The 115,343-nt window shown below is 61.2% G+C and carries 96 protein-coding genes and 2 pseudogenes (1 of these 98 cut by a window edge); 42 read left to right on the forward strand and 56 right to left on the reverse strand.

Features of this window, described 5'->3' with window-relative positions:
* The 5 genes from AADH44_RS00300 to AADH44_RS00320 all read left to right on the forward strand — a co-directional run.
* A protein-coding gene (locus AADH44_RS00300) for a sugar ABC transporter permease (RefSeq protein WP_341953370.1) crosses the window boundary here: on the forward strand, positions 1 to 776 show its 3' portion. It extends 199 nt beyond the left edge of the window; only the last 776 of its 975 coding nucleotides appear in the window; the start codon falls outside the window, past its left edge; its stop codon occupies positions 774 to 776.
* Positions 773 to 1,618 (forward strand): carbohydrate ABC transporter permease, encoded by an 846-nt coding sequence (locus AADH44_RS00305; RefSeq protein WP_341953371.1) that lies wholly within the window; start codon positions 773 to 775, stop codon positions 1,616 to 1,618. Before AADH44_RS00300 ends, AADH44_RS00305 begins: the two co-directional genes overlap by 4 nt.
* A 38-nt stretch (positions 1,619 to 1,656) precedes the next feature.
* The gene (locus AADH44_RS00310; protein ID WP_341953372.1) at positions 1,657 to 3,072 is read left to right on the forward strand and encodes a GH1 family beta-glucosidase; all 1,416 of its coding nucleotides are present in this window, start codon (positions 1,657 to 1,659) and stop codon (positions 3,070 to 3,072) included.
* A gap of 61 nt (positions 3,073 to 3,133) precedes the next feature.
* Positions 3,134 to 4,162 carry a LacI family DNA-binding transcriptional regulator gene (locus tag AADH44_RS00315; RefSeq protein WP_341953373.1) on the forward strand — a complete coding sequence of 343 codons (1,029 nt, stop codon included), beginning with the start codon at positions 3,134 to 3,136 and terminating at the stop codon, positions 4,160 to 4,162.
* 63 nt (positions 4,163 to 4,225) lie between these two features.
* A complete protein-coding gene (locus AADH44_RS00320; RefSeq protein WP_341953374.1) occupies positions 4,226 to 5,161 on the forward strand; it encodes a DNA-3-methyladenine glycosylase 2 family protein in 936 nt (311 codons plus the stop codon).
* A 34-nt stretch (positions 5,162 to 5,195) separates the two neighbouring features.
* Here the strand turns inward: AADH44_RS00320 and AADH44_RS00325 are convergent, their stop codons facing one another.
* The 5 genes from AADH44_RS00325 to AADH44_RS00345 all read right to left on the reverse strand — a co-directional run bounded on the left by AADH44_RS00325 (position 5,196) and on the right by AADH44_RS00345 (position 9,771).
* Positions 5,196 to 5,768: a hypothetical protein gene (locus AADH44_RS00325; protein WP_341953375.1), complete on the reverse strand. Its 573-nt coding sequence runs from the start codon at positions 5,766 to 5,768 to the stop codon at positions 5,196 to 5,198.
* On the reverse strand, positions 5,765 to 6,364 hold the full coding sequence (locus tag AADH44_RS00330; RefSeq protein ID WP_341953376.1) for a helix-turn-helix transcriptional regulator: 600 nt from the start codon (positions 6,362 to 6,364) through the stop codon (positions 5,765 to 5,767). Before AADH44_RS00330 ends, AADH44_RS00325 begins: the two co-directional genes overlap by 4 nt.
* A 91-nt stretch (positions 6,365 to 6,455) precedes the next feature.
* Positions 6,456 to 7,859: an ADP-ribosylglycohydrolase family protein gene (locus tag AADH44_RS00335; protein ID WP_341953377.1), complete on the reverse strand. Its 1,404-nt coding sequence runs from the start codon at positions 7,857 to 7,859 to the stop codon at positions 6,456 to 6,458.
* A gap of 71 nt (positions 7,860 to 7,930) precedes the next feature.
* On the reverse strand, positions 7,931 to 8,830 hold the full coding sequence (locus AADH44_RS00340) for a hypothetical protein (RefSeq protein ID WP_341953378.1): 900 nt from the start codon (positions 8,828 to 8,830) through the stop codon (positions 7,931 to 7,933).
* Positions 8,827 to 9,771, reverse strand: coding sequence for a DUF6569 family protein (locus tag AADH44_RS00345; protein WP_341953379.1), 945 nt, complete (start codon positions 9,769 to 9,771; stop codon positions 8,827 to 8,829). Before AADH44_RS00345 ends, AADH44_RS00340 begins: the two co-directional genes overlap by 4 nt.
* A gap of 88 nt (positions 9,772 to 9,859) precedes the next feature.
* On the opposite strand from AADH44_RS00345, the gene AADH44_RS00350 reads away from it, so the two are divergent.
* The 3 genes from AADH44_RS00350 (at position 9,860) to AADH44_RS00360 (ending at position 12,667) form a co-directional block, all read left to right on the forward strand.
* Entirely contained in the window at positions 9,860 to 10,495 is a 636-nt protein-coding gene (locus tag AADH44_RS00350) for an NUDIX domain-containing protein (RefSeq protein WP_341953380.1), read from the forward strand.
* 273 nt (positions 10,496 to 10,768) lie between these two features.
* Complete coding sequence (locus tag AADH44_RS00355; protein WP_341953381.1) at positions 10,769 to 12,037, forward strand: DUF262 domain-containing protein; 1,269 nt, start codon at positions 10,769 to 10,771, stop codon at positions 12,035 to 12,037.
* Between the two features lie 168 nt (positions 12,038 to 12,205).
* Positions 12,206 to 12,667 carry a hypothetical protein gene (locus AADH44_RS00360; protein ID WP_341953382.1) on the forward strand — a complete coding sequence of 154 codons (462 nt, stop codon included), beginning with the start codon at positions 12,206 to 12,208 and terminating at the stop codon, positions 12,665 to 12,667.
* 92 nt (positions 12,668 to 12,759) lie between these two features.
* On the opposite strand, the gene AADH44_RS00365 is transcribed toward AADH44_RS00360, so the two are convergent.
* The 7 genes from AADH44_RS00365 to AADH44_RS00395 form a co-directional block, all read right to left on the reverse strand.
* Positions 12,760 to 14,364, reverse strand: a complete 1,605-nt coding sequence (locus tag AADH44_RS00365; protein WP_341953383.1) for a hypothetical protein — start codon at positions 14,362 to 14,364, stop codon at positions 12,760 to 12,762.
* 4 nt (positions 14,365 to 14,368) lie between these two features.
* The gene (locus AADH44_RS00370; protein WP_341953384.1) at positions 14,369 to 18,187 is read right to left on the reverse strand and encodes a GTPase; all 3,819 of its coding nucleotides are present in this window, start codon (positions 18,185 to 18,187) and stop codon (positions 14,369 to 14,371) included.
* A gap of 273 nt (positions 18,188 to 18,460) precedes the next feature.
* Positions 18,461 to 18,883, reverse strand: a complete 423-nt coding sequence (locus AADH44_RS00375; protein WP_341953385.1) for a hypothetical protein — start codon at positions 18,881 to 18,883, stop codon at positions 18,461 to 18,463.
* 89 nt (positions 18,884 to 18,972) lie between these two features.
* Complete coding sequence (locus AADH44_RS00380) at positions 18,973 to 21,201, reverse strand: UvrD-helicase domain-containing protein (protein WP_341953386.1); 2,229 nt, start codon at positions 21,199 to 21,201, stop codon at positions 18,973 to 18,975.
* 9 nt (positions 21,202 to 21,210) lie between these two features.
* The gene (locus AADH44_RS00385; protein WP_341953387.1) at positions 21,211 to 27,675 is read right to left on the reverse strand and encodes a DEAD/DEAH box helicase; all 6,465 of its coding nucleotides are present in this window, start codon (positions 27,673 to 27,675) and stop codon (positions 21,211 to 21,213) included.
* Entirely contained in the window at positions 27,672 to 32,381 is a 4,710-nt protein-coding gene (locus tag AADH44_RS00390) for a class I SAM-dependent DNA methyltransferase (RefSeq protein ID WP_341953388.1), read from the reverse strand. The genes AADH44_RS00385 and AADH44_RS00390 overlap by 4 nt, the downstream gene beginning before the upstream one ends.
* Positions 32,374 to 35,301, reverse strand: a complete 2,928-nt coding sequence (locus tag AADH44_RS00395) for a helicase-related protein (protein ID WP_341953389.1) — start codon at positions 35,299 to 35,301, stop codon at positions 32,374 to 32,376. Before AADH44_RS00395 ends, AADH44_RS00390 begins: the two co-directional genes overlap by 8 nt.
* A gap of 243 nt (positions 35,302 to 35,544) precedes the next feature.
* Between AADH44_RS00395 and AADH44_RS00400 the strand changes: the two genes are divergently transcribed.
* The 4 genes from AADH44_RS00400 to AADH44_RS00415 all read left to right on the forward strand — a co-directional run bounded on the left by AADH44_RS00400 (position 35,545) and on the right by AADH44_RS00415 (position 45,048).
* Positions 35,545 to 38,856 (forward strand): hypothetical protein, encoded by a 3,312-nt coding sequence (locus tag AADH44_RS00400; RefSeq protein WP_341953390.1) that lies wholly within the window; start codon positions 35,545 to 35,547, stop codon positions 38,854 to 38,856.
* Entirely contained in the window at positions 38,844 to 43,850 is a 5,007-nt protein-coding gene (locus AADH44_RS00405; protein WP_341953391.1) for a DEAD/DEAH box helicase, read from the forward strand. The genes AADH44_RS00400 and AADH44_RS00405 overlap by 13 nt, the downstream gene beginning before the upstream one ends.
* Before the next feature lie 12 nt (positions 43,851 to 43,862).
* Positions 43,863 to 44,396, forward strand: coding sequence for a hypothetical protein (locus AADH44_RS00410; protein ID WP_341953392.1), 534 nt, complete (start codon positions 43,863 to 43,865; stop codon positions 44,394 to 44,396).
* Positions 44,397 to 44,607: 211 nt separating this feature from the next.
* Positions 44,608 to 45,048 carry a hypothetical protein gene (locus tag AADH44_RS00415; protein ID WP_341953393.1) on the forward strand — a complete coding sequence of 147 codons (441 nt, stop codon included), beginning with the start codon at positions 44,608 to 44,610 and terminating at the stop codon, positions 45,046 to 45,048.
* Between the two features lie 22 nt (positions 45,049 to 45,070).
* Here AADH44_RS00415 and AADH44_RS00420 read toward each other — a convergent pair whose 3' ends face one another.
* Entirely contained in the window at positions 45,071 to 48,613 is a 3,543-nt protein-coding gene (locus AADH44_RS00420) for a TM0106 family RecB-like putative nuclease (protein ID WP_341953394.1), read from the reverse strand.
* 349 nt (positions 48,614 to 48,962) lie between these two features.
* On the opposite strand from AADH44_RS00420, the gene AADH44_RS00425 reads away from it, so the two are divergent.
* Together AADH44_RS00425 and AADH44_RS00430 are read left to right on the forward strand one after the other, a co-directional pair.
* Entirely contained in the window at positions 48,963 to 49,871 is a 909-nt protein-coding gene (locus AADH44_RS00425; protein ID WP_341953395.1) for an endonuclease/exonuclease/phosphatase family protein, read from the forward strand.
* A gap of 67 nt (positions 49,872 to 49,938) precedes the next feature.
* Positions 49,939 to 50,487 (forward strand): thioesterase family protein, encoded by a 549-nt coding sequence (locus tag AADH44_RS00430; protein ID WP_341953396.1) that lies wholly within the window; start codon positions 49,939 to 49,941, stop codon positions 50,485 to 50,487.
* A 39-nt stretch (positions 50,488 to 50,526) separates the two neighbouring features.
* On the opposite strand, the gene AADH44_RS00435 is transcribed toward AADH44_RS00430, so the two are convergent.
* Complete coding sequence (locus tag AADH44_RS00435; protein ID WP_341953397.1) at positions 50,527 to 51,420, reverse strand: LysR family transcriptional regulator; 894 nt, start codon at positions 51,418 to 51,420, stop codon at positions 50,527 to 50,529.
* A 127-nt stretch (positions 51,421 to 51,547) separates the two neighbouring features.
* Between AADH44_RS00435 and AADH44_RS00440 the strand changes: the two genes are divergently transcribed.
* Entirely contained in the window at positions 51,548 to 55,015 is a 3,468-nt protein-coding gene (locus AADH44_RS00440; protein WP_341953398.1) for a bifunctional proline dehydrogenase/L-glutamate gamma-semialdehyde dehydrogenase, read from the forward strand.
* Positions 55,016 to 55,086: 71 nt separating this feature from the next.
* Entirely contained in the window at positions 55,087 to 55,899 is an 813-nt protein-coding gene (locus tag AADH44_RS00445) for an aldo/keto reductase (protein ID WP_341953399.1), read from the forward strand.
* A 104-nt stretch (positions 55,900 to 56,003) separates the two neighbouring features.
* On the opposite strand, the gene AADH44_RS00450 is transcribed toward AADH44_RS00445, so the two are convergent.
* From AADH44_RS00450 to AADH44_RS00480, 7 genes and pseudogenes are all read right to left on the reverse strand, one after another.
* Positions 56,004 to 56,399: a GntR family transcriptional regulator gene (locus AADH44_RS00450; RefSeq protein ID WP_341953401.1), complete on the reverse strand. Its 396-nt coding sequence runs from the start codon at positions 56,397 to 56,399 to the stop codon at positions 56,004 to 56,006.
* Positions 56,400 to 56,428: 29 nt separating this feature from the next.
* Positions 56,429 to 56,572: pseudogene (locus AADH44_RS00455) on the reverse strand (toxin); the annotation flags it as partial.
* An 8-nt stretch (positions 56,573 to 56,580) separates the two neighbouring features.
* Positions 56,581 to 56,844, reverse strand: a complete 264-nt coding sequence (locus tag AADH44_RS00460; RefSeq protein WP_341953403.1) for a ribbon-helix-helix domain-containing protein — start codon at positions 56,842 to 56,844, stop codon at positions 56,581 to 56,583.
* 503 nt (positions 56,845 to 57,347) lie between these two features.
* On the reverse strand, positions 57,348 to 57,722 hold the full coding sequence (locus AADH44_RS00465) for a GNAT family N-acetyltransferase (RefSeq protein WP_341953405.1): 375 nt from the start codon (positions 57,720 to 57,722) through the stop codon (positions 57,348 to 57,350).
* A 167-nt stretch (positions 57,723 to 57,889) separates the two neighbouring features.
* Positions 57,890 to 58,501, reverse strand: coding sequence for a hypothetical protein (locus AADH44_RS00470; RefSeq protein WP_341953407.1), 612 nt, complete (start codon positions 58,499 to 58,501; stop codon positions 57,890 to 57,892).
* Positions 58,498 to 58,830 (reverse strand): PadR family transcriptional regulator, encoded by a 333-nt coding sequence (locus tag AADH44_RS00475; RefSeq protein ID WP_341953409.1) that lies wholly within the window; start codon positions 58,828 to 58,830, stop codon positions 58,498 to 58,500. Before AADH44_RS00475 ends, AADH44_RS00470 begins: the two co-directional genes overlap by 4 nt.
* A gap of 279 nt (positions 58,831 to 59,109) precedes the next feature.
* Complete coding sequence (locus AADH44_RS00480) at positions 59,110 to 60,081, reverse strand: magnesium transporter CorA family protein (RefSeq protein WP_341953410.1); 972 nt, start codon at positions 60,079 to 60,081, stop codon at positions 59,110 to 59,112.
* Positions 60,082 to 60,228: 147 nt separating this feature from the next.
* On the opposite strand from AADH44_RS00480, the gene AADH44_RS00485 reads away from it, so the two are divergent.
* From AADH44_RS00485 to AADH44_RS00495, 3 genes and pseudogenes are all read left to right on the forward strand, one after another.
* On the forward strand, positions 60,229 to 60,552 hold the full coding sequence (locus AADH44_RS00485; RefSeq protein WP_341953411.1) for a 4a-hydroxytetrahydrobiopterin dehydratase: 324 nt from the start codon (positions 60,229 to 60,231) through the stop codon (positions 60,550 to 60,552).
* Positions 60,553 to 60,631: 79 nt separating this feature from the next.
* Complete coding sequence (locus tag AADH44_RS00490) at positions 60,632 to 61,066, forward strand: helix-turn-helix domain-containing protein (protein ID WP_341953412.1); 435 nt, start codon at positions 60,632 to 60,634, stop codon at positions 61,064 to 61,066.
* 132 nt (positions 61,067 to 61,198) lie between these two features.
* Positions 61,199 to 61,891: pseudogene (locus AADH44_RS00495) on the forward strand (ATP-binding cassette domain-containing protein); the annotation flags it as partial.
* A 44-nt stretch (positions 61,892 to 61,935) separates the two neighbouring features.
* Here the strand turns inward: AADH44_RS00495 and AADH44_RS00500 are convergent.
* Both AADH44_RS00500 and AADH44_RS00505 read right to left on the reverse strand, forming a co-directional pair.
* Positions 61,936 to 62,580: a GNAT family N-acetyltransferase gene (locus AADH44_RS00500; RefSeq protein ID WP_341953413.1), complete on the reverse strand. Its 645-nt coding sequence runs from the start codon at positions 62,578 to 62,580 to the stop codon at positions 61,936 to 61,938.
* Positions 62,581 to 62,650: 70 nt separating this feature from the next.
* Positions 62,651 to 63,133 (reverse strand): universal stress protein, encoded by a 483-nt coding sequence (locus AADH44_RS00505; RefSeq protein ID WP_341953414.1) that lies wholly within the window; start codon positions 63,131 to 63,133, stop codon positions 62,651 to 62,653.
* 250 nt (positions 63,134 to 63,383) lie between these two features.
* Between AADH44_RS00505 and AADH44_RS00510 the strand changes: the two genes are divergently transcribed.
* A complete protein-coding gene (locus AADH44_RS00510; protein ID WP_341953415.1) occupies positions 63,384 to 64,097 on the forward strand; it encodes a phosphoribosyltransferase in 714 nt (237 codons plus the stop codon).
* A 6-nt stretch (positions 64,098 to 64,103) separates the two neighbouring features.
* Positions 64,104 to 64,238 carry a hypothetical protein gene (locus AADH44_RS00515; RefSeq protein WP_341953416.1) on the forward strand — a complete coding sequence of 45 codons (135 nt, stop codon included), beginning with the start codon at positions 64,104 to 64,106 and terminating at the stop codon, positions 64,236 to 64,238.
* Positions 64,239 to 64,247: 9 nt separating this feature from the next.
* Here AADH44_RS00515 and AADH44_RS00520 read toward each other — a convergent pair whose 3' ends face one another.
* From AADH44_RS00520 to AADH44_RS00570, 11 genes are all read right to left on the reverse strand, one after another.
* Positions 64,248 to 64,721: a universal stress protein gene (locus AADH44_RS00520; protein WP_341953417.1), complete on the reverse strand. Its 474-nt coding sequence runs from the start codon at positions 64,719 to 64,721 to the stop codon at positions 64,248 to 64,250.
* Complete coding sequence (locus AADH44_RS00525; protein WP_341953419.1) at positions 64,714 to 65,367, reverse strand: V-type ATP synthase subunit D; 654 nt, start codon at positions 65,365 to 65,367, stop codon at positions 64,714 to 64,716. Before AADH44_RS00525 ends, AADH44_RS00520 begins: the two co-directional genes overlap by 8 nt.
* A complete protein-coding gene (locus tag AADH44_RS00530) occupies positions 65,360 to 66,805 on the reverse strand; it encodes a V-type ATP synthase subunit B (protein WP_341953420.1) in 1,446 nt (481 codons plus the stop codon). Before AADH44_RS00530 ends, AADH44_RS00525 begins: the two co-directional genes overlap by 8 nt.
* Complete coding sequence (locus AADH44_RS00535; protein WP_341953421.1) at positions 66,805 to 68,574, reverse strand: V-type ATP synthase subunit A; 1,770 nt, start codon at positions 68,572 to 68,574, stop codon at positions 66,805 to 66,807. The genes AADH44_RS00530 and AADH44_RS00535 overlap by 1 nt, the downstream gene beginning before the upstream one ends.
* Entirely contained in the window at positions 68,562 to 69,086 is a 525-nt protein-coding gene (locus tag AADH44_RS00540) for a V-type ATP synthase subunit E family protein (RefSeq protein WP_341953422.1), read from the reverse strand. Before AADH44_RS00540 ends, AADH44_RS00535 begins: the two co-directional genes overlap by 13 nt.
* On the reverse strand, positions 69,083 to 69,307 hold the full coding sequence (locus tag AADH44_RS00545; protein WP_341953423.1) for a hypothetical protein: 225 nt from the start codon (positions 69,305 to 69,307) through the stop codon (positions 69,083 to 69,085). The genes AADH44_RS00540 and AADH44_RS00545 overlap by 4 nt, the downstream gene beginning before the upstream one ends.
* 11 nt (positions 69,308 to 69,318) lie before the next feature.
* The gene (locus AADH44_RS00550; protein ID WP_341953424.1) at positions 69,319 to 69,771 is read right to left on the reverse strand and encodes an ATP synthase subunit C; all 453 of its coding nucleotides are present in this window, start codon (positions 69,769 to 69,771) and stop codon (positions 69,319 to 69,321) included.
* Positions 69,768 to 71,108: a V-type ATPase 116kDa subunit family protein gene (locus tag AADH44_RS00555; RefSeq protein ID WP_341953425.1), complete on the reverse strand. Its 1,341-nt coding sequence runs from the start codon at positions 71,106 to 71,108 to the stop codon at positions 69,768 to 69,770. Before AADH44_RS00555 ends, AADH44_RS00550 begins: the two co-directional genes overlap by 4 nt.
* Positions 71,095 to 72,018, reverse strand: coding sequence for a hypothetical protein (locus AADH44_RS00560; RefSeq protein WP_341953426.1), 924 nt, complete (start codon positions 72,016 to 72,018; stop codon positions 71,095 to 71,097). The genes AADH44_RS00555 and AADH44_RS00560 overlap by 14 nt, the downstream gene beginning before the upstream one ends.
* Positions 72,015 to 72,473, reverse strand: a complete 459-nt coding sequence (locus tag AADH44_RS00565; RefSeq protein WP_341953427.1) for a hypothetical protein — start codon at positions 72,471 to 72,473, stop codon at positions 72,015 to 72,017. The genes AADH44_RS00560 and AADH44_RS00565 overlap by 4 nt, the downstream gene beginning before the upstream one ends.
* Positions 72,474 to 72,540: 67 nt before the next feature.
* Positions 72,541 to 72,918: a hypothetical protein gene (locus AADH44_RS00570; RefSeq protein WP_341953428.1), complete on the reverse strand. Its 378-nt coding sequence runs from the start codon at positions 72,916 to 72,918 to the stop codon at positions 72,541 to 72,543.
* Positions 72,919 to 73,066: 148 nt separating this feature from the next.
* On the opposite strand from AADH44_RS00570, the gene ppsA reads away from it, so the two are divergent.
* The gene (gene ppsA, locus AADH44_RS00575) at positions 73,067 to 75,442 is read left to right on the forward strand and encodes a phosphoenolpyruvate synthase (RefSeq protein WP_341953430.1); all 2,376 of its coding nucleotides are present in this window, start codon (positions 73,067 to 73,069) and stop codon (positions 75,440 to 75,442) included.
* Positions 75,443 to 75,464: 22 nt separating this feature from the next.
* On the opposite strand, the gene AADH44_RS00580 is transcribed toward ppsA, so the two are convergent.
* A complete protein-coding gene (locus tag AADH44_RS00580; RefSeq protein ID WP_341953431.1) occupies positions 75,465 to 76,352 on the reverse strand; it encodes a fructose bisphosphate aldolase in 888 nt (295 codons plus the stop codon).
* A gap of 126 nt (positions 76,353 to 76,478) precedes the next feature.
* Here AADH44_RS00580 and AADH44_RS00585 point away from each other — a divergent pair, with 126 nt between their 5' ends.
* On the forward strand, positions 76,479 to 76,790 hold the full coding sequence (locus tag AADH44_RS00585) for a hypothetical protein (protein WP_341953433.1): 312 nt from the start codon (positions 76,479 to 76,481) through the stop codon (positions 76,788 to 76,790).
* Between the two features lie 21 nt (positions 76,791 to 76,811).
* Here AADH44_RS00585 and AADH44_RS00590 read toward each other — a convergent pair whose 3' ends face one another.
* The 3 genes from AADH44_RS00590 to AADH44_RS00600 are packed head-to-tail and all read right to left on the reverse strand — an operon-like array spanning position 76,812 to position 79,384.
* Complete coding sequence (locus AADH44_RS00590; RefSeq protein WP_341953434.1) at positions 76,812 to 77,588, reverse strand: metal ABC transporter ATP-binding protein; 777 nt, start codon at positions 77,586 to 77,588, stop codon at positions 76,812 to 76,814.
* Positions 77,585 to 78,454: a metal ABC transporter permease gene (locus AADH44_RS00595; protein WP_341953435.1), complete on the reverse strand. Its 870-nt coding sequence runs from the start codon at positions 78,452 to 78,454 to the stop codon at positions 77,585 to 77,587. Before AADH44_RS00595 ends, AADH44_RS00590 begins: the two co-directional genes overlap by 4 nt.
* Positions 78,455 to 78,457: 3 nt before the next feature.
* Positions 78,458 to 79,384, reverse strand: a complete 927-nt coding sequence (locus AADH44_RS00600; RefSeq protein WP_341953436.1) for a metal ABC transporter substrate-binding protein — start codon at positions 79,382 to 79,384, stop codon at positions 78,458 to 78,460.
* Between the two features lie 134 nt (positions 79,385 to 79,518).
* Here AADH44_RS00600 and AADH44_RS00605 point away from each other — a divergent pair, with 134 nt between their 5' ends.
* Complete coding sequence (locus tag AADH44_RS00605) at positions 79,519 to 80,493, forward strand: 1-phosphofructokinase family hexose kinase (protein WP_341953437.1); 975 nt, start codon at positions 79,519 to 79,521, stop codon at positions 80,491 to 80,493.
* Between the two features lie 270 nt (positions 80,494 to 80,763).
* On the forward strand, positions 80,764 to 81,864 hold the full coding sequence (locus tag AADH44_RS00610) for a GAF domain-containing protein (RefSeq protein WP_341953438.1): 1,101 nt from the start codon (positions 80,764 to 80,766) through the stop codon (positions 81,862 to 81,864).
* A gap of 55 nt (positions 81,865 to 81,919) precedes the next feature.
* Here the strand turns inward: AADH44_RS00610 and AADH44_RS00615 are convergent, their stop codons facing one another.
* The 4 genes from AADH44_RS00615 to AADH44_RS00630 form a co-directional block, all read right to left on the reverse strand.
* A complete protein-coding gene (locus tag AADH44_RS00615; protein ID WP_341953439.1) occupies positions 81,920 to 83,881 on the reverse strand; it encodes an EAL domain-containing protein in 1,962 nt (653 codons plus the stop codon).
* Between the two features lie 61 nt (positions 83,882 to 83,942).
* Positions 83,943 to 86,213 carry a glycosyltransferase family 2 protein gene (locus AADH44_RS00620; protein ID WP_341953440.1) on the reverse strand — a complete coding sequence of 757 codons (2,271 nt, stop codon included), beginning with the start codon at positions 86,211 to 86,213 and terminating at the stop codon, positions 83,943 to 83,945.
* 386 nt (positions 86,214 to 86,599) lie between these two features.
* Positions 86,600 to 87,010 (reverse strand): hypothetical protein, encoded by a 411-nt coding sequence (locus AADH44_RS00625; protein ID WP_341953441.1) that lies wholly within the window; start codon positions 87,008 to 87,010, stop codon positions 86,600 to 86,602.
* A complete protein-coding gene (locus AADH44_RS00630; protein WP_341953442.1) occupies positions 87,007 to 88,290 on the reverse strand; it encodes a serine/threonine-protein kinase in 1,284 nt (427 codons plus the stop codon). Before AADH44_RS00630 ends, AADH44_RS00625 begins: the two co-directional genes overlap by 4 nt.
* 189 nt (positions 88,291 to 88,479) lie before the next feature.
* On the opposite strand from AADH44_RS00630, the gene AADH44_RS00635 reads away from it, so the two are divergent.
* The 3 genes from AADH44_RS00635 (at position 88,480) to AADH44_RS00645 (ending at position 91,323) form a co-directional block, all read left to right on the forward strand.
* Positions 88,480 to 89,580 (forward strand): alcohol dehydrogenase family protein, encoded by a 1,101-nt coding sequence (locus tag AADH44_RS00635; RefSeq protein ID WP_341953443.1) that lies wholly within the window; start codon positions 88,480 to 88,482, stop codon positions 89,578 to 89,580.
* Positions 89,581 to 89,631: 51 nt separating this feature from the next.
* The gene (locus AADH44_RS00640; protein ID WP_341953444.1) at positions 89,632 to 89,997 is read left to right on the forward strand and encodes a cupin domain-containing protein; all 366 of its coding nucleotides are present in this window, start codon (positions 89,632 to 89,634) and stop codon (positions 89,995 to 89,997) included.
* Between the two features lie 81 nt (positions 89,998 to 90,078).
* Positions 90,079 to 91,323 carry a Fic family protein gene (locus AADH44_RS00645; protein WP_341953445.1) on the forward strand — a complete coding sequence of 415 codons (1,245 nt, stop codon included), beginning with the start codon at positions 90,079 to 90,081 and terminating at the stop codon, positions 91,321 to 91,323.
* Positions 91,324 to 91,348: 25 nt separating this feature from the next.
* Here AADH44_RS00645 and AADH44_RS00650 read toward each other — a convergent pair whose 3' ends face one another.
* From AADH44_RS00650 to AADH44_RS00695, 10 genes are all read right to left on the reverse strand, one after another.
* On the reverse strand, positions 91,349 to 91,510 hold the full coding sequence (locus AADH44_RS00650) for a hypothetical protein (protein ID WP_341953446.1): 162 nt from the start codon (positions 91,508 to 91,510) through the stop codon (positions 91,349 to 91,351).
* A 14-nt stretch (positions 91,511 to 91,524) separates the two neighbouring features.
* A complete protein-coding gene (locus AADH44_RS00655; RefSeq protein WP_341953447.1) occupies positions 91,525 to 91,887 on the reverse strand; it encodes a hypothetical protein in 363 nt (120 codons plus the stop codon).
* 52 nt (positions 91,888 to 91,939) lie between these two features.
* Positions 91,940 to 92,332, reverse strand: a complete 393-nt coding sequence (locus AADH44_RS00660; protein ID WP_341953448.1) for a cupin domain-containing protein — start codon at positions 92,330 to 92,332, stop codon at positions 91,940 to 91,942.
* A gap of 7 nt (positions 92,333 to 92,339) precedes the next feature.
* A complete protein-coding gene (locus tag AADH44_RS00665; RefSeq protein ID WP_341953449.1) occupies positions 92,340 to 93,767 on the reverse strand; it encodes an FAD-dependent oxidoreductase in 1,428 nt (475 codons plus the stop codon).
* 36 nt (positions 93,768 to 93,803) lie between these two features.
* On the reverse strand, positions 93,804 to 95,474 hold the full coding sequence (locus AADH44_RS00670) for an amidohydrolase (RefSeq protein ID WP_341953451.1): 1,671 nt from the start codon (positions 95,472 to 95,474) through the stop codon (positions 93,804 to 93,806).
* A 97-nt stretch (positions 95,475 to 95,571) separates the two neighbouring features.
* A complete protein-coding gene (locus AADH44_RS00675; protein ID WP_341953452.1) occupies positions 95,572 to 96,414 on the reverse strand; it encodes an ABC transporter permease in 843 nt (280 codons plus the stop codon).
* Complete coding sequence (locus AADH44_RS00680) at positions 96,411 to 97,370, reverse strand: ABC transporter permease (protein WP_341953454.1); 960 nt, start codon at positions 97,368 to 97,370, stop codon at positions 96,411 to 96,413. Before AADH44_RS00680 ends, AADH44_RS00675 begins: the two co-directional genes overlap by 4 nt.
* Before the next feature lie 26 nt (positions 97,371 to 97,396).
* Positions 97,397 to 98,578 carry a spermidine/putrescine ABC transporter substrate-binding protein gene (locus AADH44_RS00685; protein WP_341953455.1) on the reverse strand — a complete coding sequence of 394 codons (1,182 nt, stop codon included), beginning with the start codon at positions 98,576 to 98,578 and terminating at the stop codon, positions 97,397 to 97,399.
* 13 nt (positions 98,579 to 98,591) lie between these two features.
* The gene (locus tag AADH44_RS00690; protein WP_341953457.1) at positions 98,592 to 99,836 is read right to left on the reverse strand and encodes an ABC transporter ATP-binding protein; all 1,245 of its coding nucleotides are present in this window, start codon (positions 99,834 to 99,836) and stop codon (positions 98,592 to 98,594) included.
* Positions 99,837 to 100,046: 210 nt separating this feature from the next.
* A complete protein-coding gene (locus AADH44_RS00695) occupies positions 100,047 to 100,484 on the reverse strand; it encodes an Lrp/AsnC family transcriptional regulator (RefSeq protein WP_341953458.1) in 438 nt (145 codons plus the stop codon).
* A 103-nt stretch (positions 100,485 to 100,587) separates the two neighbouring features.
* Between AADH44_RS00695 and ddaH the strand changes: the two genes are divergently transcribed.
* Complete coding sequence (ddaH, locus tag AADH44_RS00700) at positions 100,588 to 101,424, forward strand: dimethylargininase (RefSeq protein ID WP_341953460.1); 837 nt, start codon at positions 100,588 to 100,590, stop codon at positions 101,422 to 101,424.
* Between the two features lie 73 nt (positions 101,425 to 101,497).
* Here the strand turns inward: ddaH and AADH44_RS00705 are convergent, their stop codons facing one another.
* On the reverse strand, positions 101,498 to 101,938 hold the full coding sequence (locus AADH44_RS00705; RefSeq protein WP_341953462.1) for a nitroreductase/quinone reductase family protein: 441 nt from the start codon (positions 101,936 to 101,938) through the stop codon (positions 101,498 to 101,500).
* 86 nt (positions 101,939 to 102,024) lie between these two features.
* Here AADH44_RS00705 and AADH44_RS00710 point away from each other — a divergent pair, with 86 nt between their 5' ends.
* The 3 genes from AADH44_RS00710 to AADH44_RS00720 are packed head-to-tail and all read left to right on the forward strand — an operon-like array spanning position 102,025 to position 103,966.
* Complete coding sequence (locus AADH44_RS00710; RefSeq protein ID WP_341953464.1) at positions 102,025 to 102,666, forward strand: NAD(P)H-binding protein; 642 nt, start codon at positions 102,025 to 102,027, stop codon at positions 102,664 to 102,666.
* Positions 102,663 to 103,109 (forward strand): MarR family transcriptional regulator, encoded by a 447-nt coding sequence (locus tag AADH44_RS00715; RefSeq protein WP_341953466.1) that lies wholly within the window; start codon positions 102,663 to 102,665, stop codon positions 103,107 to 103,109. Before AADH44_RS00710 ends, AADH44_RS00715 begins: the two co-directional genes overlap by 4 nt.
* A complete protein-coding gene (locus tag AADH44_RS00720; RefSeq protein ID WP_341953467.1) occupies positions 103,106 to 103,966 on the forward strand; it encodes an SDR family oxidoreductase in 861 nt (286 codons plus the stop codon). Before AADH44_RS00715 ends, AADH44_RS00720 begins: the two co-directional genes overlap by 4 nt.
* Before the next feature lie 96 nt (positions 103,967 to 104,062).
* Here the strand turns inward: AADH44_RS00720 and AADH44_RS00725 are convergent, their stop codons facing one another.
* Both AADH44_RS00725 and AADH44_RS00730 read right to left on the reverse strand, forming a co-directional pair.
* On the reverse strand, positions 104,063 to 105,358 hold the full coding sequence (locus AADH44_RS00725; RefSeq protein WP_341953469.1) for an MFS transporter: 1,296 nt from the start codon (positions 105,356 to 105,358) through the stop codon (positions 104,063 to 104,065).
* Complete coding sequence (locus tag AADH44_RS00730) at positions 105,355 to 105,516, reverse strand: hypothetical protein (protein ID WP_341953470.1); 162 nt, start codon at positions 105,514 to 105,516, stop codon at positions 105,355 to 105,357. The genes AADH44_RS00725 and AADH44_RS00730 overlap by 4 nt, the downstream gene beginning before the upstream one ends.
* Before the next feature lie 92 nt (positions 105,517 to 105,608).
* On the opposite strand from AADH44_RS00730, the gene AADH44_RS00735 reads away from it, so the two are divergent.
* From AADH44_RS00735 to mnhG, 10 genes are all read left to right on the forward strand, one after another.
* On the forward strand, positions 105,609 to 106,325 hold the full coding sequence (locus tag AADH44_RS00735) for a metalloregulator ArsR/SmtB family transcription factor (RefSeq protein ID WP_341953471.1): 717 nt from the start codon (positions 105,609 to 105,611) through the stop codon (positions 106,323 to 106,325).
* Between the two features lie 194 nt (positions 106,326 to 106,519).
* Complete coding sequence (locus AADH44_RS00740; RefSeq protein WP_341953472.1) at positions 106,520 to 106,954, forward strand: hypothetical protein; 435 nt, start codon at positions 106,520 to 106,522, stop codon at positions 106,952 to 106,954.
* Positions 106,954 to 107,175 carry a helix-turn-helix transcriptional regulator gene (locus AADH44_RS00745; RefSeq protein ID WP_341953474.1) on the forward strand — a complete coding sequence of 74 codons (222 nt, stop codon included), beginning with the start codon at positions 106,954 to 106,956 and terminating at the stop codon, positions 107,173 to 107,175. Before AADH44_RS00740 ends, AADH44_RS00745 begins: the two co-directional genes overlap by 1 nt.
* Complete coding sequence (locus AADH44_RS00750; protein WP_341953476.1) at positions 107,172 to 108,254, forward strand: NAD(P)-dependent alcohol dehydrogenase; 1,083 nt, start codon at positions 107,172 to 107,174, stop codon at positions 108,252 to 108,254. Before AADH44_RS00745 ends, AADH44_RS00750 begins: the two co-directional genes overlap by 4 nt.
* A 98-nt stretch (positions 108,255 to 108,352) precedes the next feature.
* Positions 108,353 to 111,274 (forward strand): Na+/H+ antiporter subunit A, encoded by a 2,922-nt coding sequence (locus AADH44_RS00755; protein WP_341953478.1) that lies wholly within the window; start codon positions 108,353 to 108,355, stop codon positions 111,272 to 111,274.
* Entirely contained in the window at positions 111,271 to 111,813 is a 543-nt protein-coding gene (locus AADH44_RS00760) for a Na(+)/H(+) antiporter subunit C (RefSeq protein ID WP_341953479.1), read from the forward strand. Before AADH44_RS00755 ends, AADH44_RS00760 begins: the two co-directional genes overlap by 4 nt.
* Positions 111,810 to 113,372, forward strand: coding sequence for a Na+/H+ antiporter subunit D (locus AADH44_RS00765; RefSeq protein ID WP_341953480.1), 1,563 nt, complete (start codon positions 111,810 to 111,812; stop codon positions 113,370 to 113,372). Before AADH44_RS00760 ends, AADH44_RS00765 begins: the two co-directional genes overlap by 4 nt.
* Positions 113,365 to 114,060, forward strand: a complete 696-nt coding sequence (locus AADH44_RS00770; protein ID WP_341953481.1) for a Na+/H+ antiporter subunit E — start codon at positions 113,365 to 113,367, stop codon at positions 114,058 to 114,060. Before AADH44_RS00765 ends, AADH44_RS00770 begins: the two co-directional genes overlap by 8 nt.
* Positions 114,057 to 114,404, forward strand: coding sequence for a monovalent cation/H+ antiporter complex subunit F (locus AADH44_RS00775; protein WP_341953482.1), 348 nt, complete (start codon positions 114,057 to 114,059; stop codon positions 114,402 to 114,404). Before AADH44_RS00770 ends, AADH44_RS00775 begins: the two co-directional genes overlap by 4 nt.
* On the forward strand, positions 114,394 to 114,834 hold the full coding sequence (mnhG, locus tag AADH44_RS00780) for a monovalent cation/H(+) antiporter subunit G (protein WP_341953484.1): 441 nt from the start codon (positions 114,394 to 114,396) through the stop codon (positions 114,832 to 114,834). Before AADH44_RS00775 ends, mnhG begins: the two co-directional genes overlap by 11 nt.
* On the opposite strand, the gene AADH44_RS00785 is transcribed toward mnhG, so the two are convergent.
* On the reverse strand, positions 114,831 to 115,274 hold the full coding sequence (locus tag AADH44_RS00785) for a hypothetical protein (RefSeq protein WP_341953485.1): 444 nt from the start codon (positions 115,272 to 115,274) through the stop codon (positions 114,831 to 114,833). The two genes, mnhG and AADH44_RS00785, sit on opposite strands and share 4 nt — an antisense overlap.
* Positions 115,275 to 115,343 lie beyond the last annotated feature (69 nt).

The following is a 115,343-nucleotide window of genomic DNA, read 5'->3' on the forward strand; positions in this document are numbered from 1 at the left end:
GCGATTTTGTCGGCATCGACAATTACGTCACCGTGCTCAGCCAGCCGTATTTCTGGACCTCGCTGCGCAACACCTTCAGCATCTTCCTGTTCTCCAGCGTTCCGCAGGTTCTCCTCGCCATGGGCATCGCCGCCTTCCTCGACTACAACCTGCGCGCGAAGACCCTCTGGCGGATGGGTGTGCTCCTTCCCTACGTCGTCGCCCCTGTCGCAGTCGCCCTCATCTTTAGCAACCTCTTCGGAGACCGCTTCGGGCTGATCAACGAAATCCTTGGCGGCATCGGAATCGACGCGATCCGGTGGCATGTTGACGTGATCTCGAGCCATCTTGCGATCGCCACCATGGTCAACTTCCGGTGGACCGGTTACACCACGCTCATCTTCCTCGCCGCGATGCAGGCCGTTCCTCGCGACTATTACGAGGCCGCGATTATCGATGGAGCTAATCGCTTCCGCACTTTCTGGTCGATCACCGTTCCGCTGCTGCGCCCCGTGATCATCTTCGTCATCATCACTTCGACGATTGGCGGTCTGCAGATTTTCGACGAACCGCGGATGTTTGACCAAGCGGGTCAGGGCGGAGCTAACCGACAGTGGCAGACGCTCACTCTCTACATCTATGAGCTCGGGTGGGGCCAGCGCAACTTTGGCCGTGCTTCGGCCGTAGCCTGGCTGCTCTTTCTCGTGATTATTGTGATCGCCATTCTGAACTTCGTGATCACCCGCAGAATTGCCGGCTCCACCGAACGACGTATCCGGACGAAGGGCAAGCGATGAAAAAGAAGCAACAGGCTGGCGGCCACGACCGGCGCCCGGGATTCTGGGTCTACGGAATCCTGATTGCTGTGCTCTTCGGCTCCGCGTTCCCCATCTGGTGGTCGTTCTTGATCGGCAGTCAAGATGCTGCCGCCATCAATAAGAACGGCATCAACTGGATTCCGGGCGGCAACTTCCTCGCCAACGCCGCCAAGGTGATCGACACCGTCCCGTTCTGGACAGCGCTCATGAACAGCATCATTGTCTCTTCCAGCGTCGCGCTCAGTGTCGTGGTGTTCTCGACCCTCGCAGGCTATGCCTTCGCGAAGCTGAAGTTTCGCGGAAGAGAGGGGCTACTAATCTTCGTCATCGCGACGATGGCCGTGCCGACGCAACTGGGCATCGTTCCCCTGTTCATCGTCATGTCCCGCCTGGGTTGGACGGGAAGCCTGTGGGCTGTCATCGCTCCCGCGATGGTTACGGCATTCGGCGTGTTCTGGATGACCCAGTACTTGCGCGATGCGCTGCCCGACGAGCTCATTGAGGCGGTGCGAATGGATGGGGCATCCATGATCGGTAGCTTCTGGTACGTCGGCCTCCCCGCCGCACGCCCGGCCGCTGCAATGCTGGCGCTGTTCACCTTCATTGCCACGTGGACGAACTTCTTTTGGCCGTTCATCGTTCTCGACCCCGGCAACCCGACGTTGCCTGTCGCGCTGCAGCAGCTGCAGGCCGCCTACTACGTCGACTACTCGCTTGTACTTTCCGGCGTCGTGCTCTCGATCATCCCGCTGGTCCTCGTCTTCATCTTCCTCGGCAAGCAACTGGTTGCCGGAATCATGCAGGGCGCGGTCAAGGGATGACCGTGCACGAGTACTCGACAGTGACGAAGAATGAGAACATGACTATTTTGGATCCCCGCGCTTTTCCGCCAGGATTCCTCTTTGGTGCTGCTACGGCCGCCTACCAAATTGAGGGCGCGACTCACGAGGATGGTCGAACAGATTCCATCTGGGATGCCTTTAGTCGCGTTCCGGGAGCGGTCATTAATGGTGAAAGTGGAGAGATCGCGTGCGATCACTACCACCGCTATCGCGACGATGTGGCTCTGATGAAGGACTTGGGGCTGCAGACCTATCGCTTCTCAACGTCGTGGTCGCGAGTGCAACCTGACGGAGGCCCGGTCAACCCGAAGGGGCTCGACTTCTATTCGCGTCTCGTCGATGAGCTGCTCGCTGCGGGTATCAAACCGTGGCTGACCCTGCACCACTGGGACCTCCCGCAGGCGCTCGAAGAAAAGGGCGGCTGGGCTAATCGCGACACGGCATTCCTCTTCCGAGACTATGCGCTCAACATGCACGATGCCCTCGGCGACCGCGTCGACGTGTGGACGACACTCAACGAGCCGTGGTGCTCCTCCTTCCTCAGCTACACCGCCGGCGTTCATGCCCCCGGCCGCCAAAGCAAGCAGGCAGGGCTCGCCGCTGGCCATCACCTCCTGCTGGGTCACGGACTTGCGGTCGAAGCGTTGCGTGAACGCGACCCGAAACTTGAGCTCGGCATCACACTCAACCTGACTGTCGCCAAGCCCGTCAACCCCGCTAGCCCCGGTGATGTGGATGCCGCCCGACGCATCGATGGACAGTTCAACAGGTTCTTCCTTGACCCCATTTTCCGGGGAGCGTATCCCGACGACCTTCTGCAGGATGTTGCGGGCCTTGGTCTCAGCGAAGTGATCCACGATGGTGACCTCGCCCAGATCGCGCAACCGATCGACGCTTTAGGCGTGAATTACTACCACGGCGAGTTGGTCAGCGATCGGCCGGCGGAGCATCCGCTTCTGGGGGAAGCCCCCACCGACCGGGCAACGAGCTCTCCGTTCCCCGCGGCCGATGGTGTCTACAACCACCCGCAGGGACTCCCGCTCACCGCGATGAACTGGGAAGTTCAGCCCGACGGACTGCGCGAGCTCTTGGCTCGAGTCGACAGCGAATACGCTCGGCCGGCAGGAACAAAACTTTACGTCACCGAAAATGGCGCCGCCTACGACGACACCGTTGACGCAGATGGAAGCGTGCGGGATGTCAAACGAACCGAGTTCTTGCGGTCACACTTGGGCGCCATCCTCGACGCCATCGCTCAGGGGGTTGACGTGCACGGCTACTTCTACTGGTCGCTGCTCGACAACTTCGAGTGGGCGTGGGGATACGAAAAGCGCTTCGGTATTGTGCGGGTCGACTACGAAACACAAGAGCGCACAATCAAGGACAGCGGGTTGGCCTACGCGAAGATCATTCGCGACCGGGCTCTCTCCTAGCGGGCGAGTCTGCACTATCACTAGGGAGAGGGCGCCTCGTGTGCACAAATAGACTGGAGTCATGACAACCCCAGTGCGCCAGGCGCGCCCCGCGCAGCCCACCTTGGAGATGGTGGCTGCGGAGGCAGGGGTGTCGCGGGCGACCGTGAGTCGGGTGGTGAACGGGTCGACGAAGGTGAACCCAGAGATCGTCGTCGCAGTGAACGCGGCGATAGAGCTTCTGCACTACATGCCCAATCGGGCCGCTCGCTCGCTCGCGAACCGCCGAACTCAGGCACTTGCCCTCGTTGTCCCCGAGGATATGACCCGATTCTTTGGAGACCCGTACTTTGCGGCGATTGTTCAAGGGATCACTCGCCGCCTTGATGAGAGCGACTACACGCTTAATTTGCTCGTCGCATCAAGCGACCCTCAACACAAAACAATGCGTTATCTGCGCTCGGGCAGTGCTGACGGAGCCCTAATTATCTCGCACCACACCGGTGACGACTTCGTGGCCGAACTCGAAACAACAATGCCGGTTGTCTTCGGTGGGCGCCCTGAGGATGATGACAACACGGATGCCTATTTCGTCGACGTCGACAACGCTGAGGGCGCCGAGACGGGCACCCAACATCTTGTCGACATCGGTCGTCGTCGTATCGGCTCGATCACCGGACCGGTCGATATGTCTGCCGGGATTGACCGGTTCAATGGTTTCCTCCGCACTCTCACGCGTGCGGGTATCGCCACGGATGCAATCGAGCACGCCGACTTTTCGGTCGCCGGTGCCGCAGCGGCCACCCGCAAACTGCTCGAACGTTGCCCTGACATCGACGCCCTCTTTGTTGCGAGCGATCTCATGGCAACAGGGGTGCTTGACGTGCTGCGCGAACAGGGGAGGGTCGTACCGAGGGATGTTGCCATCGTGGGGTTTGATGACAGCCCGGCTGCGGCATCCGCTGCTGTGCCTCTCACGACGGTGAGTCAGCCGTCTGAGGAGATGGGCTTCGCGATGGCGGACACTCTGCTGCGACTGCTGAGTGGAGACACGACCGTTCCGCACCGCACCATCATGCCGACGTACCTTGTGGTGCGCGACTCGGCGTAGTTTCGCTGATTCGTGTTGGCCGACGCGTGAAGCGTTATCGGTGGCGGCGCGTAGCCTAGCTTTATGACTTTCGCGCGCTCCGCCGTCGAGCCTGTGCGCACGAGTTACGCGCCAGGTCGTCCGGTTGGCGTGCGCGCAACCCTGCAACCGCTCAAGCGTGGTGCTGGTGATCCGACGATGCAGACGGATACCGCGGGCACGTGGCGAACTATGCTCACGCCTGCTGGCCCGGCCACGCTTCTCCTCGTGCAACACCGATCGCACGTGGAGTGCACTGCGTGGGGTGCCGGAGCGGAGTGGGCGATTGACAGCGTTCCCGAGCTGCTGGGCGAGGGTGACGACTGGAGCGACTTCGATATCTCGGCGCTTCCGTTTGCTGCCGAGGCGCAGCGGCAGAACCCCGGGCTGCGACTCACTCGCACAACGCTCGTGTTTGAAGCGCTCGTGATGGCCATCCTCGAGCAGAAGGTCACGGGTGTCGAAGCGAAGCGGGGGTGGCGCATCCTCGTCACCAAGTTCGGTTCACCAGCGCCCGGGCCCGCCCCGGCCGGAATGCGCGTGGTGCCAACGCCGCAGGAGTGGGCGCGGATTCCATCGTGGGAGTGGCACCGCGCGGGAGTCGGGCCGCAGCGTTCGGCGACCGTCATGCGCGCTACGAAAGTAGCGGCATCCCTTGAGCGCACAGCCGTTTGGGGCCGCGGTGGGCCGCGCGTCGAGGCCGCGCTGCGATCCGTCGTGGGTGTTGGAGTGTGGACGGCCGCCGAAACCGCGCAGCGCTCGCACGCCGATCCCGACAGCCCGAGCGTCGGCGACTACCACCTCGCCGCGGTCGTCGGCTGGGCCCTGATCGGCGAACCCGTCGACGATGAGCGGATGCTCGAACTGCTCGAGCCCTGGCGCGGCCACCGTCAGCGGGTTGTGCGACTGATCACGGCATCCGGGTTTCGCAAGCCAGCGTTTGGCGCGCGCATGACGATTCAGGATCACCGCTCGCACTAGCATTTCACGGGAGACAGGCTGCGCTACTGCGAGTTCAGTGCGGCTGTTCCATCGCTCGCTTCACCCGCGCCAGTGCCTCTGCGGCCAATATCACCAGATCATCCCGACCAGCGGTGAGCGACAACGACTCTTCGCCGAGTACGTCGTATGTCAGGTCGACAATCTGTTCAGTGCGTGTAATGCCCAACGAGAGGATCAGCGCTGTGATGTCTGCATAGTCCTTGCGCGCATACCGTGCCATCTTCATTGCGAGAAGGGCGCGCTGCGAAGCAAGCCGAACTTTATGCCCACGGAGTTCGACCTCAACGAAAAGTCTCGGGTCTGTTGTGTCGAACGTGATGAAAGGGCGGGCATTCTCGTTGACCCAGTCGGGATCCAGGCCGTGCTCTTCAGCCATCTGTCTTCCGATGAGTTTGACGCGTTCGAACGGGAAGAAGAGGCCATCGACGTCGGGCGTGAGCTGAGTTCGGCCCAAGTGGATCGCCATCGCGGCGCCGCCGATGACGTAGGCGTCGACCTCGACACCCTCGGCGGCGGCGCGTTCGAGGAGCTCGCCGAGTAGTTCTTTGATCTCGCTCGCGTTGAGCTGACGGTAGCCGCCGTTCATGCGATCGCCCAGTCTTCAGACCGCGAAAGAATGTTCTTGTTCAGGAACACCGGCGGTGTTCGCGCTCGCAGCCAGTCCCGAAACTCTGGACTGGGGTCGTCGCCGGGTGAGGTTTCGTGGGGCAATGACGGTGCATCGAGCATCCACTGAGGTGGGGTTTGGCCCGCACGCTCGAGTCCGTACGCAAACGCGGTCGCGACGAAGATGTCCCAGAGCGGGATCCCGATCGGCTTCGACGGTTGCGCTATGGCCCACTGGGGAAGGTTCTCACCGGCCTCGCCGGCGCGAATTAGGCGCCCTACGCCTTCAGTAAGGTCTCGAATGGCTGACTCCGCGTCGCCTTTGCGCAGACTTCGCGCCATCGCCCGGGATACCGTTTCCGGCGAGAGCAATTGAGCTGTGGCTGTTGGTTGCGGGTTGATCGCCCAGCCCGTGGCAGCGAGCAGGCTTTGCATCGTCGCCCAGGTCGGGTCGATTTCTTCATGCTCGATGCGACTGATTGTCGACTGCGCGATGCCGGCGCGGCGCGCGAGTGCGGCCTGGCTGATGCCCGCGCGAGTGCGAGCGGTACGGATCGTTTCGGCTGCGAGCGTCATCGGTTTTCCCCTCTCGAGTCACGAGTACTGAGGTTCAGTGTACTTCAGAGGCTATGCATTTACGCATAACCGGCGCGACTTCGATTGGTGCTTAGCTGCGACTAGCTAGCGAAGCGTCGGCAAGCGCCGCGCGAAATGCCCCGTTCGGGCGAGCGTTCGGCAGGGCCGCGCGCACCTCCGCCAGCGCCGTGTCGATCGGCACCCCGAGGTGCCGCGCGGCATAGAGCGCAGCGACCGTCGGGGTGCGGCTGTGCGCCTGCACGCAGTGGAGCAGCACCGTGTGGCCTTCGGCGCGCAGGGCGGCCACGGCATCCGCTGCATCGGCGAGCACGAAGAGCAGGTTCGGGTTCTCGGAGGGCGTCGACTTGTCGATCAGGCGCACCTCGACGCGGTGGCGGATGCGGGCCGGCACCTGCTTAGAGCCGATGCGGCAAAGTGACACCACGGCATCCACTTCGGGCGGAAGGGTGTCGAGCGCGCCAACCGCGCCGAGCCAGACGCCGGCGTCGTGCGGATGCCGCACGAGCGTCGACACGTCACCTAACTCGGTGTAGTCGATGCGTTCGGGCACCGGCTCACCGCGCACGATCTCGGTGGAGAGGCGCACCAAGTCGAGGCTCGTGAGGTTCGGCCAGCCGTGCACGATGCGCTGCCAGGCAGCGGGGATCGCGGAGAGTCCCCAGCGGGCACCCACGAGACCACCCGCGATGGCGGCAACGGTGTCGGCGTCGCGGCCACCCCGCACGGCGCGCTTGAGGGTGTCGACGAGGTTCTCGCCATTGACGATCGCCGACCACGCGGCCTGCAGCGCTTCGACAACCCAGCCGTTCTTGGTGAAATCGCGGGGCTGTCGGGTCTCGGCGTCCGCGATGAATGCGGCCCAGCGGGCGGCGCGGTCGGGGGCGAGGGTCGAAAGCCCGACCCGAACATCCGCCTCGCCGGTGAGGATTGCGTGACGGATGGCGAGGCTCCAGAGCACGCAGGCGTCGCCGGCATCCTCATCAAAGTGGGTGAGGTCACTGATCGCGCGGGCCGCCTCGGCGAGCCCGGTGGCATCGCCGAGGTAGGCGAGTGCGACGGGGACGGTGCGCATGAGCGAGCCGTTTCCGCCACTGCGACCGCGAGCATCATGCACCCGGCGGGCGGATGCTCGGGCGGCGCTCGCGGTAGGTTCGATGCCGCGCAGCACTCCGCTGGTCTGCACCCCGACATCCGGAGCGGTCTTGGCCCAGTTGACCCAGGCCGCGACGATCTCGTCGAGCACAGCCTCGTCGCGCAGGTCACGACCGGAGGCGGCCGCGCGCAGGATGGGCACGGCCATGGAGGTGTCGTCGGTCCATTCGCCGGGCGCCCAGCCGAAGCCACCGCCACCCTTCATCGCAACCTCGCCCTCGAAGGGAGGCCCGAATTCGTAGCCGGCGCCGAGAGCATCACCGCAGGCCATCGCCAGCATCACGCCGGTGGCGCGATCAGTTTGTGCACTAGAAAGTTTCATGGGTTCTCCGTGGGGTCGGATGCTGCATCGTCAAAGGGTGAATTGTTCGCTGGGGGTTCAGCGGGCACGCATCACGCGGGTATCGCCTGCAGCAGCTGTCGGGCGTGAAAATACTTGTTCGACAACCGCACCTGAAGGTCGTAGTCGAGCTTGCGAAAACGCCACTCGGCGAGGTTGTCATCAATGTCTGCGAGCTTCACCGCGAGAGCGACCGGATGCTGGCGGATGCCTTCGTAATAGTCGGCGTCGGCGACATCCTCTCGCCTAGTCAGCAGCACGACCGCCTCCACTATCTCGGGCAGTATCCCGGCCTTCAGCAGGTCGGTGGCGGTGATGTCGGTGTCTTCGATCACATCGTGAAGCCACGCGGCGCAGTGCTCGACCGGCTGGTTCAGCCAATCGAAGCTCTCGGCCACGCGGGCAGGGTGATCGATGTAGTCGTAGCCGAGCTTGTCGGTCTGCCCGCGGTGGGCGATCGACGCGATGCCGACGGCAATGCCGTGCTGCACCATGGCATCCACTTCGGTCATGAGCATGTCGTCGGTGTCGGTGTCGGTCGCGTGGTCATCCTCGAGGCCGGTTGCGTCGGTCGCGTCGGTTGTGTCGCTCATAATCTCGCCTTCCGGGCTGCGCTTCTTTTGATACATCTCGTCATCGGGATCCCGCCCAAAGTAGGCGTCGAGAAAGCTCCCGCCGCCCGGTTCGGTCTCCACCGCGTCGGGGCTGAGCTGCCGAATTTCGTCGCGACTGCTCTCGGCAAAGTGGGTGTCATCATCGTCACGGTAGTACTCGAACCCGGAGAGGTAGATCTCGTTCCAGTCATCCGTTTGCCACATGAAGTAGCGGCGCTCGCCGTCGAGGGTGATGCCGGTGAAGGTGCCGACGTGCAGAAAGCCGGTGTCGGTGAAGCGGGTGTAGAAACGTTGCCGTTCGGGGATGGGGCGTTCTCGGGCGGGGGTTGGCTCGCTCATGCGTTCTCCAATAGGGGGTGCGCGTCGTCAAACGCGATGAGGTGGATGATGCTGGCTGTTGGTGCGCTGGTGTTGGTGTGCATGCTGGTGTGCACGTTCGTGTTCACGATTCCGGATGCCCGCAGTCGGCCCTGCTGTGACCGTACTGCGCGGGCGAGTCCCGCGTCTCCGCCGTCTTCGAGGGTCACGCTCTGCAGGTGACGGGTGAAGACGCGGGCGTCGTGGGCGGTGGTGCGTCGCTGCGGGGCGAGCTGGGCGTCAAGGGCAGCGGCGGCGAGGATGCCCTGCCACCGACTGCGCAGCCCGGCGGTGTTGCCGAAGAGTTCTGCTCCCATCACGCGACCGCCGATGCCGATGATGACGCCGCGCTGGCCGTCGAGTGGGCGGGCTTGAAGCGGCGCGGAACGGTCGAGATGATCGAGCATCGACGAACTGGCAGTAGCGCCGAGGGTGTTCTCGATGCGGCTGATGCGCTGCCACACTTCTGACTGCTGGCTACCGTCGCGTTCACCGCCGCCCGCGTTGCCGCGCCGCACGCTGAGCGCACTGCGGCGGCCGCTGGCCTCGTGAACTGCTGAGGTCTCGACCGAGCGTGCACCCCAACGCCCGGCTTCGACGCAGAGCACTTCGGCGACGCGTGCCTCGAAGGGTTCGAGCAGAAGGCTGCGGGCGAGCATCCGATCCTGCCAACCGCCTTTCAGGAGGTCGCCTTCGAGAGCGACGACGGGGCGGGCGGTGCTGTTGTGCAGTACGAGTTCGCTGACGACGGGGGAGCCTTCGCGTTCGGCGGTGCGGATGCTGCTGGCCTTCCAGTCGAGGCCGGTGACGCGGGGCGAGTCGACCCAGAGGGGGAAGATGCTGAGGGCGCCGTGGTGGCTGCCGTGGCCGACGTGGAGCTGGGGGAGTGGCCTGTTCTGGTGGCGGTGAATCACTCTGTTCATGATGCCTCCGATAGTTAGCGCACTGTTGCGCAAATTCAGAGTATGACACCCCACTGACATTTAGCGCGAATCTGCGATAATCATCTGCATGGAGATCTACCGCGACTCACACGACCGGGCTCTGACCGACTACCCGCGCCCCTCCGTCGCCGTCGACACCGCCGTGCTGACCGTGCCGCCGGGCGCTGCGCTCAGCGTGCTGCTCGTGCGAACCGGCAACGACTGGCGCCTCCCTGGAACCTTCCTCCACGAGGGGGAGAGGCTCGCGGATGCCGTGCTGCGCTCGCTGCAGACCAAGGCGGGGGTATCAGGCCTGTCGCCTCGCCAACTCCACGTCTTCGATGACCCCGCTCGCGACAATCGCGGCTGGGTGCTCTCGGTCGCGCACCTCGATGTGGTGCCCTGGTCTCGCCTCACGATCGACAAGTCTCTCGCTAAGGTCGTGCCCGTCACGGATGCTGGCTCACTCCCGTATGGCCACAATGACATCCTCGACCAAGCGGTGGCAAGCATCCGCTCAAGCTACGCGTCAACGCCGGATCCGGCCGGCCTGCTGGAACGCCCATTCACCCTGCGCCAACTGCAGCAGCTGCACGAGACGGTAGCTGGTGAGCCGCAGATGCGCGACACGTTTCGGCGCGCGATGGAGCCGCGGCTCCGGGCCACTGGCGAGGTTGCGGCGGGAACGGTGGGAAAGCCGGCGCGACTGTTTGTGTGCAATTGACTCGATCCTCGTCGGTGCCGTTGCTTGCCGCTAATACTTGGCGGGACGGAATTACTACGTCAAAGTTTGAGCCCAGCCTCCGACTGATTGGGAGGGCAATCTTGGGCTCAACGACATTCGACTCTGCAGGGGGTTGCCATCCAAGGTTGGCTAGCGCCAAAACAGAAAATTCTTCGTGGCTTGGTTTGGTCAATCGTTCGATCGGAGCAGCAAGAGATGCAAAATCCAGATAGTTTGAGTGAAACCAGCAACCGAATGAGGAGTACAAACACAGTGAGCTCAACAGGGTCGATGTTTACGGCAAGTTCGGTAAAGCTGACGAAGCTGCTTGATGACTGCCACACTGGCCAGCTTCAGCTTCCGGACTTTCAACGGAGCTGGGTCTGGGATGAAGAGCGTATAAAGAGCCTCATCGCTTCAGTTTCTCGCGGATTCCCCATAGGCGCTGTCATGACGCTGGGTACCGGTGGCACCGTGGAGTTCCAGCCACGAATGATCGAAGGGTCTGAGATAGCTGATGGCGCGGTGTCCCCCGACGCATTGCTCCTCGATGGGCAACAGAGGCTGACCTCGCTTTATCAAGTCTTGGTTCGCGGCGATGTAATCCACACGGTTACCCCTCGTAAACAGAAAGTCGCTCGCTGGTTCTATATCGATATCAATCGGGCGCTCGACTCGACGATAGATCGAGAGGAGGCTGTCATTTCGGTTCCCGAAGAGAAGCGAATCACTTCAGACTTTGGCCGGAAAGTTGAACTTGACCTTTCGAGCAGAGAACTCGAAATCGAAAGCATGATGTTCCCGGTGTCGATGATTCTCAACTGGCACGACTGGCAGAAGTCATATATTGATCGCTATAGCTCGGAGCCAGACTTTCCGGAACGTTTTAGGCGCATTAGCGATTTCCACGAATCGATTATTCAGAATGTCGCTGGCTATCTTGTTCCCGTTATTGAGTTGGATAAGTCCACCAGCAAGGAGGCAGTGTGCGTGGTCTTCGAAAAGGTGAATACCGGAGGAAAGTCTCTGGATGCGTTCGAACTCATTACCGCGATGTATGCCGCCGACGGGTACGAGCTTCGCAAGGATTGGTATGACTCGCCAGGAAAAACAGGGAGGCAACGGCGCCTAAAGGATCAGGTGCGCATGCCCTCCGCGGACCAAGGAGTTCTGAGCGGCGTGGGCAATACGGACTTTCTGCAGGTAATTTCGCTATTCCACACACGTGATTTGCGCGAGCAAGCAGCAGCGGTTGGTAAGACGGGAAAAGAGCTTCCGCAAGTCTCAATAAACCGCCAGGCGCTTCTCAATCTGCCGCTGGACGCGTACAAGAAGTACCAAGACAAGGCAGAAGATGGGTTCAATCTGGCCGCAAAATTCCTGGTCCGGCTTGGAGTGTTTAAAGTTAGGGACCTTCCCTATCAGAGCCAAGTGGTTCCGATCGCCGCGATTCTCGCCGAACTGGGAGAGCGTGCAGAAGAAGCTGGTGTGGCACACAAACTGACCGAGTGGTATTGGAATGGCGTGTTTGGCGAGCTCTAGGGCTCGTCGACGGAGACCCGCGTCGCTAAGGACTTCGTGGAAGTTCTGAAGTGGATTGATGGTGGCGATGCTCCTGCCACTGTGCACAACGCGACCGTACGCGCTGATCGACTTAGAACGATGCGAATGCGTCAATCGGCGGCATATAAGGGCGTCAATGCTCTCCTGATGAACGAAGGAGCAAAAGACTTCCGCACGGGTCAGGCCTTCACACACACGGTCTTCTTTGACGAGAATGTCGACATCCACCACATCTTTCCCAAGGCTTGGTGTAAGAGTCAAGGCATCGACAGCAAGGTGTACGACTCCATAATCAACAAGACGCCGTTGACTTCGAGAACTAACCGAATCATTGGCGGTTCAGCCCCTAGTGCGTATCTGAAAGCGCTCGAGGGCGGGGATGCGAAGAGTGCACCTACTCACCGGGAAGAAATCGACACGCGATTGCGCACGCACCTCATCGACCCCAACTTGCTCCACTCTGACGGCTTCGACGAGTTCATGAAATCCAGACAGGCCGCATTGGTGCGGCTTATTGAACTCGCAACGGGAAAGTCGGTTATCCCGGAATCTTCGAGCATCGAGTTCGAAGAGTACGCCGACGAGGACGACGAGGATGTAGCAGCCTGACAGCGGACTACGGGTGAGGTCGCGGCCGGGACGGTGGGGAAGCCGGCGCGCCTAATCGTTCCGACATGGGCCGCTATGTCGGACTCTAGGCCCTAGCTAAACGCGTCGCCTCTCGACACCTGGTCCGCGGCTAGTTCAACGGCGGTGCGAAAGTCTTTGACCTGAGAGTCGCCAATCGTCTGCTCTGAGATCTCCTCCCGCAGCGCCTCTATGTCGGGGATGAGTTTTTTCACAGCGTTGTCGGCGGCGCCCTCCACGACGCGAGTTACCTCAGTCTCTATTTCCTGCCGCCTAGCGCGTTGGCGGACTTTCTCGTGTTCTGTCTGAACTACATCCTCGACAAGTCCAGCAAGCTCGACGAGGAACGGGAGCGCTGCCGCGCCAAGTCCGGCGAACTGTCCCAAGTCGAGAGTCGACTCCAATGCATCTGTGGCTTGGGACGGCTTCTTGGCGGCTCGATGCGCTTTGCGGACGGCGTCGGCAGCTTTGAGTCCGTCGACCGCCTTCAGGCCAAGCTTGTCGAACCGAGGAGTGAAGGCTCGTGCTGCGGCCGGGTCTTGCGCAGACGGGAGTGTCGTCGTCGAATAGAGCGACTCAAGTGTTTCCCACGCTCGCCCTTCCCTATGGGTGTCGAATGTTTGGATGGCGTCTCGCCTGATCCGCGCAAGTTCTGCGTGTTGCTGGTGCCACCATTCCTCGAGCACGGGGTCAACTGTGTGTTGGATGAATTCAGCATCGATCTGAGGGCTAAGGAGGACCCGCCGAATGGCGTCTTCGATAGTGCCTTCTATCGAGACTTGAGCAGAGTCGGTGAGGGAACCCAGTTGCTTGAGAAACAAGTCACGCTTACCAAGTGCCGCATGTGCGGTGCTGTGGGCTGTTGTCAGACCGGCGAGTGTGGATCGAACAGCCTCAATGCGTTCACTTACGGCGTTCAGCCAGAAGCGGTGCTCCGCTCCCTTCCGTGATTCTCGAAGGTCTACGCCCGCGAGGTCCGAGAGGGAAGCTCGGAGCTCGTCCATCCCGTCCCACGGACGCGAAATGTCCCAGATGCTTGGCTCTGGATCAGGCTCAAAGGCACCGACCTGTCCGTAGTCGGGGACAACCACATGAACGGGCATGCCCTCGACTAGCGCTAGCGAGCTGCGCAACTCGACGCGCTTTCGCTCCGACCACGCGCTGAAGCCCACAGGGTCGAGTGCCGGATCGATGCCGCCCTCATCCGCCCGAGAAATCAGAAACCATAGGCAGGAGTTTGGCCATCCGCTAGAAAGGCTCTTGAGGAGCTCATCTCGTTCGCCCGTCGCCAACTGCGGATTCAAGGTCACCATCAGCACATCAGTTAGCCCGAGGCTTGTACGCGCGATCGCTGAATTTTTGACGGATCGGATGTCCTGGCCGTCAGGAGACAGCCCCGGTGTGTCTCTGATCACGCAGCCAGCAACTGTGACCTGATGGTCAGCGAACGTCTCGTGCCGCGCACTGATCGAAAGCCACTCGGGAATTGGTTGGCCCGAATCTACGAGGAGGCGTCTCAGTATCGAGCTTTTACCGGTGTCGAAGGCCCCGAACAACGTGGCGACTGGCTTCTCTTCTTCGGCGAACTCATCCCATATTGAATCGAGTTGCTCGACTGATTCTTCTCCAGAGACCTCGCCGATCCACGCGCGCAGTTCGTTCAGAGGGGTTGGTGTCATGTTGTCACTCTCTCGTTCCGTCTGTTTCTGTCAACTTTTCGACAGCAATCTGAAAATCAACCACTTCGTCAAAACCAAGCGAGATATCGAGCGCTGACTGCTCTTGAACCTGCGTCTCACCCTCTAATTGCGTGAGCTGCTCGACTAATTCGTTCTCGCTATTCGTCAGATATTCCATCGGGCCATCGGTCTGAGTCAGTATCCCTGACACGACGGTTTCTACCGTTGCACGAATATGTTCCGCTGCTGCCTTCCTGGCCTTTTCGCGCTTCGTTTGTTGCATCTGGTCGTGTGCAAACTCCGCGATGTCAAAAGCAACCGCAACGACGCCCAATACGGCAGCCGCCTTTCCGACTTTCGCACCCAGCTTCACCGCGCCCCATGGCTTGAACTTGCCCCCAACTGCCTTGACGATCGCGTAGACGGCGTCACGATTGCCGAGGGCCTTGCCGATGCCGTGGGCTCCCTTGGCGAATCCAGCAGCGACGCCGATTCCCGCGCCTACCGCGCCGCTCACGTTGTTGCCCAGTTTGGGAAGCTCTTCATGGTTGACGGCGAATTCGAAGCGGCGGAGTTCTCGATCTAGTTCCGAGGAGTGGCGTTTCCACCAGTCAGACATTTCTTGGTCGACCGCTCCGTGCAGAGACTGCATGGCACTGTCGAGTCGAGGGTCCTCCCACCAGGTTTTCAGCCGCTTCGACATCGCAGCGACCTCGGCTGTTCCAGAGCCGAGCGCCTCACTCAGGATCTCGTTTGCGTGGTCGTCGACTACTCGTCGAATACGCCGCTCGATGGACTGCATCATCAGCCTAAGCTCGGCGAGCGACGACTCCATCAGCTGCTTGAGTCGGCCCAGAGCTAGTACTGCTTGTTCGGCGTCAGCACGATCTGACGCGAGTCGGTTGTGCGCAGTCAGAAGCGCGGAGCGTCCACGATCTAGGGCCGCCGCGGCCGAGAGGCCAAGGAGCACGCTATCTTCTAGCGCTTGGAGCGGTTCACTGAGCGCGCTTACCCCATCCCAAACTCGGGTTGTCGAGGAGTAGTCCGCACTAGTGACTCGGTCTCGGTTACCGACTAGCCCATAAGGGTCAGCGGCGATCGGCAAGATGCGCCCCGACTCGGCTGCGATGCCCCGTGAGTTGAGGATGCTGAGGAGCTCCTCAACTTTAAGCTGTCGCCGTCGTAAGAAGTCCCGCGTCGCACTCTGGGGATCAGCCCCGATCTCGTCGATTCGGCCGATGACGTAAACCGTACGCTCCGCCTTCCCCGCTCCTAGCTGGTCGCCGAAGAGAAGCCGATCCACGCGCGACGTGTCTCCGATGAGGAGATTGACGTGAAGAACCACGATCACCAGCGCAGCGTCTTGCGCAGCGTCTACCGCAGCGATGTCATTTTGCTCATCCCCGCTCTGGAAGCCGGGGGCATCAACGAGCGTTAACGGGCCGAACGGATACTTACGGGCCTCACTCGTCGCCCTTCCTGCGGCGACCTTCAGCTCTGTCGGAATCTCCAGACCAGCGTCGGTAAGAAGCCTCTTGATCAAGCTGGATTTGCCTGAACTGTAGTCACCAAGAACTACAACATTCGGCGGGGCGTCAAGTAGCGCTAAGGCAGTTGTAAGTTCTGCGCGTTCGTGAGGGTCCAAAGCATTGAGCTTCGTAGCTTGATTCAGAGATCGCCTTACGAGATCTGCATCCGCACTACCGTGCGACTGCCGGAGATAGGCAGCAAACGCTGAGCGGTCCTTTTCTGCAGCGATCGCGTGCCTTTGGCGGTCGGCGTCCGAGAACAGGTCTGGTCTCTCATCGTCTTCTGCGTTCAGAATCCAGTCTTCACCGAGCAGCAAGGCTTCAAGTGTCGGAGGTTCGTTGCCGTTGGCCTGTGCCAAGACATGATTCGCAGCGTGTCGAATAACGTCGGCAGACGACGGCGATGGTGGTTGATTGGTGGCCTGATCATGCAACCACCCAGTCTCAGAGTTCAGGAGCGCGGACCCAACGCGAGTGCGTAGAGCATCCCGCAGCAAATCGTCCAGCAATGGCGAGGCTGTCTTCCAAGACATCGCCATGATTCTCGCCAGGTTAAGGCTCTCGCACTCGTCGTAGTAGAGATTCACTGAGGTGCGTGCTTCGGCAACCGCAAGCGCGCGCGCTCCGACCCGCAGCTCCTCCGCTCCCTTCTTAGTCCGCCGTCCGAAAAAACTGAAGATTGCCCCGACCGCCCCGGTTCCGATAACGATGACGGTGGCTACCCAGCCAACGGGGTTCCAGAAATTCGTAAGAGCCAAGATCGCGAGCGTCGCACTCGCACCACCACCAAGTAGTCCCAGAACTCGCAGTATGTTCGCCCCCCAACGCTTTCCACGGCCGGCGCTCCCGTGGATGCTGGGCCTCGAGCGTTCAATGACATCGAGCTCGTTCCGAGCATCGGCACTGGCGAAGCCAAGATTTGCTGTCAAGAAGTCACCGGCCAGCTTTACGACGGATGCTAGGGACGTGTCGAGCGCTTTGGGGCTGTATACGCGTTCCTTGAACTCACTCTCGTCGACGACCCTCTGGTCGTCGAAGGCATCGAGGATTAGGTTCTCCGCAGCGCGGAGTGACTTGGTTCTATGGGGATATAGGTTGGATTTGAGCAGGTGTCGAACATGCCCTTCAAGTCGGCCCGAGACGGCGGCGGTGAAGGGTTCACCTCGCGAAGCTTCAAGCTGCCTGAGGAGGTCCACGTAGTCCGCTGGTGGTTCGGGGTACCCCAAGATGTCCAGCCAAGTAGCGACAACTTGCTCTATGACCGCCCCGCGCTGCCGCTGCTCGCTCGCAACGAGGTTCACCTCGTCCGCCAACTCACGCAGGCTGGACTGAAAACCAGACCGCAGTGCAGTAAGTCTCAGATCCCCGGCCCCTTCGAGGATGCATGCCGTAATCAACGCTTCTAGTATCGGGAGATTCGACGCGCGCTCTAGGTATTCCAGCCCGTAGGTGGATCGCTCCTTTTCGAGCTCAATCGCTGCCGGGCCCTCGAAGGGCACCGATGCGCGAGCAAATAGGCCCCGCTTGGAGTTAATGGCCACGATCGGAACGTCTGGAAGACCGATCGCTTCTAGTTCAGTCGAGATTGTGTCAGCGTGTTGCCGCACGGTCTGGCTGAGACCCTTGCGATGAGAGGGAGCAGGCACTCGCGCAGGGTGGCGCCACATCGCATTCCGCATGTTGAACACAGCGATCGCGGGCTTACCGTAGGCCCGGACCCACTCGGCAACTTTGCCGAACTCTGAAGCCTGGGGGCCTTGGCTGTCAAAGCAGAGCAGCACGATGTCGGCGACCTGAACGGCCTCCTGAGCTGCCTTCTCGAGATCTGGTCGCGGTCGCGTCCCGCCCCATCCGTTGATCCCAGGAGTGTCGTACAGACGGCAACCCTGCCAGTCGCGTGCAAGCACGTCCGTCGTGAAGTCACTACGCCCGTCTGAAACCAGCTCACCGTTCATGCCGCCCAACGCTGAAAGTAACGTGCTCTTGCCAGCACCAGTACGCCCGAAGAACACGATGTTGAAGGTCGAAGAGACGCGAGCACTTTCGCGCAGTTGGTCGTTCAGATCGTCAACGACGCCGCGAAGGAGCTCAAAAAACGCGTCGTCACCCTTCGACTTGTGGAGTTCACCGGATGAAGCGATCTCCCACGCGTTGCGAAGCCGAGTTTCGGCCTCGGCAACGATGCTGGCTAAGCGGGCTAATTCCTCCGTGCCGGCGCGGGCGGCATCCGCGACGGCATCCGAAAGGCTCGCTGTGGCTACGTCAAGAACGTCATCAGAGGAGGTTCGATGCATCGCGTTCTCACACCTTTGGTTTCGGGCACTCGACGACGTCAGGCCGCGTCGTGTGCGTCCCCTTATCGTCGCAGTAGACGGCTTCGCCGCCATGCGTATGGAACCGCCCATTTTGCGCGGATATGCCACGCTACCGCGAAACATCCTCGTCTTGCGCGGGGCACGAGCCCTCAGCGTCAGAGATCATCGCTCGCATTGTGACCAGGCCCAGCAGATGAGAGCTCTCATTGCGCTGACCGACGGTTCGTGCCGCGAAAGCAAACCCTCTTGGGCCTAGGCAACGAAGTCGTCCATCGCCAGCCATCGGACTCCGTGCGAATGGCTTACGACGAGGCCGGCGAGCTCGACACCGCTCGACTGACAGGCTGCGGTGATTGCTTGTGCCCACAAACGGTCTGTGGGTGTGAACCGCTCACCGCCGAGGCGTTCGAGAACGAAGACGGCAGCGTGAACGTCGTCGATCAATGAAGCTCCGGCGACGACTCCGGACGCTCCACGCTCGACCTGCTCATCGTCATTGGCAGCATTGGTGTTGACCCGCACCACCTGCCGCAATTGCAGCTTTTCTGCGTTCAGTAGGAGCAGCCACAGCCGGGCACTGCTCGCTGTGCCCACGAGACTGGTGACACGATCGACTATTTGACTGCCGGTCTGAAGGGGCAGCGACCGTGAGCGTTCGAAGTTGAGACTTGCCATGCACCCATAATTCTTGGGTGCATGGCGGCAGGTTCGGCGCTCTTGAGATCAGTGGGATGTCCCGAGCGCCGACACCTGTGAGGGATCGGCTAAACGGTTTCTCCCGTTTCCTTGACGCCGCCGAGAAGCTCGGAGGGCTGGCCCTGCCAGCTCACGACTACCTCATCCCGTGCGCGACTCGCAGCGACGTAGAGCAGCGACCGCTCGCGTAGCAGTACGTCCTCAATTTCTTCTTCCGCTACGCCCTTGAGCATCCAGCCCGCAGGAATCGAGCCGTGCGAGATGTCGAAGAGCACCACTCGAGAAAACTCCAGCCCCTTGGACTTGTGCATCGTCAGAACTAGCGGCTTTTCACCAGCTGTCTCGCCCGTGTGGCTTTCTTTGACGACCACTCCGCGATCGGCGAGTTGTCCACGCACTTCTGCTGCTTGCTTGTTTGTGCGCGTGAGAATTGCGATTGTGCTCGCTCGAATATCGGGGTCGTCGCTCCACTTTTTGATCTCTTCCGCGACCGCGTCGTATTGCTCAGCGACGTTCGTTGCGGGTAGCGAACGGGGCGCCGGACCGGTGCGCGAAGAACGATAGCCGTGATCGACCTCAGGTGCTTCTTCACTGTCGAGGTACAGGCCACCCGCGAGTATTCCGAGGGCGTAGTTGAGGTTCTGCTGCGTGGTTCTGTAGTTCAGCGTGAGGCGACGTGAGCGCCCGGTGATCTTGATGCCGTACCGCGAGAGCACCACGTGTTGGCCGTAAATGCGCTGGTGGGTGTCTTCGGCAATGAATAGGTCGTTTTTGTGTTCGCCAACCAATGCGCGGAGTAGCTGCCAATGCAACGGCGAGAGGTCTTGTGCTTCGTCTATGAGCACGTGGTCGGCGACTCGGCTGCCAGCATTCTCGTTCAGGTAGGAAGCCGCGACAGCACTGAGTTCGGCAAAGCTGATGCGCCCTTCTTGGCGGCCGGTCTGGCGGTAAAGCTCGATCACTTTCCAAACGTTTGCGCGTTTGCGCCGATCGAGGGCCACGCCGCGTCCTGGGCGGCGCACCTTGAAGTAGTCCTGTGCGGTTGTGATGCGGTGAGGGAGGATGACCTGCAGATACTCGCCGGCGAAGAACGCGGTATTGCGCAACGCATCGGGGAGATCGGGCACGAGGTCGAAAACTTTCTCCCACGCATCGTCGCCCGCCTCGAAGTTAGGGCGAGGCTCTGTATCCTCTCCAAAGACATGGCGCGCGGCCTTCCAAAAGTCAGCTCCGCCCTTCTCTTTGACTGCGACCGCGAGCTGATCGATTCCCCGCACCAGAACGCCAGTGCCTCCGAGCGACGAAGCACGGGGGATTGTGGGGTCGAGTCGTTCGAGGTCTCGTTCCAGCGCCTCAGAGAGGGCTTTGGTGAACGTCGTGAGGATGGTTCTGCTGGCGGGTTCCGCATCCGCGAGTCGCTTGGCGCGGTGAAGCAAGACGACAGTCTTGCCGGTTCCCGCTCCGCCAGTGAGCCGGAAGGGGCCGTTGTAGTCCTTATCGGCATACGCGCGCTGTTCCGGGTGGAGGAAGACTCGCCAAGCGCCGAAGTCACCGCCCTCGATCACCCGGCGAAGTTCCTCGTCGTCTTCGACGAAGGCGAACTGCATCTTCGCTGCGGGGAGCTGGAACGATTTCACCAGTCGCGCATCTTCGTCATCAGAGTCGCTAGCGACTGCGGCGTCATCGAAGCCAAGATCGGTGCGGATCTTAGAGACCGCGTCGACAACTGCAAGGCCGAGGATTGCTGTCGACTGCCACTGGTTCTCGAAACGGTCGCTCATGGTGAGCAGTTGATCGGCGCTCGTCGCGGCGAAGAGGCGTTCCGCGTCGACGGAATCGAACCCCAGCTCTTCGGTCAGGTCGTTGAGGAGGTAGCCGTTGTCAGCGAGGAACGAGGTCGGTGCGACCGCTTCCTCAACGGCTATGAACTCGGATGCTGGTTTCGGCGCGACCTCAGGGACGGTGGCGTCGATTAGCTCAGGCACCCCATTGATGGGGTTGTTTCGCAATATCTGATTCATGGCGCGTCTATTTGCGGTGTCGTGCTCCCACGTTCCCGCATAAACATAAGTGCGCTCTGGTTCGCCGGGCACATCCATGCGATAGAGCACGGCCCGAAGCGATAGATCCACTCGTGCAGTGCGCGCTCGCTTGTCGGCGGCGTGGTTCATCTTCTCGATGTGGAGCCCTGCCGACGTGTCGTCATCGGCCAGTTTCATCAGAAACGTCATGATCTTGGACTTGACGTCTTTGTCGTAGTCCTGGCCCTTGAGCTTGGTTAACACAATATTTGGCATCAGGGAGGGTTACCTTTCCAATTGGAGCGCAGCGGTAATGTCTTCGAGGGTTGCGGGCACGATGATCCATCCGGATGCTTCGAGCTCAGAGATTTCGTCGTGCTGAAGGTCGCCGGTCACCGTGACCTTGCGGTCGCTCCAGGCGATGTCGAGAGGGATGCCGTCGCCGACCTCGCTGCCGATTTCGGGCACGGGCATGTCGGGGACTTCTGACAACAACTTCACGAGCTGCCTGTCTCCGTCGTTCGCCAGAGCCATGACTTCTTCCCACTCGAAACCGATTACGGTGAATGATTCGTCGATATGTTGTGCCGGTTCGAATGTCTGTGCTTCGGTCACGGTCATGATGGTTGTCGGCGGGAATTCGGGTCGTGGGCCAAGAAGGTTCGAGAGTCTGAGCCAGAGTCGCCACGCGTCTGCATGGTCTTCAGAAGAGACGGCGGCATCACGGTCGTCGAGCATGAGCACGACTTCGGGATGCTTGGCTCCGTCCAGCATTCGCGAGAACATGACCAGAGGCCCGAACCTGAGGCGCCACAGTTTGGGGTTACCTTGAGCTTCCGCTGGAGTTCCAGTGAGTTCCGATTCAGCTAGCGCGACAACGCTGCTCTCAGCCTCGATCGGTGCAATGAAGTCGCTCATCGGTTTCACAGTCAGCATCGGGAGAGCTTCAGCGATGCCTACCCAATGGCCTTTCGCAGCCACTGGGTTCTGCATCCATTCCATGATCTGCGTCATGGGGTTGGCAGTGACATGGTCAATCGCGGCCGGCGACAGATTGAAGTTGCTGACGAATTGCGTGGCGAAGTCACGGCTGAACCAGCCTGCTTGTGGCTCGGCTTCGCCCGCATCCGCGCGCATGATGTCGTCATAGGTGATGCCGAGCACAAAGTAGCCTTTGGCCCGCAGCCCGCGCCTTTTCTCTGCGTCTTGGGCGAGCACATTGTGCTGGGGGGAGGCGTGGTACTTTCGGCCGTCGGTGTAGATCGCGAGCTTGGTTCCGCCTCCGCCGAGCGGCTCAAGCACGAAGTCTGGTCGGGTGAAGCCCAAGGATGGCTGAGGTTCGAGTCGCCAGACGAGTTTCGAGTTGGGCAGCGTGATCTGGAGTCGGTTGCCCCACTCGCTCGGGATCTCTTTGATCGTCGCTCCGAGCGCGGCGGCTCGGTCTTTGAACACTTTTCGGAACCACTGCTCGAGCATTGACTCGGGGTCTTGCGTACCCGGATCTACTTCGGTGATGGCCCAGTCGTCCCCGACACCTTCGTCATCGATGCCAAGGATGAGCCGCAGGCTCCGTTCGGCGCTCGCGCGCGAGACGTTGTTGAGATCCCCGGCAGGGGCGAACGGCAGCAAGCAGCGGTGGCACGCGCTGCGGCCTTCATTGCGGCATTCGCAGGTGGCGACGATCTTCCACGCGAGTTCAAGAATGTTGCGGATTTTGTTGTGGTTAGCGAGGTCGGCCAGATAACCAGTGCCACCAGGCACGGCGTCGTGAATGAGGATCGCGGTGTTGTTGAAGTCGTTGCCCAGAAGCGGTTCGACGATGGTGGCGAGTCTTAGGTGGTCGGGGTCTCCGCCGATGACTTCACGCAAGCCCAGTTGCAGGGCTGCGGTGATGCTGGGCAGTCCGAGACCGTCGCCGATGGTGATGGAGTTGGGGATGCGCAGCAGCACGCCCTGCGTTCTGAGGGTGCGGCTGAGGGCGAGTTGGCGGGTGTGTTCGGTCTTTGAATTGCGGTAACGGCACCAGGCGCGGTGTTCCCGGGCGCTATTTATCTCGCCCTTCTGGTCGAGTTTGCCGCACGCCTCACACACTCTAAAGAGCGGTGGGCTGAGCTCTTCGCCGGCGATCATGCGAGGTGCGCCGGCGCCACCTTGCTTGCCGAGGTTGAGCCACCGAATGGTGAGTTCGCGCATGTACTTGACGCCGAATCCAGATTCTTCGACGTACCACTGTTGCGTGACGTTGGCGGGGTCAATATCGGCGGCAATCTGAACGCTGAAGCTCTCGCGCTGGCGTTCTTCGCGGCTATCGCTGATGCTCGATTCGTCGCGGCGAACCTCTGCCGATACCTGTTCGAGTTCAACGACGTCGAACCGTTGGTTGGCGTCGGCGATGCCCGGGCTTTCGCAGCGTGGGCACGAAGCGGGGCCATTTGTATTGGCACCTTCTGCGGGCACTCCTGCATCGTGGGCGTAGCCACATTCGGGGCAATAAACCCAGGATTGGATACGTGCTCCATCGCTACCGAGGTCGACGGCATCAATGCGAATCTCAACACCTTGGGCGTAGAACGTGGCACCGGGGGCGAGTTCGCGGATGGCAATTCCGGCCCCGCGGTCATAGCTGATCGAGTCGTGTTGAAACTCTTGGCTTTCGGGGTCGATCCAGCTGAGCGACACGTCGAGGCGCACGCTGTCGTCGAGCAGCGTGTAGTTGGGCAGCACTCCGAATCGTTCGAGTGCGGCGACCCAGTGTTCCGTGCGTAGCTCAAACAGTTGACGGTCGACCATCTTGAGCGAAGCCTTGGCCGAGCGCAGGGCAACTTTGTCATCGTCGGTCGCGGCAGGGTGATCCGCTTGCGTTTGCAGCGCCGGCAGTGACTCCATGATCGCCTTGCGGCGGTGGCCGAGCGTTTCGATTTCTAAGTTCCAGCGGGCGCAAGCGCCGATGAGGGTTTGCGCGAAGGAGCTGCTGCGGGGTTCATCGCTGGGGGTCGCCCAGCCGGTGAGCACATCCGCAGAAGTGGCATCGACATGGTCGAAGGTCGAAAGGAATGCGGTGAGGTATTCGGCAGCGTTAGTTTCAGCGTCGGTGATGACGGTGGCGAGAAATGACTTCTCGCTGGTGGTGGCGAGCACGTCGCGAGCGACGGCGACCATACCGGTTTTGCCTTCTGCTGAGAGTCGGTCGATAACGGAGGCGCTGTACTGGCGCCGCAGAATCTCTTCTGCGTTGAGGTAGGTGGCCGGTGGGCGCACTTGTCCGTTGATCACAGAGAGTGGTTCGCCGAGTTTCGGCAACTGGTCTCCGCGCCCGACGACAAATGCCATGGTGAGTGAGTTGCCGGTCAGGCGTCCGGCTCGTCCGACTCGCTGCAGGTACGAGGCAACGGAGCGGGGCAGCCCGGCGAGGAACACCGCGGAGAGGTCTCCGATGTCGATACCCATTTCGAGCGTGGGTGTGGCGACGAGTACGTTGGGGGCATCCGGTCGATCGATGGATGCTTTGAAGCCGTTTTCGTAGGCGAGGCGCACGTCATCTTTCAGCAGGCTGGTGTGCTCGCGCGCGACGACGCGGCGAATATCTCCGTCGTTGTATTGGTCGCGGTAGTAGTTGGTTCCGCTGCTGTGGAGCCGCAGCGTGCCGAGGCAGCGCCCGACGAGGCAGGGCCCTCTGCCGAGTTGCGAAATGATGGTCGATGCTCCGGGAACCGGGGTCTGGCAGGTGTCACATTCGAGCACACGGTACTCGTGGGTCTGATCGTCGAGAGTGACGGGGCTAACAAGAATGCGGCTGGGGCTCAGTTGGTAGGCGATGGCTCCGCTGCCGCCGATGCTGACGCTCTCAATAATCTCGCTCTTGGCGAGTTCGGCGAGCAGCAGTTTGCTGAGTTTAGCACCGTCGGCGGCGCTGACGTCGAGCACTTTGCGTGTCCATTGTGCGTACCAGCCGCGAGCTGAGGTAACAGTGTCGAGGCGTGACGGGCGCTTGTTGGTTCCTACGTGGGTACTACCCACTTTCGGATAGGCGGGTGCTTCGCGGTCGCGGGGGAATGCGGGCATTCCTTGGCCTTTGGGCCGCCCGCCCCACAGAGTCCAGTCGTCTCCGTCGCTTTCGAGGTAGCGCTTGAACCATTCATGTTGGATGGCGCCGCGGTCGCGCATGCGTTCGAGCGTGCCGCGCACCCAGCGCACGATGTTTTCGGTGCTGACTTCGCCGCCGCTCTCGTCGTCGAGGTATCCGGCAGTTTCGAAGTCTTTGACGGTGGCCCGGCCGATGGCTTCCAGCCGGCTGGCGGGCCCACCGTCGACTTCGGCGGCGATCGCACCCGTGAGTTCAAGGGTGCGACCCACGCGGGACTGCAGGCCGAATTCCATGGCGAGGTCGAACTTGATGCGGCGGCGCACGAGTCGCATGGTGGCGGTGGGTACCTTGCTCAGCTTTTCGGTTTCCCAGAACGGGGCGAAGGTGTCCCGTTCCACGAGTTCGGGCGAGAGCAGGCGGTAGCGCCGGAACTTGTCGTCGCCTGCCCGGCGCAGCAACTCTTCGGCGAGATCATCGAGGGTCGCGGAGCCATCGCCGATGGCTTCGCGAATCGCGTTGCGCAGGCTGAAGACGTGCGATCGGCTCTGTACGAATCCGGCACGGTGTGCGGCATCCTGCACGCTGTCGGTGAAGACGAGGGCTTTCTTTTCGCCCTGGTCGAGGTGGCGGTCGCCAAAGATGGTGTTGATGCTTACCGAGAGGAGGGTGGAGATGGCGCTTCCGAGAAAGCGGACTCCTTCGGGTTTGAGACAGTTGGGGCACATGTCTTTTTGGCTGTTGTCATCAACGTCGTCGCCGACAAGGGTGAGCACGGGCAGCACGTTGGTGGAGATGTCGTCGGCGTCGTAGCTAGGCATTTCGATGTCGAGGCGGCGTTGCTGCACGTCAAACCAGAAGAGGCCTTCGACGGTGTCGTCACCGGCGGAGCGACGATCCTGTTGGTCGGCTTCGCGGGGTGCGTAGATGAGGGCGCGGAACCGGGAGGTGCTGGCTGAGTTGCTGGCGTGATTGCGGCGAATGTCGGTGTCGCTGGTGTCGAGGTCGTAGCCGGTGGGGCCGAGTTGCACGCCCCATCCGCTGCGTCCGCAGTGTCGGCAGTAGATCGCGGGGAATCGTGGGCGACCTTCGCTGCTGAAGGCGTCGGTGTTGTCGAGTTCGTCGGTGCCGCCGTCGTCTGTCCAGTCGTAGGCGACGCTGGGGCCAGCGACGCGGTCGACGCGGCTGAGGGCGCGCACCCAGAGGTGCAGGTCCACGGATGCTGCGGAGCGCCCGGTTACAGCGCGAATGTGGCTGAGGGTAGCCAGCAGTGAGCGCAAGAAGTTGGCGCGGCGTGCGTCGCGGTCGTCGGCGGTTTCGGTGACCTCGAGCCCCGCGGGGAAGAGTGTTTCAGCGAGGGTGTCGAGCGACACGGCGTCGGTGGCTGCGGTGACGAGGGCTCGAATGAAGGGGTGGGCTTTGGCGGCATCGAGCAGTAGCTCGGGTGCGGCGTCGGTGAACTGGCCTACGGTGTCTGCCTCGGGATCGTCGCCCGTGCTGCGGTAGAGGCTGCCGAGGACGGCAGCAGTAACGGTGGCGGCTTCTCGTTGGCCATCGTCGCCGAGGCCGTCGATCACATCGGCAATGCGCGCGACAAGGGGTGGGTCGACAGCGCGGGCGGCGAAGCCTGCCGTTGCCATGCGTCTCTCGGCATCGTCGGCCCACTCGTCGAGGCCGAGCCGGGTTTCGGTGATGATGCTGTCGTCGTCGAATTCGTCACCGAAGACGGTGCGGGCGAATTCGACCATGCGGCTGGGGTCGCCTTTATCGCCGAGGGTGGCGGAGGTGGCGACGGGGGTGATGAGCCCGAGCGGGCGCGCACGAGCATCGTCGTCGATGCCGAGGCGTGCGGCTGCTTCGTCGTCTGCGGGCCAGTGCCGCTTGAGGGCGAGGCCGAGCCGTCGCAGCAGCATAGCTACGTCGGTGCCTTGGGCGCCGTCGTAGGTGTGGAATTCGTCGAGCACAAGGTATTGCAGGCTGGTGGCGCTCTGTTTCCACAGCTTTTGGTCGGCGGGGCGCAGCAGTAGCTGGTCGAGCATCTTGTAGTTAGTGAGCAGAATGTCGGGGGCGTCATCCTGAGTGGTCTTGCGGTCGGTGATGAGCCCGTCGGGGGTGACGTTGCTTCGGCTGGGCCCGGTTTGCCCGGTGTAGAGAGCGGCACGCACGCCGGCGAGTGCGGGGCTGGTGGTGATGAGTTCGGTAAGGCGGCGGGCTTGGTCGTTGGCGAGGGCGTTCATCGGGTAGAGGATGAGCGCTTTGATGCCCCCGGTACCTTCACGTTTTGCCCGCAACACGTGGTCGAGGATGGGGTAGAGGAACGCTTCCGTCTTTCCAGAACCGGTTCCCGTGGTAACGAGGGTCGGCTGCGGGCGCGTTTTCTCCGGCCCCAGGTTTGCGCTGCTCAGTCGTGCGAAGGCTGCGGCTTGGTGCCCGTACGGCGGAAACCCTTCGTGCCATTCGAGGCTCTGCCGCCACCCGTCTTCGGCGGGCCGAAACGGCAGCCTAAGCCGCACGTAGGGCCCTTTGAAGATTCCGTTTTCTGGATGCCTCAAAAAGCTGTCGAGTGCCTCTCGCGCATCTTCATCGGCAAGCGCGAAGGTGGTGGAGAGGTAGTCGACGAGCCCCATGCGAACATCTTCGGCTTGCAGGGTGGGGAGCAGTTCACTCATGAGCGCTCTTCCAGAATCTTCTCGAAGTGCGCATACGCCTGACGCATGTCAGCTTCGCGGTCTAGCGTCACGAACGGAAGCTCGTAGGTGTAGGTATTGCCCGAGGCGTTGGTGGTGGTTCGCTCTTCCTCAGTGATGCGGTCCTGTTTCTGACGCCAGACGGTCAATACTCTGTTCGGCACAAGCCTCCCGTTTGCATCGTAGAAATAGACCTTGCGATCGTAGCCATAGAGGACCGCGAACTGCGTCCGATAGATAGTACAGAGTTCGTCCGCGGTGAGACCCAAAATCAGCGACACGAGTGCATCAATCTCGACGAGAGCCTGACGTCGGTCTGAGCCGCGACGGAGAGGTACGCTCGCGCTCCACTGTGCCTCGACATCGCCGAGCGGGCCACGTCCCGGATAGCTGACTCCTCCAGACCAGGAGTCCAGGTTAAAGAGTTCGTTGAAGTTGTCGTTCCAGAGAGGGCCGTATGCGCTTGTCAGAGCATTAAGCCGAAGCGCCCGCAATGTGAGATGGGGTCCCAATTTGTGCCCGAGTACCCCGGGGATCCGCATTGCGGTTCGAAAGAGAATGTCATTTTTCGGGGCTACCCGAACGAAGAAGTCTGCGATCAGGGAAGACATGAACGCGACGGCTGTCACAACAGATTCACCCCGATCCTCTGAGTTACCAGCGGAGGTCACGGTCTGAATTAATGAAGGCCCAGGTGGAATGAGCGCCGGCACAAGTGTTCTCTCGCCCGTGTTCGCTGCCATTCGGCGCCAAGCTACCCTGAATCGGGACCGGGCCGGAATCCTCTCTACTCCCCAATGGGTGTAGAGAGAGTCGTACTCAAGTTCATTGATGGATCGCTTATAGGAGGTTGTGGGCAAGGCATCAGAGTCCAACGACTCCAAATCCACACTGGCCCAGTCTTGTTGATGAAGCATCGTGCTGTTCGGCGTTTTGTAGAACGGGTTCGATACAAAGACATGTGGGCCTTGAAGGATGGCCTCACGCCACGACGATACCTCCCCCCAGCTGGCTTCGAACAGGCCCTTTTTCCGGTCGATACTCTCGTCCCAGCCCCTTGAATATTCGAGTTCGAAACTCGATAACCGGTGGCTAGATGCAAGTTTCTCAAGCACCGTCCCCGTTGATCTGGTTACTGCGTTGACCATTCGAGTTTGCCTAGGAGGAGTAGATTCATCCTCCAAAACGGCATGCCAAGTATTCAGAGTTTCATCAGTCACTTCTAGGATTCGAGATCTGTGTGGTCGGATGTCCCAGTTGCCATTCTCGTCTTTCAGCCCGGGCTCCGTGCCTGTGCCGTCATGTCGCAAGGAGCGAATCACGGTATCTGGGTGGTACAACGAAGAGCCGGACTTGAAAGCAACTTTAACTTGGGGCGTCGAGTAGATATTGACGCCAAAACGTTTTTGATCTTGGATTTCAAAGAGCCCCAACTCGTTTATGAAATCCCAGTGTCGTCTGAGCCTCGAGTAAACGGAGGCCCGGAAGCCACCCGCCTTCTCATCTGTGAAGTGTGATTCAAGATGGATCAGCCCTGATACGCCAAGGCCTGACATATGTGACCACGTGAGTGCAATGAAACACCGATAGAGGTCCGGTTGGAGCCCCGCAAGCAATGGGTAGTTTCCGCCAGACCCAACAAAAGCTGCTGTTGCTGCGATATCGCTGGTGCCATCCACAACCAGATCGGCGATCCCGTCGATCATCAAAGTTTCGCTTCGCTTAGCGCTCTCCTGTGCTTGGCTCGCCTTCCCTTTCAGTTGCCACCAAGCATCACCTTCGGCCAAAAGCGCTGCGACGTCTGAGCGCGGTCGAACCCAAGGCGGATTCCCCACCTGGAGGTCGAAACCGCCGCGTGCGAAGACCGACGCGAAGTCGAGGTTCCAGTGGAAGAACCCCTGCTGCTCGGCAATGCGCTCAGCAACTTTCAACCACGGCTGTTGAACCAGCGCGTCGTCGATCGATGACGCGGAGGCGAAGTCGAGGTTGTCCTGCTCTTCGTCGTTAAGGGCGGCCCAACCCGTCGCGCTTGAGCCAAGGGTGACAGCTCCGTGCGCTGTTGCACTCTTGCTGCGTTCGGTGTGCTCGCCCAGAATGGCGCGTGCGCCTGTCAGCCACTCATCGAGCGTGGGGGGCTGCACTCCCTGCGTGAGGGTATCGGTGAGGGGCCAGAACCAGAGCGCGTTCCACGCATCCATGATCCGACGCAGGCGCTGGTAAGCACCATTCGCGTCGCTTAGTTTGCCTTCAATCTGCTCGCGCGTCACCGTCGGCTGCGCGCCAGGATCTGATTCCTTGCCGCTGGGTTCGCTGCCCCACAGCGGAATCTGTCGACGGATCTCATGTTCGGCAATCTCGAGCCTGCGCAGGGCGAACTGCCATAGCGTCTCGACGCGCATTGACAGCGCGGCGAGCTGGTCGAGTTGCTTCCTGGTGGGCTTTGCCACAATCTGGCGCCGCCACGTCTTCAACGCGGCTAGTGCCTCGGGGGCCAGCTCCTTCGCTTCCTTCGCGTCGACCGCGCTACCCCAGCCTTCGGCGGGCAGTAAGAAGTGGTGAATCGAGCCTGAAACGCCCGAGCCGATCGTGCCCGCATCGATGTCGGCACGAAGGCTCGACATTGGCACATCCTTCGGCGCTGATCTCAGCCACGCCTTCGAATTGATCGAGTCGCGACTGTAGATAGCGCGGCGTGCACCGATGAGTGAGTTGCCTCGCTTGAGGTGCAGCCCGAACCACGGGGCTTTGAGGTCCGACGACATAGTGTCGAGCCACAGCGAGATCTCCGCCAGCTCGACCGCGGTGGCATTGAGATCCACCCCGTAGACCTGATGAAGCGCAATCGACGCTTTGACCTTCTGCAACTCGCGGGGGTACTCATCCGGATCGATGCGCTTGCCCAGCTCCTCTTGCTTGCGCTTGAGATAAGCGTCGGCAAGCTGACGTACCGCCTCAATCGCGAAGGCGCCGGAACCCAGCGCAGGCTCGCACACAGTCAGCCCGAGAGTCTCATCGGCCGAGGTGGTCGTGCCGTCCTGATCGAGCAGCTCTTCGAGCGCCTGCGACACCGTGAACCGGGTCAGAACCTCGGGCGTGTAGTACGACGCCGACTGCTGGCGCTCGCGACCCGCAAGGCGGTACACGAAACTGCCGGGCGCATGGATGACCGCAACCTCTTCGCCAGTCAGTGGGTTCGTGGTCTTGACGAAGTCCTTCGGATTAATGTCGTGCGATCGGTCTATCGGAACAACCCAGGAGCCCTTCTCGGCATTGCCATCCTTCGCCACCTCATAGAGGTCGGTTTCGGCGAAGAAGCCCGTGTACGACATCAGGCCCTCATAGACAGCGCCCAACTGGTTGATACCCAGATCGGCGTAGCTGATGAAACCGCGATCACGACCCTTCTGCTCCTTGCTCAGCAGCAGGTGGGCGAGCACCTTTTGCAACTCGGAATCGCTCAGGCCCACCTCATCGATGTGGGTTGTCGCTTTCGGCAGAAACAGATCCGCGCGCAGGGAGTTGAAGACTAAGCCCTCGCGCAGATCAGAGGCATCGGTATCTTGCGACGTGTCGCCTTGTTTGGCCTCTACGCCGTGTCCTCGGTCGACCAGGCGGAACAATACCGCGAGGGATTCGTAGAGGTGCTTGGAGTGCTCTGACTCTTCAGTCGGCAGGGACACGAGAGTCAGCTCGCGCAGACGGTCGAGGCTGTAGCCCTCCTCGTACTCGGCTGTGCCCACAGGCAAAACCTTGAGCTCGGGGGATGACTCCGCGTAGAGAAGGAACAGGATGCGGTACAAGAACCGCAGCGATTGCTTCGCGAGAACTTGCGCCTCAGACTGCGGCAGCGGGTCAAGCCCCTTGCGCGCGCGACGAGCCACCACATCGTTGGCGATGATCTCGATTGAGAGACGAACTCCCTCACGGAGGTCTTGTGAGACACCGACGGTGTGCTTAATCGACTCCTCAAGAATCGAGCTCCACCAAATATCGCCCTCGGCATCGGGAGCCAATGCATCGGCGCTCACGCACGACAGAGCGCGGTCAATCTCGCCGCCCCTCTTCGCGTCGTTGCGTGCGACAACAAGCTGAAGGTCGACAGCAAGGTAACGCCCCTCGGCCCACCGTTCGCGCTCCGCCACCAACAGCCACTTGCCGGCGAATGCCAGCGCGAAGCTAGGGCCCTCGTCGTCAGTGAAGAGAGTGGAGAGCATCCGCGAGATCGACGTGATGTTGTGTTTCGCGTTGTCATCAACCTCGAACGGCACCAGCAGAGTGTCATCGTCTTTGGCGAGCAGATCTTCGACCGTATCGACCGGGCGCCCCTCCACGATCACCAGTGGTGAACCGTCAGAGAGCCCTGGCTGAGTGAGTCGCAGCAAAGGGCCGTCTTGTGTGAGCTGATTGCCACCGCCGCCGAAGCCCAGTGCGTTCCGCAACGGTACATAAAGTTCGTCGCGGATTGCTAGATCGGAGTCGCCAGCGTCGAGAGTGGCCAGCCGCGACTCGATTGCGGCACGGAGTGCGCTGAACCGAGCGCGTACCGACGGGTGACCATCGGCATCCTGTTCATCCCACTCTTTGCGGCGCGCCAAGACCTGGGCGCGGAACGACTGAGACTTTGCCTCGGTCGTGAAGTAGTGCTCGCTGAGCCAACCCTCACCGATAACGATCGCTTCATCAGCCATGGTTTACTCCTTCAGCCGGGTCTTCGCCGACAAAGTCCTGCGGAACAACAACGAGAAGCGGACGCACCAACTGTTGGTTTGGTTTCATCGACTCAGCCATCGTGCGCTCCTCCTCTACCGTCACGCGACGAGACTTGAGACCCTCAAGCTGCGGCATCGCGTCCGCGCTGCGTTCCCACTCTTCGATGCGCGACGACCACGACTCAATGCGGGCCTCGATCGCCTCTGTCGACGACACCGCAAGCTGGCGGGCGCTCGACGCGGCGTTCTCTACCGCCGGAGCGATGAGGTGCTGAAGAGAGCCGGTCTTCACCGCTCCCGGATTCACGCGGGTGGCTGCGGCGAAACCAACCTCCGCCAACGCCTCCTGCGCAGTCGCATGGATATTGGTCAAGGCCAGCTTCGTATTGCTGGGATCGGGAAACTGTACGGTCACGTGCGAACTAGCCACGACTTGACCTCGGCGGTTAGTCAACGACGCCAGCAGCAGAACCGTCGGATACTCAACGTCGCCACGCACTGCGAACACCTGATTGCGCCCCAGCTTTGAGAGTGCGCGATCGCTCGCCCACTCCAACACTGGATGCAGCGGGCCAAGAAAGTGCGCCTCTGGCCACAGTGACGTGCTTGCCTTGTTGTCGCGCGCATCCTTGAGCAGAGCTTTCGCCGGCGGCTCTGCGACCACCAACTTCAGTTTCTCGGTCACCTTGCGGTCACGAAGATAGCTTTGAGGCAGTACCTCTAGTCTTTGCGCCAGATCACGGGTCGGCACCAACGAGACGAATGAGTGGGCATCGTCCACCAGCCACTCCACGCCGTTCTCCGCCGCAGGAGCTGCTGGTGCAACGAACGTCTCGTATAGCGCTTCGCGCAGGAAGGAAACATCATCCGCAAACAGACCGGTTGTGGCATCTACCGTGTGCTCCGGGGCTGCGGCGGCAGGCTTACTTTCGCTGCCCTGCGCATTTGCAAGCTGCGCCAAGAGGGCGGCGATAGGGTCGTCGGTGCTCGCGCTCACCTGCTCAACCGTCGAGACAATCTCGTCGACATCGCGACCAGTCGAAAGCGCCTTCCTGATCTCGTCTTCTTCGGCACCGGGGTCGTACTTGCCCATGAGCGACGCCACATCGCCGAGCGCGGTGTGCGCCTCTCTCTCACGCTCCAGCAGTCGCTGCAGCACACGAACATCGCCCGAAAACTTGCTGTTCGTCGGGTTGAGCAGCAGTGTGCTGATCTGCGGCGGATGTTTCTGGCCGTACCGGTCAATGCGGCCATTGCGCTGTTCAATACGGATGAGGCTCCAAGGAATATCGAAGTGGATCAGCTCGTGGCACTGCGAATGCAGGTTGACACCCTCGGATGCCACATCGCCCGTGACGAGAACCCGAATCGGTGACGAAGACTGCTTAAAGCTCTCCACCGTTTCTTGCTGCTCAACATCGCTGAGGCCACCATGGAGCACCTTGATCTGATCGGCACCCAGCCCCAAATCTTTCATGAGCTTGTCGCGCAACCAGCCCAAACTCGCTACCCGCTCAGAGAAAACCACCGCCCGCTCGGCACTCTTCGGACCGACCTTGATGCTTCGTAGGTAGTCGAGCAACTTCGCGTACTTGGCCGAGGTGCCAGCCAGAGACGCTTCAGCGAGTGACTGCAGGCGTTCAAGAGCCTCCACCTCGCGGGCCTGCGAAGTGTCTTTCGACGCGTCAAGCTTGCGCAGCCGCTCTCGGATCGATTCGAGCAACGCTGCGGGCGAGGAAAGAAAAGCTTTCGCGAGGGTCCACGGGAACAGTGCCGACGTGGCGCCGGAATACGGCGATGAACCGCTGGGGTGCAACCACACACTCGACAGCTCATCGGCGACGGCATTCTCCTCAGGGGATGCATTCACCAAGAAGTTTTGTGGCTCAAGACGTTCAGCCCAGTCGCCACCAACCTCGCGAGCAACCTCCTCGCTGTGACGATGACGGCGAATAATGAGACGCTTTGCCTCAGATTCGATGATGTCGCCATCCGGAGTCACCGCTGTTGGTTCTAAAAGACGAATCAGCTCGGCGAAAGATTCTTTCTTGCCGTTGTGGGGAGTCGCGCTCGCGAGGATCAGCGCCTCGGTGTTGGGCGCAAGAACGCGTGCCAAGCGATTGTTGAGGGTCGCACCCGTGATGTTGTGCGACTCATCGATGACAACGGCATCCCACTTATGCTTCGCTAGATGCGCGCGATACTTCTCCTGCTTGAGCGTATCGATCGAAATGATCGCCCTCTTGTACAAGCTGAACGGATTGCGGGTGGCGGGCAGCTTCTGCCGCACCCGCTGGATGCCGACCGAGTCAAGCCGCACGAACGGGAGCGCGAACCGCGTCCACATCTCATGCTGCATCTGCTCAAGAACATGGCGCGGAGTCACAATCAGAATGCGCTCGCCGCGACCCCGACGAACCAGCTCCGACAGAATCATGCCGATCTCGAGCGTTTTGCCGAGGCCCACTGCGTCAGCGATGAGGATGCGCGGGCGCAGATTTTGCGGATCAAGCGCCTTGCGCACCGCCGCCTGCTGATAGCCGAGCGGGTCTGCCAGCATCCGCGTGGCGACCGTCAGACCGGGGGAGTTGAGTGGGACCGGAGACTTGCGAAGAGTCGCTTCGAGCCACAATTTGGCCTTGCGGTAGCCAGTGGAATCATCGCCAACAACTGACGCTTTCGCCGGGTCGAGCGGAACAATGTTGTCGATGTCGCTGTAGAAACCAGCTTTCGTGTCACGCACAAGATCAGAAAGACCCTGCACCTCGACGAACATGCCTGACGTCGTCATCGTTGCCTTCGTCACAAGCCACACGGCGTCGCGAACCTCGACGATTGAGCCAGGCGCCACAGCTAGTTCGCCCGCAAGCTCCCCGGCTTGTGAAAGTACATCGGTCACGTAATCCCCTTACGCCCAGACACCACGACAACGTCGGTGCGGGCTTTGCCACTCTATCCAACGAATAGTCAATAAATTAGCGGGTGCGAGCGTGTTCGTCAGCCACATCGCCGCAGAAACGGGGGCCTCGCAACTGCTCACCCTAGATAGGGGGGTAGCAACATGAGACCTCTTCACGCCAATGTCATAGGTGGGTCATAGCCTGCAAAGCTTTGAAACTTTGACCTAAACCCGAGGGACATCATGGAAGAACTACTCGCGCTGCGCGAACGCGAATCTCAATGGCGGCAGCGACTTGTCGGAACATCGCTGGTAATGGAAGCGGATGTAGACCAAGGCGAGGCGACTGAATCATTCCGGTGGCTCGGTAACCGATTCCGCAATTGCGATACGCGCGAGGACCGGAAGCATCTTCTCTCGTTGTTTAGAGCGAACTTTCTCATCGGGCTGACCGCGGTCGGCGGAAGAGACTACGACGAGGGCACATTCTGGCCTTTTGTGAACGAAGCCTTCGGTGTGCGCTTATCCCAGGGCGACACCGACCTTGTCGTCACCCGATACAAAGAAATACTGGACTACTACAGCCTCCGACGGTTTACGACGCCGATGGCCAACGTCGGTGAGATTCTCATGCACGCCGGAGTGCCCGTCGGCAGCGTTGAAGGCTTCCTTCGTTTGTTGGTCAAGCAAGATCGACGCGGAGCCGGAACCAGCGGTGCGCTGTTCGCCGCATGGGCCCGATCTCAGAACCGAGAGTCTGCTTCGTTGTTGGGATTGGATGCGCCCACCTGGCGCTTCCTCCGAGAGGGCGGCGAGATCGCCGAAGACTTCGTTGATCGCTGCCTCGTTGCATTCGACGCCGCCACAACCGGAGGAATATCCCCTGAATCCGGTCTTGCTCGCCACATCGTGGATGAGATCGGCAGGCTTGTTGAGACCGGCGCTTTGGTTTCGCGACCCGGCCGCGGCACCCGCAGTCGAGAAGTGGTCTACGTACCCACTCTCACCTGGGACGACGCCCGCCACGGAGTTGCAATAACGCTGCCTTCACTGGAAGTGCCTCTCGAAGAAACGGTGCACTGGACTCTGGCCTCGGAAGGGCGATCAGCGTCATACACGGCGGAGCCCCCATGGCCGGGATTGCCCGCAAAGACAATCATCCACTCACTTCGCCAGCCGACAAAAGCAGTCTCTGTGCGGGCTCGCCCCGGTGAACAAGAATGGGACATGACGGTAGTCGACCCGGATGATCCACTCCTTATCTTTGACGCAGCAACGGGTGTCCTCATACCGGCACGCAACTCGCTGCCGCGCGATCTCGTCGTGATCGGAACGCCACAATCTGGCGACAAACCCTTCAACGAACTCATTGAATTCGATGGCCCCTGCCCGGTGATCTCAGAACACCAGTCACCCTTCGGGTGGGAGTCGTGGATCTTCGCCACGGTCGACCTCAATGGCGTGAAAAAACTCAGCCGCGGTGAAGACCGTGCACGGTTCGTCTCCACATCTACTCGACCTCAAATCGCTTACCCCGAACCCGTTCTCGGCGCGACGACGAGCGACGATTCCATCGTCTACAGCGACGTGCCCAGCGTGACGCTTCCGGCATCGGGTGGAAGCAGCGCTGGTTCCCTGCCGTGGACCATTTCGCTGACCGAAGAATCCTCTGGCCGAACGCTTTGGAGCTCCGAAGTGAGGTCGGCCAGCGACCCGCTGGAAGTCGAATTGTGGCCGGAGCGCCCCGCTTCCCTGCTGGGTAAATACGTCATCACTGTGCGGGGTGCTCTCGGGCGCGGCCTCACCCGTCGCGTCGTGGTCGCAGAGGGCTGGGCAGCACGCCATCAGCCGCCCTTCCGGTATCTAGCGGCAGAGGGTAACGGGATGGAGCCGGCGACAGTCACGCTGTCGTGCGCGGACAAAGATGACCAGAGCCTGGAACTAGACCGGAGCACCCCGTCGGCGACCGCGACTCTCTCATCCGCAGCCAGCGAGCTGGCAATAGTTGTTCGCGTTCCACATATGAACATTGCAGTCACGCGCGGTTCTGCTTTTCCTGTGGTCACGCTGCTTCCGCAGTCGCTCGACAGCGAAAGTCTCGAAAACACGCAACTCCGAGTAACCGTTCCTGCGGGCCTGTGGGCCACTCTGGGGTTGGTCTCGGCGAAAGGTGTAGAGCAAACCATCGATGCGGGCGTTACCAATCAGCGTTCGTACGTGAACTTCAATCTTGGCCAACTCGCAGACACCGCGAGATCGGCACGATCGGGACGCCTGCAGCTAAGAATTGGTGAGAAGTCAGTACCGGTGGGTAACCTTCGCCCTCGCAAGCTTGCTGACGAGGTCAGGTTTGATGCGGAGACGAGTGCTTTGGTGATTTCACCGAGCGCTCCGCAGGGGCTCACCGCGGCCATTTACCCGAAGTATTCGCCGTGGAAACTCCCGACCGTGATCTCATTTGCCGATGGCGCCGCTTCGGCAGCAATCGACCGTGCTGTAAGTCAAATGGGGCGAGCGAAGGTTCTGCTGAGAGTCGACGACCCCTGGTCGCCATCGCCGTGGCCAGAGATGCCAGATCGCACTGACCCGAACGTTTTCGACCTCACAATGCTGCCGCTCGAAGAATCTGACGAGAGCGTCGAAGGTGAGTTCTCGAGGTGGCTTGAGGGAAGCGGCGAGATGCCCTCGGGCGCGACTGCGTTGCCGTTGGCAGCACAGATTCTGTCGCTTCTCGGAAAGTTCGAAACTAAGCTCAACTATGCGTCTATTCGATCCCGGATAGCGGATTTGTTCTCTTCGCATCCTGCTCTATTCCTCGATACGGCGATGCAGGCGTCGCTAGAACCGTCGGTGCTGATGCGACTCGTTGTCGATAGCGATCTCGCCGCAACCGGGAGTGAAATTCCACCGCCGGTGCCCGGAAGCTGGCCTCTGAATTCGTTCCTCGGGCTCGTCGGCGACTACGAAGGAACGCAAGAGGCTTCTGACCCCGAATTCATCAGCAACTTGGAAAACTTCGCTGGTCGCGACGCCTTGACCTTGTTGGACACCGGAACAGACCCACACGCGAAAATCGGGCGTTTTGATGACAACACTCCGATGCTTAGCCAGTTTCCTCTTGAGCGCCTAGAGCAAATCTGGGCTGCTGCAAGCCCGATTCCTGGGCGACTTTTGCAGCAAGACACAAGAATGATTGCAGCCCGTCAGCTCTTTGACGCACGCAGTTCGAGAACATTGCGCGACCTTACTGGTGGTTCGCAGCCGATTCTCAAACGTGTGAAGAGCGCCATTTTTGACGTGCTTGGTTCTGGAGGAGTCGACCCCATCGACGCACGCATCGGCGCCGACGGATGGAGAAATCTCCCGGCCCTCTCGATGGCGCTCGCGATTGTCGCGCGACTTGCAGCACGAGACCTCGGAAACACCCGCGGGCTCTACGCAGTACTGCGCGATTACTACGCACAACTTGCGGAGGCAGCCCCCGCCTTTGTCGAACAGGATTTGGTTATCGCCGAACTCTGGATCATGAACTGGAGAAACGAATGGACTCGATAGATCCGATTGCCGTCAGCGCGAACATCGCAGAGGACTATCGGAGGTACCTATCGTCGCTCATCTCGCCTCAAGACCCCCAACTCGCTGAGGGTCTGCGGAAAGCCATTGCGGCCGCTGCAACCGAAGGGCTCACCAAGGGGCCGTACCTTGAGGTCACTCCGCCGTATGCGACCGGCGCCACTATCCGCGAACTCATCGCGGAAGGCACGCTAGACGACCGGTTTGCGCGATTCGCCTCTGATTCGTTTCCCCTGGACCGGCCGGTCTACATCCACCAGGAAACGGCGATTCGGCAAATCACCGCGGGTCGCAACACGATCGTTGCCACGGGAACCGGCTCAGGTAAAACCGAGAGCTTTCTGATCCCTATCCTGAACCACCTCCAAAAAGAAGCCAGCAACGACGGCCTCACTTCAGGCGTTCGCGCGCTCTTGCTCTACCCGATGAACGCGTTAGCGAATGATCAACTTAAGCGCCTACGTCAGATGCTGGCCGATACGCCTGAAATCACGTTTGGGCGTTACACGGGGGAAACGCTGGAAGAAGCCAGCCAAGCAGAGAAGAAGTTTAGGGCGCAGCATCCAGGCGAGCGCCGACTCCCCAACGAACTACTCAGCCGTGAAGAGATGCGCGCTAACCCGCCCCACATTCTGCTGACCAACTACGCGATGTTGGAATACCTTTTGCTCCGGCCAAAGGATATGGACCTGTTCGAAAGCGAATCCAACACGTGGAAGTTTCTCGTGGTCGACGAAGCACACGTCTACGACGGAGCAACGGGCGCCGAAGTGGCGTTCCTCATCCGTCGGCTACGTGAACGCGTTAAAGCAGCGGATTCGTTGCAGTACATCGCGACGAGTGCCACCGTGGGCAACGACCTTGATCGTGCCGCAGGCTTCGCGAAATCGTTGTTCGGAGCACCATTCGCGGGTAACACCGACGTCGTCACCGCCACCAGGCTGCCCTGGGGAACAAACGAGGTGTGGGGCAGACTCACGACAGCCGATCTCGCCAACCGTTTCAGCGACACCGACCTCATCGATGCGGCCAGGCAGAGAGGTTCAAGCGCAACCTCACTGCACGATGCGCTCGCAGGAGAAGCGACACTTGCGGAGACAGTGCAACTGGCATCCGAAAAGCCGAGGACGCTCAAAGAAGTGCTCAATCGTATTGGGCCCGATTCGGACATTACTGCCGCCGACTTGAGAGACCTCGTGTCGATGGCGGCCCGCACCACCGACGCTAACGGAGTTCCGCTCCTCTCCGCCAAATACCACCTCTTTGCCCGAGCCACAGAGGGCGCATTCACGTGCCTCTCTCCGTCGGGCCCCCATGTAGGCCTCGCGCGACAGGAACGGTGCAGCGAGTGCGCGTGGTCCGTGTTCGAGATTGCAGCGTGTCAAAAGTGTGGTGGCACCTACTTCGCCGGAACTATTCAAGCCGGAGAGGGAGGGCGCCGCTATTTCGTGCCGAAGAATTCGATTTCGGAGGCAGTCACATGGCTGTCGATCGACCTCTCGACTGATTCTTCAGAGCAAAGCGATCTGGAAGACGAAGACGACGTTGTGCTCGACAACGATGCGGTCGCCAATGTTCAGTCCGATCGGGTAACGCTGTGTGGACAATGCGGACTCATTGATCCCGCCGGCGCTTCAGCGTGCACAAACCCGGAGTGCAGCAACACGGCGATGACGCGCGTGTTGAGAGTGAACAACCCCGGCGCCGTGGTCAAGAAGTGTTTGCAGTGCGGAGCACAGGGCGAGCGAACCATCCGACGCTTCGAGAGCGGTAACGATGCCTCGGTCAGCGTTCTGACCACGAGTCTTTATCAAGCGATGCCTGCCGCGTCGGTCGAGGAACAGGGCGACCGCCCCGGCGGTGGCCGCAAACTTCTCGTATTCAGTGACAGCCGGCAGCAGGCAGCGTATTTTGCGCCATATCTGGAACGGACCTACGGCCGTTTCGCTCAACGCCGAGTGCTCCATGCAGCCATCGGTCGGGCCTTCTTCGAGGGGATCCCAGCGGCATCGTCTGACATCGCGTCGGTTACTCGAAAGTTGGCAGACGATGCCGCCTTCTTTGAAGCGACTGATACTCCGCTGGCCAAGCAGACGGCAACGGAAACCTGGCTTCAGACCGAACTCAACGGACTCGATGAACGCATTTCCTTGGAAGGAGTTGGTTTAGTCGCTTGGGCGATGCGCCCGCCAACAGACGTGGCAGTCCTTGCCCCGCTGAGGAACTTAGGGTTCTCAGATGACGAAGCTCTCGACCTACTCCAAGAGCTTGTCCGCACCTTGCGCACACAAGGGGCGTTGAGCGCACTGCCACAAGTGAACTTGAAGGACGAAGCTTTCGAACCACGCCTAGGTCCAATCTACGTGCGCAGCACCGGCTCGGACAGCAAAAGAAAGGTTCTCAGCTGGGAGCCAACATCCAATCGAAACAGGCGGTCTGACTACCTGCGAAAGGTCTTCGAAGCACGCGGACTCGACCTAAGCCGAGTCGATGAGATTCTGCGAGGGATCTGGCGCATGCTCGAGCGACGCGACGGCCCGCTATCGCACTGGCTCACCGTCGGCCCTACCGGTGCGCTCGGCGTGATCTATCAGCTCGATGTCAATGCGGTGCAAGGTGAAACGCTGACGCAGGAATCGAAACTCTTCAAATGCAGCGTCTGCACGCGGCTGGCACATCGCTCGGTGAGCGGAGTGTGTTTAGCGTACCGGTGCGAAGGAAAACTTGTGGAGTGGGAACTCCCTCCCGAGAAGCAGGACGACAGCCACTACCGTGCACTCTACCGAGGGCTCAGACCGATCCCACTCACAGCGATGGAACACACCGCCCAGTGGTCTAGCGACAAAGCAGCGATCATTCAGCAGGACTTCATCGCCGGAAGAACGAACGTGCTGTCGTGTTCCACAACCTTCGAACTCGGCGTTGACGTCGGAGATCTGCAGTCAGTTCTCTTGAAAAACGTTCCGCCGACGGTCTCGAACTATATCCAGCGGGCTGGTCGCGCAGGGCGTCGGTTAGACAATGCCGCACTAGTAGTCACCTATGCGCAGCGTCGCTCTCACGACCTGACGAGCTACGCCAATCCGGCCATGATTATTGCGGGCACGGTTCGCCCTCCAGTGGTGCCCATCGATAACCCGCGAATCGCCCAACGCCATCTTTTCTCTATCGCGTTCGCGGCCTTTTTCCGTGAGCAATTCCAGTCACGAGGTGAGACCTACCCCCAAGTCGAAAACTTCTTTGGGCCGGATGAACTAGGAAAAACAGCGGCATCACGGGTTAAGCCGTGGCTCAGCGCAAAACCGACCGCGGTCGTTGAAGCCGTTGGCCAAGTGTTAGACGCCTCGATTGCCAGCGCCTCGGAGTTGAAATGGGAAAACTGGACCCAAGAACTTTTCGATCTTCTCGACTTGGTCGGCACTGACCATTCAGAGGAAATGGCTATCTACGATGCTGCTGTCGAAACGGCTTATGCCTCCAAGCAGGGCGGCTACGGAGACAAGCTAGATCGAACGAAAAAGACGCTTCAGAAAAAGGACCTCTTGGGATTCCTTGCGAATCGCAACCTGCTGCCCAAATATGGTTTTCCGGTCGACACCGTAGACATGAGAACTAGTGCGAGTGGCACCGACGTTGCGACGCAACTAGACCTCTCACGCGACCTGTCGCAAGCGATCTTCGAATATGCGCCCGGTGCGAAGCTCGTAGCGGGTGGTTACCTCTGGCAATCAGTCGGGGTCGCCAGAAAGGCGGGGAAAGAGAACGAGAGCAAATTCTTCCGCATCTGTAAAAACTGCGACCGCTATTCAGAGTCCTTAGAACGAGACGAAGCGCCGTGTGCGGAGTGCGGCGATGCTGACGCAGGTATGCCCCATAAGTACGTAGAACCTCGCTTCGGCTTTATTGGCGAAGGAGGCCGGCAGCGGCCGGGCGACAGCCCGCCGCGGGTCAGCTGGCGCGGGCAAACTCGCCTCGCGTCCGACGGCGTGGTGGCAGACACCTCGACGGGTAAATTCCCCGGAGGTGAAGTCGCCTCGACCACCCTCGAGCGGGCGTTCATGGTGAGACTCAACAACGGGTCCACCGACAGTGGTTTTCGCATCTGCAATTTCTGCGGGTTTGGAATGGACTTCATGACTCCATGGCCGACAGGTCACACCAACCCGATGAGTAGTCGTCCCTGTACTGGCGGATACTCCGTACAGGCTCTGGCTCACAAGTTCCAAACCGACGTCGCTCGTTTCGAGTTCCCCTTTTCGTGGGGAGACCAAAAGAAGGACGTGCAGAACATTGCACGATCGGTCATGTATGCGGTGCTGAACGGAGCGGCGCACTCGCTTCAGATCTCGCCCAACAACATCGACGCGACGATCACGCAACTGTCGTCGAAGAAAGCGACAATCAACATTGTCGACACTGTTCCCGGAGGCGCCGGCTACGCGAAGCTCATCGCCAAGTCGATCGTCGCAGTGCTGACGTCGGCACTCGATATCGTCTCCCGCTGCGAGTGTGGACGCGAGACGAGCTGCTACATGTGCCTGCGGAGCTACTCGAACCAACGCTTCCACGACGACCTGTCACGAGGTCTCGCGCAAGACTTCTTGGAACGGGTTCTACTGAGTTCGTCTGGTGCGTCATCCACCCCGAACCCCGGGGCGGGGGCTGCTCCGGTAACTACCGAGAAGCTAGACGCGTGGGACGAAGCGATCATGTGGGGCATCGATGGCATTGGTGATCTTGCGGTTCATCTTCGAAACCAAGAAGTGCCAGCTCCTATCGTCGGTACCGACCTCGGGCCGAACAATGAGTGGGTCATGGAGCTTTCGTGGCCCGATGAAAAGATCTGTGTAGTTACTGATCTGGACTCAGAGCGGGATGCGTGGCTGGTTGAACAGGGATGGAAAACATTTAGCGCTCTAGCCGAAGACGACCTCGAACGGCTCTCGCTGTCCATTGCTGATGCTCTCAACGCCTAGAGGCGGAAGCTGATGAGCAGATACGCGGGAGCACAAGACGTCTACGACATTTTGGAGGCAGAGGGACTTCTTGCCTCGCAAGGACATCAAGTGTTCCCGAAAGACCTGACTCCGGGCGCTGAGTCGGTGCAGGGCGTTCTCTATTCGACGTCGCTCTTTTCCGATATGAGCGTGGCCTCGTATTACATCGAGATCTTCTACCTCAAGGGCCAGAGCTTTCAAACGAACACCCAACAGATGCACCAAGCTCGAGCGGACGACGAGAGTGTACTCGTCGCGCTTGCTGCAGAATCGTGGTGCGCGATTCTTACGCGCGGGGATGTGGACGCGGACATCCCCGGGAACATTGCGGACCTCGTGCTCGAAGCGCTTGGTGAAGGCGAAATTGTGTGGAGTCGCCAAATTCCCGAAGCGGAGTGGTTCACCTCGCCATTCGCAAACACCGGGGACCTGCTTTCTGTGCTCGAAGGCCGGGAATTCGGCTTTAACCGTCGGTCTCTCGATGACGCCGCCAACCTCATCCGCGCCGTCCTGTATCCCGATTGATGAGCTCAAAGTCACGAGCGCGGCTGTTCTGAATCGTCTGCGTCGCGAGCAAGAGCGACGCAAGGATTCTTGCTCAGAAATCTCACGCGACAAGTATCCGCGTGGTGTTGATGCTCCCCCATCGACCCTGTTGGGCTTGCGCCGAGTGGAGTCGACAACAGCGCACTTCCTCGACAACCCGCCCGCAATACAACCGAAGGACACCTAACAGTTGGTCATTTTCACTTTCGTCGTGCAGGGCGTGACGGCACTAGCCATCATCTTCGCGGCATGGCAATTGCTTTTTCACGGTTGGCAAATGCACCGGGAATTTGAGCAGTTGTATGTCTCGCGCTACTGGGTGCTCATGGATCAACGCTCCGCTCACTTCGCGATCACAGGGCATGCTCGTAAGCGTGACCGCCCGATCGTGCGTGGCTATCTTCAACTGTGCGAAGACGAGATCGATCTTCGCCGGCTCGGTAGAGTCACCGATAACACTTGGGGATTCTGGACAGTAGCGACCTTAGATCAAGTTGCAGCACCGGCTTATTCGAAGGAACTAGCCACGCTCCGTCGCGATGACTATCACTTGCTGCGTGAACTTATACGTACCGAGGGCGCTGACCCGCTTCGAAGGAACTGGTGGTGGCGCAAAACCCACGGTTTGTAGCAGTCGCGCCTTCCAGCTCCGGTCACGAGACGTCGGCAGTGCCCTCAACAAGCGAGATAAACCGACTCAACGTCGCTACCCCCTCCGCGGTCTGCGGCAGCGAGTCGAGCAGTGCGGGCGAGTAGACGAGGTACGCCGCCCACTGGGCGCGCGAGATGGAGACGTTGAGGCGGTTGCGGGAGAGCAGAAAGTCGAGGCCGCGCGGCACATCGTCGGCGCTCGAGGCGGCGAGGCTCACGATCGAGATCACGGCTTCTCGGCCCTGAAACTTGTCGACCGTGCCCACGACGACGCGCGAATAGCCCGCAGCATCGAGGCGACCGCGGATGAGTTCCACCTGCGCGTTGTAGGGCGTCACCACGATGATGCCGTCCTCAGCGAGCGGCTTCGGGGTGCCGCCGGCCTGCGGGGTCCAGAGGGCTCCGAGGTGTTCGCGCACCAACTCCACCACGCAATCCGCTTCCTCGCTCGCGAACGTTGAGTTGTCGACGTGAGCGGTCGGAACCGAGTGCAGCCCAGGGGCGACACCGGCGAGCATCCGCCCCTCCGTTGACGCGTGCGAGCGCAGCAGTCCGTCGTACGAGAGTTGCGAGACGGGGCGCGTGACGGCCTCATCCATGCGGCGGCTCTCCTCCAGGAAGTAGCCAAAGTCATCCGGAAGCACCGCCAGCTCGCCGATCACATGACCCAGCGCCGAACCATCAACCGGGGCCGGATGGATGCCCTGGCTCACCTGCGGAAGCTGCTGCGGGTCGCCGAGCAGCAAGATTCGTTTCGCGCTCGCCGCCACACCGATCGTGTTCGCGAGCGAGAACTGGCCCGCCTCATCAATAACGAGAAGATCGAGCTGCGCTTGCTGCACACGCTTTCGGTTCGTCATATCCCAGGCGGTGCCGCCGATCACATACCCCGATATGGCGTGCTCGCTCGCGTAGGCGCGGTGCCCATCCTTGGGCAGCTCACTGAACGGCCCCTCGGTGTAATAACCGGGCCCGAACTCGCCCGGCACCGCCTTCGCCACAAGCTCAGGGTTCACATCGGCGTCGAGCACCACCGCGTCGAGAACGTTCTCGACAACCTTGTGCGATTGCGCGGTCACCCCAATCTGCCAGTGGTGCTTCTCGATCAGTTCTCGGATGACGTGGGCGGCCAGATAGGTTTTGCCCGTACCGGGTGGACCCTGCACGGCGAGGTAGCCGCTCTCCATCCCCAGAAGCGACGCGATTACGGCACGCACGCCGTCATCCGGACCCGTCATTGATTCCAGCGCACTCGATGCCGCGGGAGCTTTGCGCAACAGAAGATCAGACATGGCATCGGCGGGCCACTCCGGTGCGGCAGCAACAACGGTCTCGCCCCAGGCCTCAATCGCGGCCACAATACTGTCGGCGCGCGGGGGTGGTCCGGGCGTGATGTGGGTGGGCATTTCCTCCCACGCGGCAATCTCATCCGGCCGAGATTCGACGACGAAAATGCCCCACTCATCCTCGGGCTGTTCGGATATCCGAACGCCGCGAGCAAGGCGCGCTCCCGGTCGGTGGCCGGGAGGGGAATAGGGGAGCGGGTCACAATAGACAAGGAACACGTCGCTACCCGGTCGCGGCGCACTGCTCCCCGGCGCCCACTGGCCGTGAAGGTGCAGGTGACGCCGTTCGTTGCGCTGCTTGCCCTCTTTATGCCAATCGCGGGCAAGAGACGCACCCTCGACGACGAAGACGCCACGAGTGTCTTCCCACAGTTCGGAGGGCTGCTCGAGGCGGTCAAAGTGTTCCCACCAAAAACTCTTTACTTCGCGCCGGTGATAGTCGATCGCAGCTGCGGCCATCAGATAGGCACTGGCGGCAGCGTCATCGCCGCGCTCGGCTGCACTGTTGCCGAGAGCCTGCAGCTCAACATCGAGCTCGCTCGGTTCGAACGGCCTGACGTCGAGCTCCGTTTCGGCAGCATCGACTTTCACCCCCTGCACCTCGGGCAGGGCCCGCAGCCAATCGCGCAGCTTCAGCGTTGAGACGCAGTCGTACTCGTTGTAGCTCGCAATCGCATCCCGAATCTCGGTCGCCCGCCCAATATTGCCGTTCTCCGCTTCGGTGCAAGAGTCGACATACTCGTCAATGGAATCGGCGGCATTCGTCACACCGGCGCGCACATCGTCGCGCATATAGAGCGGTTCAAGTTTCTTGATGGAATACGACGGGGTACCGATTCGCAGCGCTCCCATCACCACCGGGTACAGATCAACGAGCACACCATCGCGCAACAATTGGTCGACAACATCCTCACCCTCACCGTGGCGGGCGGCGATGCTCAGCAGATGAGTTTTCTCATAGCTGGCGTAATGATAAATGTGGAGGCCCGGATGCTGCTGCCGGCGCTTCGTCACAAAGTCGAGAAATGACCGCAGGGTGGTTCGTTCCTCGGCGTGCGAGTGAGCCCACAGGCAATCGAATTCGCCCTCGGCGTCGACCCAGCCGAACAGGTAGTCGAGGCCCCAGATGGGGACCCCGCCCACACCGGGCTCCGAATACATCGGATCGCCCTCGAAGTCGAAGAAGAGATCGCCGGGGTTGGGTTCGGGCAGGCTTGCGATCGGCAGCGGGTTCGTCACAACAACGGGAGGCATTGCGTGCTCATCAGTGGGATCAACAGAGTGTTGCAGTTTTGCCTGAAGGTGCAGTTTTGCAAAGCTGGCCTTCGGAATGCTCAGACTTTCGGGCCGCTCCGCCGTTTCGGCAAGATCGCTGAGAGTGCGGATGCCGGCAGCCATAAACTTTGCCCGCTGGCCTGCGCGCAGCCCCGCCACCGTAACGAGGTCATCGGCAGCCTGCGCGGGTTCCTTGCAGAACTTGCAGCGCCCATCCCGCGCATACCGGTCGTCATGCCACTCAACCGGAACGCCTCCAGCGCGGTGCTCGGCAATGATCGCGTGCATGCGCGCCCGACGCCGACGGAAGACGGGGGCGATGTCGGCAACCTTGGCGGTCTCCGACTTATCGTTGCCAAGGATCAGTTCGACGGTGTCATCGACCGGCACGCCAAGCTTCTGAACCTGTTCGTGATAGGCCGCCAACTGAAGAAGCGCGGTGACCCGCACGTGGCGCGAGAGCTTTGAGTCAACGACGCGGTAGCCGCCATCCGGCTGGCGAACAAGAAAGTCGGCGTAACCAATGAACGGCAACTCGGGGTCGGATTCGTCAAAGAACACGCCCTGAAAAACAACCGGAGCACCGTTCAGCAGGGCGTTGCGGGTTCGGGTGGCGTAGTCCCGCAGAATTTTTGCGTCACGCCCGGGCGGCTTATCGAATTCCACCATCGCGTCGCCGAACTCTGCACGATAGCGATCGCGCAGTCGTGCCTCATGCGCATTGCCGAGGGTTGCGGCCCGCATCAGCATCGCATCATCGTCGGGCAGCGGATCGGTCGACCAGCCGAGCCGCTTATCGAGCACGCGCAGAAAGCCAAACTCGCAGTTCGAGGCTTGGGTGAGGTCGCTGGCGCTCGTGACGAGCGCTGCGTTGGTGGCGGTCGTGGTGCCGGAGTTGGAGTCGGTGTTGGGGAGAAGGTACATGTCAGAATAAGAATATGGTCAGCCGGAGACATCCGGTTGGCTGGGATCGTTGCTGGTCCTGACGACCGAAGATCTTATCCATGTGCACGTAAAGCATCGGTTTGGTAATCATTCTGCCGGTCTGAGTCATGCCCGCACCTCACTGTGTGTACCGCAACCAGAGACGCACGGATATCTCACGGTATCGCGAATCACTCCCAAGATCAGCGGTACGCTCGCCCCCAATGTCAGGGGCGTCATGGGCATCGAACCGCCGGCTAGGAGCCGCCAACGTCCACTCTCTCGTGGGTTGGCCGATACCAATGCAGCGTGTTCAGTGGAACCCCGCACCGCCCCATAGGCTAGAACGATGACTGGCAGCGAAACCCTACGCTCACGACGCTTCTCAACTTTGGCACCCGAGCGCGAGCCGAAGCTGGCGTTCCCGCCACACGGCAGTGCACTAATCGGCCCGGTTGACGCTCCCGGACTGCATGTAATGACCTACAACATCCGTCGTCGCGTGCCTCAGCTGATGCCGAATAGTCCCGACCTGTGGGCCCGACGCAAACCGCTGATGAGACGCCTGCTTAACGCTGAACAGCCAGCTCTGATCGGAGTGCAGGAAGCGCTGTTCCGGCAGGTACATTTTCTGCGTGATGCACTCGGTGAGCATTACCACTCCATCGGGTACGGGCGCGAAAAGAACACCGGTGGCGAAGGCTGCCCCATTTTTTACGATTCCCGGCGCCTTCAGGTAGTCGAGTGGCGGCAGGTGGCACTCTCCGACACCCCGAACGTGCCCGGCTCTACCTCATGGGGCAACCGCACGCCCCGCATCACGGTAGAAGCGAGCTTTCTCGACCTCGCCACCGGTGTGCAGTTTCAGGCCATCAACACCCACCTCGACCACCGATCCCGAAAAGCGCGACTTCGTTCCGCCGACGCCCTGAGAAACATGGTGGAGGCGTCGCCGCATCCCACAATCATGACCGGCGACTTCAACACGGATGCCGACACCGACCCCTACAACCAGCTCACCGGGAAAGGTTTGCTGTGCGACACGTGGAACACGACCGAGGAACGACTCACGCGAGGATGGGGCACATATCCGAACTATGGACCACCACGGCTCGATCGCAAACGCATCGACTGGATCCTCGTGACGCCCACCGTTGCTACGGTCACTGCGGGCATTAACGTCACGCGGTATCAGGGTGGGTGGCCGTCAGACCACGTGCCCGTGCAGGCCGTGATTCGTTTCGCCGGTGGCAACTAGGACCGCGCACTAGAGGTTCCCCACAAGCGATTGCGCGGCCCGCTCACGATTCACCTAATCTGGGCGAGTGAACCTGATCTTCCGCACCATCCTCCATCGCATTCTGAGCCCGCGTCGATCGGCATTGGGAGTTGCCGATGTCGGAACCGTCTCGTTTCGAGTGCTGCCAACCGATATCGACGTGCTGCGCCACCTGAACAACGGCGTCTACTTTTCGATCATGGATCTCGGCCGCATGGACCTGCTGATCCGTTCAGGCGGTTGGCAGAAGCTTTCCGCCAAGGGTTACTACCCGGTCATGGCCAACGAGACCATGAGCTTTCGCAAATCGCTGAACCTGTGGACGAAGTTCGACCTCGAAACACGGGTTGTCGGCTACGACGAGAAAGCAGTTTTCGTTGAACAGCGTTTCGTCGTTGGCGGCCAAATCTACGCCCAGGCCATGACCCGTGCACGCTTCCTCAAACGTTCGGGCGGCACCGTGAGCGTTGCCGAACTGCTCGACACCATCGGATGGGATGCCCCACAACCCGCCATGCCCGACTGGGTGCAGGAGTGGGCCAGCCACGTCGCGCTGCCCGTCAGTCGCGTCGACGCCCCCAGCACCTGGGAATAACGGACTGGTTCAGTGCCGCACCCCAGCGCAGCTCACTCTCTACTCCGGAGCGAACGACTGCACAACCTGCTCAAGCACGGCGCGGCACGCCACGATTGACGGCCGGCTCACACTCGATTCGCGCACCGAGGTGAAGACGGTTCGGCGGGGCAGCCCGGGCATGGGCCGCAACTCGATGGTGGGGGTGCGGCTGCCCCAGACCAAGCCGGGCAAGATTGCGGTGGCATGGCCAGATTCGACGAGTCGGATGTGGGCCTGAAGGTCGGCAGTTTCGAAGCGCACATCGGGTTCGATTCCCGCTCGCCGGCACTGCTGTTCTGCCCAGTGACGGGATGCGGTGCCGCGGGGTTCCATCACCCAGGAGCTACCGGCGGCGTCGGCAAGAGTGCTGATGCCACTGCCCGCTGGCACGGCGAGGGAGAGTTCGTCGGCATAGAGCGGGATCATGTCGAGGTCTGGATGCCGGGGGGCAGCGTGCCCGGGGTATTGTTCTGCGATTACAAGGTCGAATTCGCGGGTCCAGGTTTCGAAGAGGGCGCTTTCGGGTTCGCGTTGGGTCATTTCGATCCGGAGCTGGGGGTGTTCGCGGGCGATCACACTGAGAGCTTGGGGGATGATGCCGAGGGCTGCTGACTGGAATACCGCGAGGCGCACAGTTCCGCGCACTTCTGTGAGGGAGGAATGGATTTCTGCTTCCATTAGTTCGAGGCGTTCGAGCAGCGCAACAGTGTGTTCGACGAGGAGTTCTGCTTCGGGGGTGAGTTGCACCCGCCGACCCGCTTTAACCAGCAGGGGAACCCGCGCTTCGTCCTCGAGAAGGGCCAATTGTTGGGATACTGCAGAGGGTGTGTAGCTGAGTGCACTGGCCACTGCGGCGATGGTTCCTCGCAGTTTGAGTTCCCGCAAAAGCCGCAGTCGTCGAACATCGAGCATCGGCACTCCAATCGTTAACTTATTCTAAGCGATACCGTGCGAATTCCGTCGCTTTTGCTAAAGGCAGTGTGGGGTTCAGACTGAGACTTCAAGTCATTACCCCGTTCGGAGGCCTATTCTCGTGAGCATGTCAACTCTTGCCGACAACCTCGATGCATCACAACAGCAGATTGCCGAACAAACGGTAACTACGGTTCGCCGATGGCTGGCAGAAAGTGAAGAGTTTCCGACCGATGCGAGTGCTACCCGCCTCGCCGGAGTGCTGAAAGACCCCAACGGGCTCGAGTTCACCCTCGGCTTCATCGACACCGTTGTTCGCCCCGAAGACCTGCGCGTCGCCGGCCGCAACCTTGAGCGCCTTACTCACATCATCCCGGCGTTCCTGCCGTGGTACCTCCGCTTCGCAATCCTCGTTGGCGGTGGCTTCGCGCCACTGCTGCCCTGGATAATCGTTCCCATCGCCCGCCGGGTGCTCCGCGGCATGGTCGGCCACCTCATCATCGATGCCACCCCGGCCAAGCTCGACAAAGCCCTCGTTCACCTGCGTCGTGACGGGGTAAACCTCAACCTCAACCTGCTCGGAGAAGCCGTACTCGGCGACGACGAAGCAGACAACCGCCTTGCTGGCACGCGTGCACTGTTGCAGCGGGATGACGTTGACTACGTCTCCATCAAGGTGTCGTCGGTCGTGTCGCAGCTTTCTATGTGGGCCTTCGATGAGACCGTCGACCGTGTTGTCGACCGCCTCACCCCGCTCTACCTTCTCGCGCTGCACGCGCCAGAGAAGAAGTTCATCAACCTCGACATGGAAGAGTTCAAAGATCTCGACCTCACCATCGCGGTATTCGAGAAACTGCTCGACCAGCCAGAATTGCTCGAACTTGAAGCAGGCATCGTGCTTCAGGCGTACCTTCCCGACGCCCTCGTCGCGCTTCAAGCTCTGACCGAGTGGTCAATTGCTCGCCGCGCTCGCGGCGGTGCAGCCATCAAGGTGCGCGTTGTAAAGGGTGCAAACCTCGCAATGGAGCACGTCGACGCGGTCACGCACCACTGGCCAATGGCCACCTGGGGCACCAAGCAAGACAGCGACACCCACTACAAGCGGATGCTCGACTGGGCATTCACTCCCGAGCGCACAGATGCTGTACGCATTGGTGTTGCCGGCCACAACCTGTTCGACATTGCGTTCGCGTGGCACCTCGCTCAAGAGCGTGGCGTGACCGACGGTATCGAATTCGAAATGCTGCTCGGAATGGCGACAGGCCAAGCAGAAGCCATCAAGCGCGACGTCGGCAGCTTGCTCCTCTACACTCCCGTCGTTCAGCCAACCGAGTTCGACTCCGCCATCAGCTACCTCGTGCGCCGCCTCGAAGAGAACGCCAGCACCGAGAACTTCATGTCTGGACTGTTCGAACTCTCCAGCAACGAAGACATCTTCGTGCGCGAGCAAGACCGCTTCTTGGCATCGCTCGCGAACCTCGACTCGGAAGCTCAGACATCCAACCGGGTTCAGGACCGCAGCGAGCCTGCCGCACTGATCGGCGACCGCCCGTTCGACAACGTCGCAGACACCGACCCCGCAATCGGCGAAAACCGTGACTGGGGCCGCGCAATCTTGGCGCGCAGCGCAGACTCGCAGCTCGGCATCGACACCGTCAGGGCTGGTGCCGTAAGCACGCACGAGCAGGTGACGAGCATCATCGAGTCGACAACCGCTGCAGGACGCAACTGGGGTGGGATGCCCGCCGCCGAGCGTGCGGCAATCCTGCACCGTGCCGGAGACGCGATTGAAACATCCCGCGCCCGACTCATCGAGATCATGGCCAACGAAGCGGGCAAGACGATCGCTGAAGGTGACGTTGAAGTAAGCGAAGCAATTGACTTTGCGCACTACTACGCTGAGCGCGCCCTCGACCTTGAGGCGATCGACGACGCCACGTTTGTGCCCTCAGCACTCATTGTCGTTACCCCACCGTGGAACTTCCCCGTGGCAATTCCTGCGGGCAGTGTGCTCTCGGCGCTCGCCTCAGGCAGTGGCGTCATCATCAAACCCGCCAAGCTTTCCCAGCGCAGTGCCGCAGTGATGGTCGAAGCGCTCTGGGAAGCCGGAGTGCCGCGCGAGGTTCTCGTCTTTGTTGACCTGAAAGATCGTGAACTCGGTCGCACACTGATCTCTGACCCCGCCGTCGACCGCGTCATCTTGACAGGGGCGTGGGAGACCGCCGAAATGTTCCGTTCGTGGCGTCGCGACCTCCCAATCCTTGCTGAGACCAGCGGCAAGAACGCGATCATTGTCACCCCCAGCGCAGACCTCGACCTTGCGGTTGCCGACGTAACCAAGAGCGCGTTCGGACACGCAGGACAAAAGTGCTCCGCGGCATCCCTCGTGATTTTGGTTGGCTCGGTTGGCACAAGCGAACGCTTCGAGCGTCAGCTTGTCGACTCGGTGCGCACCCTGCGTGTTGGGCTACCCCAAGACCCTCTCACCATGATGGGCCCGATTGTTGAAGCTGCTCAGGGCAAACTCCTCGGTGCGCTAACCACCCTCGCTCCCGGCGAGAGCTGGCTCGTGAAGCCACGTCAACTCGACGACGAAGGCAAGCAGTGGACCCCCGGCGTGCGCACCGGTGTCGCCGCTGGCAGCGAATTCCACATGACCGAATACTTCGGGCCGGTGCTCGGAGTGATGCGCGCCAAGAACCTCACCGAAGCGATCGCCATGCAGAACGCGGTGGACTACGGCCTGACGGCGGGCATCCACTCGCTCGACTCCACTGAGGTTGCTCGCTGGCTTGATGAAGTGCAGGCAGGAAACGCCTACGTGAACCGCGGAATTACTGGCGCAATCGTTCGCCGCCAGCCCTTCGGTGGTTGGAAGCGGTCCACAGTCGGATGCAGTGCCAAAGCTGGCGGCCCCAACTACCTGATGACGTTGGGTCAGTGGAAAGCCGTTGAGCAGCCCGCCGCACGCGACATTCAGGTGCGCGGACTCAGCGATCAGGTGTCGTCGGTCATCAAGAAGGCTCAGTCGGGCATGGAGTTCGACGAATTCGACCGTGTACGCCGTGCCGCCGAAAGCGACCAGCGGGCCTGGGAGACCGAGTTCGGCATCAGCCGCGACGTTTCCGACCTGGGGGTGGAGCGCAACGTGTTCCGCTACCGTTCGGTGCCGGTCACGATTCGTCTCTCCGAGGGTGAACCCATGGGTTACCTGGTTCGGATGATCGCGGGCGCAGCTCGTATCGGCTCGACCATCCACATCAGCTCGGCCATTCCGCTGCCCTCGCTGCTCACCGAATCATTCGAATCCGGCAACGCAGTATCGGTCGCCGACGTCGTTGTGGAATCGGATACCCGGTGGATTGAGCGTGCCGCCCGCGGTGAGCTCAACACCAGCCGTGTTCGCCTCATCGGTGGTTCAGCGGTCGACTTGGCGGAGGCGGTTGAGGGAAACCCTGACCTCGCCGTCTGGTCGGGGCCGGTTACCACATCCGGTCGCGTCGAACTGCTGATCTTCGTGCACGAGCAGTCACTGTCGATCACCGCACACCGCTTCGGAAACCCCGACCCGGCCATGGCCGCATTAGAGGTCTAACAACCCAACAACCGGTCGGCGCACACCGCGCAAATCGGCGAATTGTGGTGGCCGTCGTTTAGCCTAAGAAGATGATTCCTTCGATACCGTTGAACGACGGCCACAGCATTCCCCAGCTCGGCCTCGGCACCTGGCCCCTCAGCGATGCTGAGGTCGCAATCGTTGTTCCCACTGCGATCGAGCTCGGCTACCGACACATCGACACGGCCGTGAAATACGGCAACGAGGCGGGCGTCGGCGAGGGCATCCGGCGCAGCGGCATTGACCGCGACGAACTCTTCATCACCACCAAACTCGACGGCGGATTTCAGGGTGAAGACCGTGCCATCGATGGTTTGCGTGAGAGTCTCGAACGCCTTGATCTCGAGTACGTGGACCTACTGCTCATTCACTGGCCGCTGCCCGACCGTGGCGAGTTTCTCTCCACCTGGCGCACCTTTGAGAAACTGCACGCTGACGGCTTCGCCCGCTCCATCGGCGTCTCAAACTTTAGGCCCGCCCACCTTGATGTGCTGGCGGATGCCGCAACCACCGTGCCTGCCGTGAACCAGGTCGATCTTTCTCCGACCAACGCTCGCCTCGACGACCGCGCCTACCACGACTCCCGCGGAATCGTCACGGAAGCATGGAGCCCCATCAAGGGTGTGCTCGACCAACCAGTGTTGCTCGAGATCGCCGCAAAGCACGAACGTTCAGCGGCACAGATTGCACTGCGGTGGCACCTGCAAAATGGCATTGTGGCGATCCCGAAATCAGCCAACCCCGAAAGGTTGGCCGACAACATTGCGATCTTCGACCTCGAACTCGACTCCCGCGACCTCGAAGCGATTGCCGCTATCGATGTTCCCGGGTCTGGCGTCGATTCTGATGTCACCGGGCACTAGCCTGCGGCAGCGGTTGGCGTTCGGGTAGCGCGGACGGGCGTTGACGCTGCTGAAACTCAGCGCTGCTGAAACTCAGCGCTGCTGAAACTCAGAGGTGCTGGAGCTCAGCGCTGCAGCGCGGTGCTCACGAAGCGTTGTGCGTCATCCGCAGTGATGCCGAGTTCGGTGGCGCGGTCGGCGTAGGCTTTGGCTTCAAGTTGGAGCAGCGCGGCGGCGTCGCCGGGGCGAGCTTTCACGATGGTGCCGTTGCGGCCACGCGAGAGTAGAAAGCCGTCGGCTTCGAGTTCGCGGTAGGCCCGCGCCACCGTGTTGGGGGCGATGCCGAGGTCACTGGCCAGTTGGCGGACTGTCGCCAGCTTGGTGCCGGCCAGTAGCTCACCGCTAGCAATCTGTGCGATCGCTTGAGCCTTGATCTGTTCGAATGGCGGGATGGATGCCGCGGTATCAATTTCGAACGTGACCGGACTTTCGGTGGGGGTGCGACGCCACGATTCAGCCATTCCTGATTCTCTCACACGCGCTACAAGAGCTACGGCAGCAACTCCAGCATCTGCGGTCGGGCTTTCATCGCGTGGATAACGAGTTCGTTTCCACTATCGAAAACGAGCACAACAGTCTCAAGCAGTCTTCCCTGAGTGTCGAATCCCAGCCGGAGTTGGCGCGCCGGCGAATCGTGCACCTTCACGCGACGTAGGACGCCAATGCATCGCGGATTGCCTCTGACCTAGTCTTGCTCTCGCGAGCCGCCCGAGCATCGATTGCTGCGAGTTCGTCTGGGGTGAGCCGCAAAGCGACAACCTGCGAGGGCTCGGCGCCCCGGCCTGGCCGGCCACGGCCTCGCTCTTTCAGCTTGTTGACGTCGTACCCGGCGTCCGCTTCTGCAGCCCATGCCGCGATCTGCCCTTCCGCGACGGGCACGACATTTACGGACTCACCGATACTCATATTTTTAATGTAATACGAAATTATCTCCGTGGCAAGGGTGCCCAGCGTCCATGTTTCCGTAGCGCTGTAGACCCGCGCCCCGCTGCAAGGGGCTCTGGCCCAAGCCGAGGTCGCCTATGAGCATCACCTCGAACTTGCGCCCACCACTGAACTCCGCCACCTCCAATACACGGAGGACGACCGTCAGCGCGCCGGCAAACGCTCGCGTATCGAGCTGACGGCCGAGTACACCCGCCGATACAGCGCAGAGATCCTCGATTACGCCGATCTTCTCCCGCTCATGGCAGCGCAGTCGGGCAGCGGGACCGCGGCGTTGCTCTATGTCGAACGAGACCCCGAGGCGTGTCACCGCTCGTTGATCTCCCAAAGAATGCTTGAGCAACACCGAGTTACGAGTGTCGCTTCCGGGGCGTCCTGCTTCGCCTCTCTGTGTCGTTCGCCGATAGGCGTGGCGCCGGGCGTGCGGTGGCTGCACTACTCGAGCTTCAGGCCAAAGCGGAACACTATCTACCGCGTGCCGCTACTTCGAAAATGGTCTCAAGACCGTCTTCTTCGTCCCACTGCTCACCGACTTCTTTGAAGCCGTAATCTTCGACCAAGGATCGCGACGGATGATTTTCTGGGCTGATAGTGGCTCGAACGATCTGCACCTCCGCACTGGTGCTGGCTACCGAAAGCAGAGTTTCGAGAGCCCGCCTCGCATACCCCCTTCTTCGATATTCCGGAGCGATCCTGTAGCCAACTTCGACCATCCCGGCATCATCCGGTGCTCCATGAAATCCAGCTATGCCAACAGCACCATCCACGCCGGGCACAACGACCAAGCGGGTGATCCAGGGCGCGTCGGATGGGGAATCGACAAGTTGTTTACTTCTCATACGCCAGAGCCCAATGCACTCCACGCCCGCAAGGTAAGGCGTTATGAGAGAGGAGTGTGCATCATCGACAGCTTCTCCCTGAGCCAGTGTGTTGAGGACAAGTTTCGGTAGTGCTACTAGCTGCATCTGCTGGGACCCGTGGTGCGTCCACGGGTGCATGGTTACTGTCATCTACGCCATTCTGGCAGGCTTAGAACCGTGCGCCAGCCTCGCCCATTCGCGCGCACCAGAAGCGCAATGCCTTCGATGGGGAGCACCAAGTAGGGAAGCAGGATGGCCAAGTGCCAGCTCGCTAAGGGCACTAAAGGGTTGGTCGGTACATTCGGAACTTCCGCTTGAACCGCCGACGTGATTGCGAAAGCCACAACGAGAATGACCGCTGTCGCTAGCGGAATGAGCCAAGCGGCCAGTTTCTCTCGTCGGGACCAGACTGCCGAGAACGAGACCAAGACTAGGCCGACGATCGGCGCAATTACAGGGACGACAAAGGTGCCGACGATCAGCAGCAGCACGGCGATGATCGGGAGTGTTCGACTCGGTGATGGCTCTGTCGGATTGCTCTGCTCGGCAGCCAGTGTGGCAGCGGCGGCTTCGGCGGCAATGAAAGTGGGATCGCCAAGCTCTGCAACGCGGGCGGTGGCTGCTTCGGCGTCGAGCCCGTCGAGTTCTTCGCGAACCCCGGCGATGATCTCCGCCCGCACGTCTGGTTGAACGTCAGAGAGCGCCGCGGCTAGCCTGGCGAGGTAGTCGCGGGTTGCCTGCGGGGTGGTTTTTGTCATGAGCTGTCCTTTCCGACGAGCTGGAGTACGGTTGCGGCGAATGGCTCCCATTGGAGGCGGAACGATTCGAGTTGCGTTGCGCCGCGAGTGGTCAGTTGGTAGTACTTGCGCACGGGCCCGGATGCTGACGCCTCGTTGTAGGTCGTCACAAGTCCTTGGCTGCGCAAGCGGGAGAGCATCGGGTAGAGCGTGCCGATGCTCGCGATCATTCCGGAAGTGACGAGCCGTTCTGAGAGTTGCCAGCCATACATTGGTTCGCGCGAGAGAAGCCCGAGCACGCAGTATTCGACTACGCCCTTACGAAGCTGAGTGCCCACATCCACTGTCATGCAATACACGCTACCTTGCAGTGCAGGCTAATGGCAACAGTGCAGAGTCTTATGCTGCACCGGGCAAGCAAGCCGCTGAGACAACGTCGGGTGCGAGCTCTCATCGGTGGATGATTGCCACTCCTGGTGCCGTGAGACCGTCTCAGGCCGCGAGTGGCGAGGTTGACTTCAGGAGATGACCGTGGTGCGCGGTTTGAGCGTGTGGCAGATTCCGACCGTGCGCGAAATTATTTGGGGATGGCTCACCTCGGCGATCGGGCTGGCTATTCTAGTTGTGTTCTAGAGCCAGTCGTTGCGTTTGAAGACGACGAAGAGACCTACTGATAGCCCCACGATGAGAAGCGTCGACGCGATGAAGCCAGAGATGTGAGCAAAGCCGGGGTAGGGCAGATTTTGACCGTAGAAGCCCGTGATGGCGGTCGGTACGGCGATGATGGCCGCCCAGCTGGTGACCTTCTTGGTGATGATATTCAGTCTGTTGCCCTGGATTGTTAGGTTGGTCTCCACGATCGTCGACACGAGGTCCCGCAGGCTATCGGTCCACTCGGTGGCCCGCAAAACATGATCGTAGAGGTCTTGATAGTACGGTGCCATCGCGCTGGGTACGAGGTCGACGTCGCGTCGAATGAGCGTATTGACGACCTCCCGCATCGGGAGGATCACTCGTCGCAGTTGCACCAGACTTTTGCGCAATTCAAAGCTTCGGCGCTGCACATCGGGGTCATGAGGCCGGTCATCAAATAGCAGGTCCTCAAGCGTCTCGATCTGGTCATCGAGCGCCTGAACAGTATCGAAGTGTCCATCTATGACGAAGTCGAGCAGCCCGTACAGAAGTGCACTGATGCCATGGCTGGTGAGTTCGGCATTCTGGTCGAGGTGATCGAGCAGGTCGTCGATGGGGAAGCTGTCGTCTTTGCGAACAGTGATGAGGGCCTTCGGGGTGATGAAGGCCGCAACCTCTGCGGTCGTCAATTCTCCCGTTTCTGCATCCAACCGGACCGCGTAAGCGCTGAGAAAGTCATGGTTGTCGTAGCGGTTGAACTTTGGTCGCTGTTGTGCCGTTGCGGCTCCCTCGACGGCGAGTGAGTGCAGTGTGAGTTCGTCGGCTACAGTCTGCAGTTCTTGTGGGCTGGGCGAATATAGGTCTACCCAAATGATGGCGTTGTCGTGGGACAAGTACTCGCCCAGTTCCTCCAGCGAAAAGCCCTCGTCGAAGAGAACGCCGTTCCGGTAGCACCGCGTTGTGGTCATGCGACCAGTATCGCAGTTGCTTCGTTGAGTTCAGGTGGCTAGACCGTTCCATCAAGGTCTGATGCTGACTGCTTACGGTCATCAACCGATTGACTTCAGGCGGCACCCCAGCGCAGGGTTAACGCATCCCCTCGATTGGAGAATCCCATGGCCGAACGCATCTCTCCCCAGCAGTTTCGCGCATCCGATGGAGTGGAGGATTGGCTGGTGCACTTCGACGGCGTCAAGACGTATTTTGCTACCGGATCATTTGCCAAGGGTGTCGAACTGATTGACGTCATTGGGCGGCTTGCCGACGCGGCGAACCACCATCCGGATGTCGACCTGCGCTATCCCGGTGTGATGGTGAGCCTGTTCACGCACGACATCGACGGTATCAGCGACCTTGATGTGGCTCTAGCGCAGCAGATTTCAACAGCCGCCCGTGAGCTGGGGATTGAGGCAGACCCGTCCAAGGTTCAGACCGTGTAGGTCTCGACGCGCCCTGAGGATAATTCAGCGGCTGCGCATCAGAGTGAATGAACGAGCGCTCACTCAGTTAAGACGCAGTATGGCTACCCCGACCGCGGAACCGACCGAGACTGCGACTGCGACCGCGAACGCGAGCCCGGCGAAAGCCAGCCGTGCCGCCCCCCTCAGCGTCGATGACCGCCGCGCGATGATCGTCGCCTCCGTCGCCCCGGTACTCAGTGCGCACGGGCCAGCCGTGACCTCCCGCCAGCTCGCCGAAGCCGCCGGCATTGCAGAAGGAACCATCTACCGGGCGTTCGCCGACAAGGACGACCTGATCCGGGCATCCATCGAATCGCACACCGACCCCGCACCTTTGCTGCATGCCCTCGAAAACATCGACCCGATTCTCCCACTCGAGCAGAAGATGCAGGAAGCAATCGCGCTAATCCGTGCCAGATTTCGGGATGTCGTCAGCCTCATGTCGCTGTTTGGCGAGTACCGCAAGCGACCGAGCAGCCACCATCGCAACTGAGAAGTAGAACCCATGCTGTTACGCCTCCTGCGCCGCTACCTCCGCCCGCACACCAAACTCCTTGTTGGCGTCGCAATCTTCCAGGCCGCCCAGTCGATCGCGAACCTCTACCTGCCGAGCCTCGTCGCCGACATCATCGACAACGTGTCACTCACCGCGGCACCGGGGCAGGCAGTTGCGATCGTGGGCCAGACGGGCGCCGGCAAGACCACCCTCGTGAACCTCATCATGCGCTTCTACGAACTGGACTCTGGGCGCATCACCCTCGACGGTATCGACATTGCCGATATGACCCGCGATGACCTCCGTGGCCGCACCGGAATGGTGCTGCAGGACACCTGGCTATTCGGGGGAACCATCCGCGAGAACATTGCCTACGGTCGACCGGATGCCACAGAAGAGGAGATTATCGCGGCAGCGACGGCCACCGATGTTGACCGTTTCGTGCACTCACTGCCCGATGGCTATGACACCGTGTTGGAAGATGATTCGGATAACGTCAGCGCGGGGGAGAAGCAGTTGCTCACCATCGCGCGAGCGTTCCTTGCGAAGCCGAGCGTGCTCATCCTCGATGAGGCGACGAGCTCTGTCGACACCCGCACTGAGGTTCTGGTGCAGCGGGCGATGGCCGCTCTGCGCAGCAATCGCACCAGTTTCGTCATCGCGCACCGGCTCTCTACGATTCGAGACGCCTACCTCATTCTGGTGATGGATGCCGGACAAATCGTCGAGCAGGGCACGCACCACGAGTTGCTGCAAGCGGAGGGCGCCTACTTCGCCCTCTATAACGCACAGTTCGCGGCGCCCGTGAGCGACGCAGTCTGAGACGAAAGGGCCCGGCACCGTGCGTGACCTGCAGAGCTGGACGATTACCTGCGGGCTGGATCCCGCCACATTGTGTTGACCGCTGGCCGGCCCGGGGCGACCGGAATGCTGCCATGCACGCTGAATCCGGCTGACACATAACGTTGATCATTGGCGCCGTTGCTTGACTCCAGATAGGTTCCGATTCCTTGAGCATCAGCCTGTTTCACAACGTGAGCCAGCAGCGCCATCCCAATTCCGTGACCGCGCGCCTGACCTCGAGTGCCCAGCATCGAGACATAGAGGTGCGGGGTATCGACGGGGCGAGCATGCTCGAATCGCTCAAAGAGCCCGTTAACCTCATCGGCATGATCTCCGAGAAGGTCATCAAGAACGGTCGGGAACCGTTTCGCATCGGCATCAGACATTTCGTTCACGCCGGGGCCGAAAGCGGTGACGACAGCACCGCAATCGGAGGTGAGCCAGACGGCGTCATTGGCGATGGCATGGGTGACGGTCATCCGGAAGACAGCGGCGTGCTGTGCCGCGCGCGCCTCCGGGTCAGGAAACGCCCAACTCCACACCGGATCCTGATCAAACGCTTCAACCAGAGTGCCCACCACACTCGGCAGATCGGCCGGTCTTGCGAGTCGGGTTGATCGCGCGGCCTCAATTCTCATCAGATCTGCGTCACCGCTCGTCGCCACCATGGGTACAGCATACGATGGCGCTCACTCTGCCCGGACGTGGCCCACGAACCGCAGTGATAGGTCGCGACTTCTACGAAGCAGACCGCACAATCAGTACCGGGCAGTGAGCATGCTGGGCGCAGGCTGTGCTCACGGAGCCCAGCAGAAGGCCGACAAAGCCCCCGCGGCCTCGTGAACCCAGAATGAGCATCTCAGCCCCGATACTCTCCTCGATGAGAGCGTGCGCAGCTAAACCGGGTTTTACCTTGGTGCTGAACCAGGAGGGGCGGTCACCACCAAATACCTGCTCTGCCACGGCCTCAATTATTTCGTTTGCATCTTCTTCTGGTGACCAACCGGAGAGCAGAGCCACTTCTGCGCCGACGGGATACGTCCAGGTGGTGACGGCCTCCAACGACGTTCCGAACGCTTGTGCAGTGCGTTCGGCGGCGCGAAGTGCCTCGATCGATGAGTCAGAGCCATCAACGCCCACCACTATGCGGCCATGGCGTCCATCTTCTCGCCTAGGGGCGTCCACCGCAGCCGAATCTGCGGAACTGCTGTTATCCGTCATAGACACAAGCTAGCCGAACATGTTTTGTCGGACTAGGTAATTCCCACTCCGCTGACTGCACTCCATGATAAAGCGGGCAGAGTATTGGCGAGAGGCAGTGCGCCGTATCCGAAAGACTTCACACCGCCACCCCAATAGGGCATGATCAACACAACAACCGTGTTCGAGAAGCTGGGTCAGAAGAAGCGCCCGATTATCGGATGCGTGGGTGGGTGAACGCCGTGGGCGTATAACCCAACGGAGGTTCGCCATGTATGTTTTCGACGATCGAATCGACGCCGGCCGACAGTTGGCCGCCAGACTCGACGCGCTCAAAGATTCTGACATCGTCGTGCTCGGGTTACCTCGAGGCGGTGTTCCCGTCGCCGCCGAGGTGGCGAAAGCTCTCGACGCTCCGCTTGACGTGATCGTCGTGCGCAAACTCGGGGTGCCGTTCCAGCCCGAAGTGGCAATGGGCGCGATCGGAGAGGGCGGTGTGCGCGTCCTCGACGAGCGGGTACTCGCGATGGCGCACGTGTCGGAAGCGGAGCAGCGTGAAGTGGAGGACCGCGAGCGAATAACCCTCGAGGCCCGAAGCGTACGGTTCCGCCGCGGAAGGACGCGGATCGACCTCACCGGCCGCGTCGCCGTCATCGTAGATGACGGAATCGCCACGGGTTCAACGGCTCGGGCGGCATGCCAAGTTGCCCGCCGACTGGGTGCGGCGCGGGTCGTACTCGCAGTGCCGGTCGCAGCCCGCGACACCGCAGATCACTTCGCCGACGCCGACGAAGTGATCTGCGTCGCGGCTCCGCCGAACTTCCGCGCCGTCGGCAACCATTACCGGGATTTTTCGCCGACGACCGAGGATGAGGTGATTGTGCTTCTGGATGCGGCGGCAAAGCGTGTGCAGCTCGGGAACACCGCATCCGAACCCGACAGCGACGTGGATGTCACGATCCCCGTCGATGGTATAAGCATGTAAGGGCACTTGCAGGTGCCGGAGCCGGCCGCCGCGATCGTCATCTTCTCGCATGGGAACGGCAGCAATCGACACAGCTTCCGCAACCGTTTCGTCGCCGACGTGCTCAACAAGGCCGGAATCGGAATCAGTGTGGCCGTGTAGCGCCCGAAGCTAGAGGCGGCGTCGTGCGTCGTGCACCGCGGGGCCAGGGACCACAAGGACAGGAATGGAGGCAAATTCGAGCACCCGCATCGTGTGGCTTCCCACCTTCGGTATCGCATGACCCGGACGGTCCACCGACGCCATGACGATCATGTCTGCGGCAACCGCGCGTGCCTCGTCCAAGATCTCGACAGCGATTTTGCCGGTGCGGAGACTCGTCGTCACAGTGAGCCCTGTGCTCGCACCGAGACGCACAACGTGTTTGAGAATGGAGTTGGCTTCCGCTTCGCGTTCTGCGGTCAATGACGCGATGTTGGTGTGCCGTCTATCTACCGGGGTCGACGCGGGGTTGACGACGGTCACCACACGGAGCTCCGCCCCTATCTGGGTAGCGAGCGCAACGGCCACCTCGGCGGCGGCGAACGCCGCGGGGGAGTCATTGACGGCGACCAGAACCATGGTCACCTGAGAGACGTCAGCCATCAGAACCTCCAGACAATTGGGGAATCGGACTATCGGCGGTGCGAGCCCGATCGGCCCCTGAGCGATTATTTTCTGCCCAGCGCACCCGGAGGCTCTCCTCGAGCTCTTGTTGGTCCAACTGTCCCTGGATGCTGATCAGCTTGGCCTCCAGCCGGGGAATCCATGTGTTCTCGATAGCGCGCTGACGGAGGCGTGTCGTGGTGAGCTCAGTGGAGACGAGAAGCAGGGCTCGGCTTGCCGCCGCACACTGGGCAGCCGCAACGAGCGAGTCTCTGTGTGATTGAGCAGCGTAGGACAACGCAGAACTCCCCCCGGGATGTCGCTCAGGTGGGAGCTGGACCGTCACGTTTTCGGGATAGCTCACTCCCATCGCTCCTCCCCAGTGCACCTCCACAACCACTGGATCGTCTGCGGCCGCGGCCTCTATCCGATCTCGACCATCCATTTCCGCGCTCCGCTGTAGCCAGGTTGCCGCGACACGCGCGAGGTCCTCCCACCGTCTTCGGCTGTGTTCGGCGAATAGCTCGAGGCGTTCAAGTTCGTCGGCGAGGATGTGTTGTTTACGGTCGAGGAGCGTGCTGCCGTGGCGTGCGGTCTCCAGTTGGTGTGCAACGCGGGCTTTGCCTGACCGCCCAGTCTCATTCACGATCGCCTCGCTTCTTGGGGAGGTACTTGTCCAAGAATGCGGTGGACAGCATTGTGAGTTCTTGCTCGGGTAACGCGGCGAGGGCGCGCCACGCGCGGTCAAGAGTGTCCTCGAATGTGCGTGCCTCATTGTCGCGTTGGTCGAAAAGCTCACGCTCAACGAGATTTCGGTACGCGATAAAGCTGCGGTCGGTCTCGCTCAGGGCGGCAGTGCCGACGAGCTCGGCGAGCTCTGCCGACTGGCGCGCTCTAGCTATCGCGGCGAGCACCTGAGCCGCGACATCCACATGGTCCTCGCGGGTTTTTGTGGTGCCAACGCCATTTCGCATGAGGCGCGAGAGTGACGACAGCACGTCGACGGGTGGGTAGATGCCGCGCGCCTCAACCTCGGGCGAGAGCACAATCTGACCTTCGGTAATGTAGCCGGTTAGGTCGGGAACAGGGTGAGTGATGTCGCCCGCGGGCATCGTGAGCACGGGGACGACCGTCACCGAACCGTCCCGACCCTTCACCCGACCGCAGCGTTCGTACAGTGTCGCGAAGTCGCTGTACAGGTAGCCAGGGTAACCGCGGCGACCGGGGATTTCGCGGCGGGCAGCCGAGACTTCCCGCACCGCCTCGGCATAACTGGTCATGTCCGACATAATCACCAGAACGTCAAGGCCTTCCTCGAAGGCGAGGTTTTCGGCGATCGTCAAAGCGATCCTCGGCGTCAGAATGCGCTCAATGACCGGATCATCGGCCGCATTGAGCAGCATGACGAGCTCACCTGATGCCGAACGTTCCTCCAGGCGGTCGCGCACCGTGGCAATGTCGGCATGGGTGAGCCCCATCGCCGCGAAGACCACACGGAATGGGCGCCCGCTCGCTGTCGCCTGCGCCGCGATCTGTGTTGCCAGAGCCAGGTGCGGCAATCCGGGAACGGAGAAGATGGGCAGCTTCTGCCCTTTCACGAGAGTCATCAGGCCGTCGATGGCGGAGATTCCCGTGAGCACCGGCTCATCCGGAGACTCCCGGTAGACGGGGTTGAGCGGCCAACCATTGACAGGTACGGTCACTGCGCCGACGACGGGTGGCCCGCCATCGAGAGGGGCACCCCGTCCGTTGCAGACCCGACCGAGCCAGTCGGCGCCAACGGGTATCGCGAAGGGGTGCCCGGCGAAGCGCACACCAACACCCTGCGGGGTCAGACCGTCTGTGCTCTCCATGACCTGCACGGTGGCGAGGTCGTGATCAACCTCGAGAACTTGGCCGTGTCTGTCGATACCGCCATCGACCTCCACGGTGACGGATTCCTCCCAGCCGATGCCCTCAGCGTCACCAACGACGAGGAGTGGGCCGCGGAGAGAACGCACGTCGCGGTACACAATCCATTCGCGGGAGCCAGCCGGCGTGTCCGCATTCTCGCCGGATGGCGGCAGGGGGGATGCGGGCGTCACTAGAGTGCCCTCAACATTTGCAAGACTTTGGGCAGACGCGAAGATACGCCGACGGCGTCAGACGGCCGCGTCTCTTCCCGTGCTCGCAAGACCACGCCAAGATCGGCCTGCTCAATAGTCGTCGCCGGGATGCCCCGCTGCACGAGCTCCTGGCATTCGTCCACGACGCCCAGCACGAGATCAAGGAGAGCCGCCCCTTTCTCGTCGGAGCAGAAACCGTCGTTCGCACTCAGCGCGCTTTGCAACAGCACCCCATCGCGGATGAGCCGGCCGCCGAGGAGCACCATCCGCTCATGGCCAGGAAGCGAACTTCTTCCCATGATCTCCGCCAGCGACTCAAGGCGGTCTGCTTCGGCTAGCAACGCGACCGTTCGGGAGCGACGCTGTGTCCACTCAGGCTGTCCGTTCGCGGTGTACCAGCGCCCGATGGCGTCCACATCTCGCGCAAACGAACCGCTCCAACTCACGGCAGGATAGTGTCGCGAGTAGGCGAGGTCGCGGTCCAACAACCAGAGGGAGCGGACGAATCTTTGCGTGTCTGTTGTCACCGGCTCCGTCATATCCCCACCAGCGGGTGAGACCGCGCCAATCACGGTGACGGAGGCGGTGTGCCCGCTGAGCGTCTTCACGCGACCGGCACGTTCGTAAAAGGCTCCGAGGGCGGAGGCGAGAGTGGCCGGGAATCCATCCTCCGCGGGAAGATCACCGTTGCGGTTCGCGAACTCGCGCAGAGCTTCAGCCCACCGTGAGGTCGAGTCGGCGATCACGACGACCTCGTACCCCATGTCCCGATAGAATTCGGCCACGGTTATCCCCGTGTAGATACTCGCCTCGCGTGCCATCATCGGCATATTCGAGGTGTTCGCGATGATGACCGTGCGGTCGATCAGTCGACCACCGGAGCGCTCATCGACCAGTTGAGCGAGACCGTCAAGCACATCTGCCATCTCATTGCCCCGTTCACCGCAGCCCACGTACACGATGACGTCGGCATCACTCCATTTGGCGATTTGCTGCAGGAGCATAGTTTTTCCCGTCCCGAAACCACCGGGAACCGCCGCCGCCGCCCCTCGCGCCAGGGGATAGATGAGATCGAGAACGCGTTGGCCGGTGTGGAGCGGGACCGCCTCGGAGAGTGATTGGCGGAACGGCCGCGACTGACGCACCGGCCACCGCTCGGCCAGTGTCACCGTACGGCCACCGACCGTAGCCACCGGATCAAGTGCACGAAGAGGCCCCTTCGGGGCCCGCCAAGAAAGCTCGCCCGAAATTCCCGGCGGCACGAGGACCCGGTGTTCGACGGCACCAGAGTCAGGAACCGTTCCCAGCAGATCGCCCGCAGTGACGGAGGGGCCCACCGAGGACGCTGGCTCGAAAGTCCATTCCCTCGAGAGTGTTGCAGTGTCTGCATCCGATGCCGCGCGGTCGGGAGTGAGCCACATCGGAGCCGATGACAGCGGCCGCAGAAGGCCGTCAAACGCATGCCCCAGTAGGCCAGGGCCAAGGAGCCCGGCAAGTTCGCCACCAGTCGCCTCAGCGGGATCCCCCACTTTGAGGCCACCCGTATATTCGTAGGCTTGGAGCACCGCGTGCTCTCCAGAGAGTGCGACGGTTTGGGCACTGATCCGCTGCGGTCCAACGGCGACGAGCTCGAGCATGGCGAGATTTGCTACCCCGTCGACCTCGACGAGGGGGCCGTTAACGCGCACCACCGAGCCCACACCGAGAGTCGATGGTGAAGCCGGAGAAGGGGAATTCACCGCGTCCACAGCGCACTCACCTCCGCTGTCATCTCGTCGAGTGCGCCCGTCGCGAGCGTGGATAAGGAAAGGTCGAGGCTGCGGGAACCTGTTTTGACCAGAATGCCACCCTCCGGCATCTCGACAATCGTCGCATCCGGGCCGAGCAACGCCTGCCCACGTTCGACGAGTTCTGTGCGCAGCTTGGAGTATCTCCGTTCAGTGCGCAACGCGCTCGCAGTCTTCTCCACAGTGGTGCGCAGCCTCTGCCTGATCGCCTCCCTCTGCGAAAGCACTACTTCATTGGCTTCTCTTCGTACTCGCGCCGACCTGAGATCGGAGGCAGCTTGGGCAGTGCGTTTTCCCTCATCGATCGCCTCGGAGAGAATACGATCGCGCTCGCCCTCCGCTTGCTTCAGGAGTATGTCCGCGTGCGCTTGGGCGGCCCTGTGGGCAGACTCCGCATCGTTCTGCGCGGTGGTGGCGAGGTACGCACGCAACGGGATGAGGGCATCCAGAGCTTTGGGCGACAGGTCGCTCATAGTGGCAGCACGACCGTCATGGGAGAGCGCGGGTCATCGCGGATCTCCCCGAGCGCTAGCGCGGCACGCGGGGTGAGGATGACTACCCTCGCGTTTTTCGGCAAAAGCGCCCAGGCGTCATGGACGGCATGATCGGTCTCGGCGACTCGGAGTTCAACGCCAGCCAGAGGGAAACCCTCAAGCAGCGATTGCTCACCGAGTGCCACGATAGTTTCCGACATGCGGTGCTCGCCTACGCTCGGCCGATAATGATGATCGCGATGATGAGCCCATAGATAGCGATGCCCTCCGCAAGCCCCACGATCACCATGGCACGACCGAACATTTCGGGACGCTCGCTCATCGCGGCAAGCGCCGCGGCCCCGGTGTAGGCCACCGCGATAGCCGCCCCGATCGACGAGCCTGCCACCGCGATCGCCGCAGCAATGAGCGCCGTGCCTCCGGCCCCCGGCGCCGTCACTGCTGCGGCTGTGGAACTCGCCTGCATTGCGAGGTCAACAGTCGTGGACGCCGACGCGGGAATCGCGTTCAACGCCGTCATCAGCAGGCCAAGCGCGACGATCAGAACGGCGGCGTTGGCACCGACGAGAACCGTCAGCCCGGTCTTGCGCCGCCGTCTCAACAACAGGATCACAGCTGCGGCCGTCAAAACGATTGCGGGAGTGGCTCCCAGCCAAAGATTCATGATCGTGACCCTTCTGGTTGTGAGTCGGCGGGAACGCCGACCCGTTCATTGATAGAGCCCACCAGGTCTGTGGAGGGCGTGGGCACGGCGGGCGCCCAGGGGCGGAATTGCCGGCCTTCCGCCGCGAAGATGCGGGAGAAGATCTCATAGTACTCAAGCCGGAGTGCCTGGATCCCGGCTACTAACGCCTCAAGGGCGAAGGTCAGAACGTTGCCAACGAGGAAGAGCAACACCGCTGCCACGTAGCCCCAACCTGGAGACCATAGGGCCTGTGTCCCCTGCCATACGACCATCAAGAGTGCGGCGTGGGTGAGCCCGAAGGCGGCAAGGCGTGCGAAAGAAGCCACGTTCGATCCAAGCTGGATGACCGTGTCGAGCAGCTCGACGGACGCCTGGATCGCGCCCGCCACGCGCCCACCAGCGTCAACAAACAGACCGATAAAGATGAGGATCAGGGCGGCGATGGCGAGTATCGTCGCCCCAACGATGAACGGTTCCATTGACTCCACGATGCCAAGAGCGAGCAGACCCACGGCCACAAACAAGAGGGAGCCAGCGACCCCGGTGCGCGCATAGAGCGCGTAACCCCAGCCTCCCTCCCGCACTCGGTTTATTGTGCCAATCAGATACGAGATCGCCAGAAGCCCAGCACCGAAGATGATGGCGGCGATCAGGAGCGGGACCGGTTCATCAAGCGGCGAGAGCCAGATGACCGGAATGAGGCCAGTTGGGCCGAAGGCCTCGCCGTAGAGGAACCCGAAGACGATTGCTGCCAGCCCGGCCCCTGTCACGAAGAGCCAGGCGCGCTTGAGGGCGTCGAGCCGTTTGATCCAGCCTGTACGCAGCAGCAGTCCCAGCAGCGCGAGAACCGCACCGTGGCCGACATCCCCGAACATAATGCCGAACATGACCACGTAGGCAATGCCCGCCAGACGGGATGGGTCGACGTCACGATACGGAACGGTGCCGTAGGTGTCGACCAAGGTGCGGGACATCGTGGACGGGCGACCGGGACCCGTGAGCAGAGTGGGTGGCTGCACCCCGACGGGATGACGCAAAGGAACGACCACAGCGCCAAGGGGTAAAAGACGCTCTGCGAGGGAGGAAACCTCACGCGCGGGCGCCCACCCTGCGAATCCCACGAATGGGTCTGAAACGACCGCGACCTGGAAAACCCGTTCGATCTCCTCCGCATCGTCTCCCGGTGCGAAGGGAAGGTCCAGTTCGACTACAGCGCTCAACGCCACCTCCTCAAGCATGGCGTGACCGTTGGCTGCGGGAGCGACCAGAGCCACTCGGATCATTTGTACCGGGCTGAGAGTCTCACGCCACGACATCTAAGCTCCTATCTACATCTGCCGCTGCCGCGGATAGGGCCGCACGCACCCGCCACGCGTCCACGGCAAGCAGCGCGACAGCGCCGAGAATGACATCTGGGCCGGGAATCGAACCGCGCAGCAGCCGTGCAGCATCCTCCTCGACTGTTGTCACTAAACGCTTTTCCGCTCGCCATAGTTCTGTTGGGGCATCGATGTCAGCGATTACCGCCCGAGCTGATCGGGGAAGTGCGTCCGCAAAAGCGGTCAGATCGCGCGTCGATCGCCATGCCTCGGCAATACACGGCCGGACAATCTGCACTAAGCGCGCAGCGGGTTCAGTCTGATCGACGAAGAGAATGCGGGCGGCGATCAACACGAATTCCGTCACCACCCACGGCCGCACTGCCGGTGCTGCAACCATCAATCGCTGCAACCACGCGACTGTCAATACGTCCTCAAGGTCATCGGCGTCGGTCAGAGTGCCGAAATCTCCCCAGCGGGACCCCCGCAATGCGGTCGACAGATCGGAGAGTGAGGTCATTGTGCGCACCGTCGGCCACGCCGTGGCGAGGGCGCCGAGCTCATAGAATGGCCTCTCATCCCCGCGCCCGCTGAGGCGTTGCGCGAGCGCCTCAATGTTGACCGCTTCGAATCCGGCGGCTGCCGCAGTCACAAGTTGCATACCGCTGGCAGGCAGCCACCCCGCGAGCACTCTGAGCTGCCAAAGTACCGTCGCGTTGATGGCTCGCTGTGCCTCGGCGAGTGTGGATACTCCCTCAAGTCGGCCGCCGTAGACAGTCCCAGCTAGCGACGCTAGGGCCTCGTCAAATTCATGACATGCGGCAATTCGGTCGCTTCCTCCGTGACCCACGCGGCGCTCAATCATGCCTCGGGCACGCACAGACGCCGCCACCCAGTCCGCGATCATGGTCCGGTCTCACCAGAATCTTGAGAATCGTCGTTTCGGAGGAGATCAAGGACCATCTTCTCGACGACGCGCTCTGCCACCGCGGTGAGTTCGGCCGCTGCTTCAGATTCCAGCGCGGACGCTTTCTTGTGTGCGTGTTCCATGAGGCGTTTGTCTCGTCCATGAGAGGCCTTCTGCACCGCAGTCGCGGCGGCGGCGCGCTCGGTTACCGCATCGAGTCGTGCCTGAGCTGTCATGTCAGATGCTCGGGCACGCGCCTCGGCCAACGCTTTCTCGGCATCACGTTCTGCCACAGCGACGAGCGCTTGAGCCGACTCGAGATCAGCAGCAAGCGCAGCGAACACTGGCGCTAGCTCGGCCGCCGCACCGCGAACCTCATCGGCCCGTCCTGCGCTCGCGGCAGCACCCGGCGCGCCAACTGGGCGAAACCGGTCAAGAAAGTTCAGCTGTACCATCCGGACCACCCAGCTTCACCATGAACTCACCATAGGCCAACGGATCCTAAGGTGTGCCGTTGATCTTCTATTCGTCTTCCATGATTTCGTCGAACCACCGAGCAACACCAGTGGCGCTGCGGGCGCGCCCGAGGGCATCCGCAGCATTCGCGCTGTACTGCGCAGCCTCGTGCAACGCGAACTCAGCGCGCACCCAGGCGGGATTCTCGGAATCGTCAGTCTCGTGCTCACCGGCGTGATGGACACCGTGCACAGCGCGGGAATGCCAAACGGCGAGTTGCTCGTAGGCCTGAGCGAGCGCCCCTTGGGCGGTGCTGAGACTGCCAAGCACAGCGTTGATATCGGAGGGGCGCGGTAGGTGGAGGGTCGAACTCACCAGTTCGCGCGTCGCCTCCTCCAGCCGCTGAGCAGTCACAGCCGGTCCGGGTTTTTGGTCATCAGCCATCGTTGCCTCATTCCCTGGTACGGCTACACTAGCGCGCTGGGTAGACCACCGCACTAGTGTTTTTGGTCCCTAGATACGCCGCGGCAATAGTCGTAGAGTTCAAGCAACAGGGAGCGACAGCTCCGCTGAAAGCTTGGGAGGCACCGGTATGGATCAGCGTCACGTGGTGTGGTTCGAGGACATTGGCATGGGAGACGTTCCGCTCGTTGGCGGAAAGAATGCGTCGCTGGGCGAAATGGTCTGTGCTCTTGAGAGCAAGGGCGTACAGGTACCACCAGGTTTCGCAACAACGTCTGCCGCCTACCGGTCATTCGTTGATGCGAATGGGATCGCTCCGACCGCACGCACGCTACTCGAGCGCTTCCACGCCGGGCAAGCGAGTTTGCGTGAGACCGGGGAAGCGCTGCGCGAATTGTTCCTCGTTAGCGAATTTCCCGAAGACATCGCGGAATCCATCCGCGCTTCCTACCGGACTCTTGCCGAGAGATCAGGCGAGAAGAATCCGGCCGTCGCAGTGCGCAGCAGTGCCACGGCCGAAGACCTTCCCGATGCCAGTTTTGCCGGACAGCAGGAGACTTTCCTCAATGTGAGGGGCGAACGAGACCTCTTAGACGCCTGCCGGCGCTGCTACGCCTCGTTGTTCACGGACCGTGCGATCAGTTACCGGGAGGTTAAAGGCTTCGACCATCTGGATGCAGCGCTGTCGATCGGAATCCAGCGCATGGTCCGGTCTGATGTCGGGGGATCCGGGGTGATGTTCTCCATCGACACTGAAAGCGGTTTTCCTCGTGTTGCGGTAATCAGCGCGGCGTGGGGGCTCGGTGAAACCGTGGTGCAGGGAACAGTCAACCCCGACAAATACCTCGTCTTCAAACCCTTACTGGAGACCCCCGGCTGTTCACCGATTATCGAAAAGACGCTGGGCGCCAAATCGCGCAAGATGATCTACAGCAAGGGCGGTAGCGCTCGCACCCGCATGATGGACACCTCTCAGCGAGAACAGCAATCTTTCGTTCTGGCAGACTCTGAGATTCTCCAGTTGGCACGGTGGGCAGTGGTGGTCGAGGCGCACTACGGTCGCCCGATGGACATGGAATGGGCCAAGGACGGGCAGACAGGCGAACTGTTCATGGTTCAGGCGCGCCCCGAAACAGTCCAGGCACGCAAGACTGGTACGCGGTTCACCACCCACCATCTCACCCAAGAGGGCCCCCTTCTGCTCTCCGGTGCAGCCATCGGTGACGCTATTGCCACCGGATCGGCGTGTGTGATTCGAGATCCCGCTGACATCGAAAACTTTCGCGATGGAGCTATTCTCGTTACCGAAATGACCGACCCGGACTGGGTGCCCATCATGACCCGCGCGTCCGGGATTGTCACCGACCACGGTGGCCCCACCAGTCACGCGGCGATCGTCAGCCGCGAGCTCGGCATTCCGGCCGTTGTTGGTACCGGTACCGCCACCGAGGTTCTGAAAGAGGGGCAAGACATCACTCTGTCCTGCGCGGAGGGCGACCAGGGCCATATCTATGAAGGCACCCTGACTTTCGAGACTGACGAGATCGACCTTGGCACTCTGCCTGAGACGCGAACTGCAGTCATGGTGAATATCGCGAGCCCTGCGGCGGCGTTCCAATGGTGGCGGTTGCCCGCGGCAGGCGTTGGCCTCGCCCGGATGGAGTTCATCATCAACAACCTGATCAAGGTCCATCCGATGGCTTTGGTGCATCCCGAAAAGGTAACCAGCGCGAAGGATCGCCGGAAAATCCGCGACCTCACCCGCGGCTATGACGATCCTCAGGAGTTTTTCGTAGAAGCCTTGGCGTTGGGTATCGCCAAGCTCGCAGCGCCGTACCATCCCCTACCGGTGATCGTACGGCTGAGCGACTTCAAGACAAACGAATACGCGCACCTCATCGGCGGCAGTGCTTTCGAGCACTCTGAGGAGAACCCGATGCTCGGATTCCGGGGTGCTTCCCGCTATTACAGTCCGCAGTATCGTGAAGGATTCGAGCTCGAATGTCGGGCACTGAAAAGGGTGCGCGAGCAGATCGGTTTCGCCAACATCATCATCATGGTGCCGTTCTGCCGCACACCTGCCGAAGCCGACCGCGTTCTGGCGGTAATGGCGGAGAACGGATTGGTGCGGGGCGAAAACGGACTTCAGGTGTACATGATGTGCGAGATACCCTCCAACGTGATCCTCGCTGAGAAGTTCGCGACTCGGTTCGACGGCTTCTCGATTGGCTCCAACGATCTGACGCAATTGGTGCTGGGCATCGATCGTGACTCAGAGGAGTTAGCATCCCTTTTCGACGAACGGGATGACGCCGTGAAGTCCATGATCAGCGAAGCCATCCAGAAGGCGCACGCCGCAAACATCAAGATCGGTATTTGTGGGCAGGCGCCCAGCAACCACCCCGAATTTGCGGCTTTCTTGGTGGGAGAAGGAATCGATTCCATCTCCCTCAATCCCGACAGCTTCATGAAGACCGTTCACCATATCGCCGCCGCAGAGTCGTAACCACTGAACCGATCACGATGGGTTAGGTGACGGATGCCCGGAAGATGCTGTCGATCGATGCATCCAGGGCTGCGCTGAACTCTTCGTCGCTCTGTTGAACGGTGAGCCCTTCGGTGAGCGCCCGGGAAAAACTGGCGACAACATGGTGTTGTCGGGCCAGGCGCGCATTCGCCTCCTCGCGGCTGTATCCGCCCGAGAGGGCGAGCGCCCGCAGGACGTTCGGGTGGGCTACCAGGTCCGCATAGAAGTCATCGATCTCGGGAAGGGTCAGCTTCAGCATGACGTACTGGTCTGCGCCTAGGGCCCCAAGCTGTTCGAGGATGGCCGGCCTGAGCATCCGTTCGGCGTCGGCCTTGCTCGGCGAGTGGATGTCGATCTCAGGTTCAAGGATCGGCACCAGACCGGCGGCCAGGATCTGACGACCGACTTCGAACTGCTGCTCGACCACTGCCTGCACTCCTGCGCCGTTGCCGAGCCGGATCACCGAGCGCATCTTGGTCCCGAAAATACCCTTCTCGCTAGCCCGGGCCAGAACTGCGTCTAGCCCCGGCAGCGGATTCATCAACTGGGCACCATTGACCTCATCGGTCAGGCCTTTGTCTACTTTAAGAAATGGAACGACATTCTTCACATTCCACAAGTAGTCGGCGCTGCCACGATCCGCGATCTGGCGATCCATCGTCATCTCGAACAGGATTGAGCCCAGGATCCGGTCTCCGTTAAAGCTGGGGTTCGTCATGATTCGCGTACGCATCGCATGCACGAGGTTGAACATCTCCTCATCGCCGGAGTAGGAACCGTCCGGGATGCCATAGAGCTTCAGGGCTTTCGGGGTGCTGCCACCACTCTGGTCAAGAGCTGCGATGAAGCCCTTCGCGTTTTTGATCTTGGTGAACTGCCGTTCGTTCATGATTCTGGTCCTCTCGTCGCCCTTAACCCGCCGTCACGAAACTCCACTGACCATCATGGCACGGCGCAAAAACGTTCCCCGGTCACACCACTTACGCTTGCCACCGCTCGTCGATACTCTTACGGTATGAGCGAACACGAGCACACCAAGAGCGAAGATGACGAGTCTGACCTGGGAGGATTCGTCGGCTTCATTGATTGGCTGAACCGAAAGCTGTTTCCTATTCTTGGCATGCCGGATGTGGGACCCTACGACACCGTCGTCCAGAAGGTTGGTGACGCGGTGTGCCCGGTGTGTGGGCGGCCGATGTCGGAGCACTTCATTGACCACTCAACGCCGGAGACAATTCTCAACTGCCCCGTTGAGCACAAACCAGCCCCCTTCGACGACGCGCCGGTGAACGAGTTAGGCATGGACAAGCCCCCCACGGAGAGCTGACTCGCTCGCGGTCGGGTCGTCTTAGTTGTTGTGATCCGTGGATCTATGCGGATCATCAAGAAAACCGTGGGTTGCCTCATGCAAGGCACCCAGACCGTAAGCGAGTTCTAGGTTTCTGCGGGTCAGAACCTCATTTGGGGTTCCTGAGGCTAAAACGCGACCGCTCACCAGCAGCACATGATCGGCGGCGCGAGCCTCGTCTAGATCGTGGGTGGTGAGTACAACGGTCTGACGATTATCCCGTTCGGCGTGGATGATGCGGTCGATGGTGCGGGCGGACATCAAATCCAGCCCGGTGAGGGGCTCATCCAGAAGTAGCAGGTCATGGTCTTGTGCGATCCCCTGAGCCATGTAGACGCGCTGCCGCTGACCGCCGGAGAGCTCGCCAAGGTGCCGACCTCGAAGGTCGCTGACGTCGAGTTCGTTGATCGCCCATTCGACCTTGGCACGGTCTGTTCGGGTGGATCGGCGCCACAATCCGAGGTTCGCGTAGCGTGCCATCGCCACGGTCTCCCGCACCGTGATGGGCGTTCCGGTCGGCATAGCCACCGTCTGCAGAACGTAGCTCACCCTGGGTCGAGCCTTGACCGGGTTTAAGCCAAGAACCTCAACCGTGCCGGACACGGGCTTGACTAACCCGGCGAGCGCATGCAGCACGGTGGTTTTCCCCGACCCGTTCGGGCCAATGACGGCAGTGACCGTACCGGTGGGAATCTCGAAAGAGGATGCTGCCACCGCCGTATACGAGCCATAGGTGAGGACCAGATCGGTGGCGCGTGCTGCGCACGTTTGGTTCATCGTGACACGCCGTCAACGGTTGCTGCCGAAGAGATGCGGCGGCGGAGGCGTCGGCGCATCACCGTGATTGTCAAGGTTAGGAAGAAGAACCCCACCGGCACGATAGCCATGGTTGCTGATCCGGCGGTTCCCAGATGGTAGCTGAGAAGTAGCCCGAGCCAGACGGACACCACTGAAATGCCCGCGGCAAGTCCCATCATCATGGGAACGGTGCGGGCTACTAGAGCCGCAGTGGCCGGTGGACCAACGAGCAGGCCAAGAACTAGCAGCGTCCCGACAGATTGATAACTTCCGATCACCGCAGCGGCGATCAGTGCTAGGAGCAACGAGTGGGTGCGCCCGGGGTTCATCCCTAAGCTCTCTGCCTTGTTGCGGTCGAACGACAGCGCCAACAATGGGCGATAAAGCACGACTGATAGCGCGATGACCACGACGGCCAGTATTGCTTGGGCAATCAGATCGCTCCACGCCACCCCGAGTGCGTCGCCGAACAGGATGCTCGTCAGGGTGCCCGAGTAAGCGTCGCTCTTGGAGATGATGACAACACCGAGCCCAAGCATGCCGACGAACAACAAACCGATGCCGGTGTCTTCCTGGAGTGCGGTTTGACGGTGCACAAGCTCGATTCCGGCCACCATCACTGCGGCCGCGATGACTGCACCAAAAATGGGGCTGAAGTTGAACACCACGGCCGCGGCGATCCCCGGGACTATGCCATGCACGAACGCGTCGCCGAAGAAGCTCATTCCGCGGAGCACCAACCAGGTCCCGACGACCGAGGACATCAGCCCCGCGACGATCCCTCCAAGCAAGGCACGTTGCTGGAACCCGAGGGCAAACGGGTCGGTCAACCATTCGATTGTCATGACTCAGCCCAACGCATCCGCTATGAGCTGGGCATTGGTGATCATCATGTCGGAATAGTTCTCAGCACCGGAGCCTTTTGGCCCGAGGCTACCCACGTACAGTGCCACCACGGCGATCGAGGTGCCCGCCTCGGCAGCAATCGTGTCGGCGAGGGCGCTCGAAACGGCGATGTTGGAGAAGATCGCAGGCACCTGCTGCTCCCGGATCACGTCCACCAAAGCGGCGAGGTCCTGGGAGGAAGCCTCCGCCAGCGTCGAGCCACCGGGAACGATCACTCCGGCAATCTCAAAGTCATACGCGTCAGCGAAATAGCCGAACGCATCATGGTCGGTGACGAGTACTCGCCGCTCTGCAGAAACGGTGGAGAGGATGTCGCGCACCGCTTGGTCGGTCGTCAAGAGTGCATCGTGAACTTCGTCGCCGCATGCCGCATACGCACCGTCTCCGGTCACTTCCGCCAGCTTCTTCCCAACCAATGTTGCGACCTCGGCCATGCGGGAGATGTCATTCCAAAAATGCGGATCCAATGAGCCGTCCTCGGCGGAGTCGGAACTGCTCGCCTCGCCAAACGAGAGTGGGTCTATTAGGGGTGCGACCTCCATCACGCGGGCACCTTCGGCCTCGGCACTCGTGATCGCATCGGCCAGACCACCTTCGAGCCCGAGGCCGTTCGCCACTACGAGTTGGGCCTTCGCCATGTGCGCGACCTGCTCCGATGAGGCGGAAAAATCGTGCGGGTCAACACCGACCGGCATGAGGGTTTCGACGGTAACGCCGCCGCACTCGGCGATGTCACCGACCACGCTACCCAGAATGGTGGTTGTCACCACGACTGCAGGGCTGTCGCTGTCCGAGGTTGTCGTGGTGCAACCGGTGAGAGCCAGGCACGTCACAAGAGAGATACTGAAAGTAGCCCCAGTCGCGTTCATGGTCACTGCCTCCTGCCCCGGTTAGCGAGAAAATGGCAGCTCAGGGACGATATGTGACGGAGCCCTCATCAGCGCCAAGTCTACGCACCGCCTTTTTGCCCCGTCCGCGATGACAACGCCATACAGTGGTGGGCATGACATTCGTCGCTCCCTCGCCTTCGAATACAGCCCCGCCGATCGTGACGCTCACTATCAACCCGGCACTCGACATCAGCACGTCGACCCCTCGGGTGGTGAGCGAACACAAGCTGCGCTGCGGGCCGAGCCGGATCGATCCTGGCGGTGGCGGTGTGAACGTGGCACGTACCATCCATCGCCTCGGTGGGGAGTCGCTGGCAATCTACGCCGCGGGTGGGCTCACCGGCGCTACCTATCGCCAGTTGCTCGAGGCGGAGGGTGTGCCGAGCCTTGCCGTGCCCCTTGCCGGAACCACGCGGGAGAGTTTCACCATTGACGAGACCGATTCGGGTGAACAGTTTCGTTTCGTGCTGCAAGGTCCGGAGCTTTCAGAGGCCGAGTGGCGGGGGTGCCTAGCAACGCTGGCGGAGGCAATTGTTCCGGGAGGGTACGTCGTGGCAAGTGGGAGTCTGCCGCCCGGGGTGCCGACAGACTTTTATGCGAGGGTAGCGCGGATAGCGCACCAGCATGATGTGCGTTCGATCGTGGACACCTCTGGCGAGGCACTCGAAGCGGCGCTCGCCGAGGGCGTCTACCTGGTGAAGCCGAGCCGACGCGAGCTGAGCGAGTTAGTCGACAGGGAGCTGACCAGCGAGCAGAGTGAAGTGGATGCTGCATCCGAACTCGTTGCTCGCGGCTCCGCCGAGTTCGTGGGCTTGACGCTGGGCAAAGCAGGCGCTGTGCTCGCGTCCGCTTCCGGCGTTATCCGCTTGCCGGTGCCCAAGGTGCGCGTGCAGAGCGTGGTCGGCGCGGGCGATGCTTTCCTTGGCGCGTTCGTCTGGAGACTGTCCCAGGGCCGCGACCCGGAGTCAGCATTCCGTTCGGCCGTCGCGGCGGGAAGCGCAACGGCAGCGAAACCCGGCACCGAAATGTGCACCCTCGCCGATGTAGAGGCGCTCGAAATGGTCCTCCCAGAAGCCACGCGCTACTGACGGGGTTGCACCGTCGGGCGTAAGCTGTTCCCAATGTAAATTTTTCCTGCCTCAAAGACGATGTGTGTGGGAAAGGGGACACCTGTGTACCGTCTGGGTAAGGCGAGAAGTGCAGGGTTGTCGCCGCGGACTCTGGGCAATGTGGACAAGTTGCTTCTGCCAATTCTGGGCACTGACGTATTGGCTCACCGGGTGAACGCTCTGCGGGGCCTGCACCCGCGCGATGCCCCGAGGTGTCACGCTGCAGGCCACGACCCAGACAAATTACTCATGGTCGGTTCCGGACCTGCATTCGGCTGGGGTGTCACGAGCTATGAGCTATCCCTGTGCGGAGCACTTGCGCGCGCAATTTCGGCAATAACCGGTCGTGGCTGCGATGTTGAGGTTCTGACCAGGGCAGATGTTGTTGCGAGGAACGCCGCTGACCTTATCGGTGCACATCCGCTCGACCGTTACGACGCGATCATCTTCGTCCTTGGGGTCAAGGATGCGGTCAGGGGAACGTCAGCCAAATCGTGGCGTTCTTCTATTTCCGGTTTGATCCAGCTTGCACTTTCGTCGACCACTGCTCTCACAGACATCTTCTTTATCGGTATTCAACCCATTAGGTCGATCCCCGTCTACGACACTTTCCTCGGAGGCGTTGCTGAACGCCACGGGGCAGTGCTCAATGAGATTACAGAGACACTGTGCACCACAGAGACTCGCGTCTTCTATGCTGCGCTCCCTGGACAGAGCGTGGGGCTCAGTGCACCCGACCGCCACCGAACAGCAGCCCAATACAACGCATGGGCGGCGATACTCGCCCCCAAAATTGCTACACAACTCAACGCCCGGATCACCATCGATGGGGATCGCAGAAAACCGAGCCCTGAAATTGATGAGCTCCTGCGCCAACGGTCCGTCGACAATCTATGGCTGCCCGACCTTGCCAGCGATGCGACCCTGAAGAAACTAGTCGAGCTCGCTCAGCAGGCGTTTCGCGTAGAAACAGCGCAGTTCACGATCATCGACGGGCAACGAGAGTTCACGCTCCTTAGCGCTGGCACCGAGCCTACGGAGATTTTGCGAGAAGACTCGTTTTCTGCAATCGCTTTGCAGCAACGCGAACCACTCATTGTTCGTGACGCAACCACAGATGAAAGATTCAAGAACAACCCTCTCGTCATAGGTGAGCCACATATCCGCTTTTTCGCAGGAATCCCCATCACCGCACCCTCAGGAGAGAGAATCGGCGCTCTCTGTATTACTGATAGCCAACCTCGACGCCGAAGGGACGACATTGACCTCAGTTACTTCCGTGTACTCTGCGCCCTAGTCGAAAAAGAACTCTGGAAAATCATCAGCCCGAAAGAGTCTGGTGACAGCTGAGGGGCGACACCATCACACGCAGGCATGGGCTCGTTCTGAGACCCGGCACACGATCTCAGCTGGGTGCGTCAGAAGGACCGGTGTGCTGAACTTGCTCAACTAAGCGCGCCAGAAGCGTTGCATTGGCGCCAATCCGAGCTTCGCTCTCCGCGGGCGGCCTCGCGTGCAGGGTTTTGTGGGCTGCGACAACTTCGGCGTCAGCCTCCGACAGCGACAGGTATCCCGTTAGTGGGCATTGTTCATACGTGGTGTCTTCGTGCCAATCGCCACGACCGTGCGACCAGTGGTAGGCGAGCGCGCCCAGCGCCGTCGTCAGTTCGTCCGCGCGATACGGCATCGTGAACTGTTCGAGCCAGGGCCCCACTTCTTCCGGGGGCATGGGGCGCGCAAAGAGGTACCCCTGACCGGATCGTGCGCCCAGAATCGCGCTCACTTCAAGCCGCTCGCGGTCTTCGATGCCTTCCACCACCGTTCCATAATTCGATTCAGCGCCGAGTCTGGTGATCGAAGCCAAGACAGTGAGCACCTGCAGTGGTCGGGTGTGCGCCTGATCGAAGATTCGTCGATCGATTTTGATGACGTCGAAGGGGATATCAGTGAGGCGTTTCAGCGTGCTGAAGCCTGAACTCAGGTCGTCGAGGTGCATCTTGACTCCGAGGCGCACCAGCTCGCTCACCGTCTTGTCGCTCGTGCTGAGGTCGAGTTCTTGAGTTTCGAGTACCTCAAGGCTCAACCGGCTCGGAACTACGCTGTGGTGGACGAGAGCACTTCTCACCCAGTCCGCACTATTCGGATCACTGAGCAACTCGGGAGGAACATTCACCGATACGTTCAGGGCGAGACCCTCAGCATCCCACCGCGACGCCCATCTCAGAGACTGATCGAGTCCTTGCTTAAAGACATCAACCAACTGATCGCGCGAATAGTGTGGCAAGAAGTTGTCGGGGGTCTCAATCTGCCCCGACGGCGTGCGCAGTCGAGCGAGCGCCTCCACCTGTGTGACGTGACCGGAGCGAAGGTCAACGATCGGCTGCATAAACATCACCAGTTCGCCGACCGGCATCCGGCTGCCACCGGACTCACCCTCACTGGTGTGGCTCGTCGCATCCGTGCCCGCTGCGTCCCACCAGTTCGACCGGCGCCCCTTCTTTGGTTTAACCCGATACAGCGCGGTGTCGGCGGTTCGCAGCAGATCTCGACCGGTCACGCCGTCGCGGGGGAACAGCGCGACACCCATGCTCATTCCTATCGACGCGAAATGCGCGTTGTCGACACGAAACGGCGACTCGACGGCTTCGTGCAGACGGTCGGCGATTTCCGCAAAATCAGCTATCGGGTTCGACGGCGACAGTTCCGACACGACGACGAACTCGTCCCCACCGACGCGCGCGAGGTAATCATTGTGACGCAGTCGCTCGCGCATCCGCACGGCGAACTCGCTGAGAACCGCGTCGCCAGCGAGGTGACCATAGCGGTCGTTGATGACCTTGAAATCATCGAGGTCGATCATCGCCACCGCGACGGTCGAGCCGTCCTCACTCGCTTCGCTCAGCGCACTGCGGATGTGGCCACGCAGTGCGGCGCGATTGGGCAAGCCGGTCAAGTGGTCGTGGATCGCAAGGTGAGCAAGCGCGTCCCGCTCCTGGACCTGCTCCGTGACGTCGCGCTGCACACTAACGAAGTTAGTTATCTGTCCCGCTGTATCTTTCAGCGGCGTGATCGTGAGGTGATTCCAAAACGGTGTGCCATTTTTTCGGTAGTTGAGGAGTGTGCCCTGAAAGACCTCGCCGTTATTGAGGGCGTTCCGCATGACTTGCAGCTCAACAGGAGAGGTGTCCGGCCCTTGCAAGAATCGGCAGTTCTTGCCGATGATCTCGGATTGCGCGTAGCCGGTGATCTCGGTAAACGCGGGGTTGGCGTAGATAGTTTCGCGGGCGGCATCCGTGATGAGTGACCCCTCGGAAACGGTGGCTAGTGCCAGCGCTAGCAGCGCTTGGTCGACATCCGGGGTATTCATAGGTGGAAGCTCCGTTCAGTAGGAGTGTTCAGCTGCAGGGGTTCACGCAATTCCGGCGATCTCATTTCGGCACCGTCAATTCCCTCTGGCGATCGAATTTCAAACCAGCGACATAACGTCGGCCGCGCTTTTCCACCCACCGCACTTCGGCGGCGCCAGCGTGCTGACCGTCCAAGTCCACCTGATAGTGATCTCCCGACCTCAGGTATTGAGGTGACCGCACACGGCAGCCCCCAAAACTGAGGTCTTCCAGATACACCGCGAACGTTGGTGCGAGCTCCGTGGTTTCCCGCCGCAGGTGCGCCACACCGCGCGTGGCCAATCGCAACTCGGACCTCAAGCTCGGATTGACCCGACGCACAGCCCCCATCACCGTGCGTGCAGCCGCACTAGCAACCTGTGCATTGACCTCGCGATCATGGCGCACCCAGTGCGGAGATGATGTGATCGTGCTCACGAGCTTTACGGCCTGAGTGGGGGAGAGCTGATCAAACTCGAAGCCGACCAGCAGGCCATCCTCGGTTTCGCTGACCCACCGGCAGTCGCCCAAGACGACGCCAATTCCGTCGACGGCGAGTTCCGCCCTCAGCGCTAGTTGCCGGCTTGCATCCGACGGGCGAAACACGGTCGACCACGGAAGGGCGAATCGCACACCATTGAAGCTGAGATCAAGAACCCGGCCCTCGATGGGCGCACCGTTCCACAACCGCGCGTCTATTCGCGCGTCAACTTGTGTGCGCTCAGTGCGTCGCTGGCGGGGGCGTTCTAGGCAGACTAGGACCGCCATGACCAGACCGACCACGTTGTAGAGGGTCCACAGGGAGGTGATCACCAGCGAGTCGAAAGTGAATGTGCCCGCGGACAGCACGAATGCGTTCACCAGCGCGTAGACCGACAGCGCCAGCAACACGATGTGGGGCAACGCGATCACCCAGCGAAAGTTCAGTTTCTCAGTTGACACGCCCTTGGGCGTTACCGCAAATACTTTGGTGCTGAGCCCCAGCCACTCGCTGATCACCGAAATGGCGATCGTCGGCGCCATCGCAATCTCATACACATGGGTCCACGTGAAACTGCGGCGCCCCCGGTAGATTGCCCGCGTGCCCACAACTGAGGCCACGAAGTAGGGCAGCCAGATCACCAGAATTGACGACAGCTGGGCCTGCACGACCGGAATTCCGCCGATCAGGTAGACGAGTGGCGCGAGGATGAAAATCAGCTTAAGGATGCCGAAATGCCAGTACGCGATGCCATCGGAGTAGATCCAACGCTGCATCCACGACAGACCGGGCAAGGTGAGAGGGTTCCATTTGCGCGCTGTCTGAATGTTGCCGCGCGCCCACCTCGTGCGCTGGGAAAGCAGGTCGGCGAAGTTCTCGGGAGCAAGGCCAGCAGCCACGATGTCTGGCACAAACTGGGTGCGGTATCCCGCAGCCTGAAGGAGCATTCCTGTCGCCATGTCCTCGGTGATCACGCCAGTGGCGAAGCCACCGATGGCGTCGAGCGCCGTGCGGCGGAACACCGTGTTGCTCCCGACGTACATCACCGCATTAGAACGTTGTTTGCCAGGCTGCAGGGTTTTCATGAAAAGGTCTTGCTCGTTGGGAAGAGCATCACCCGAGAACAAGTTGTACTGAAAAGCATCCTGATTATGGAACGCCTGGGGGGCCTGCACAAACGCGAGATTCTCATCAACGAAGTAGCCGACGGTCTTCTCGAGAAAGTCGACCGTGGGGATCATATCCGCGTCAAGAGTGGCCACGAGCGTTCCCGAGCTATGGGCGAGGGCATTGTTGAGGTTGCCCGCCTTGGCGTGCTCGTGTTCTTCCCGGTCGAGGTACTCGGCCCCATAGCGTTGAGCTAACTTGCGAACCTCGGGCCGACTGCCGTCATCGCAGAGGTACACGGTGAAGCGACCCGGGTATCGGATGCCCATCGCCCCGGCGAGTGTCGGCTCAAGAACCCCGATCGACTCACTGTAAGTCGCGATATAGATGTCAACTGAGGGGACTCTATCGAGTGCCGACAGTGGTACAGGCAGATGTTTCGCCTGCCACCAGGCCATTACGGTGAACGTCACCGATTGCGCTATGCCCACGATTTCCGCCGTCACGAGAATGATCCCGGCAACGCGCGCCATCCAACTGTCTGACGGGATCGTGAAAACGACGCGCCAAGTGATATAGACGAGTGCGGATCCGAGCCCTACGGTCAATGCCAACCGGTGAGTAGAACCGGGCCGCCGTCGCTCTGCAAGCCACGAGATTCCGACCAGAGAGAGCACCACAATTGAATAGACAGCCGACCAAGGCCAAAACACTGGCTCGCTCATGTGCCCCCGCACTTTCGCCGCATTCCATGTTGCGTGTACTCATGCTACGCCTGAACAGTTGCGCACGTCACTCCGCGAGAAGTCCCCAAATCTGGGGACGAACCGACGAATGGAATGACGAAATACGCGAGCCAGCCGCCTCGTGGTGGAGTAACCCCATGGCGCAGGAACAGTGGGTTCTACGATTCAGGGACTCCCGATATGAGGCGCCCACACCGCCGCCGGCTGGGGAGGCGCTCCGGCTTTCGCGCGAAAAGATGGTCGATGGCGAGCAGATCGCCATTCGGGAGCCGGCCGAAGTTCAACGAGTTACCTTCCACGACGCAACTGGTCACAGGTCGCGGCACCCTAACGTCCCCGCGAAGCGTTGTCTGTTCAACCGGGCCCTAGCCGTTTTTGTCCTTGTTGTCCTCTTTTTTGTCGTTCCCCTTTTTGTCTTCGTCTTTGGTGCCCTCCTGGCTAGGTGCCGGCGGCGGTTCGGGCAGTGCTGCGGTGAGGTCGGCACGGACGAGATCGATTGACGCCTGAATTTGGGCACTCCGATCAGCGCCTATCATGCCGGATGCCGTGTCTTCCTTCAGCTGTGCTTCGAGGGCATCAAGAGCGGCGATGGCACCCGCAGGGTCGCCCGCGGCGGCTGCCTGCGTTACGGCGGCGACGGATTCCTGCATTCTTGAGGCTGACACAGAGTCAAGTTCTGGCTCGGTCGGCGCGCACCCGCTGAGTGCTGCGGTGATCAACATCGCGGCGCACGTTGCAGCGACGATTCGAGTGGCCGCGCGCCCCCAAGCGCTCATGGTGTCACGCTTTCCTGGAGCTGTTTGAGGTGTGCACCTAACGTGCCGGATACCTCTGGATACGTCAGTGCGGGTGCGGCGGCCGGAGGCTGGGAGTTCGACCAGGAAACCGCACCAACTATAGCGGCGATGACCACGACGGCAGCGATGGCGAAGCCGATGGTCTTTTTGCGGATCGATCTGAGCGGGCGCTTTGGTGCGGTGGCTCTCGGTTCCGGGCGGCTGGGCGACGAAGTCATAACGGGTTCTGACACCTGCGTCACTGTGTATGGTCCGCTCAATGCTTCCGTTGCTTCGGTCACTACCGCGGTATACGCCTTGGTTGCTCGTAGAGCCGTTCCGTCCTCATTGTCATTGCCAAGCGACTCGGTCGTGCCGATCGGGGCGACGACGTTCACTTCCGTGCCCTCGGACGCGCTGGCAAGCTCTCGCATTGCGACGGCAACGTCCATCGTAGGTGGCCGATGCCCAGCATCAAGCGCTGTCATGTTCGTCAGTAGCTCGCCCCATACCTCGCCAAGTGTGTCTGGCACGGTCGGCGTGCTGTTCAGTCGCGCGCTGATCGTTTCGATGGTGCTTCCTGGGAAAGCCTTCTCGCCGGTCAGCGCTTCCAACAGCACGAGACCGAGCGAGTAAACATCGGATGCTCCTGCTGTCTCGCTGCCCCGTGCCTGTTCCGGGCTCAGATAGCTCGCGCTGCCGATGATGATTCCGGTCGAGGTCAGTCTGCTTCCGTCGACCAGTCGGGCGATGCCGAAGTCGGCAAGTTTCGCGTGGAATTGGCGGCTAGGAAGCTCCGAATGCGCCAGCAGGATGTTGGCAGGCTTAACGTCCCGGTGCACAATACCCCGGCCGTGCATGTAATGCAGGGCCTCCGCGATATCGGCGCCGAGATGTGCGACCAGCCCCGGTGGAAGCGGGGCTGTCATTACCTCGCGTAGGTTCGGTCCGTCGATGAACTCCATGACGAGAAATACGCGATCAGCGGCCTGTGTCTTCTCGGTACCCGCGTCGAAGAGGGTCACCAGCGCGTGGTGATTGAGCGTTGCGAGGGTGTCGATCTCATTGTGTTGGCGGCTTATTTCGTCAGGGTCGGCCATCCCCGGCAGCATCAGTTTGAGCGCGACTTCACGCGGCAGCGACTGGTCGGTGGCGCGGTATACCGAAGCCATGCCGCCGCGGCCGATAAGGCTGGTAACTCGGTAACGCCCACCAATCACGCTGCCGATGATCTCGTCATCCGCGTTCGAGGCTGGTCGAAGGGATTGACCAATCGACATGCGAACCTCCTTAGTCCTGACCAAGCGATTGTAGACGAGTTGGCCGGGTCTGGTCGCTGGACGATCAGCTCTAGCGGCGGCTCCGGGAGAATGCTGCTACCCAACAACCGCAGCGACGGCAGTCCCTGCGAGACTGGAGTCATGAGCCAGCGACCGAATATTCACGCCCCCCGCGCGGACGCGGCTACCATGACCGCCATCGTAACCACGGGTGTCGGTGACTTCGACCGGCTTGTTCTGAGTGAGGTTCCTAAGCCGATGGCCGGGCTGGGAGAGGTGCTCGTTCAGGTGCTCGCGGCGGGTGTCAACAACACCGACATCAATACGCGACTCGGTTGGTACTCGTCGACGGTGTCGACCGCCACCAACGAATCATCCGAGGGGCTCGACGCTCTTGGGGAGGGCCGCGCCGACGGCGGCTGGAACGGGGCGACACCGTTTCCGCTCATCCAGGGCGCAGACTGCTGTGGACGTGTTGTTGCGGTAGGTGACGGCGTCGACTCGAGCATTATCGGTGCCCGCGTGCTCATTCGGGCGTGCATGCCTCTCGGCCCGGATGGGTCAGACGAGACAGAGTGGCTTGGTTCTGATCGTGACGGCGCATTCGCACAGTTCACCGCCGTTCGGGCACGCGACGTGTTCCCCGTCGAGAGCGCCTGGAGCGACGCCGAGCTCGCAACAATTCCGTGTGCATACGGCACCGCGGAGAACATGGTGAGCCGCGCCGGAATCACCGCAGGCACGCGTGTGCTTGTTCCCGGCGCATCCGGAGGTGTGGGGTCGGCGGTCGTTCAGCTTGCCAAACGACGCGGCGCCTACGTCATCGGGATCGCGAGTGCCGCAAAACGCGAGCGGGTCATCGAAATTGGTGCCGATGAGGTGCTCGAACGCGGGCACGACCATGGTGCGCAGCTTGGCTCCCAGAGTGTTGACGTCGTAATCGACAATGTCGCAGGCCCCGAGTTTGGCAGCATGCTCGCAGTGCTGCGCCACGGAGGCACCTATGTGACATCGGGCGCAATCGCCGGCCCCATCGTCGAACTTGACCTGCGGATGCTCTACCTCGGTGACCTTCGGCTCATCGGCTGCACTTCGTGGGACAAACACGTATTCGCCGACGTCGTGTCGTACATCGAACGCGGTGAGATCCGCCCGCTGCTCGAGTGCACCTACCCGCTGTCCGAGATTGTCGCCGCCCAGCGCGACTTTCTCCACAAGCGCCACGTCGGAAACGTTGTCCTGATTCCGCCACGGTTGAGCGACGCACTCGCCTCAGAACATGCTCCGTAAACGGTCGTAAACGTATCGGCGGCTGCGGAATTGCGCTGCTAGCGTTGGCCCATGTCAGCCACCGCATCCAACCTCACCGCTGCTCTCGCAACCATCACCGAACACTGGCAGCCGCACCGGGTGGCGAGCGTCAACGACCACGACGTCAAGATCGTGAAGCTGCAGGGTGAGTTCGTGTGGCACAGTCACCCCGAGACCGATGAGCTGTTCTTGGTGGTGGAGGGGGAGCTCACCATCCAACTGCGGGATCGCGACATTGTGCTCGGCCCGAACGAACTCTTTGTGATCCCCCAGGGCGTTGAACATTGCCCGAAGGCTGAGCACGAGGTATCCGCCGTCATTATTGAACTCAGGGGAACTGCGAACACGGGCGACGCCGGTGGCGACCGAACTTCGCCGTTGCGCGAAGTCGGCTAGCGAGGGCATGGTTCCCACCTAGAGTGGATCGCTATTACTCATACCAACACTTATGGGTATAAATGTTGGTATAGTTCGTCCATGACCACAGTTAGCATGTACGCACCTCAGGGGTTCGTTGCGGTGCCGCCGGTGGCTTACGAAGTCCACGACTGGGTACCGAGATTCCCCGAAATGTACTCGCGCGCTGAGATTGAACGACAGACCGGCACCTACGAATCGACTGTCACTCCCGCCATCGCCCAATGGTCGCCAAGGCTGGACAGCGAGACGATAGCTAACGTTGAGGAGGCTGCACTCGCGCTCCGAGAATTCGACCTTCACTCTCTGACGGTATTCGGTGCCGCTGACCCGGCGCTGGCGCCGATGTCGGCGATCCTGCTACGCACGGAGTCCGCATCGAGCAGTCAGATTGAGAACCTCACCACTTCAGCCAAACAGCTTGCGCTCGCCGAGATCGACGAAGGGAAGAAGCACAACGCTCTCACTGTGGTTGGCAACGTTCGTGCGCTGGAAGCGGCTCTTCGGCTGTCTGACAAGCTCGACACCGCGAGCATCCTAGCCATGCATACCGAGCTTCTTAGTCGCCAAGAGGGGCTCGAGCACGAGGCGGGTAGGTTCCGCACCGAGCTGGTGTGGATAGGCAACAGAGACAATGCTGGACCTCGGAAGGCCTCATTCATTGCGCCCCAGCATCTGCTTATTCCTGACGCCATCGACGACATAGTCGCCTTTGCGCGCCGCCCCGATGTGCCGGCCCTTGTGCAGGTAGCGGTTGCGCACGCGCAGTTCGAAACCATTCACCCTTTCGTTGACGGTAGTGGCCGAACTGGTCGCGCTCTCGCGCAGGCGATGCTGCGCAACAAACGACTCTCTACCCACACCACCGTGCCCCTCTCGGCCGGTCTACTCGTAGACGTCGAGACATACTTTGACGCGCTGACGCAGTACCGTGCCGGAGATGCTGGCCCCATCGTGCGCCGGTTCGCCGATGCAGCAAGGTACGCCGCGGTGACGGGGCGCGAACTCGTCGATAACCTCGCAAACGAACTGGAGGCGTCGAAGCACGCCCTCGCTGGCATCCGCTCGGACTCTGCCGCCTGGAAGGTTCTGCCGCGACTGGTCGGGCAGCCGGTGGTCAATACCCGTTACCTTGTGGGCGCGCTCGGGCTGAGTGACATGACTGTGGTGCGCGCCCTGGACGTGCTTTCTGATCGCGAGATACTGACCGAGCGCACCGGCTTTACCCGCAATCGCGTGTGGGAACACCGGGGGATTCTTAGCGTGCTCGACGCGTACGCGGCGCGGATCCGCCGGACTGTCTGACTCACCGTCGATGCATTCAGTCCGATCAACGCTTCTTTCTCTTCGCGTCCCACTCCTTGAGCGCGGGAATGCCGAGAATCACGAATACGAAACCTGAGATTGCTAACGCAAAGCCTGCTCCATTGCCGCCGAAGTAGAGACCGCCACCAGTGACGATGAGCGCGAGCCCGACAAAGAAGTAGGACATTGCTGCGTCGTCCGCTACGGCTTCTCGTCGACGATTCCTACGAACCGGCTGCCGATTCCATCGATCTCTGAACGGTACATTCCGTCAGCGGCAGGCGGCAGCTCATCGGCGGAGTGCCAGTCGCACGTGAGATAGGTGAACGCGGGCCACCACTTCTTGGGCCGTGCGGCCTCCGTGAAACCACAGACTGTGCAGGTGAGCTGAGCCCAGACGGGGCGCTTGCCCGTGCGATTCGCCCGCGACTGCACAAGCCACGCCGGAGGGTTGGTTTCGAGCTCAGTGAACTCTGCCTCAGACAGGCGATTCGGGATGTCGTGCCTGCGGGCCATCTCCAGGGGGATGTCTAGGCGAAGCGCGGCTTCCCGTCTCGTGATCATGGTTCTACGGTACGCGAACTGCGCTCGCGCACGAACAACGCAGACCCACGAACTAGCTCACGTAAATCTTGCGCAGCGTCTCGGTGACCGTCCACGTGGTCTGCATGCCCGCGGTGAGCCGCACAACATCGCCAGCGCCAACAACAATCGTGCGATCATCCGCAGCGAAATGGATGCTGGCACGCCCGCTCACCACAACAAAGACTTCATCTTCTTCTGTGTCGGTTGCGGTGCCCATGCTCATCTCCCAGATGCCGATCTCGGTGTCGCCGAGGGTATCGAGCATGGTGTAACCGGCGGTCGGGAGTCCCTCCACAACACTCGCGGCATCCAACGCTTCGTGGGTGACGGGTACTGCGCTCGCGGACACTGGCTGGCCGGGCGTGAGGGCAGAGCCGGTGCTGGGCTCACGGTCTGGATGCGTAGCTGCGTCTGGGATGGGCATGAGCGTCTTAGGAGTCGAAGCCAAGACCGAGCGCATCCAAGGTCTTGAGAATCACATTGCGCCGGCCCTGATTATGGTCGGCCTGATTGAGTGACCACCGCGTGGCTTGAATACCGAGGGAGGCAATCGGCTCCGGAGGGAACGGCAACGGCATCTTTCGCACCATCTCCAGCTCGGTACGCTCAGTAGTGAGCCCGTCGAGCTTGTCGAGCAACACCTGGGCGGCAAAACGAGTCGCGCCAACGCCAAGCCCCGTGAAGCCTGCCGCGTACGCAACACGACCGTCGCGGGCTGTCGCAAAGAACGCGCTGAACTGTGTTGAGGTGTCGATAGCACCCGCCCAGCGGTGGCTGAACTTGAGCCCCTCCAGCTGCGGGAATGTCGTAAAGAAATGGCTCGCCAAGCGCTCAAAGCTCTCGGGGCGATCCTCATACCCCTCACGCACTTTGCGACCGTAGTGGTACACGGCGTCATATCCCCCGAAGAGAATACGATTGTCGCTACTGAGCCGATAGTAGTGAAACTGGTTGGCCATATCGGCGAGGCCTTGGCGGTTCGACCAGCCGATGGAGGCGAGCTGTGCGGGGCTCAAGGGTTCCGTCATGAGCACATAGTCATACACCGGAACCGTGTGCAGGCGAGTGCGCTTCAACAACGAGGGGAACGCGTTGGTCGCGAGAGCAACCCTGGTGGCACGAACCGTACCGGTGCGGCTGTGCACGATCGCGGCATCCGTCGGCGCACCGGATGTCTCGATCTCGCGCACGGGCGACTTCTCAAAGATCTCGACGCCGAGTTCGGTCGCGACCCGCGCCAGCTCATGAACCAGCTTCGACGGGTGTACGAGGGCATTAATGCGCTTGTTCCAGATGGCGGCAAGGTAGGTGGGCGAGTTCACTTCGGCGCGCACCGCAGTCTCATCAAGGAAGACGGTGTCTTCATTGGTTTCGGTTTCGGTGAGCCATTCGATCTCATGCGGTTCGATAGCAAGATCGAGCGAACCTGTGCGCTCAAAGTCACAGTCGAGGCCGAGAGAAGCGACGCTGGCTTCAATCTCGTCAAGGTTCTGAAGGCCGAGGCGGTGGAGTTGCGCATACTCTTTGGGCCACCGGCTCATACCATTTGATTCGCCGTGTGTGATGCTCGCTTCGCAGAAGCCACCGTTGCGACCAGACGCGGCCCAGCCCAGTTCGCGCGCCTCAAGCAGCACGACTTTGGCTTCGGGATTGCGCTGCTTCGCCAGCACTGCGGTCCACAGCCCGAGGTAACCTCCACCAACAATGGCGAGATCGGCGGTGATGTTTCCGCGCAGTGCCGCAAACGTGGTTGCGTCCGGCACGTCGTCAATCCAGAATGACTTCTGAATGGATCCGTCAAGGGAATTGCTGATGACGGATGCTGCTGGTGCGTTTCGTTCGAACACTACTTTGCCCATGGGGCACTTTCCTCTCTCGCGCTGCTGTCGCGAGCTTTATGGTTGGGCGGGCGCGCGGTATACGCGTTCGCCTTCGACGAAGGTTTGTTCGGTGCGGGTGAGCCCGATTTCGGCTGCTGGCCCGGCGAAGGGGTTGCGGTCGAGCACGACAAGATCGGCAAGCTTGCCCACCCCGATTGTGCCAGTCTCATCTAGATGATTCGTGTATGCAGAACCGGCGGTGTATGCAGTCATCGCTGTCAGCAAATCGAGGCTCTGTTCAGGCAAGAAAGCTTCGTACTCTCCCTCTTCATGACCCGGCGCAGCGATGCGGTTTACGGCTACATGGATCGCTGCCATCGGCTCAGGGGTGCTCACCGACCAGTCACTACCTGAGGCCAGGTGGGCTCCGGCGCGGTAAAGGTCGCCCCACGGGTACTGCCATGAGCTGCGCGGGTCGCCCAAGAATGGCAGTGTCAGGTCGACCATCTGTGGCTCGAGCGCAGCCCAGTATGACTGCATGTTGGCGGTGACTCCGAGGGCCGCGAAGCGGGGGACGTCATCCGGATGCACCACCTGCAGGTGCGCGATGTGGTGACGGTTGTCGTTGGGTCCGTTGATCGCACGCGCAGCTTCTACGGCATCGAGGCACTCGCGCACGGCACGGTCACCGATGGCGTGAAAATGCACTTGGAACCCGAGCGCGTCTAGCTCGGTGACATTGGAGATGAGCTGGTCTGCATCGACGAACGAGATTCCAGAGTTGTCGGTGTGGTGACCGCAGCCATCAAGGTAGGGCTCCAACATGGAGGCGGTGAAGTTCTCGGCAACACCATCTTGCATGATCTTCACACTGGTCGCGGCAAAGCGCCCGGCGACATTGTTCTTGCGCCGCAGAACGAGTTCGGGGATCTGTTCGGGGCCGCGCGTGCGATCCCACCACAGGGCACCAACAACGCGGGCGGTCAGCTCGCCTGACGTCGCCGCTTCCATATAGGCGGGGGTGGCGTCACCGGCATCCCCATACCCGCCGAGGATGGCATCTTGCCACGAGGTGATCCCGAAGGAATGCAGGTAGTGCTGTCCAATCATCAGTGCCTGCGCGTAGTCGGCTGGCGAAGTCTCGGGCAGCAGTTGGTTCACGAGCGACATAGCGCCTTCGTGAAGGGTGCCCGTGGGGTTGCCGTCGGCATCGCGCTCGATGCGCCCATCACTGGGATCGGGAGTGTCGCGGGTGATGCCGGCGAGCTCGAGGGCGCGCGAGTTTACCCAGGCGCCGTGCCCGTCGCGGTTGGGGATAAATGCCGGGCGGTCAGCCACCACAGAGTCGAGATCGGATGCTGTGGGTGTTCCCCCGGGGAAGGCCGCCATGCTCCAGCCGCCACCCAGAATCCACTCAAGCTCGGGGTTGGTTTCGGCATAGTTGCGGATCCTGTCGAGGTACTGTTCGCGAGTCGACTCGTGTGCGAGATCACAGCGGATGAGGTCGAGGCCACCCCACACGGCGTGCACGTGGGCATCCTGAAATCCGGGGCTGAGCAGTTTGCCGTTGAGGTCAACCACTTCGGTGTCGGGGCCGATGAGTTGCTGCACCGCTGCGTCACCCGAAGGGTCGGTGCCCACCGCGATGATGCGGCCACCTCCAACCGCGACACTTCCGGGCATAGGTTCGACACCGGTCGCCGTGAAAATGGCGCCGCCGGTAAAGACAAGGTCAGCAAAAGTCATAGTTTCGTGCACTTTCCTTAGCGGTCTGGCGATCTGGCGGTTTGACGGTCTAGCGGTCGGCTTGTCTGGCGGTCTACGTGTCTGGCGGGCTCGTGGTCTAGCCGCCTCCGACAGTTTTGGCGATGTCGGTCGCTGAGTCGCCCGCTCGACCCAGGACGTACGCGACAAGCGCCAAAGCTCCGAGTGTCAGCAGCAGCATGATCGTTGAGACTGCCGCAATTTCTGGCCGCAATCCGCTGCGGACAGCACTGAGCACGTAGACGGGCCACGGGGTGGTTCCCGAGACTTGAACGAACGCCGAAACGATTGTGTTGTCGAGGCTCAAGGTGAACGAGAGAAGTCCACCGGCCAATACTGCCGGCATCACCAGCGGAAGGGTGATCTGGGTGAACCGTTTGAACGGAGGAGCATAGAGGTCGGCTGCGGCCTCCTCCAAGCTCTCGTCAATGCCGATGAGGCGAGAGCGCACGATGTAGGCCACGACCGCGGTCGAGAACAATGAGTGGCCGACGACGAGTCGAACAATGCCGTTGTCGAACATGCTCAGTCCAACATCCTGGCCGAGGAAAACCATCCAGGGAAGCAGCGAGACGGCATCCACAATTTCTGGGGTGACGGTGACGAGCACAAGAAGAATCAGGAACCAGGGAGCCCACTTGCCCGCGCGGCGAGCCAGAGCGACACCGGCCATGGTGCCGAGCGCTGTCGCGATGAGTGACGCAATGAAACCGGTCTGAATCGACACCAACACTGCGTCGGTGATGGCGGGCTTGGTCACGATCGTCGCAAACGAGCCAAAACCGAACTCATTCCACGAGACGAGCAGCCGACCCTCGTTGAAGGAGTAAATGATGATGATGGCAATCGGAGCGAACAGGAACGCGAAGACGATCACTGCCCAGACTTTGAGGGAGACATCGGTGAATGACAACCGGTTCATGATTTGCCTCCCAAGACGAGTCGCTTTCGGGCTCTGAGCGGCCAGGTCGCCAACCACGAAACGAGGGCGGCGATGCCGACGGTGGTGAGAATCGTGAGCACCAGCACTACTGCCATTGCGGAGCCTAGGGCCCAGTTCTGTGCAGTTTGGAACTGGTTGGCAACCATCTGGCCTGCCATGTTGCCTTTGGCCCCACCCAGCACAGTAGCGGTGATGTAGTCGCCCATCAATGGGATGTAGACGAGCAGGATTCCAACGATGATGCCCGGCTTCGCCAAGGGAAGCGTCACATTGATGAAGGTCGACCATCGCCCAGCACCGAGGTCTTTGCTCGCCTCACGCATCGGCAATGACACACGGTCGAACGCGACAAACATGGGCAGGATCATCAGTGGGATGTAGTTGTAGACGACACCGATCAGTACCGCTGTGCGAGTGAAGAGGATTTCTAGCGGCTGATCGAGCACGCCGATTGACTGCAGGGCGGTGGAGAGCAATCCGCTCGGGGCGAGGATGATCTGCCAGCCGATCGTGCGCACCAGAAAGTTTGTCCAGAACGGAATCATCACCATCGCTAGCAGGATTCCGCGGCGCGACACGGGGGCCTTGAATGCGAGCCAATAGGAGAAGGGGATGGCGATTACTAAGCAGATGAGCGTGCCGACCACTCCAACCCACAGCGTGTTCTGGAAGGTGGAGAAGAACGTCGGCGACAGTGCTTCGGCGTAGCGATCGAGCGACAGGACATCGTTGGCGTGAGTGCCAAAAATGCCAGGCTTGTATCCGAAGCTGAACCACACGACGAGCGCGACCGGCGCGACAAAGAAGGCAAACAGCCATGCCCACGCAGGAATCGCGAGGGCGAAGCCCGGCAGTTTTAGGCGGCGGCGTGGGCGCGCAGGAGCCGCGTGCGCACCCAACTCGGGTGCGGCGCGGTCCTCAACGGTTACGGTCATTCTGTACTCTCGGCTGACTGCGGCGGTTAGGCGCCAGCAGCAGCCTTGGTCTTGTCCCAGATCTCAACGATGCGCTGCTGTGCGTCGGTGAGCTTGCCGGTGTGCATGGTTTTGATCTGTTCCTCATCGAAGAAGACGAGGTCGAGCATTTCCAGGTCGGCCGCGCGTGCCGCTTCCTCAATGCCAGCGCCACCGGTGTGGTAACCGATGTAGTCGAGTTCGCGTAGGGCCGCATCGGGGGCGAGTACGTAGTTGATGAAAGCGTGGGCAGCCTCAGGGTTAGTTGCGCCTTCTGCGATAGCCCAGTTGTCCATCCACAGTTCGGTGTCGGGGGAGCCGAGCACCCACTGCCAGCGGTCAGGTTCGTCGCTCTCCATGATCCCGATGCGTGCGTCACCGTTCCAGGACTGCATAAGGATCTGTTGCGCTTGCGGGATTGCGGCGCCACCCGGGTAGGAGTCGAACGCCGAGATGTGGGGGGCGAGCTCAGTGGTGAGGAACGCTTCCGCCGCGGCAAGATCTGCCTCGTCGGTGGTGGTCCAGTCGATACCGTTAGCCCAGTAGTAGATGCCGAGGAGGGGTGACGGGTCATCTAGTACGGAGGTTCTGCCGCTGGCTTCATTCTTTGCGGCATCGATGAAGTCGGCCCAGCTGGTGAGTTCGCGACTAATTTTGGTTTTGTCGTAGACGAATCCGGTGGTGCCCCAAGCCTTGCAAATGGAGTACTCGTTCTTCGGATCCCAGTCGCGACCCAAGAAGTCCGGGTCCATGTCGGCGATATTGGGGATCAGATCAAGGTTCAGCTTGCTCAGTAGACCATTTTCGATCATCTGAGGAATGAACGGTCCGGTCGGTACAACGATGTCGTAGCCACTGGTTCCGCGGGCCGCGATGAGCTTGGAGATCAGTTCCTCATTGGAGGCGAATGAGTCGAAGGTGATTGTTGGGCCAAGTTCATCCGAGAACTCGGCAACCAGATCCGGGTCATCGTAATCGCCCCAACTGTAGATCGACAGGCCGCCCTCGAGCGCGCCTCCGGTGGCTTGGGGTGAGGAGCCAGCACCAGACTGTGGGCTACAGGCGGCCAGTAGTGCGGCTCCGGCAGCAGTGCCGGAAAGGGCAAGGAAGCGACGCCGGTTCAACTCCGACTTGATCATCTTGGTTGCCGAGGTCGAGGCGAGAATGCGAACGGGGTTTTCGTGTGACATCAGGCTGCTCCTTCTAAAGGGCCATTGAGCTGGTGGGTGGGGCTGGGTTCGAGACGGCGCGGGCAATGTCGGCTTGAGCCTCAGTTGCCTGCTCATTCGGGAAAAGGTGGACGCTCGCGGCATCCCACGAGCAGACAACCTTGTCGCCGTCGGCAAGTCGGGGCGCGTTGGGCCGCGGAACGCGAGAGAGGAGAGTGTGGTCTTGGCCAATAGAAACCAAGAACTGCAGGGTCTCACCCTGGTGCGAGACACCGATCACTTCGCCAAGAATCTCATTCTCCGCAGTCTCGGCGGCTTCGGCAGCCGCGGGGGTGATCGCAGAAACCGTGACCGCTTCCGGTCGCACGGCGGCTTGAGCCTCAGAGCCGGCATCGAGATCGGCGTGCGCTGCGGCCGCGTGAATCACGCCGAAGCGCGACTCCATGACGCTCGTGTTGGCAGTCACGGTGCCAGGGATGAAGTTCTGCTGGCCAATGAAGCCCGCAACATAGGCGCTCGCAGGGTTGTCATAGATCGCGTCCGCGTCATCCAACTGTTCGATGCGGCCATTGCGCATGATGGCGATGCGATCACTCATCGAGAGGGCCTCGCCCTGATCGTGAGTAACGAAGATGAAGGTGATGCCGAGCCGCGACTGCAAAAGCTTCAGCTCGATCTGCATCTCTTCGCGAAGTTGGCGGTCGAGTGCCCCGAGTGGCTCGTCGAGAAGGAGCACAGAGGGGCGGTTGATGAGTGCACGAGCTAAGGCGATGCGCTGCTGCTGGCCACCAGACAACTGGGTCGGCTTGCGATCCGCGAACGACACCATCTGCACCATCTCAAGGGCTTCGATGACGTGCTGACGAATCTCCGACTTTGGGGTGCCCTTTTGCCGCAGACCGTAGGCGACATTCTCGGCAACGCTCATATGGGGGAACAGTGCGTAGGCCTGAAACACCGTATTAACGTCACGTTTGTGTGGGGGAATGCCGACAACATCCTGACCTGAAATACGGATGCGGCCCGCAGTTGGCTCTTCGAAGCCGGCGAGCATGCGCAGCGTTGTTGTCTTTCCGCAACCGGATGGCCCGAGCAGAGACAGGAACTCCCCTGGCCGCACATGCAGACTGATGTTGTCGACGGCGATTGCGCCGCCAAACTTCTTGGTCACTCCCTCGAGGACGACGGTGCCCTCAGGCTCGCTCGCACTGGTCGCTGCAGAGTGTGAATCCGCAGCGGCGGGGCTTGCTTGGCTAGTGTTCTGAGCTGAAATCGTCACGTCGTCGTGCACCTCCGAGGTCGTAAAAACTGATTCACGACTGTTTTGGTAGTCAATCGGATTTCGCGGGAATACGCAACGGCGTGCGATGTTTTGCTCGGTTAAGTTCGTGTTACGAAACGGAATTAGTTGTGAAAGGCTCGATTGGCTGCGCAAAACAACGCTGGCGTCGTCGCTTCACAATCCTCAACAGCCGCGAGCCGAGCCTCTCTATTCGTAGCGGCGGTGGATCAAGCGCGATAACACGATCGAGCTGCGAGTGTTGTCGATGTTCGTCGCCGTGCGCAGGCGTTCGAGGGCAATTTCTAGTGAGTGGATGTCGCGAGAACGCATGTGCACGACAGCGTCGGCTGATCCGCTGACCGTTCCGGCATCCACCACTTCGGGAATCGCACTCAGGATCCGTTTGAGTTCATTGGGGGCGACATTGCCGCGGCAGAACAACTCGACGTAGGCTTCTGTGCCCATGCCGTCGACGGCAGGATCGACCTGGATGGTGAAGCTGCGAATCACTCCACTGGCAACGAGTCGATCGACACGACGTTTAACTGCGGAGGCAGAAAGGCCTACCGACTCACCAATATCTCCATACCCTGCGCGGGCGTTGAGGCGGAGCATGTCAATGATTCCTGCATCCAGCTTGTCCATTCCCTCACTCTACGGCGATATCTTGTGCAGCGGCGAGCACTTGCGCTGAATTAGTGCGCACATTACCGAGACATTGCGGATAGGTGCGTGAAACACTGGGACTATGACGATCACTGACACCCAATCGACCACACCTGCTCGCCAGGCAACCGCGAAGACCGTGCTGATGTGCCGTCCCGACTTCTTTACGGTCAGCTACCGCATCAACCCCTGGATGAACCCCAACGACCCCACAGACACCAACCTGGCTGTCAAGCAGTGGCAGACGCTGTATGACACCTACATTGAGCTCGGCTTTGATGTGCAGCTCATTGATCCTATTGACGGCTTGCCCGACATGGTCTACGCCGCAAACGGCGGATTCGTGATCGACGGCAAAGCCTATGGCGCACTTTTTACCTATGACGAGCGTAAGGCTGAAGGCCCCGCCTACATGGAGTGGTTCGCTGCGAACGGTTTCACCGTTGCTGATCCCGTAAACGTGAATGAGGGAGAGGGCGACTTCCTCCTTGTTGGCGACAACATCTTGGCCGGAATGGGTTTTCGCACGTCCGTCGAAAGCCACAAAGAGCTCGCAGAGATCTCGGGTCGCAACGTTGTTTCCCTCAACCTGATCAACCCCAGCTTCTATCACGTTGACACTGCCATCGCGAAGCTTGATGAAACCAATATCGCCTACCTAGAGAGCGCATTTGATGGGCCCTCTCTCGAAAAGCTTCGGGCACTGTATCCCGACGCCATCCTTGCCAGTGAAGAGGATGCGGCAGTGCTCGGACTCAACTCGTACAGCGATGGCTACAATGTAGTGATCGCCGCCCGCGCTAAGGACTTCGAGCGTCAGCTCAAGGAGCGCGGCTACAACCCCATTGGCGTTGACCTGTCGGAGCTGCTGCTCGGTGGTGGCGGCGTGAAGTGCTGCACCCTGGAGCTGCGCCGCTAACTAGCGCCCCGAGTTGCACGAATGGCCTGCACTGGTTGTGCGGGCCATTCGTGCATTCACTGGTGGTTGGTGCTCAGTGCTCTTCGCAGATGATGACCGGGATATCGCGCGCGGTTTTGCGCTGATACCCGGCGTAGCGGTCGTTAGCGGCGACGATCTGCGGCCACAGTTCGGCTTTCTCCGCGGCATTTGCTGTGCGCGAGTGCACCTTCAGGGTGCGTCCACGCACGGTGATTTCTGCATCCGGGTTCGCGACAAGGTTGCGGTACCACTGCGGGTCGCGATCGTCGCCACCCTTCGAGGCAACAAAAACCCAGCGTCGGTTGCCGTGCACCGGAGCAGTCAGCAGCGTCGAACGCCGGATGCCCGAAACTCGGCCCGTGGTGTGCAACTCGACTGTGGGCATCCGGCCCAAAGTCCAGCCGAGTCGGCCGCCAGAGATGGCGAGCACTGCGCGGTGGGCGCCGTTCATCAGTTTCATTCCGGCATCGCTGAGTTTTTGGCGTTGGGTCATCTCAGCATTGTCTCGTGTTGCAATGTGGAGACGCCGGGTTCTCTCGGCAGCCATACTGATTTTAGTTTAGTTGCTAAAGTAATCGAATGACCACGACAATTGCCCTATTTGGTGCGACCGGCAAAACCGGCCGCCGTGTGCTCGATCAAGCGTTAGCGCAGGGGCTCGCTGTGCGCGCACTCGCCCGTGACCCCGCTAAGGTCATTGTCGTCGACGACCGACTCACCGTGATTCACGGAGACGTGCTCGATGCACGGTCCGTCGATCGTGTGGTGGAGGGAGCGGATGCTGTGCTCAGCGTTTTCGGGCACGTGAAGGGCTCCCCAGATGACGTGCAGGCAGACGGCACCCGGCTGATCCTCGACGCGATGAAGCATCACGGGATCACCCGGATCGTGACCCTCTCGGGCGGAGGCTTGCGTGCCGAAGGCAAAGACCAGCCCAAGCTTCCCGATCGCATCATCCGGGGCCTCCTGAAGTTGCTGTCAGGTCAGGTGCTCGCGGATGCCGAAGCACACTTAGAGCTGCTGAAGCAGAGCGGCATGGAGTGGACGGTCGTGCGCGGGCCCCGCCTCACCGAAGAGCCTGGGACGGGCGCATACGGCGTCGGCTGGGTGGGTGGAGACAGCACCACAAAGATCAGTCGCGACGACCTCGCCAAGTTTCTCATCACCCAGATTGACGATCGCCAGTACGTGCACGAGATGCCGTTCGTCAGCGCCAGATGAGCGACGCCGAGGCGCCCGTCGACCCAGTGCGTGCGGTGCTCGGCAGTGTGGCATCGCTCAGTCGAGTGCTGTCGTCGGAGCAGCGGCGTCCCTTCGAAGGTCGGGTACTGACCGGCTCGCAAATGTCAGCGCTATTCCTCCTCGCCCGAACACCCTCCGGCTTAACCCCGGGACGTCTAGCGGAGCTCCTCGCAGTATCTGCCGGCGCTGTCACACAACTCATCGACACTCTGCGCACGGATGGGCACGTCGACACACGTGTCAACCCTGATGATGCCCGATCGCGCATCATTGTGCTTTCCCGCGCCGCCCGCAACGAGGTGGAGCACTTCGAAGGTGCCACCGCCGAACGCTTACGCCCCAGGTTTGCAGCCCTATCCGCGGCCGAACTGACAACCCTCGCAGACCTCATGAATCGAATCACCATGGAGACGGAAAAATGACCACAAGTGTTCTCGTGACCGGCGCTACCGGCACCGTCGGTGATGCCGTGACAGAGTTTCTGCTCGAACGAGGAGCCTCCGTGCTCGGTGCCGTGCGGAATGCAGACGACGCGGCCCATCTTCGTAAGGGTGCGAAAGCACGGCACTTCGACTTCTCCATGTCGCCATCCGAACTCGATCAGGCTTTGGAGGGGTGCGACCGACTCTTCCTGATGCGACCGCCAGCAATAGCCGACGTGCAGAAGTACCTGTTTCCGGTCATCGATGCTGCGCAACGTCGTGGGATCAAACAGATTGTGTTCCTGTCGTTGCAGGGGGTGCAGCAGAACCGCAAAACCCCTCATTACGCCGTCGAGCAATACCTGAAGAGCGCTGGTGCACCATACACATCGCTGCGCCCCAACTTTTTTATGCAAAACCTGTCGACAACCCACGCGGCAGAAATCCGTGATGACGATGACGTCTTCGTGCCCGCCGGGCGCTCATTCACCGCCTTCATTGATGCCCGCGACATCGGCCGCGTTGCCGCCGCCGTGCTCACCGAACCCGGTCACATCACACAGGCGTACACCCTCTCGGGCGAACAGAGCCTCACGTACCGCAACGTCGCTTCCATCCTTAGCGACGTGCTCGGGCGAAGCATCCACTACCGGCGACCCAGCGAAACCGAATACCTCTCCCGCCTGCGCACGCAGGGCAAACCCGAGGACTACATTGCGGTGCAGAAGATGATCTACCGAATCGTACGGTTCAACATCTCTGCCTTCCCCAACCGAACAGTCCGGCGCCTCACCGGACACCCCGCCACTACTTTTCGCGAATTTGCCACCCGCGAGAAGGGCGCGTGGCAGAAATAACCTGCGGCGGCACCGTCACCCTGGAGCGGACCGGCCCGCCGGGGGAGTGGCTCTTGGCGCGAGGATCCTGCGCGCACGACGCTGAAGGGTTGGCGTTTATGCGGGGTGTCGGATCGGTTGGTGGTCGGTTCCGCGCATCCGCACGGCGACGATAATTCCGGAGGCAGCAGTGAGGGCGCCGACGACGGCGACCGTGACAGGGATGCCGTAGGCATCCGCGAGGATTCCGGCGAGCAGCGCGCCGACGGCGAAGCCGCCGTCACGCCAGAGGCGGTAGATTCCGACGGACCTGGCCCGCCAGACGGGGTGGGCGACGTCGCCGATGGCCGCGAGCAGGGTCGGGTAGACCATGGCGGTGCCAGCCCCGAGGAGGATGGCGGCGGTCAGCCAGATCCCGAAGTCCTGGCCGAGGGCGACCATCCCTAGGGCGGCGGCCTGGATGAGCATGCCGCCGACGATTAGTGGCTTGCGGCCGATCCGGTCCGAGAGCGCACCGGTGACTAGCTGCCCGGCGCCCCACACCGCGGGGTAGACCGCAGCGAGGATGCCGATCCTCTCGATGTTCAGCCCTGCGGCGGCGAACAGGATGGGGAACAGGCCCCAGGCCAGCCCATCGTTGAGGTTGTTGACCAGGCCGGCTTGGCTTACGGAGGAGAGGGATTTGTCACGGAAGCTGGTCAGGGTAAAAATTTCCCGATTGCTCAGTTGCGCGTGGGCGTTGGCGTGTGCGGAGGCGTGGCTGGCGGCTTCGAGCTCGGCATGGTGGCGGGTTTCCTTGACGGCGAGCCCGGAGAGACCCAGGCCGAGGGCGATGTACGCGGCGCCGAGTAAGAACGGTCCAGGCCGCAGGCCGTAGGTTGCGGCGATGTAGCCGGTGGCCAGGGCTGTGGCGGCGACGCCGAGGTAGCCTGCCGCTTCGTTCAGTCCCATGGCTAGGCCGCGGCGGGAAGGGCCTACGAGGTCCATTTTCATGATCACGGCGGTCGACCAGGTCAGGCCTTGGCTGATGCCCAAGACGATGTTGGCGGCGACGATCCATCCCCAAGAGGGGCCGAAGATCAGCATCAGCGGGATCGGCAGGGCGATGAGCCAGCCAGCGACTAGTACGGGTTTGCGTCCGTACCGGTCCGAGAGGGTCCCGGCGAAGTAGTTCGTGGCGGCTTTTGCCAACCCGAACGCCAAGATGTAGGTCAGCGCGGACGTGTAGAGATCTAGGTGGAAGACCTTCTGGGCCAGCAGCGGCAGCACGGTGCGTTCCTGGCCCAAGGTCCCGCCGACCAGCGCATTGACTGCAACGAGGAGAATGAACTGGGCGAGGTTCTGGCGCAGCCCGAGCGTTATTCCCAGCTTGGACTCTTCTCGGCCCGTCCGGTGGGTTGATCTGGCGTTCATCGGCTTGTCTCCAGAGATTTGCTGGTGGTGCTGATCCGTTCACCGGTGCGGGGGTCGAAGCCAACTTTGGCGGACTCCCAGACCATGCTGACCCCGAGGAGACAGGTCGGGTTGCCCTGTACCGCGCCGGTGGCTGGAGTCAGATCAAGTTTGACCACAGACGGATACTCCTTCGGGGTGGACCGCCGGACAGCGGTACGCTGATATTCTAGATAAATATGGAATATCTATTCCAGTATTACATGGAACTGTGGAGGATGTGGTGGGTGATCGGGCCAAGAAAGCTGCACTCTTCGATCAGTTCGCGCGAGTAGGCAAGGCGATGGGTAACGGCAAACGCCTCGAGCTGATCGACCTCCTCTCCCAAGGGGAGCGCAGTGTCGAAAACCTCGCTGCCGCCGCAGGTCTGGGCCTGAGCACTGCTTCAGCCCACCTGCAGGCACTGAAGCAGGCGGGCCTAGTGATTACCCGCAAGGAGGGCACCCGGATCTACTACGACCTAGCGGGGGATGACATCCTCCGCCTGTATGACTTGGTCCGCACAGTGGCAAGGGAACGGGTGGTCGAAATGGAAGAGCGGGGCAATGACTACCTCAGTGCCGGACGCGCCGCGGAAGCGGATCTGGATGAGGTGGCTCGCGAAATGACCCGCGAAGAACTTCTGGCCCGTGCCGCCGCCGGCACCGTGACAGTGCTGGATGTCCGTCCCCCGGAAGAGTACCGCGCGGCGCACATTCCCGGCGCTGTCTCGATCCCGTTGGAACAGCTTGCCGAGCGGATCAGCGAGTTGCCCCCCGGGCGTGAAATTGTCGCCTACTGCCGCGGCGCGTACTGCGTGCTCGCCTATGAGGCCGTGGACCTGCTGCGCAGGGGCGGCCGCCCGGCGCGCCGGATGGCCGAGGGCATGCTCGAATGGCGCCTGGCGGAACTGCCGACCGATAAGAGCCTGGCCGCGGTCAAGCACTGATCAGCTCTCTTTGTCAGCGCCTTTAATGACGCGAACCATGGAAGCCCTCGCTGAGTCGATCACGGCGTCGCCGGATTGCGCAGTCGTGATCGACTCCTGAACTTACGCCGCGCCTAGTGTGTAAAAGATTCTTGACATTCTGTGGCAGCACCGTCTACTCTCTATGTAAATAATTCTTTACATAGGAGGTTGTTGTGGTCTACGAAGAGCGCAACGTGTGGTCGGGCCTAATCGTGACGCTGATCGCGATGACGGTGTACGTCAGTGTGGTGCTACAACAGGCAGCAGGGGGCCCGCTCGATGAAGTGGTGTGGTGGCCCATCATGGTCTGGACAATCGGCATCAGCATTGTGGCCACAATCGTGGTGAGCGTTCTGTGGGGGATCATTGCCGGACTAGGCGACGCCGACGGGGTGGGCAAATCTGATCAGCGCGATCGCGATATATCCCGAATGAGCGATCGGGTTGGCCAAGCCTTTCTCGTGATCGGCGGGCTCGGTGTGCTTGTGCTCTGCGCGTTTGAAGCCGACTGGTTTTGGATCGCCAACACCATGTTCTTTGCCTTCGCGACATCCGCCTTCATCGGGGGCATCGCCTCAGTGATTGCCTACCGTCGGGGGCTCGTCTGATGGTTAAACCCACTCGAGTTACTAACAACATCCGCGCGCTCCGTGACGAGGCGGGGCTGACCCAGGCTGAGCTTGCCCTCCACATCGGAGTGACCCGCCAAACACTTATCGCCATCGAGCAGGGCAAATACTCGCCAACGCTCGAGCTGGCGTTTCAGATCTCTCGCGTCTTCGGCACAGGCCTTGACGCCGTTTTCCACTACCCCGAGGAGCAGAAATGACCGCGGATGCTGCCGCCAACCTGAGCGGCCAAGAAAAGACACCAGCGGTGCCGACCACGATGCGCGCCTGGAGTCAGAGCAGCTATGGCGGGCCCGAAGCGGTGCAGTCGGGTGAGCTGCCGGTTCCGACACCGGGATCGGGGGAGGTGCTGTTGCAGGTTCGAGCGACCGCGCTGAATTCTGCAGATGTGCGAGTGATGCGCGGCGAACCATTGCTCCTTCGGGCGGCGTTCGGGGTGCGGCGCCCACGGCAGTCGGTGCGGGGGCACGATGTCGCCGCAACAATTATTCGTCTGGGCGCTGGTGTAACCGAGTTCCGTGTCGGCGATGAAGTAGTCGGCGAGATCAACGGCGGCGGTCTCGCCGAGTACGCGACCGCGCCAACGTCGCGGCTTGTTCACCGTCTTGCCCCACTCGACCCCGCGATTGCCGCAGCGCTACCCATGGCCGGTGGCACCGCGTGGCAGGCCCTTGATCTCGCCGCAGTGGCGGAGGGTCAGCGGGTGCTCGTGATTGGTGCATCCGGCGGCGTTGGCACGATGGCGGTGCAACTCGCCACCCTGCGTGGTGCCGAAGTATGGGCTCTCTGCGGTCAGCGAAGCCGCGCCCTCGTCGAGAGCATTGGAGCCCAGCGCACCTATGACTACCGCCAAGTGCAGCCTGGCGATCCCGAGCTTTCAGTGGAGGAAACCGGGGGTGGATTCGACTCAGTGATCGATATTGCGGGCACGGCGCCACTGCGGCAACTGCGAGCTCTTGTGCGCTCGGGGGGATCGGTGGTGCTGGTATCGGGCGAAGGGAACCGTGTGCTGGGGCCAATCGGGCGACTGCTGGCGGCATCCGTGCTGTCGATCGGGTCGAAGCGGCGGTTCCGTGCACTTGCGGCGGTAGCCAAGCCGCCGATTCTGAATCAGCTGGTTGCGCTTGCCGCCGACGGCACACTCGTGCCCGTGATTGAACGTACCTGGTCGCTTGCCCAAGCGGATGCCGCGCTCACGCACGTTGACGCCGGTCGCACCCTCGGCAAAGTGATCGTAACCGCTGCGAGAGCCAGCCAATCTGCCCATCCTCCCCATTAGAATAGGCGTGGGCAACGTGGGTTGTTGCCTCCGATGCTCGCCCGGTTGCTCCGCCGCCGGAGCCGTCCTGAACAACCGATCACTGCCGTGGAGGCCCGATGCTCGCTCTCCTCGCAGCATTTGGTGCCGGGGCGGTCCTCATGCCGACCCTCACGCGATGGCTCGGTCGCCAGGTGTTCTTCGTCGCAGCGCTCGTGCCGCTCGCAGCCTTCATTGCAGCGCTCCTAGACGGGCCACGCGTTGTTGCCGGCGCAACGATCGCGCAAAACGTTGACTGGATCCCCGAACTCGGCCTCTCGATCTCGGTGCGGATGGATACGCTCTCGTGGCTGCTCACCCTCGTCGTAACCGGAGTCGGCGCCCTCGTGCTCATCTACTGCGCGCGGTACTTCGAAAACGACGAAGTCGCCCTCGGCCGATTTGCGGGCTTGCTGCTCGCGTTCGCCGGTGCGATGTACGGTCTGGTGCTTGCCGACGACGTGTACCTGCTTTTCGTCTTCTGGGAGGCGACGAGCGTGCTCTCCTACCTGCTGATCGGCCACTACACCGGCAAGAAAGCCAGTAGGGGGGCGGCCCTGCAGGCACTGCTGGTCACCACCCTCGGTGGGCTCGTCATGCTCGTTGGTCTCGTGCTGCTCTCGGTCGAGACTGGCACGTCCAGCCTTTCCGGGATCATCGCTGAGCGCCCGTCAGACACCATCGCCATTGTCGCGATCATGCTTGTGCTCGTGGGCGCAGCATCCAAATCGGCCATAGTGCCGTTCCAGTTCTGGCTGCCGGCAGCGATGGCCGCACCGACCCCCGTGAGCGCCTACCTGCACGCTGCGGCCATGGTCAAGGCGGGTATCTACCTGGTCGCGCGGTTCGCCCCAGGATTCGCAGACACACCCGGGTGGCGCGAAGTCGTCGTCGTGCTCGGCCTGACGACAATGCTGCTTGGTGGGTGGAATGCGCTCAAGCAGAACGACCTCAAACTCGTCCTCGCCTGGAGCACCGTTAGCCAGCTAGGGTTCCTTTTCGTCATCGTCGGGTACGGAACACAGGATGCCGCTCTCGCCGGCATCGCCCTTCTCCTCGCCCATGCGCTTTACAAATCCACCCTGTTCCTCGTCATTGGGATCATCGACCACCGCACCGGAACCCGCGACCTGCGCAAGCTCTCTGGCCTCGGTCGGCGTGCCCCCGTTCTCGCCGTCGTAAGCGCACTCGCACTCGCATCAATGATCGGGCTTCCGCCGACGATCGGTTACGTCGCGAAAGAGGCCGCATTCACGGCTCTCCTCACCGATGCCGAGAGCGGTGCCGCCCTCGGGTGGATAGCGCTCATTGGTGTCGTGCTCGCGTCGGTGCTGACCGTGGCGTATTGCGCCCGGTTTATGTGGGGCGCCTTCGCCACCAAACCAGGTATCGAGCGAATCGGACCAGTCCAAGAGCGGCCGCTGTTCTGGGGTGCACCCGTCATACTCGCGCTGACTGGGCTCGTGCTGGGGCTCGCGGCACCCGTCGTCGACCACTTCATCGCGGGCTACCCTGCGCTGTTCGCCACCGATCCGGCAGCGGGAGGTGCCGAGACCTATCATCTCGCTCTCTGGCACGGGTTTGAGCCGGCTCTCGCCTTCTCGGCATTCACCCTAGTTGCCGGTGCAGTGCTGTTCTTCGCCCGCCGCCGAGTCGCTCACCTGCAGCAGCGTGTCGCAATCGGGTACTCGGCAGCCGACGGCTACGGCGCCGTTATGCGCCGGATCGATCGCACGGCGGCGCGCACGACAGCGCTCACTCAGCGAGGATCCTTGCCGTTCTACCTGGGCGTCATCCTGACCGTATTTGTGCTCGCCGTTGGCGCTTCGCTCGTCTTCAACCGCACGTGGACCGGCTCCTTTCGACTCTGGGATTACCCCGTGCAGGCCATCATCGGTCTCATCATGGTGATCGCAGCAATTGCCGTGACGCGAGCGACGAAACGGTTCCAGGCGGCGGTGCTTGTCGGAGTGACCGGGATGGGGATGTCAGCGCTCTTCGCCCTGCAGGGTGCCCCCGACCTCGCGCTCACCCAGGTGCTCGTTGAAATCGTCACCCTCATCGCTTTCGTCCTCGTTCTACGGCGACTGCCGGCCAGACTCGGCACAGCTCACGGTTCTGTGAAACGCGTGCTCCGGGTAGCGATCGGTATCGCCGTCGGAACGATTATGGCCGTCGTCGCGTTCGTCGCCACCGGGGCGCGAACGCAGCTTCCCATTTCGATCGAATGGCCGGCACTTGCGTTTGACCAGGGCCACGGCCGCAACGTTGTCAACGTCGCACTCGTCGACATCCGTGGGTGGGACACGATGGGAGAGCTTTCCGTCATCATCGCCGCCGCGACGGGTGTGGCGAGCCTCGTATTTATCAGCGGTCGAGGGGTCGACAATCTCCCGAAAGTCGGCCGACGTGACGCTCAGCTAGCTGGCCGCGCCACACTGCGAAACGCGAGCGATCCGAGCAACGATGACCGCGGGTCGTGGTTGCTTGCCGGCCAGGCGCTTGCCGAGCGCAACCACTCCATTCTCCTTGAGGTGGTCGTGCGACTGCTCTTCCACCCCATCATCGTTCTCTCTCTATATCTGCTGCTTGCTGGTCACAACGCGCCCGGGGGCGGGTTCGCCGGCGGGATCGTCGCGGGAATGGCGCTCGTGGCGCGATTCCTCGCCGGGGGGAGACACGAACTGGGTGCGGCGGCACCGGTGGATGCTGGCAAGGTTCTTGGTGCCGGACTGGTTCTCGCCGTCGGAACAGCGATAGCCCCACTGTTCTTCGGTCGTGACGCGCTCGCCTCGACTCTGTTCGAGGGTGAATTCGGCATCTTCGGCCACATTGAGTTCGTGACATCCACCATCTTCGACATCGGTGTGTACCTTGTCGTCATCGGGCTCGTGCTCGACGTGCTGCGCAGCCTCGGGGCAGAAGTTGACCGGCAGTATGAAGAAGATGATGTGGGCACCACCACGAAGCCAAACGTCGATGCAGAGGGGGCGCCCTCGTGACTATCGCACTGATTCCGATCATCGTCATGGCCGTGCTTTACGCCTGCGGCATCTCTCTCATGCTCGAGCGCAGCGTAACGAGGGTGCTGCTCGGCTTCCTGCTCGTCGGCAATGCCACCAACCTGCTTCTGCTCATCATGGCGGGCAAGGCCGGAACCGCACCGATCGTTGCCGGAGGTGTTCCCGCCGAAGACATGACTGACCCCCTGCCTCAGGCCCTGATCCTCACCGCCATCGTCATCACCTTCGGTGTGTCGGCGTTTCTGCTGGCGCTCATTTACCGGGCCTGGCGACTCGCGCAGGGCGACACCCTCCAAGATGACGAGGACGATATTGCGCTTCGCAGCAGCCTCGGCGTGCCGGGTGAGAATCCGGTAGACGCCAGCTCAGATAGTGACTTCGTCGATGGCGATGGCGATGGCGATGGCGATGGCGATGGCGATGGCGCAGAGCTGCGCGAGCTCGAAGAAGCGGACGAACAGGCAGCAGCCGACGAGACAGAACAATCGACGATCAGCACAGACCGGGGTGACGCATGAACATACTCGTTCCCCTCGTCGTCTTGATCCCGCTCGTGGGTGCCGCGCTGACTCTAATCCTCGGCAAGCGACCCAAGGCACAGCGTGTCATCGCTATTGGCGCCCTCATCGTTGTTCTTGCTATAGGCGCGGTACTCATCTCGGTCGTGGATGCCGAAAGTTCGCTCGCGATGGAGGTCGGGGGCTGGGCTGCCCCCTTCGGCATCGTGCTCGTCGTTGACCGACTTTCGGCGCTCATGGTCGTCGTCTCGGCGATCGTGCTCCTCGCCGTGCTCGTATTCTCTCTCGGTCAGGGTCTCGCCGATCCAGACAATGAGACTCCCGTGTCGATCTACTATCCGACCTACCTGATTCTTGCGACCGGAGTCTTCAACGCGTTCATCGCGGGAGATCTTTTCAACCTGTACGTCGGCTTCGAGATCCTCCTGGTAGCCAGCTATGTGCTCATCACTCTCGGAGGCACGCAGGAGCGCATCCGCGCAGGAACCACTTATGTCGTGGTCAGCCTCGTGTCGTCGCTCTTCTTCCTCGCCGCCATCGCGATGATTTACGGTGCGGTAGGCACCGTCAATATCGCGCAGATCTCACTGCGCATGGAGCTGATCCCGCTCGACGTGCAGATCGTGCTGCACGTGATGCTCCTGATCGCTTTTGGTATCAAAGCGGCCATCTTCCCGCTGTCATTCTGGCTACCTGACTCTTACCCGACGGCACCGGCACCGGTCACCGCTGTGTTCGCGGGGCTCCTGACGAAGGTCGGCGTGTATGCGATCATCCGCACCGAGACGATCATCTTCCCCGGCCCAGAACTCAACACCGCGCTCATGGTGGTCGCGCTCCTCACCATGGTCATTGGCGTGCTCGGCGCGGTCGCGCAGGCAGACATCAAACGGCTGCTCTCGTTCACCCTCGTCAGCCACATCGGGTACATGATCCTCGGGATATCGCTGGGCACTGCGGCGGGTACAGCGGCGGCGATCTACTACATCGTGCACCACATCATCGTGCAGACGACCCTGTTCCTCGGTGCTGGACTCATTGAACGCATCGGTGGCACCACCTCCATCACGAAGTTGGGTGGTCTGCTGAAGGCCGCGCCGCTAGTGGCTGTGCTGTTCCTCCTTCCTGCGCTCAACCTCGGGGGCATCCCGCCCTTCTCCGGATTCATTGGCAAGCTCGGGCTCTTCGAGGCGACTGCACAGCAGGGCACGCCTCTCGGTTATGTGCTCATTGGGGCAGGGGCGCTAGTCTCCCTCCTCACGCTTTATGCCCTCGCGCGTGTGTGGAACATGGCCTTTTGGAGGCCAGCGAAAGACGTTCAGGGATACGAATCACCGCTGCTCGAGAACGTCTCCGAAGCACCGGGTTTCACAAGGGTGCGCGCCGCCAGACGAGCGCCAAATCTAATGGTGGTGGCGACCGGGATCATGGTGCTGGTCAGCCTCGCACTCACCGTTTTCGCAGGCCCGCTATACGGCTATAGCGACCGTGCGGGCCAGAACCTGCAAGGACCGCGCACGTATGTCGGCATCGTATTCCCCGGTGGTGTCGATGACTGATTCTGCCCCCACCAACCCCGGTAACCGTCCCGACGGCAGTGACACGCGCGGAATCGAGCCACCCGAGACGAGCGATCCGCTGACCCGGCGCGAGCTTCGCTGGCGTATCTGGCAGCAGCTCCCGCTTATCTTCCTCCTTGTTGCGTTATGGATGCTGCTGTGGGGGACCGTCAGCGTACTCAGCGTCACGAGCGGGGTGGCAATCGCACTCGCGGTAACGAGCGCCCTCTATCTGCCGCCCGTGCAACTCTCCGGTCGCTTCAACCCGTTCTGGTTCACTGTCTACCTGATCCGGTTCTTGGGCGCACTTGTGGCCGGTTCCGTGAACGTCGCGTGGCAGGCCTTCTCCCCGAAGGGGGTTAAGGGCAACTCGATCATTGCGGTGCAACTGGTGACACGCTCCGACATCATCATGGCCCTTACGGCGATCTCGGTCACGCTTATCCCTGGTTCGTTAGTTCTCGAGGTGGATCGTCAGAATTCCGTCCTGTACTTGCATGCCCTCAACACCACGGATGAGGTGGCGGTGAACGCACTGCGACGCTCCGTGCACTCGTTCGAGCGTTCCCTCGTGCGGGCGCTCGGATCCCCGGAGGATGTCGCCAATTGCAGGATGCTCGCCTCGCGGTATGACGAGCGCGCGCCGAGCTCCCGCATGTCGAACGAGCGAGAGGACCGACCGCGATGATCCCGGTACTTCATGTGGCCGCTGTGGCGCTATTGGCCGTTGGCGCCCTGCTCACCCTCTACCGTCTGCTTCGGGGGCCGACCATCCTCGACCGCATGATCGCGTCTGATGTTCTGTTGACGACCCTCATGCTAGCGGTCGGCACCGACATGGTGATCAACGGACACACGCGCACCATCCCGCTCATGCTCGCACTCGCCGCGACCGCAATTTTCGCCACGATCGCGGTCTCCCGCTATGTCTCGAAGCAGGATGCCAGCGATCCACCGGTACAGAATGCTGCGAATGCGATCGGGACCACCCCGTCTGCGGCTCCACAGGGGGAGGCACCCGTTGACGACTGACACCATCCCCGACCTCATCGCCGCAGTCTTGCTCGTGCTTGGCGGCATCCTGACCCTCGCTGCCGGTGTCGGGCTCGTGCGGTTCCCTGATGCCCCGAGCCGGCTGCACGCCTCAACCAAACCGCAGGTGCTCGGCCTCGTTCTTGTGCTCATCGCGCTCGCGCTGTCAGCGCGCAGCTGGTCGATGATGCTGGTGCTGATCCCCGTTTTCGTCTTCCAGATGCTCACAGCGCCCATCTCGGCACATATCGTTGCGCGAGCTGCCTACCGCATGGGCAACTTCAGGAAGGACCTGATCTACGAGGACGACCTCGACGACGCGATCGAGCACGCGAACGAAGAAAGGGCATCAAGCGAGAAGGAGCCGACACGGCCGCCACAACCGCCACAACCGCCACAACCGCCACAACCGCCACAGCCTGCCTCCTAGGATTCGTGAGGTACGGCCTCGTGGTGGCGCATCCCGTGGGTGCGGCGCGCTTCTTTCATTTCGGCTTCGAAGATGTGTTTCTTGCCGTCGACTAGTTCTTCGCGGGCCTTCTTTTCCTCATCAACAAACGTGGAGTAGTAGTTGGTGTCGTAGTCCTCAACAATTTGGAATGTCCACCGCCCCTCGATCACGTTGCGGCCGACCATCACCTTTTCGAGCCGATCAGCAATTTCGGTGTGACCGGCATCGCGCATGAGGTCAACAGCTTCGCCGAGAGCGAGGTCAGCTTTTCCTGAGAGCCGGTGAAACGAGTACAGCAGTCCGCGTGCGTTCTCAACGACCTCGAGCGCTTCGGACAGCTTGCCGAGAGCCTCAATGGTGGTGTCAGACGTTTCGTCGGGTCGGCGGTGGGCGTCGTCGACGGATGGTGTGGCAGTCATGGCGATGTCCTTGTCAGTTAGGGGGCGACCCGTTTGTGCATTCTCCCAAAAATTTCTTTCATTGGGCAG

Source organism: Salinibacterium sp. TMP30, from assembly GCF_038397785.1.
Lineage (GTDB): Bacteria > Actinomycetota > Actinomycetes > Actinomycetales > Microbacteriaceae > Rhodoglobus.

Bases quoted from the DNA above. Each gene is read 5' to 3' on its own strand.
- AADH44_RS00305 (WP_341953371.1), top strand. From the start codon at position 773: ATGAAAAAGAAGCAACAGGCTGGCGGCCACGACCGGCGCCCGGGATTC.
- AADH44_RS00310 (WP_341953372.1), top strand. From the start codon at position 1,657: ATGACTATTTTGGATCCCCGCGCTTTTCCGCCAGGATTCCTCTTTGGT.
- AADH44_RS00315 (WP_341953373.1), top strand. From the start codon at position 3,134: ATGACAACCCCAGTGCGCCAGGCGCGCCCCGCGCAGCCCACCTTGGAG.
- AADH44_RS00320 (WP_341953374.1), top strand. From the start codon at position 4,226: ATGACTTTCGCGCGCTCCGCCGTCGAGCCTGTGCGCACGAGTTACGCG.
- AADH44_RS00325 (WP_341953375.1), bottom strand. From the start codon at position 5,768: ATGAACGGCGGCTACCGTCAGCTCAACGCGAGCGAGATCAAAGAACTA.
- AADH44_RS00330 (WP_341953376.1), bottom strand. From the start codon at position 6,364: ATGACGCTCGCAGCCGAAACGATCCGTACCGCTCGCACTCGCGCGGGC.
- AADH44_RS00335 (WP_341953377.1), bottom strand. From the start codon at position 7,859: ATGAAACTTTCTAGTGCACAAACTGATCGCGCCACCGGCGTGATGCTG.
- AADH44_RS00340 (WP_341953378.1), bottom strand. From the start codon at position 8,830: ATGAGCGAGCCAACCCCCGCCCGAGAACGCCCCATCCCCGAACGGCAA.
- AADH44_RS00345 (WP_341953379.1), bottom strand. From the start codon at position 9,771: ATGAACAGAGTGATTCACCGCCACCAGAACAGGCCACTCCCCCAGCTC.
- AADH44_RS00350 (WP_341953380.1), top strand. From the start codon at position 9,860: ATGGAGATCTACCGCGACTCACACGACCGGGCTCTGACCGACTACCCG.
- AADH44_RS00360 (WP_341953382.1), top strand. From the start codon at position 12,206: ATGAACGAAGGAGCAAAAGACTTCCGCACGGGTCAGGCCTTCACACAC.
- AADH44_RS00365 (WP_341953383.1), bottom strand. From the start codon at position 14,364: ATGACACCAACCCCTCTGAACGAACTGCGCGCGTGGATCGGCGAGGTC.
- AADH44_RS00370 (WP_341953384.1), bottom strand. From the start codon at position 18,187: ATGCATCGAACCTCCTCTGATGACGTTCTTGACGTAGCCACAGCGAGC.
- AADH44_RS00375 (WP_341953385.1), bottom strand. From the start codon at position 18,883: ATGGCAAGTCTCAACTTCGAACGCTCACGGTCGCTGCCCCTTCAGACC.
- AADH44_RS00380 (WP_341953386.1), bottom strand. From the start codon at position 21,201: ATGCCAAATATTGTGTTAACCAAGCTCAAGGGCCAGGACTACGACAAA.
- AADH44_RS00385 (WP_341953387.1), bottom strand. From the start codon at position 27,675: ATGAGTGAACTGCTCCCCACCCTGCAAGCCGAAGATGTTCGCATGGGG.
- AADH44_RS00390 (WP_341953388.1), bottom strand. From the start codon at position 32,381: ATGGCTGATGAAGCGATCGTTATCGGTGAGGGTTGGCTCAGCGAGCAC.
- AADH44_RS00400 (WP_341953390.1), top strand. From the start codon at position 35,545: ATGGAAGAACTACTCGCGCTGCGCGAACGCGAATCTCAATGGCGGCAG.
- AADH44_RS00405 (WP_341953391.1), top strand. From the start codon at position 38,844: ATGGACTCGATAGATCCGATTGCCGTCAGCGCGAACATCGCAGAGGAC.
- AADH44_RS00410 (WP_341953392.1), top strand. From the start codon at position 43,863: ATGAGCAGATACGCGGGAGCACAAGACGTCTACGACATTTTGGAGGCA.
- AADH44_RS00420 (WP_341953394.1), bottom strand. From the start codon at position 48,613: ATGTACCTTCTCCCCAACACCGACTCCAACTCCGGCACCACGACCGCC.
- AADH44_RS00425 (WP_341953395.1), top strand. From the start codon at position 48,963: ATGACTGGCAGCGAAACCCTACGCTCACGACGCTTCTCAACTTTGGCA.
- AADH44_RS00435 (WP_341953397.1), bottom strand. From the start codon at position 51,420: ATGCTCGATGTTCGACGACTGCGGCTTTTGCGGGAACTCAAACTGCGA.
- AADH44_RS00440 (WP_341953398.1), top strand. From the start codon at position 51,548: ATGTCAACTCTTGCCGACAACCTCGATGCATCACAACAGCAGATTGCC.
- AADH44_RS00445 (WP_341953399.1), top strand. From the start codon at position 55,087: ATGATTCCTTCGATACCGTTGAACGACGGCCACAGCATTCCCCAGCTC.
- AADH44_RS00450 (WP_341953401.1), bottom strand. From the start codon at position 56,399: ATGGCTGAATCGTGGCGTCGCACCCCCACCGAAAGTCCGGTCACGTTC.
- AADH44_RS00460 (WP_341953403.1), bottom strand. From the start codon at position 56,844: ATGAGTATCGGTGAGTCCGTAAATGTCGTGCCCGTCGCGGAAGGGCAG.
- AADH44_RS00465 (WP_341953405.1), bottom strand. From the start codon at position 57,722: ATGAGAAGTAAACAACTTGTCGATTCCCCATCCGACGCGCCCTGGATC.
- AADH44_RS00470 (WP_341953407.1), bottom strand. From the start codon at position 58,501: ATGACAAAAACCACCCCGCAGGCAACCCGCGACTACCTCGCCAGGCTA.
- AADH44_RS00475 (WP_341953409.1), bottom strand. From the start codon at position 58,830: ATGACAGTGGATGTGGGCACTCAGCTTCGTAAGGGCGTAGTCGAATAC.
- AADH44_RS00480 (WP_341953410.1), bottom strand. From the start codon at position 60,081: ATGACCACAACGCGGTGCTACCGGAACGGCGTTCTCTTCGACGAGGGC.
- AADH44_RS00485 (WP_341953411.1), top strand. From the start codon at position 60,229: ATGGCCGAACGCATCTCTCCCCAGCAGTTTCGCGCATCCGATGGAGTG.
- AADH44_RS00490 (WP_341953412.1), top strand. From the start codon at position 60,632: ATGGCTACCCCGACCGCGGAACCGACCGAGACTGCGACTGCGACCGCG.
- AADH44_RS00500 (WP_341953413.1), bottom strand. From the start codon at position 62,580: ATGGTGGCGACGAGCGGTGACGCAGATCTGATGAGAATTGAGGCCGCG.
- AADH44_RS00505 (WP_341953414.1), bottom strand. From the start codon at position 63,133: ATGACGGATAACAGCAGTTCCGCAGATTCGGCTGCGGTGGACGCCCCT.
- AADH44_RS00510 (WP_341953415.1), top strand. From the start codon at position 63,384: ATGTATGTTTTCGACGATCGAATCGACGCCGGCCGACAGTTGGCCGCC.
- AADH44_RS00520 (WP_341953417.1), bottom strand. From the start codon at position 64,721: ATGGCTGACGTCTCTCAGGTGACCATGGTTCTGGTCGCCGTCAATGAC.
- AADH44_RS00540 (WP_341953422.1), bottom strand. From the start codon at position 69,086: ATGAGCGACCTGTCGCCCAAAGCTCTGGATGCCCTCATCCCGTTGCGT.
- AADH44_RS00545 (WP_341953423.1), bottom strand. From the start codon at position 69,307: ATGTCGGAAACTATCGTGGCACTCGGTGAGCAATCGCTGCTTGAGGGT.
- AADH44_RS00550 (WP_341953424.1), bottom strand. From the start codon at position 69,771: ATGAATCTTTGGCTGGGAGCCACTCCCGCAATCGTTTTGACGGCCGCA.
- AADH44_RS00555 (WP_341953425.1), bottom strand. From the start codon at position 71,108: ATGTCGTGGCGTGAGACTCTCAGCCCGGTACAAATGATCCGAGTGGCT.
- AADH44_RS00560 (WP_341953426.1), bottom strand. From the start codon at position 72,018: ATGATCGCGGACTGGGTGGCGGCGTCTGTGCGTGCCCGAGGCATGATT.
- AADH44_RS00565 (WP_341953427.1), bottom strand. From the start codon at position 72,473: ATGGTACAGCTGAACTTTCTTGACCGGTTTCGCCCAGTTGGCGCGCCG.
- AADH44_RS00570 (WP_341953428.1), bottom strand. From the start codon at position 72,918: ATGGCTGATGACCAAAAACCCGGACCGGCTGTGACTGCTCAGCGGCTG.
- ppsA (WP_341953430.1), top strand. From the start codon at position 73,067: ATGGATCAGCGTCACGTGGTGTGGTTCGAGGACATTGGCATGGGAGAC.
- AADH44_RS00580 (WP_341953431.1), bottom strand. From the start codon at position 76,352: ATGAACGAACGGCAGTTCACCAAGATCAAAAACGCGAAGGGCTTCATC.
- AADH44_RS00585 (WP_341953433.1), top strand. From the start codon at position 76,479: ATGAGCGAACACGAGCACACCAAGAGCGAAGATGACGAGTCTGACCTG.
- AADH44_RS00590 (WP_341953434.1), bottom strand. From the start codon at position 77,588: ATGAACCAAACGTGCGCAGCACGCGCCACCGATCTGGTCCTCACCTAT.
- AADH44_RS00595 (WP_341953435.1), bottom strand. From the start codon at position 78,454: ATGACAATCGAATGGTTGACCGACCCGTTTGCCCTCGGGTTCCAGCAA.
- AADH44_RS00600 (WP_341953436.1), bottom strand. From the start codon at position 79,384: ATGAACGCGACTGGGGCTACTTTCAGTATCTCTCTTGTGACGTGCCTG.
- AADH44_RS00605 (WP_341953437.1), top strand. From the start codon at position 79,519: ATGACATTCGTCGCTCCCTCGCCTTCGAATACAGCCCCGCCGATCGTG.
- AADH44_RS00610 (WP_341953438.1), top strand. From the start codon at position 80,764: ATGGTCGGTTCCGGACCTGCATTCGGCTGGGGTGTCACGAGCTATGAG.
- AADH44_RS00615 (WP_341953439.1), bottom strand. From the start codon at position 83,881: ATGAATACCCCGGATGTCGACCAAGCGCTGCTAGCGCTGGCACTAGCC.
- AADH44_RS00620 (WP_341953440.1), bottom strand. From the start codon at position 86,213: ATGAGCGAGCCAGTGTTTTGGCCTTGGTCGGCTGTCTATTCAATTGTG.
- AADH44_RS00625 (WP_341953441.1), bottom strand. From the start codon at position 87,010: ATGAGCGCTTGGGGGCGCGCGGCCACTCGAATCGTCGCTGCAACGTGC.
- AADH44_RS00630 (WP_341953442.1), bottom strand. From the start codon at position 88,290: ATGTCGATTGGTCAATCCCTTCGACCAGCCTCGAACGCGGATGACGAG.
- AADH44_RS00635 (WP_341953443.1), top strand. From the start codon at position 88,480: ATGACCGCCATCGTAACCACGGGTGTCGGTGACTTCGACCGGCTTGTT.
- AADH44_RS00640 (WP_341953444.1), top strand. From the start codon at position 89,632: ATGTCAGCCACCGCATCCAACCTCACCGCTGCTCTCGCAACCATCACC.
- AADH44_RS00645 (WP_341953445.1), top strand. From the start codon at position 90,079: ATGACCACAGTTAGCATGTACGCACCTCAGGGGTTCGTTGCGGTGCCG.
- AADH44_RS00650 (WP_341953446.1), bottom strand. From the start codon at position 91,510: ATGTCCTACTTCTTTGTCGGGCTCGCGCTCATCGTCACTGGTGGCGGT.
- AADH44_RS00655 (WP_341953447.1), bottom strand. From the start codon at position 91,887: ATGATCACGAGACGGGAAGCCGCGCTTCGCCTAGACATCCCCCTGGAG.
- AADH44_RS00660 (WP_341953448.1), bottom strand. From the start codon at position 92,332: ATGCCCATCCCAGACGCAGCTACGCATCCAGACCGTGAGCCCAGCACC.
- AADH44_RS00665 (WP_341953449.1), bottom strand. From the start codon at position 93,767: ATGGGCAAAGTAGTGTTCGAACGAAACGCACCAGCAGCATCCGTCATC.
- AADH44_RS00670 (WP_341953451.1), bottom strand. From the start codon at position 95,474: ATGACTTTTGCTGACCTTGTCTTTACCGGCGGCGCCATTTTCACGGCG.
- AADH44_RS00675 (WP_341953452.1), bottom strand. From the start codon at position 96,414: ATGAACCGGTTGTCATTCACCGATGTCTCCCTCAAAGTCTGGGCAGTG.
- AADH44_RS00680 (WP_341953454.1), bottom strand. From the start codon at position 97,370: ATGACCGTAACCGTTGAGGACCGCGCCGCACCCGAGTTGGGTGCGCAC.
- AADH44_RS00685 (WP_341953455.1), bottom strand. From the start codon at position 98,578: ATGTCACACGAAAACCCCGTTCGCATTCTCGCCTCGACCTCGGCAACC.
- AADH44_RS00695 (WP_341953458.1), bottom strand. From the start codon at position 100,484: ATGGACAAGCTGGATGCAGGAATCATTGACATGCTCCGCCTCAACGCC.
- ddaH (WP_341953460.1), top strand. From the start codon at position 100,588: ATGACGATCACTGACACCCAATCGACCACACCTGCTCGCCAGGCAACC.
- AADH44_RS00705 (WP_341953462.1), bottom strand. From the start codon at position 101,938: ATGACCCAACGCCAAAAACTCAGCGATGCCGGAATGAAACTGATGAAC.
- AADH44_RS00710 (WP_341953464.1), top strand. From the start codon at position 102,025: ATGACCACGACAATTGCCCTATTTGGTGCGACCGGCAAAACCGGCCGC.
- AADH44_RS00715 (WP_341953466.1), top strand. From the start codon at position 102,663: ATGAGCGACGCCGAGGCGCCCGTCGACCCAGTGCGTGCGGTGCTCGGC.
- AADH44_RS00720 (WP_341953467.1), top strand. From the start codon at position 103,106: ATGACCACAAGTGTTCTCGTGACCGGCGCTACCGGCACCGTCGGTGAT.
- AADH44_RS00725 (WP_341953469.1), bottom strand. From the start codon at position 105,358: ATGAACGCCAGATCAACCCACCGGACGGGCCGAGAAGAGTCCAAGCTG.
- AADH44_RS00745 (WP_341953474.1), top strand. From the start codon at position 106,954: ATGGTTAAACCCACTCGAGTTACTAACAACATCCGCGCGCTCCGTGAC.
- AADH44_RS00750 (WP_341953476.1), top strand. From the start codon at position 107,172: ATGACCGCGGATGCTGCCGCCAACCTGAGCGGCCAAGAAAAGACACCA.
- AADH44_RS00755 (WP_341953478.1), top strand. From the start codon at position 108,353: ATGCTCGCTCTCCTCGCAGCATTTGGTGCCGGGGCGGTCCTCATGCCG.
- AADH44_RS00765 (WP_341953480.1), top strand. From the start codon at position 111,810: ATGAACATACTCGTTCCCCTCGTCGTCTTGATCCCGCTCGTGGGTGCC.
- AADH44_RS00770 (WP_341953481.1), top strand. From the start codon at position 113,365: ATGACTGATTCTGCCCCCACCAACCCCGGTAACCGTCCCGACGGCAGT.
- AADH44_RS00775 (WP_341953482.1), top strand. From the start codon at position 114,057: ATGATCCCGGTACTTCATGTGGCCGCTGTGGCGCTATTGGCCGTTGGC.
- AADH44_RS00785 (WP_341953485.1), bottom strand. From the start codon at position 115,274: ATGACTGCCACACCATCCGTCGACGACGCCCACCGCCGACCCGACGAA.